This window comes from Thioalkalivibrio sp. ALMg3, from assembly GCF_000381225.1.
Taxonomy (GTDB): Bacteria; Pseudomonadota; Gammaproteobacteria; order Ectothiorhodospirales; family Ectothiorhodospiraceae; genus Thioalkalivibrio; species Thioalkalivibrio versutus.
Genome location: NZ_KB906221.1, coordinates 184090 through 299432 on the forward strand (window position 1 = coordinate 184090; position 115343 = coordinate 299432).

Sequence of the window (115343 nt, forward strand, 5' to 3'; positions counted from 1 at the left end):
GCTGTTCCTGACGCTTTACGGCAGCTTCCGTTTCGCGGTCGAGTTCGTGCGCGTGCCCGACGCCCATCTCGGCTACCTCGCCTTCGACTGGCTCACCATGGGACAGGTCCTGACCCTGCCGGTGATCCTGTTCGGCGTTGCCCTGATCGTCTGGTCGCGGCGCAACCCCCTGCCCGCACCCCGCCCGGCCCCGGAGACCGCCTGAGATGCAGCAATACCTGGACCTGGTGCGGCACATCCGCGACCACGGCACGGACCGTCCGGACCGCACCGGTACCGGCACGCGCTCGGTCTTCGGCTACCAGATGCGCTTCGACCTGGCCGACGGCTTCCCGCTGGTCACCACCAAACGCACCCATCTGCGCTCGGTAATCCACGAACTGCTGTGGTTCATCGCCGGCGATACCAATGTCGGCTACCTGCGCGAGCACAAGGTCCGCATCTGGGACGAGTGGGCCACCGAGGCCGGCGACCTGGGCCCCGTCTACGGCGCGCAGTGGCGCAACTGGGCCGGCCACGACCAGCTTGCCGAACTGATCGACAACCTGAGGAACCGCCCCCACTCCCGGCGCCACATCATCAGCGCCTGGAACGTGGCCGACCTGCCGGACGAATCCATCTCGCCGCAGGCGAACGCGGAGGCCGGACGCATGGCCCTGGCGCCCTGCCACACCCTGTTCCAGTTCTACGTGGCCGACGATCGCCTGTCCTGCCAGCTCTACCAGCGCAGCGCGGATGTCTTCCTCGGCGTGCCGTTCAACATCGCCAGCTACGCCCTGCTGACCCACATGCTCGCGCAGGTGGTGGGCCTGAAGCCCGGCGAGTTCGTCCATACCTTCGGCGACGCCCACCTCTACCGCAACCACCAGGAGCAGGTCGAAGAACTGCTCGGGCGCGAACCGCTGCCGCTACCAACCCTGCACCTGAACCCGGACGTCACCGACCTGTTCGCCTTCACCTTCGACGACATCGAGGTGCGCGACTACCAGTCGCACCCCCCGATCAAGGCCCCCATCGCGATCTGAGCGTTACCGGAGTCCCCATGCCCCAGCCCGAGATTCATCTGATGGTCGCGCTCGATCCGGATCACGTGATCGGGCGCGACAACGACCTGCCCTGGCACCTGCCGAAGGACCTGCAGCACTTCAAGCGAATGACTGCCGGTCACCCGATGATCATGGGGCGGCGCACCTTCGAATCCATCGGGCGCCCGCTGCCGAAACGCCGCAACCTGGTGCTGACGCGCCAGGCGGACTGGCAAGCGGAGGGTATCGAGGTCTATCGCGATCTGGATGCGGCGCTGGCCACCATCGAGGCCGGCCCCGCCTTCGTGATCGGCGGCGCCGGGCTGTTCGCGGAGACCCTGCCGCGCGCCGACGTGCTGCACCTGACCCGGGTGCACGAGTGCCATGCCGGCGACACCTTCTTCCCCGCCCTCGACCCCGCGGACTGGGACGTCGTCTGGTCCGAGCACCACGAAGCCGACGAACGCCACGCCTGCCCCTTCACCTTCGAACGCCTCGAACGCCGCCGCTGAACGCGACCCGGCGCCGTCCAGGGACCGTGCGGGCCCGGGTATGTACAGCACCCGGCGGCCGAAGGTGGCCCTGGAACGCAGTGGTACACGCCCCAGGGCTCCACGCCCCTCCTGCTTCGTGATCCCGGAAACCACGTAGCGGTTATCCGGGATCACGGCGGCCGGGGTTCCCGGCCCTTCGCTTCGCTGCGGCCGGGATGACAGTACAGGGGCCGGGGCCGGGGACGGGGACATTCCAGAAAGGCCCGGATTAAAGCGACCTGCGGCGGGCTATTTGCGCCCCTGGACGATCCCCCTGACTGGCTGACCCTCGTGGCTAATCAGGAACAATCTTTCTCTGTGCCCCCTAGGGTGCACAATCGCCCGGATCCTTAGCCCGTTCTTCGTGCCTTCGTGCGCTTCGTGGTGAAGAAAGGTGTTGTCAGCGCCCGCCAAAGTGGGGTATCAGGCGGCCGGGCAGCAGGTGGACCAGGATGAAGCCCAGCATCGCGGCGACCACGATGGTCGGGCCGGTCGGGGTGTCGTACTGGAAGGAGCCCCACAGCCCGGCCCCCACGGCCAGCATGCCGATGATGCCGGCGAGGATCGCCATCTGCTCGGGGGTGGCCGCAAAGCGCCGGGCACTGGCCGCCGGGATGATCATCAGCGCCGTGATCAGCAGCACGCCGACCACCTGCATCGCCGCCGCGATCACCAGTGCGATCAGCAGCATCAGGCCCAGCCGCACCAGCAGCACCGGCACACCCTCCACCTGGGCGAGCTCCTCGTGCACGGTCAGCGCCAGCAGCGGGCGCCACAGCAGGATCAGCAGCAGCAACGCCACGCCACCGCCGATCGCGATGGACATCAAGTCGTTGGTGCCCACCGCGAGGATGTCACCGAACAGGTAGGCCATCAGATCCACCCGCAACCCCTCGATAAAGGTAACGGCGACGATCCCCAGCGACAGCGAACTGTGCGCGAGAATCCCGAGCAGGGTGTCCGAGGCCAGTTCCTGCCGCCGCTGCAGCAGTACCAGCAGGATGGCGATGGCCACGCACACGATCGTGACCATCAGGTTCAGGTTCAGCCCCAGGAGTACCCCGAGGGCGACGCCCAGCAGCGCCGAATGCGACACGGTATCGCCGAAATAGGCCATGCGGCGCCAGACCACGAAGGCCCCCAGCGGACCCGCGACGGCGGCCACCATCAGCCCCGCCAGCAGCGCACGAATCAGGAAATCGTCGAGCAGGCCATCCATCATCGGGAGTCGCCCCCGGGACCGGGCCGGTGGGCATGGCCGCAGCCGGCGTGATGTTCGTGTACATCCCCGGCGACATCGTGCACGTGGTCGTGATCGTGCCGGTAGACGCCGATCCCCTGCATGTCCGTCTCCGGGAACAGGCGCTGGTACTCGGGATGCCGCGATACCTCCTCCGGCCGGCCGGTGCAGCACACATGCTGGTTCAGGCAGATCACCGCATCGGCCCCGGCCATCACCAGGTGCAGGTCGTGCGACACCATCAGCACCCCGCAGCCGGTCTCGTGGCGGATGTCATCGATCAGCTTGAACACCTCGCCCTGGCCGACGATATCCACCCCCTGGGCGGGCTCGTCCAGCACCAGAAGGTTCGGCCGATTGAGTAGGGCGCGCGCCAGCAGCACCCGCTGCATCTCGCCGCCGGAGAGCGACTGCACCGGCTTGTGCAGCAGATGCGGCACGCCGACCCGCTCCAGGCCTTCGCGCAGGACGGCCTCCGGGGCCCGCTGGCGCAGCGTCAGGAAACGCCGCACCGACAATGGCAGCACCGGCTCGATCTGCAGGCGCTGGGGCATGTAGCCGATGCGCAGCCCGCGCCGGCGTTGTACCCGGCCCTGTCCCGGCTTCCACAGTCCCAGCAGCACTCGCAACAGCGAGGTCTTGCCCGCCCCGTTGGGGCCGATCACCACGGTCACCTCGGCCGGCCGCACCTGGACCGAGACATGATCCAGGATCACCCGCCCGCCGCGTTCCAGCGAGACGTCGCGGGCGGCCAGCAACGGCGAGGCGTCCGTCGCCGGTTGCGCGTGCGGGGAAGGGGTTTCGCGATTCATATTGGTATACTATAACGTTATTGAATCCGATGGAGAATCCGCCCATGCGCTCTGCTGCCCGCCGCCCGACCTTCCTCGCCCTGCTCCTGGCCCTGGCGTTTCTGGTGACGGTGGCCATGCCCGCGCAGGCCGACAGCCCGCGCATCGTCGCATCGATTCTACCGATTCACAGCCTGGTTGCCGCGCTGGCCGGCGACACCCACGAGGTGGAACTGCTGGTGCCGGCCAGCGCATCGCCCCACGGCTATTCCATGCGTCCCTCCGAGGCACGGCGCCTGCAGCAGGCCGACCTGGTGGTCTGGGTCGGTCCGGAGCTCGAGGGCTTTCTGGAGCGCTCGCTGCACGGGATCGCCGACCGCGCGACGGTCATCAGCCTGATGCACGACCTCGAGCTCGATCTTCTGGAGGGCCGCACCGGGGGCGTATGGGAAGGCCATCATGACCACGGCGACGATGGCGGCCATGGGCATGACGATCACGGCGATCACGGCGATCATGGACATGACCATCATGCCCACGACGATCACAACGGACACGCGGACCACGCACACGACCATGACGCGCACGACCACGATGCTCACGGCTCGGATAATCATGGACACGCCGCGCATGACGACGGGCACGGGCATGCACATGGCGATTACGACAGCCACCTGTGGCTGTCGCCGGGCGTCGCACGGGCCATCGTCGAACAGCTTGCGGAGCGCCTCGCGGAACTCGATCCGGAACAGGCCGCAACGATCCGGGACAACCGGGACGGCCTGCTCCAGCGCATCGACGAGATGGACGCCAGGATCGCCGAGCAACTGGCGCCGGTACGCGACCAGCGCTTCATGGTGTTTCACGACGCCTACCAGTACTTCGAGCAGCACTATGGCCTGAACGCGGCCGGCTCCATCAGCGTCGATCCCTCGCGCATGCCCGGGGCCCGCCGGCTGTCCGAACTACGCGGCCGTCTGGCACAGGGCGATGTCGCCTGCCTGTTCACCGAACCGCAGTTTCGCCCGGCGCTGGCGGAAACCGTGGCCGAGGGTACCGGCACCCGGCTCGGCATGCTCGATCCAATCGGCGCGGAGCTGGAGCCTGGCCCCGATGCCTGGTTCCTGCTGATGCAGGGTATGGCGGACGGCTTCACCGACTGCATGGCACATAACGGCTCCTGACGGACACGCGGCCCCACCTCCGGACGCCGCGCATCGCCGCCCCACCTTCCTGTGCCGTCACCCCGGAAACCGCGTAGCGGTTATCCGGGATCTCCCACGCCGGGACAGCCCCCGAAGCCGGATATCCCGGCTCTGCGCTTCGCTTCGGCCGGGGTAACCGAAGGGAAAAGGCCCGGATGCCCACCGCGGTCAGAGCAGGATCAGCCCCCACACCAGCGCCGCCAGGAGGAAGCTGACCAGCACCGCGGCCGAGGCCATGTCCTTGGCGCGCGCCGACAGCGGATGGCGTTCGTCGCCAAACCGGTCGATTGCCGCCTCCACCGCCGAGTTCAGCAGTTCCACCACCAGGATCAACAAGGCACTGCCGGCCAGCAGAGCCCGCTCCACCCCGCTCTCGCCCAACCAGATCGCCAGCGGCAGCAATACCGCGAGCAACGCCAGCTCCTGACGAAACGCCGACTCGTGCTGATACGCCTCGCGCAGCCCGCGCCAGGAATACCCGAAGGCATGCAGCACCCGGCCCAGACCGCGTCGGCCACTATGCGCCACCCGGATTCCCCTCGGTGCGCCCCGTCATGCGGCGGGCGGCGGCGCCACGGCCACCCGGTTGCGGCCCTCGCGCTTGGCGCGGTAGAGCGCCTCGTCGACCCGCCGCAGCAGCTCACCGCGGGGCTCGCCGGGGTGAAACGCCGCCACCCCGAGGCTGACCGTGACCCTGCCTACGCCCGGGAAGGCATGCCCGGCCACCCGCGCCCGGATCAACTCCGCCACCCGTGCGCCGGCCTCCGCCGGGTCGCCCGGAAGCAGGACCATGAACTCCTCGCCCCCCCAGCGCCCGAGCACATCCGCGCCACGCAGGCGTTCGCCCGCCACGCGGGTCACCTCCTGCAACACCACATCCCCGGCGGCATGACCATAGGTGTCGTTGACCTTCTTGAAGTGATCGAGGTCGAACATCACCAGCGAGAACCCCTGTCCGTAGCGTTCGGCGCGCTCGACTTCGCGATCCAGCAGGCTTTCGAAATAGCGCCGATTCGCAACACCGGTCAGTCGGTCATAGAAGGCCTGACGCTCGAGTTCCGCCTGGTTGCGTTCCAGCTCTTGCTGGGTGGCCTTCAGCGCGGTGATGTCGACCGCCGTTCCGGCCACCCGGGTCACCCGACCCTCTGTGTCCGCAATCGGGTAACGGCGGACCCGAACCCAGCGCTGCTCCCCGTCCGGGCGCAGAATTCGAAAGGTCTCGTCGGCCGTTCCGTCCCCGAAAGCCCCGGAAAGAAACACCGCCTCCACCCGGGCACGGTCCTCCGGATGCACGGCCTCCAGCATCTCGGTCCGGTCGCGGTACAGGTGCTCGCGGCTGTACCCCCAGACCCGTTCGTAGGCCGGATTGACGTACAAAATCGAATGCTCGTCCTGCAGCCAGAAGACCTCGTTCACGGACCCGGCCAGCTGGCGGAAACGCGCCTCGCTCTCGCGCAGGGCCTCTTCCACGGCCTTGCGTTGCGAGAGATCACGCAGGATGGTCGAGATTTGCCGCACCTGCCCCTGGCCATCGTGGCGAACCATGATGACCTGGGACACCGGCACTTCGTGGCCTTCGCCATCCAGCACGACAGTCTCGCCCTGCCAGATGCCCTCGCGCATCGCCACCGGGACCGCCTCCTGCAGGATATGGTCCGCGGCCCAGGGCGGATGGAACCGCCGGACCGTGGTCTCCAGGGAATCCACCTCCGTCGGCAGGCTTCGTGTATTCCAGCCGGTTTCGGGGTCCCACGGCTCTCCGGAGGCCGGTGGCAGACCGAACAATGCACGCCCGCCCGCATTCAGGAACAGCATGTTCCCGTCCGGCCCGTGCATGCCGACCACATCGGGGGTGAACTCCAGGATGCCGACCAGCCGGCGCAGGTTCTCCTCCAGCGCGCGGCGGTCGGTCACGTCCTGCACCGTCCCGATCAGGCGTCGGGGCTTGCCGCCGGCATCGCGCTCGACCGCGCCGCGCGTGTGGACCACGCGCTCACGGCCATCGGGCCGCAGGACCCGGAAATGAATGTCGTACTCCCCGGTCTCCAGCGCCGACTCCACCGTGGCGGCCACGCGGTCCCGGTCGTCCGGGTGCACGGCCTGCAAGAAGCCCGCATAGTTCGCCTCCCAATCCTCCCGCCGCAGGCCGAAGATACGATAGACCTCGTCCGACCAGCGCGTGCGATCCTCCTGGATCGTCCAGACCCAGCTCCCCACGTGCGCGATGCGCTGCGCCGCGGCCAGTTCCTCGCCACGCTCGCGCAGGGCCCCCTCCATCGCCACTTGCTCGGTAATGTCGATCATCACCCCGTGCCAGACGATGCTGCCGTCCGTTCGCAGGACTTGCGGCGTCGCGCGGCCCTCGACCCAGACCGTCCCACGTAACGGATGGCGGACGCGGAAACGCACCTGCCAGGGCCCCAGCGAGCGCGCCGACTCCTGGATGCTGACCTGGATCCGCGGAAGATCCTCGGGGTTCACCCGGGCGAAGGCCGCATCGGCATCCTCCTGGATCTGGTCAGGGGACAGCCCGTACACCCGCTGGACGCCTTCGCTGACGAACGGGAAGGCATGCCGCCCGTCCGGATACAACCGATACTGGTAGATCGCCCCGGGCAGGTGGCTGGTTGCCTTGGTCAGACGCGCCTCGCGCTCATGCCGGGCGGTCTGGTCCTGGAACGAGACCACGGCGCCGTCGACCCGCCCGGACATGTCGAACGTGGGTGCGGTAAAGACGCTCACCGGAAACAAGGTCCCGTCGGCCCGCGCGAAGTGATCGTCCCAGGCCTCCAGCGGTTTGCCGGTCTCGAGGACGCGGTAGATCGGACAGGCCTCGGACGGATAGGGCGTCCCGTCCACCAGGGTGTGATGGTTGGTCGAATGCGCGTCCCGCCCGAGGGCATCGCCTTCGCTCTCGAAACCGAGCAGGCGGCAGGCCGCCGGGTTCAGGAAGGTATAGCGGCCATAGCGATCCAGGCCAAAAACCCCTTCGGCCAGGCTGCCCAGCAGACGCGTCTGGAAGGCCTCGGCCGCCCGCAGCTCGGTGACATCCTCGATCACCCCATCGAACACGAACCGGCCATCCGCATCCTCGGTCCGATAGGCGGTGATCCGGGCACGGAAGGGCCGTCCCCGCAGGGTCCTCAGATCCACTTCGCGACCGATCACCCGCCCATAGGTCTCGAGATCGCGACTGAACGCGTCGCGCTCGAGCGGATCGCGGTAGAGCTCGCGGACCGGCGTCGAGCGCAGTTCGATCTCGTTGGCGGCCTCGAACAGCTCCACCATGGCCGGATTGAGACGGACAAAGCGGCCCTCCGGCCCCGGGGTGTTGCGGTAGACCCCCACCGGGAGGCGACCGAAGGCCACGCCGTAGAACTCCAGCTCGTGTTCGTAGCGCCGGGTCTCCGACACGTCGTGAATGATCGAGTAGAGGTATCGGTGCCCGTCCAGCACCACTGGGCCGGAGTACACCTCGACATCACGAATCTCGCCCCCGCAAATGCGGTGGCGGAAGCGGAAGAAGCGGCGTTCCTCGCGGGCCGCCCGCTCCATCTCCGCATGCACCTCGTCCGCCGAAAGGGTATTGATGTCCTGGATGTGCATGCGCTTCAGCTTCTCGGCCGAATAGCCGTAGAACGCCACCGCGGCCGGGTTGACATCGACGATCCCGCCATCCTCCGGGTTGATCAGCAGCTTCGGGGCGGCATTGGCGGTAAAGGTCTGTTCGTAGACCTGGGCGGCCGAATCGCCCGGCGCCCGGCGCTGGATGGTGGCAAGCCGCCCGTCCGGGTCGGGCGCCAGCACCAGCGTGCAGGCAACCGCCGTCGCGTCCTCCACGTGCGGCGCCCTGAATGAAAGCTCCAGAGTCACTTCGGCCGAACCGGAGCGCGCGAGGGCGTCCATCAACGCCTTGTGCTGCCCCTGCGGCACACAATCGGCCAGCCGCACACCATGGAGGTCGTCCGCCGCGCAGCCCAGCCATTCTGCCAGGCGCGCATTGGCCGCACGGATGCGACCGCTGGCCTCCAGAAACACCAACCCCACGGCGGCCCGGTGGAACAAGCCCGCGCCTGCATGCTCCGCAGGATCCATCAAGTCTCCCTCAGCCGGTTGGCCGTGGCCGTCAATCCTGCCATACGACCCGATTGCGCCCCGAGCGCTTGGCCCGGTACATCGCATCGTCCGCGCGCTTGATCCAGTCCTTGATCGCCTCGCCACGACGACACTCGGCCACCCCCAGACTGATGGTCACCCGCCCGACCCGGGGCAGATCCAGCGCGGCCACCTGCCGGCGCAGATCCTCGGCCAGGCGGCAGGCATCTTCGGCCCGGGTACTGGGCAGCATGACCATGAATTCCTCGCCGCCCCAACGACCCAGCACATCGGACTGGCGCAGGCGTTCGCCGGCCGTCGCCACCACCCGGCGCAGGACCTCGTCGCCGATGTCGTGGCCATGGGTGTCGTTGATCCGCTTGAAGTGGTCCAGGTCCAGCATCACCAGCGAACAGGGGTCCGCATAGCGCTCCGCCCGCCGGGCCTCCTGCTCCAGCAATGCCTCGAAATGGCCCCGATTGGCGGCATCGGTCAGCGTGTCGTAGAAGGCCTGATATTCCAGCGCAGCCTCCAGCTCCTTCTGCCGCGAGATGTCGTGGAACATGGCGATGTAGTACTCGATCACACCGCTGGCATCCCGGATCGCGGTCACGATCTCGTGCAGCGGAAAGATCCGGCCATCCTTGCGCCGGTTCCACACCTCGCCGGACCAGTGGCCGTTTGCACGCACGGACTGGAACATCTCCTCATAAAAGCCGCGGTCCTGACGGCCCGAATTCATGATGCGCGGATTCTGGCCCACCGCGTCTTCCTCGGTGAATCCCGTGAGCTCGGTAAAGGCCGCATTGACGCGCTGGATCGTACCCTCGACATCGGTGATGAAGATGGCCTGACTGCTGTCGAAGGTCGCCGCCAGCAGACGCTGCTCCTGCTCCAGATGATGGCGTTCGGTGATGTCCTGGACCGTGCCGATCATCCGCTGGACGCGTCCGTCGGCATCGAACTCTACATAACCGCGTTCGTGCACCACGCGCTCTTCGCCGTCCGGGCGCAGAACCCGGTGCACGATATCAAGCGCCCCGTCCCCACCCAGAGAGGCATCCACCTCGGCCTGGACCCGTTCGCGATCGTCCGGATGCGCCGCATGCATAAAGGCCTCGTGCGTCCCGCCCCATTCACCGCGGGACATCCCGAAAATCCGGAAGACCTCGTCCGACCAGCGAACCTCGTTGCGGACAAAATCCGACACCCAGTTGCCGATATGCGCGATGCGCTGGGCCTCGGCCAACTCGCGCTCGCGCAGATGCAGGACCTCTTCGGCTTGCACCCGTTCGGTGATGTCCAGGATCACCCCGAACCAGAGCACACTGCCATCCTCCAGTGCCTCGGGACTGGCGTGCCCTTCCACCCAGATCTCGCCGCGCTCGGGGTGGCGCACGCGATAGCGCTGACGCCACGATTCCAGGCAGCGCATGGAGGCCTCGATACTGGCGGCGACCCGATCAACATCATCCGGGTGGATCACGTCGAAGACGCGGCGGGCATCGAGCATTACGGCCTCGGGCGTCACGCCGTACACATCGACCATGCCCTCACTGGCATACGGGAACGACGCCCGGCCATCCGGGTGCTGGCGGTACTGGTAGATCACCCCGGGCATGTTGTGCGCAATCTTTTCCAGATGGCGCTCGGTCTCCACCCGCGCCCCCACGTCCTGGAAGGCCCCCACCAGTTCAACGACCGCGCCCTGACCGTCGCGGATCGCGGTAACCTGATCCTCCAGCCATTGCCAGTGCCCGCTGGGCATGCGCTGGCGATAGCTCAGACGACAGAATCCGCGCGCGCCCTCGGCCAGCCAGCGCTTCACCTGGCCGACAGAGCGACGAAAATCCTCGGGAGCCAGATGGGTCCGCAGCCAGTCCGGCTGGGTCGTGATCTGTTCCGGTGCCCAGCCAGTGACCGCCTGCACGTTGCGGCTGAGCCAGGTCATGGTGCCGAAGTCCGACGGGTCCATGGTGTAGATCACCGCGGGACTGGCACGCAGCAGGGTCTCGGTACGCTGCTCCGTCTCCTTGCGCACGGCGATATCGGCGACCGCCACGAGCAGGGCCTCGGGACAGTCCTCGGTGGCCGGGATTCGGCTCGTGGTCATTTCCACCCAGCGCGTCTGGCCGGTGGCATCCAGCAGACGCGCCTCGAAGCTGCTGGTGCTGCAATCCCCGTTCAGCAGGGCGTGACGCCGCGCCGCGCAACGCTCCCGGTCGTCCGGGCACACGTAGTCTTGCAGGATCGCGTCGGTCAGATCCGCCGGATCGCAGGCCAGCAAGGCGCCCAGGTGGGGATTGGCGCGCAGGATGCGCCCCTCGGTATCCATCTCGGCCAGCCCCACCGGCGCATGCTCGAACAGCGCCGCATAGCCGTGGATGGCACAAATCTCGCTCATCGGGTTCCTTGCCCGTCTGTGTCTCTCTTTTCGGAGACTTCGTGAAAGACACGCCCGGCGTGTCTTCTGCCCTCGGACCTGGCAGTGGATTGATAGACTGAATCCAGAAAACTACCAGATGACGAGTCTGGTTTCCGCTTGACCCCACAAAAAGGCGTTTACTGCCCTGCAAAACGGAAACGCCCCCGACAAGCGGGGGCGTTTCCGAACGAACCAGGAAGCCCGGGGCCGGCCCCGGGAATCCCGTCAGCCGTGCGTACCGGTGCGCGGCGCGCTGGCGTCCCCGTCCTCGGCGGGCTGGAACACGACATCCAGCGCCTTGGCGGCGGCCACTTCGTTGAAGCGCCGGTTCGGTAGCGTGTGTGGCGCGCTCTTGATCGTTTCCATGTCGTTCTCCGACTCGGCCAGGATGCAGGCCATCGCCTCGACAAAGCCGTCCAGGGTCTCTTTCGACTCGGTCTCGGTCGGCTCCACCAGCAGGCACTCCGGCACCAGCAGCGGGAAGTAGGTGGTCGGCGCATGGTAGCCGTGGTCGAGCAGGCGCTTGGCCACATCGCCCGCAGTCAGTCCACGTTCCTTGGCCTGCTTCTTCATGGTCACGATGAACTCGTGGGTGGCACGGCGCTTGGGATAGGCCAGGTCGAACCCGGCTGCGGCCAGTTCGCGCGCCAGGTAGTTGGCATTCAGGGTCGAGAATTCGGAGACCCGCACCATGCCCTCGCGCCCCAGCATGCGCATGTAGATATAGGCCCGCAGGAGCACACCGGCGTTCCCGGCAAACGCGGACAGGCGCCCGATGCTCTGCGGACGATCGGACTCCTCGGCAAAGCGGTAGCCGCCCTGCTCCGCCTCGACAACGTGCGGGATCGGCATGAACGGCAGCAGCCGTTCGGCCACGCCCACGGCACCGGAACCCGGTCCACCGCCACCATGCGGCGTGGAGAAGGTCTTGTGCAGGTTCATGTGGATCACGTCGAAGCCCATGTCGCCCGGGCGCACCTTGCCGAGGATCGCGTTCAGGTTGGCGCCGTCGTAGTACAGCAAGCCGCCGGCCTCGTGCACGATGCCGGCAATCTGCTTGATGCGCCGTTCGAACACGCCCACGGTGGACGGATTGGTCAGCATGATCCCGGCGGTGTGCGGACCCACGGCGGCCTTCAGGGCCTCGATATCCACGTCACCGGTATCGTCGGTGGGGATCTCGCGCACCTCGTAGCCACACATGATCGCGGTCGCCGGGTTGGTACCGTGGGCGGCATCCGGCACGATGATCTCGCGGCGCTCGGTATCGCCGCGGGAATCGTGGTAGGCGCGGATCATGGCCACACCGGTGTACTCGCCCTGGGCACCCGCCATCGGCGCCAGCGACACGGCCTTCATGCCGGTCACTTCCTTCAGCATCTCCTGCAGCTCGAACATCGTCTGCAGGAAGCCCTGGCTGTGGCTGGCCGGAGCAAGCGGATGCCGGTTCAGGAACCCCGGAAGCATCGCCAGGCTGTTACAGGCGCGCGGGTTGTACTTCATCGTGCACGAGCCCAGTGGGTAGAACTCGGTGTCGATGGAGAAGTTCTTCTGCGACAACCGCGTGTAGTGCCGCACCACGTCCAGTTCCGAGGCCGCCGGCAGACCCGGGGCGGACTTGCGCTGCAGGTTCGCCGGGATGCGGGTCGCGGCGTGGTCGCGCGGCGCCTGGGCCACGGCCGAGCGGCCGGCGCGGGAACGTTCGAAGATCAGATTGGCTTCAGTGGTGCTCATAGCGGTTTCTCGCTTGCGTATTCGGGTGACGGCGACCGGGCACAGGCCCGGCCACCGGCGGCACGGAGGGAGTCCGGCCGATTACTGGGTCGGGCTCAGGTTGGCCCGATCATCCAGGGCCGCGAACGCGGCGTCGTAATCCGGCTCGTCGCCGATCTCGGAGACCAGCTGGGCGTGCATCACCAGGTTGTCGGTATCCAGCACGACCACACCGCGCGCGGTGATCCCGGCCAGCGGGCCGTCCTGGATCAGCACGCCGTAGTCCTTGGCGAAATCGCGATCACGCATCATCGACAGCACGGTCACGCGTTCCAGGTTCTCGGCAGCGCAGAAGCGGCTCATCGCGAACGGCAGGTCGGCGGAGACGATCAGGATCTCGAGATCCGGACGGCTGGCGACCATCTCGTTGAACTTCTTGGTGGAGTCGGCGCAGACCGGGGTATCCAGGCTGGGCACGATGGAGATCAGCTTGCGCTTGTCGCCGAAGTCGGCCAGCGAGACATCCTGCAGATCCTTGTTGGTCAGCTTGAAGTCCGGGGCCGGCGAGCCCACGTGCGGCAGATCGCCGTTGGTGTTGATCGGATTACCTTGCAGCTTGATTTCGGCCATGGTTGCCTCCCGGCTTGATGTGTATGGCGCTTGGTGTCGTTGACCGTGGGAAGCCGATAACCGCCTCAGGCGGCCTGCTCCCAAGTGGTCACGTACTGCTCCAGGTCGGATTCGGTCTTGGTCTCGGTGGCGCAGGCGAGCACGCAGCCATCCAGCTGCGGATAGTCCCGGCTCAGCTCGAGGCCCGCCAGCACGCCGGCATCGGCCATGGTCTGCACGCGGGTCGCGGCATCGCCGCCGAAGTCCAGCGCGACTTCGTGGAAGTACTCGCCGGTAAAGCGCGGCTTGATGCCCTTGGTGGCCAGTTTTTCCACCAGCGCATGGGTGTTGGCGTAGCAGGCCTCGGCCACGCGGGTCAGGCCCTCGTCACCCAGCAGCGACATATGGATCGTCGACGCCGTCACCACCAGTCCCTGGTTGGTGCAGATGTTCGAGGTCGCCTTGGAACGGCGGATATGCTGCTCGCGCGCCTGCAGGGTCAGCACGAAACCGGGCTTGCCGTCGGCGTCCTCGGCACGGCCGACAATGCGCCCCGGCATCTGCCGGATATGCTTTTTCAGCGTGGTCATGAAGCCGTAGTACGGCCCGCCGGACGACAGCGGCGCACCCAGCGGCTGGCCCTCGCCGACCACGATGTCCACGCCATTGGCGCCCCACTCGCCCGGCGGCTTCAGCAGCGCCAGCGAGACCGGGTTCACCACGGCGATAACCGGGATGCCGCGTTCCTCGGCCCACCCGGTCAGGGCATCCACGTCCTCCAGGATGCCGAAGAAGTTGGGCTGGCTGATCACCATGGCGGTGACGTCGTCGTCCGCATACGGCGCCAGCACCTCCACCGGGGTCTGGCCGGTGGTTTCGTCGAACGGCAGTTCGACCAGTTCGATGCCCTGGTTGCCGATCAGCGTCTTCACCACCTTCCGATAGTCCGGGTGCAGCGCCCCCGGCAGCAGCACCCGCTTGGCCTTGGAGCGGCGATTCACGCGCACCGCCATCAGCACGGCCTCGGCCAGGGCGGAGGCCCCGTCATACAGGGAGGCGTTGGAGACCTCCATCCCGGTCAGGCGGCTGATCATCGTCTGGTATTCGTAGATCAGCTGCAGCGTGCCCTGGCTGGCCTCCGCCTGGTACGGCGTGTAGGCGCTGTAGAACTCGCCGCGGGTAGCGATCTGCCACACGGCGGCCGGGATGTGGTGCTCGTAGGCACCGGCCCCGATGAAATTCGATGGCATGCCGTCCTTCGCAGCCCGCTCCTGCATCAGGCGGGTGATGCCCATCTCGCTCTCGCCCTCGGGGATCCCCGTGAGTGGCGGCGCACGCAGGTCGGCGGGAATCTCGTCGAACAGGTCCTCGACGGATTCGGCGCCAATGCTGTCGAGCATGGCACGGATGTCTTCTTCGGTATGCGGGATAAACGGCATGTCAGGTCTCGCTTTCGCCGATTGCGGCGAAGTTCGGTTGGGTCCCGGCCGGACGCGGCCGGGACCGGTGATACGCGGCTACGCTCAGGATTCCGCCTCGACGTGCGCGGCATAGGCATCCGCGTCCATCAGCGCATCCAGCTGGCCGGCATCGGACGGCTCCACCTTGAACAGCCAGCCATCCTCGAAGGGCGACTCGTTGACCTTCTCGGGGCTGTCGGCCAGGTCCTCGTTGACCGCGGTCACCTCACCGGAGATCGGCGCATAGATATCCGAGGCGGCCTTGACCGACTCCACCGTGGCGCAGGCCGTGCCGGCCTCGATGGTGCTGCCCGCTTCCGGGGCCTCGACAAACACCAGATCACCCAGCAGTTCCTGCGCGTGATCGGTGATGCCCACGGTCACGCTGCCGTCGGCCTCGCTGCGCACCCACTCGTGGCTTTTGGTGTACTTCAGATCCTTCGGTGCTTCGCTCATGACATCTTCCTTTTGCTTGTTAGATCCCGCCTGCGCAGTGTAGTCCGGTGCACGCGGGATGAGGCAATCCTCGCTTCAGTTTTTCGGCAGATCGATCTGCGGCTCGCCGTTGCGGACGAACACCGGCTTGACCACGCGCACCGGCAGCTTGCGGCCGCGGATGTCCGCGTGCAGCTGCTCGGCCTCGACCCCGGCCGGGATACGCGCGAACGCGACCGACACGCCCAGACTGGGCGCGAAACTGCCGGAGGTGACCACGCCGTCGCCGGCCTCGGTTTCGATGCGGGTGCCGCCACGCAGCACCCCGCGACCATCCAGTACCAGCCCCACCATGCGTTCCTTCACGCCCTCGGCCTTCGACTGCTCGATCGGCGCGCGGCCGATGAAGTCCCGCTCGGCATCCTTCAGCGCGATGGTCCAGCCCAGGTTGGCGGTCAGCGGATTGGTCTGGTCGTCCATGTCCGTGCCGTAGAGATTCATGCCGGCCTCCAGGCGCAGGGTGTCGCGCGCGCCGAGGCCGATGGGGTGCACGCCGGCATCCTTCAGCTTTTCCCAGAGACCGTCGGCCTCCTCCGCCGGCAGCATCACCTCGAAGCCGTCTTCGCCGGTGTAGCCCGTGCGGGCGACAAACCACTTGTCATTCCAGACCGCGGAAAACGGCTTGAGATCCCCCGCATTGCGCAGATCGGCCGGCAACAGCGGCAGGGTCTTCTCCACCGCCTGCGGCCCCTGAATCGCAATCAGGGCGAACTCCGGGCGCGGCTCCACGTGTACGTCAAAGTCCTTCGCGACCGCCTGCATGTGAGCGATGTCGCCCTCGGCGGTGGCGGCATTGACCACGGCGCGGTAGGTATCGCCACCGGTCCAATAGATGATCAGGTCGTCGATCACGCCGCCGGCCTCGTTCAGCATGCAGCTGTACAGCGCGCGACCCTCGGTCTTCAGCTTGGCCACGTCGTTGGCCAGCAGATAGCGCAGGAAGGCCTGGGCCTGCGGGCCGTGGATATCCACGACCTGCATGTGCGAGACATCGAACATGCCGGCGGATTCGCGCACCCGCTTGTGCTCCTCCATCTGGGAGCCGTAATGCAGCGGCATCTCCCAACCGGCGAAATCGACCAGCTTGGCCCCCGCGCGCTGATGCGCGGCATGGAGCGGAGTTGTCTTCAACGTCGTCATCTAGTTCTCGCCTTGCTTGCGTGTCGTGGTCGGCTCGCCGGCATCCGCCGGTGGAACCGCGAGGCCCGGCCGCCGCGCTCCGGGCATAAAAAAAGGGGCGGCCGGCAGAATGAATCTGCCAGCCGCCCCTCTGTCCTGAAACCTGAGAGTTTGCGTCGCGTCAGCCCGTTGTCGGACTGCGTGACCGCCCCCTTCGGTGGGCCGTTTCCGGCCGCTCTCCAGAGTGTGTCTCCTGCACCGTTCCGGTCCTGTAGCCTGAGCGATTCCGGGCGGATGTTGCGCCTTCGGCGTCTGCCAATCGACTGGCGATCGCAGATCTCTTCCAGAACGGTGTGCGGGCATTGTCGGGCGCCCACAGACGAAAGTAATTGTAGACCAAAATACCCCCGCTGCGAAAGCCCGGACGGGCCGCGCCACTATTCCGACGCCCCGGCCTGCCCCCTCACACATCCAGAAAGCCCCATCATTGCGAGGAGCGCAGCGACGAAGCAACCTCCTTACGAAACCAGCGGATGCTGACGCTCTGCCAGCTTTCGGAGGTTACTCGCTGCGCTCGCCCTTCGGGCCGGCCTGCGGCCGTTCAACGCGCTGCGCGCTTTTGTGCCGCGTCGCCTTCGGCTCCTCGCAATGACGGTGCCAGTGGCGACCATTGTGCGCGGTGCCCTACAACGCCATGTCGATCGCAAGCAGGACGACGAAGCCGACCAGCACCCCCACCGTGGCCTGGGCCTCGTGGCCCTTGCGGTGCGACTCGGGGATGATCTCGTGACTGATCACGAACAGCATCGCTCCGGCCGCGAACGCCAGCCCCCAGGGCAGCAGGAACTCCATCAGCGTGATCGCTCCGGCCCCGATCAGTCCGCCGATCGGCTGCACCAGGCCCGTCAGCAACGTCACCCCGAATGCCGCCCACTTGCTGTAGCCCAGCGACAGCAGGGCGATGGCGACCACCAGCCCCTCGGGCATATTCTGCAGCCCGATCCCGATGGCCAGCGCGATCCCGTCGCTCACGTCATCGCCGCCGAAGCCGACCCCCACCGCCAGGCCTTCCGGCAGGTTGTGCAGTGCGATTGCAAAGATGAACAACCAGACGCGGCGGATCTTCTGTGGGTCGGCCCCGCTTTGCGGCCCGATGAAGAAGTGCTCGTGCGGCACCAGCTTGTGCAGCGCCAGCAATGCACCGCCACCCAGCCCGATCCCCACCGCCAGTACGACAATGGCCATGCCCACGCCGCCGTACTGCGCCTCCGCCTGCTCCACCGAGGGGAGCACCAGCTCGAAGGCCGTGGCCGACAGCATCACCCCGGCGCCGAAGCCCATCATTGCATCCTCGACCGACTGGCTGATGCGGCGCAGGAAGAAGATCGGGATCGCCCCCACCGCGGTCATCAGACCGGCGACGAAACTCGCCAGCAAGCCGATCTGCAGGGTGCTCAGATCGGCAATGCGTTCTTCCAGCATCGGCCACAGCAGACTGACCAGCCAGATGAAGACCGCCAGCGCGATCAGCGATCCGACGAGGAAGATCCGGGGCACCGGTTTGCCGTGATCCGGCTCGGAAACGGCGGGAGAGGGTTCGGTCATGCGTCGTCCTTGAGAGTCGAAGCCGCCATTGAAACAGGGTCCATCGCGGCGTTCCACAGACGCGCCCAATGGCCGGGTTCGACAAAAGCTATCGTCAACACCCGTTGTGCGCGGTAGAGTTTTCAGCCAAAGCCCCTCCGGACCACAAGGACCCACCGATGCTCGACACCATCGACCAGTTCCTCGGCGACACCGCCGGCCTGCTTTGGGGCAACCCGCTCACCCTGATCCTGCTGCTGGGCACCGGGCTCTACCTCACCATTCGCCTGGGGCTGGTCCAGGTCGTCGCATTCCGCGAGGGCTGGCGCGCCCTGCGCGGGGCGGATGGACGCGGCGGCGGCACCGGGCAGATCTCGCCATTCCAGGCGCTGTCGACCGCGCTGTCCGGCACCATCGGTACCGGGAACATCGCCGGGGTCGCCACGGCCATCGCGCTGGGCGGCCCCGGGGCGCTGTTCTGGATGTGGGTCACGGCCTTCTTCGGCATGGCCACCAAGTTCGCCGAGACCACCCTGGCCGTTCGCTACCGCGAGATCGCCCCGGACGGCAGCATCGCCGGCGGGCCAATGTTTACCCTGCTCCACGGCCTCAAGATGAAGAAGCTGGCCATCCTGTTCGCCGTCTTCACCCTGATCGCCTCGTTCGGCATCGGCAACATGGTGCAGGCCAACTCGGTGGTCGACGGCCTGACCTTCATCGTGCCGGATCTGCGCGCCGACGACGACATCATGGGCTGGATGGCCCTGATCATCGGCCTGACCATGGCCGTGCTGGTGGCGCTGGTGATCATCGGCGGTGTGAAGCGCATCGCCATGATCGCCTCGACCATCGTCCCGTTCATGGCCGTGATCTACATGCTGGGCGCCTTCGTGGTGATTGCCGCCAACATCGAGGCCGTCCCGGCCGCGATCGGGACCATCCTGAATCTCGCGCTCAACCCATGGGCCGCCGGCGGCGGTGCCATCGGCCTCGCCATTCAGTACGGCGTCGCGCGCGGCATGTTCTCCAACGAGGCGGGCCTGGGCTCCTCGGCCATGGCGCACGCCGCGGCCAAGAACGGCGACCCGCCGCGCGAGGGCTCGGTGGCCATGCTCGAGCCGTTCATCGACACCATCGTGGTCTGCACCCTGACCGGCCTGGCCATTGTCGTCACCGGGGCTTATATCGACCGCGCCGACGACGTGGTCGGTGCCTCGCTGACCGCCACCGCCTTCAGCTCCACGCTGGGCCCGTTCGGCGCCATGGTGGTCGGCATCAGCCTGATGCTGTTCGCCTTCTCCACCATGATCGCCTGGTCCTACTACGGCGACCGCTCGGCCTACTTCCTGTTCGGCGAACGCGCGGTGATGCCCTACCGCGTCGTGTTCGTCATCCTCATCGTGATCGGCGCGACCATCCCGCTGGGCGTGGTCTGGAACTTCTCCGACATCGCCAACATCCTGATGGCCGCACCCAACCTGATCGCGCTGATCCTGCTGGCCGGCCTGGTCAAGAAGCTGCGCGACGACTACGTGGCGCATCGCCCGATGCCGGATCGCCATGAGGGATGAGCACAGCTTTGCGGGCGGTCCATCCGACCCGTTCGCACAGGGCCCCGCACGTCCGGACGCGGCCATGCTGGTGCGCGAGGTCGAAGGCGCCCTCGCGGAGGATCTGGGCCCCGATGGTGTCGACGGCGACCTGACCGCCGCCCTGGTCCCGGCTGAACGGGTGGCGCGCGCCACGCTGCTATTGAAGGAAAGCGCGATCGTTTGTGGCCAGCCCTGGTTCGACCGGGTGTTCGCCAGCCTCGCGCCGGAGACCCGGATCGACTGGCAGGTAGCCGAAGGCACCCACGTGGAAGTGGACGACGCACCGCGCGTGATCGCCACCCTGGAAGGCCCCGCACGGGCCGTTCTGGCGGCCGAACGCGCGGCCCTCAACCTGCTCCAGACCCTCTCCGGAACGGCCACCGAGACCGCCCGCTGGGTCGCCCGCCTGGAGGGCACCGACAGCCGCATCCTCGATACCCGCAAGACCCTCCCGGGCCTGCGCCACGGGCAGAAGTACGCCGTGCGCTGCGGCGGCGGCCACAACCATCGCCTCGCCCTGTGGGATGCCGTGCTGATCAAGGAAAACCACATCGCCGCCTGCGGCTCCATCGCGGCCGCAGTGGAACAGGCCCGCACCTTGGGCGCCGGGCGCTGGGTAGAGGTCGAGACCGAGAACCTCGACGAGGTCGATCAGGCCCTGGCCGCCGGGGCCGACGTGATCATGCTCGACGAGCTGTCGATGGCAGATCTGGCCACGGCCGTGCAGCGCATTCGCGGCCGCGCAATCTCCGAGGCCTCCGGCGGGGTCACACCGGATACCCTTGCGGCCATCGCCGCCACCGGCGTGGACTACATCTCGGTCGGCGCGCTGACCAAGCACCTCCACGCCATCGACTACTCCCTGCGCCTGGACTAGCCCGCGGCTTTCGCGTTGCGATCCCGGCGATTACTGCGCGCCGTTCACCGCCTGGGGCCGGGCCTGGTTCATCCTGCGGAGTTTACGGTGCCCCGGTCCGCCACCTGCCTTGTTGTGGCTGGTCCCGGTTCATCGCTGGGTGTTTACGTGCTTTCGGTCCGCATACTGCCCGGCGCTGACTCGCCAGCGCGCCCCGAGGTACTTTCTTGCTTGTCCAAGAAAGGACCCAAAGAAGGACACCCGGATTCCGCCCGGGAACCTCGCTCCGGACGCGCTGGGCCGGCGGCGCTGAACTCGCTACGCCTGCCGGCTCCGCTCAGACATCCAGCGCCTTCTTCCGGCCCATCACGCCCTCCGCGAGGGGCTCCATACGGGAGGCGAAGGTCAAAACCGACCGTATCCCGCGCTTCCGCCTAACCATAAGCATCGCCGCCGGAAAGCCCCGGCGCCCGCCGCGCGGGCGCGGCACGCAACGGCCACAGGCCGAGCGTGCCGAAGATGTACGAACAACTAGCCATCATCCACTGGTAGTAACGTTGGGATAGCCGTTGTTTGGACCTACCTCCCCGTTGTCGTCGCGCCGAGTGGAGAGGCTTTTCGCGGGACGATTCTAAATAGACACGGGGCGCTGGATGTCTGAGCGAAGCGCAGCGTAGCGAGTTCAGCGCCGCCCGCGAAAAGCCTCGGAGCGAGGGAAACCCCGGCCCGCACAGCGGGCCGGGGTCGCGGCAGTCGGGCGTGTTTCTTGGTTACTTCTTTGCACGAGCAAAGAAGTAACTCGCGGCGCGCTGGCGAGTCAGCGCCTGGCAGGCGGCCAGACGAAGCCACCGTAAACACCGGACGATGAACCGGGACCAGCCTTCTGGGATCGGCGCCGCACCGAGGCCACCAGAAACACCAGATGTCGAACGGGACCCAGCCAGGGCGAGCACAGCACACACACCCCAAGTGCGCCATGGGACCGGAAGGACGGGAGGCTAGTTCTGCGAGGCGGGCGGGAGCTGGATGAAGCGTTCGCGGTACAGGCGCAGTTCGTCGATCGAATCGCGGATATCCTGCATGGCCTGGTGCGACGCGTTCTTGCGCAACTGCGCGATCACGTCCGGGGCCCAGCGCCGCGCCAGCTCCTTCAAGGTGGAGACATCCAGATTGCGGTAGTGGAAGTACTGCTCCAACTCCGGCATCAGGCGCGCCATGAAGCGCCGGTCCTGGCAGATGGAATTGCCACACATCGGCGAGGCCCCCTTCGGCACATACTGCGCCAGGAACTCCAGGGTCGCCTGCTCCGCATCGCGGGTGTCCGACGAGCTGTTGCGCACCCGTTCGATCAGCCCCGATGTTCCATGGGTGCGCTGGTTCCATTCATCCATCCCCTCCAGCACCTCGGCCGGCTGGTACAGGGCAATGACTGGCCCTTCGGCCAGGATGTTAAGGTCCTTGTCGGTGACGATGGTCGCCACCTCCAGGATCCGGTCGGTTTGCGGCTCCAGACCGGTCATCTCGAGATCGATCCAGATCAGGTTTTCGGCATTCACGGCCATGTCGCGTACTCCTTCGCGGGGAGGCCGTCGTGTGACGACCACGGCCCTTTCATATGCCGCAGGAGTCTATCATCATGGTTGCGGGGCCTGTGGCCCCGGACTCCAACCCCCGTGATCAGGAGGGAACAATGCGACATACCCACGCACGTATTGCCGCCGGCACTGCCGCGCTGGCCCTGAGCCTTGGCGGCGCGAACATCGCGCTGGCGGATGACATCCGCATGGGACAGGAGCTGCACAGCGACAACTGCATCAGCTGTCACGCCGACATGGTCGGAGGCGATGGCTCCGACCTCTACACGCGATCAAACCGCATGGTCGGCTCGCACGACGAACTGGTGGCCCAGGTTAACAACTGCAATGTGAATCTCGGTACCAACTGGTTCGACGACGAGGTCAATGCCGTGGTCGCCTACCTCAACGCGGAGTACTACCAGTTCGATGACTGATCTGAAGACCAAGCACTGCCAGTCCTGCGAAGGCTTTACCAACCCGATGCCACGGGACGATGCCCAGCGCGCCCTGGGACAGCTGCACGACGCCTGGGGTATCGACGAGACCGGCAAGAGCATCCAGCGCAGCTTCAAGTTCAAGAACTTCCACGAGACCATGGCGTTCGTGAACGCCGTCGCCTGGATCGCGCATGGCGAGGATCATCACCCCGACATGGCGGTCGGCTTCAACCGCTGTGCGGTGGAGTTCTCGACCCATGCCATCGGCGGGCTGAGCGAGAATGACTTTATCTGTGCCGCGCGCGTCGATGCCCTGTTCGACTAACCCTTCCCGCCACGGCCGAGTACGAGCTTGACGCAGATCGCCCGGGTCTTCGCCCGCCACAACCAGATGGCCGACATCGCGGGGCCCGACGCGGCCCCGCGTCGGTTACGCCTGCACCGCCGCTTCCGCGACCTCGCCTGCGGCGACCTGGTCGAGCTGGATGCCACCGGCGACGAGGTGACCCGCCAGCTGGATCGCAACAACGTGCTCGTGCGCCGCGACGGCTTCGGCCGGCGCAAGGTCATCGCGGCCAATATCGACTGCGTGTGGATTGTGATCGCGCCGGAACCGGCACCCTCGCGCAACCTGATCGACCGCTTTCTGGTGGCAATCCTCAACCTGCCCGCCCGCCCCCGCCTGCTGATCAACAAGCAGGACGAGGGGCCCGCGGCCCGGCCCGAGTGGCTGGACGCCTACCGCCAGCTGGACCTGGATCCGCTATTCGTCAGCGCCAAAAGCGGGTTCGGACTGGACGACCTGGCGGCGGCTGCGGCCGGCCAGACCAACATCCTGGTCGGGCAGTCCGGTGTCGGAAAGTCCTCGCTGGTCGCCGCGCTGCTCGATCAGTACGGGATCGTCGACGCGATCGCGCCAACCACTGGCGACCTGGCCGCCTCCGGCGAGGGACGCCACACCACGGTCACCGCCCAGTGGTTTCCACTGGCCAACGGCGGCGCCTGGATTGACTCGCCCGGCGTGCGCGATTTCACGCCCGAAATCCCGTCCCTGGACACCCTGGAGCGCGGCTTCCCGGACATCGCGGAGCGCGGTGATCAATGCCGCTTCCGTGACTGCCGCCACCAGAGCGAGCCCGGTTGTGCGGTACTGGCCGCGATCGAGGCCGGCGAACTCCCCGCCGCACGCCTGCAGGCCTGGCACGCCCTCGCCGCCGAGATCCCCGCCCAGAACCGCGCGCGCGGGTAACTTTTCCTCGACGAAGCACACGAAGAACACCCAGGGTTACAAAGCGATTAACGGGAAGGGGAAGCCTGGACGAAGAAAGGCATTGGAAACCGCGTGTTCGGTGGCGCCCCGCAACGATCCGTGCGAGTCAGAGAATTCCAGTCGGGATTTCTTCCAACCTCCCAATGCCCTGTGAATCGCTTTTCCGGCCCTTCTTCGTGCCTTCGTGTACGTCGTGGTTGCACCAGACGAACTCGGAGAGCCCGCACGGTGGCGTGCAGTGAGAGTTGCGGCGGAACGTGTGGCAGGTGTCGCGGCCGGGGGGACCGGGATCAGAAGGTCAGGCCCATCTCGACGCCGATGACCGAGGAGGCCGGCTCGCGGCTCACGCCTTCAAACTCGAGGCGATCGGCCAGCCAGTTATCCGCGGAGTTCAGCGAATAGTCGTCGTAGTACAGGCTCAGGGACAGCTCGGACTGGTTCTGCAGACGCAGGCGGCCATCCAGGCTCAGGTAACCGGCGGTGCGGCCCGTCTCGCGACTGCGATCACCGTAGCCGAAGCCCAGATCCCGATCCTCGCTGGACAGGGGCTGGCGCACGCCCACCCGGAACTGGCTGTCGAAACGCCCGGAGGCGAAGGTCGGCCCGAAGCTGAAATCGGTGAAGTACGCGGTGGACTCACCGGACGGCCCGAGTTCGTTCCAGTCCGGGCGCGTCTCCATACCCACCCCAAGATTCAGGCCGTAACCGAAGCCCCCACCCAGTTCCTGGTGATAGCCACCCACCGCCTCGAACAGGCGTGTCCCGCCTAAGGCATTGTCGGCCTCGTCCAGGGCCGAGGCATCGCCGGTACTGCGCACCGACAGGCGGTAGCGCGATTCGGTGTCGCGACCCGTTTCCGGCTCGTCGCGCAACGTCACCCCCGCCCCACCGATCCCCTGGGTCTGGGGTGGCGTAACCAACGAGTAACGGTCGGCGGCGCTGGCAGCGCCCGTGCCCAGTGCGAGACCCGCAACCACCAGCGAAGCCACGAACCAGCCCGAGCGCCACGCGCGCGCACGAAGCGGCCGCAGGCATTGTGCCTGCGGCCGCTTCAGGGCTGCACCGTTCGATCCTTGTCGCGTCACACCAGCAATCCGTGTTGTCGTTCCTGGCCGCTAGCCGGGGGGCCAGCTCAGTGCACGCCCAGCGAGGACATGCATGTGTATATGGTAGACCGTTTGCCCACCGTGGTCGTTGCAATTCATCACGGTTCGATAACCGTTCTCCGCAAATCCGCGATCGCGTGCGATCTCCGCCGCGGCCCGGGCCATCTGCCCGATCACCGGGGCCTCCGCAGCGCTCAAATCGTTCAGCGTGGCAATGTGCGTTTTCGGGATCACCAGCACATGTTCGGGCGCCTGCGGATTCAGATCCTCGAAGGCCAGCACCGCGTCGTCCTCGAACACCACCCGGGCCGGGATCTCGCCCGCCACGATCTTGCAGAACACGCAATCCGTCATGCCGCTACTCCTGTATCAAAATATTACCACGCATCAATATTCGCGCCGACCCGAAAGTGCATGCGCCAGGGTGCCGGCATCGATGTACTCCAGCTCGCCGCCGCTGGGGATACCCTGGGCGATACGCGTGGTACGAATCCCGTGACGTGCGGCCATCTCCGCGAGGTAATGCGCGGTCACCTCGCCCTCTACCGACGTGTTCGTCGCCAGGATCAGCTCCTCCACACCCTCCGCCTGCAAGCGGGCCTCCAGTCGGTCGAGCCCCAGCTCCTCCGGGCCAATCCCGTCCAGCGGCGACAACCGGCCCAGCAAAACGTGAAAGCGACCGCCGAAATCCGTGGCCGACTCGATCGCCAGCACGTCGCCGGGGCTCTCTACCACGCAAACCACCCGCGAATCGCGCTCCGGGTCCGCGCAGCGCGAACAGGTCTCGGCCGAGGTCAGCGTGCGGCATACCGAGCAATGCCCGATGCGCGCCACGGCCTCGTCCACCGCCCGCGACAGGCGCCGCGCGCCCTCGCGGTCGCGCTCCAGCAAGTGCAGCGCCATACGCCGCGCCGACTTTGCCCCGACCCCGGGGAGGCAGCGCAGCGCCTGGACCAGCTCGTCCAGTTCCGCTTCCATCAGGCGCGCCCGCTCCGCCGGTTCAGAACGGCAGCTTCATGCCGGCCGGCAGGCCCATGCCCTCGGTCAGGCTGCCCATGCGCTCCTGCGTGGTGGACTCGACCTTCTGCACCGCATCGTTGATCGCGGCGGCCACCAGGTCTTCGAGCATGTCGCGATCATCGTCGAACAGGCTGGGGTCGATCTTCACGCGGCGCGCGGCGTACTTGCCGGTCAACACCACGCTGACCAGCCCGCCGCCGGCCTGGCCCTCGATCTCCATCTCGGCCAGCTCGGCCTGCACCTTCTGCATGTCTTCCTGCATCTTCTGGGCCTGCTTCATCAGGCCACCCATGCCACCTTTCATCATCGGTTCGATCTCCTGCCCCGCACAAAGGCGGGTTTGTCCGTATTCGACGGGTTAGCGCGGGGCCGACGACGCGTCGCCCGCGGAGTTGTCTTCGTTGGTTTCGCGAATGCGCACCGCGCCCAGTTCGGCGCCAAATTCCTGGCCCAGGGCCTGGACCACCGGGTCCTCGCGCATGGTCGTCTCGGCGCTAGCCTGACGCTCTGCCGAGGCCGCCGCAAGCCGCGCCGCGGGTGTCGTCTCCGACGGTTCGGACTGGTTGACAATCTCCAGGCGAAGGGAGTGCCCCAGCGTCTTCTCCAGCGCTTCCTTCAGGCGGGTCCTGGCCCGGTCGGTACATAACGTACCCGGAGCCACCGCAATCACCACGCACTCCTGGTCATGCTTGCGCAGCTCCGCGTGCAGGGCGAGTTCGCGCACCGTCCCCATGGGCAGACCCTCGGCAAAACGGTGCCAGTCGAACATCCCGTCTGCGGCCACGGCGGGTGCGACCGGTTCCGCAGTCGAAGACGCCGCCGGCGTGGCCTGTCGCGGCGACGACTCCCGGTGCGTGGGCTCATCGGCGTGCACCGGCGGTGTGGGTGCCTCCCGCGGAGGTGGCGGCTCGCTCACCCGCTCGCGGGGCGGCGGCGAGTTTTCACCGCTGCGCGAGGCCGCCTGCGCGGCCGATTTCGACACGGCCGGTTCGACTGCAGCGGGTCGCGCCGCCGCTGCGGCATTACGGGAGGGCGCGGCGCGCGGCGCAGACGCTTCCCCGCGCACCGTGGCCGGCCGGCGTTCGGCCTGGCCCTCGTCCTCCCCATACCCCGGGGCTGGCTCCGGGCGAAAGGCCAGCAGGCGCAGCAATGTCATCTCCACGCCCATGCGCGCGTCCGGCGCGTAGGGCAGATCACGCACCCCGTGGATCAGGATCTGATAGGTCAGCTGAATCGTTTCCGGGTCGACCCGGCCGGCGGCCTCGTGTGCCCAGACCAGCGCCTCCTCGCCCGCCGCCGGTGTGGCACCGGCCACCTGCTGCACCGCCACCTGATGCACCAGCGCGGCGAGCTCGTCCAGCAGGCGCGACCAGTCGGGTCCCAGCGTCTCCAGCTCCGCCAAGCCCGCCAGCAGGGCCAGGCCGTCCCCGGCAAACACCGCATCCAGCAGCGCGGCCAGTCGCGTGCGCGGGAGCAATCCAAGCATGTCGCAGGCGTCGGATTCGCTCAGGCGGTCGCCGCCATAGGCAATCGCCTGGTCGGTCAGACTCAGGGCATCGCGCATCGAGCCCTCGGCCGCCTCGCCCAGACGCAGCAGGGCACCCGGCTCCGCCTCGACGCCTTCGGCGGCCAGGATCCGGGTCAGGTGCTCGGCGATCATCGCCGGCGGCATCGGTTTCAGGTTGAACTGCAGGCAGCGCGACAGCACGGTGACCGGCAGCTTCTGCGGATCGGTCGTCGCCAGCAGGAACTTCACGTGTTCCGGCGGCTCCTCCAGAGTCTTCAACAGGGCGTTGAAGCTCTTCTCCGAGAGCATGTGTACCTCGTCGATCAGGTACACCTTGAAGCGCCCGGTGGTCGGGGCATAGGAGACGTTATCCAGCAGCTCGCGGGTATCGTCCACCCGGGTGCGCGAGGCGGCATCCACTTCGATCAAGTCGAGGTGGCGACCCTCGGCGATCTCCACGCAGGAACGGCACTCGCCGCAAGGCGTGGCCGTCACGCCGGTCTCGCAATTGAGACAGCGCGCAAGAATCCGGGCAATGGAGGTCTTGCCCACCCCGCGGGTACCGGCAAACAGGTAGGCGTGATGCAGACGTTCGCCGCTCAGGGCATTGGCCAGGGCGCGCACCACATGCGGCTGCCCGACCAGGTCCTCGAAGCGCGAGGGGCGCCACTTGCGGGCCAGAACCTGGTGACTCATGCCTCCCCCGTCAGTGGAGTCTGTTGCGTGCCCGGGTGCGGGGCAATCACCGCAGGAATCTGGGCCGCAAGGAAAAGGGTGGTGGCCCGCACCCGCCACACCCCGGCGCCCGACGCAGTTGCTACCGTTGCTCCCTTCCGGGCCTGGCGGGGTTCACAACCTGTCGTCGCGAGGGGACTGATACGGACCACCATAACGCGGACCGCGATTCGGGCTTTCCGAATCCGGGCGGCAAGCTTCCGCATTTCCGGCGGACGCGTCAACCTTGAGACGCCACAAAGGCCCGGAACTGACGATAGCCCGAAACTAACAACCGTATAGAGAACGAAAACTGGATCAATGAGAGGCCAGCCCTTATCTTGAGTCTCGCAGTCGGGCATCGCCTCGACCGAACCCAAATCTTCTTTCTGGTCTACTGCAATTAACACCCAAACAGGAGTACGAAACATGGAACTCGAAAATCGCGAAGGTCAGCGCGTCCCGGAAGTCACCTTCCGCTGCCGCAAGGACAACGACTGGAATGACGTCCGCAGCGAAGACCTGTTCAAGGGTCGCAACGTGGTCGTGTTCGCCCTGCCGGGCGCATTCACCCCGACCTGCTCGTCCGCCCACGTGCCGCGTTACAACGAGCTGGCACCGGTGCTCAAGCAGCATGGCATCGACGAGATCGTCTGCATCTCGGTCAATGATGGCTTCGTGATGGAAGCCTGGCAGGCCGATCAGCAGGCCGACCGGGTGACCTTCATCGCCGACGGTAACGGCGAATTCACCGAACAGATGGGCATGCTGGTCGACAAGAGCGACCTTGGCTTTGGTCACCGCTCCTGGCGCTACTCCATGCTGGTGCGCGACGGCGTGATCGAGAAGCAGTTCATCGAGCCGGACGAGCCGGGCGACCCCTTCGTCGTCTCCGACGCCGACACGATGCTCGCCCACGTCGCCCCGGACGCGGCCTGCCCCGAAGACGTGGTGGTCTTCACCAAGCCGGGCTGCCCGTACTGCGCCAGCGCCAAGGAGATGCTGGAGAACGCCGGTCTCGACTACGAGGAGATCGTGCTGGGTCGCGACGCCAGCCTGCGCAGCCTGCGGGCGGCTACCGGTGCGATGACCGTGCCGCAGGTATTCGTCGGCGGGCACCGCATCGGCGGCGCGGAAGATCTGCAGGAGTGGATCTCCCGCGAGAAGAAGGCGGCGTAACTCGTCACCACCACCCGGGGCGGGTCCACGGCCCGCCCCGGATGGCCATCTGCTCCCACAGGTGGCCATCCGTGTCCGGACGTCGAATCCGGACGTCCGGACACGGATGGCAAACCCTGACGACCGTAACGACGGCGGTCGTTATGCGAAACTTCGACTAAACCCAACGTTGACCGAATCCTTCGAGGAACCGACATGGAACACTACGACATCATCGTGATCGGCGGCGGCAGCGGCGGCCTGGCCGTTGCGGAACGTGCCGCCCCGCACGGCGCCCGCGTCGCCGTGTTCGATCCCAAGCCCCTGGGCGGCACCTGCGTGAACGAGGGCTGCGTCCCGAAAAAGCTCACCTGGTACGCCGCGGAGCACCTGTCGCACGCCCGCGAGGCCGGCGAGTTCGGTGTGGACGTCGAGATCAAGGGCATCCGCTATGCCGACCTGGCGAACAAACGCCAGGCAATGCTGAAGGACCTGAACAACTTCTGGTCCGGGCACCTGGAGAAGCTGGGCGTGACCCACATCCCGGAACGGGCCCGCCTGGCCGACACGAACAAGGTGGTCAGCGAGAGCGGCACCGAGTACACCGCCGAGCGCATCGTGTTGGCCATGGGTGGCGCCCCGCTGGTACCGCCGCTCGAGGGCGCCGAGCTGGGTGCCACCTCCGACGACTTCTTCGAGTGGACCGAGCTGCCGGAATCCATCGCGGTAATCGGCGGAGGCTACATCGGGCTGGAAATGGCCGGCATGTTGCGCTCCATGGGTGTGAAGACCGACGTGGTCGCCATGGAGGACCGCGTGCTGGAGATCGCCGACCCGATGATCTCGCAGACGCTGGACCAGCACATGGAGCACCAGGGCATCGAACGCCACCTAGGCATGAAGGCCGCGGGTCTGGGCGGCAAGCCCGGCGCGGTCACCGTCAAACTGGAAGGCGGCAAGGAACTGGGCCCGTACGAGAAGGTGCTGTGGGCCGTCGGCCGCAAGCCGGCCACCCAGGACATGGGCCTGGAAGAGGTCGGCGTCGAGATCGCCCGCGGCGGCACCATCCCGGTAGACGAGTGGCAGGCGACCAATGTCGAGGGCATCTACGCCCTGGGCGATATCATCGGCAAGGGGCCGCTGACCCCCGTGGCCATCGCCGCCGGTCGCCGCCTGGCCGCGCACTGGTATGCCCCGGAGACGAACCCCGTGCCGGTGGACTACGACCAGATCCCCACGGTCACCTTTACGCACCCGACCGCGGGCATGGTGGGCCTGACCGAGCCGCAGGCAGTGGAGAAGCACGGAGACAAGGTGCGTATCTACGAGACCCAGTTCGGCGGCCTGAACCGCGCCTTCGCCGAGGGCGAGCTGCCGCCGGTGGCAATGAAGCTGGTCTGCGTCGGGGACGACGAAAAGGTGGTGGGCATCCACATGATCGGCGCCAATGTCGACGAGATGCTGCAGGGTTTCGCGGTGGCCGTGCGCATGGGCGCGACCAAGCGCGACCTGGACCTGACCATCCCGCTGCACCCGACCAGCGCCGAGGAACTGGTCACCCTGAAGGAAGGCCGCCCGGGCCGCCAGGAAGGCATTGCCAAGGCCGCCTGAGGGTCACGCCGTTCTCCCCACGTAAAACGCCGCCCCGGCAACCAACCGGGGCGGCGTCAAGACGTTATCTCGTGGGCCGTCTGTGCCCGTATTTTCTAGAATCGCCAGCCAACCGAGGCAGTAAACGCGTCGACCTTGTAGTCGCTGTCGAAGTCATAGCGTTCGTACTCGGCGCGAATCAGGAAGCTGTCCAGATTCACCTGAGCACCGAGTCCGTAGACCGGATCCACGCCATCGTTGTCGCGCAGGGTGATGCTCTCATCACCCAGGTTGCCCCGGACGTCTGCATCCCACTTGGCGAGGCCCGCCTTCGCAAAGAACTCGAAATGCTGCCCGATCGGCAGTTTGCCGAGGACGCTCGCGCCATAGGCTCGGGACTTGATGTCGGTATGCGCACCGGACTCGTCACCGCGCAGCTTCACCTTTCCGAGATCCGAGTAGAACCCCTCGACCCCTACATACGGATTGAAGTTGTACCCGACAAACCCGCGCCAGACGTTGTCGTCGTCGTCCAGGCGGTAGTCCGAGGCCCCGGAACCGATGAAATCGGCGACTTCGTCGCGGTCGTTCTTCAGAGCGCTGAAACCGGTACCGAGCCCCATGTACAGGCCCTCGCCCCGATCAGACTCATCTGCCATCACCACTTGGGGCGCCAGGATCCCTGCAGCGGCCACCACAACCGTGTTCAACAAAATCTTTTTCATCTTCGCGTCTCCTTCCTGATCGTGCTCGAAATGTAAAATTTCTTGACTCCCATAAAGACGCCGGCGATTTTCCCGAACCACCCCAGTTTGGGAAAGCAGAAATGCGTGACTCATTTTTAAACACGTGAAAAAAGCACCACCCCGAGACCCGACTCGTGATACCGCGCACACCCACAGAACCCAAAGAAAAAGGCTGATGGGCGAACCGCCATCCGCTCATGGCGACCCACCCACCAGCCTTTTGTTTCCTGATCGCTGCATCCGTTTGACCGAGTCCCTTTCCGACCCGGCCCCACGGCACGGCGACCTCTGATCAGTCCATATCGTGCGCCGGATCCTCCTCGGAGAACGCGTCGTCATGCCCCCCGCGGCCGGATTCGCCCTCTTGCACCTCATCCTCGCGCAGATCCTCGATCCAGCCACGCAGGTCCTCGTCCACCTCCTCGACCGTCTCGTCCACTGCCTCGCCGGCCTCCTGCGCCGGGCCCGGATCGGAACAGCCCGCCAGCATGCCGCCAAGCACCAGGGCTACCGCATATACCGGCAGCGACAGGAATCGCGACGGACCGTCCGCATCCTTGCATGATTTTCGGATAACGCTGCTCATTGCATTTTCCCTCCAGGAATTCTTTTCCAGGGCGCGCCGATCAATGCTTCCCAATCCATCGAAAAGGCAACATTCTTTTACCGACGCCGGCGACCTCTATCTCGGCATACACCGAAGCCGTCCTGAACAGGTTCACATTTCCCGACCGGACACACGTTCATCCGATTGAAAACCCATAGCGAGCATCACCCACCTGCCCCCAGTGTGTCCTTGGTGGATACGCCAGGTCGCCCATGGGAATCCGGAACTGAGAACTGGTACGCCAAGCCGAATACAAGAAGCCATGGGACAGCGAATTCTGGCCTACACTGAAATTTCAAACGAGTCGAAAGGAGAGAACCAATGCTGGGATGGGCACTACTTTTCCTGATCGTTGCGATCGTCGCGGGCGCGCTGGGGCTGAGCGGGATTGCCGGGGCCGCCACGCAAATCGCCTGGATCCTGTTTGTCGTGGGCCTGATCCTGGCGGTGGTGTTCTTCGTCACCGGCAGGCGCCCCCCGGTGTAACGAAGGCTTGCTGACGACCGGGGCGAATGCGAACACGTCGGCATTCGCATTTGCCTCCGTTACGCCGCGGGCCGGTGTAACGAGAAGAAACACCCACGTTACGCAACGTAACGCACGGAACAGACCGCTTGGCCACAACCTGCTGATTCGCGGGGGCCAAAGAATTGGCGTGCAACTTGCAGCAGACTCCCGAGACGTGAACACCATCACTTTGGGGATGCCGCTACCGCCATGTCCGACGCGCTCGACAGCACCCGGGAGTTCCTCGGCGCCCACGCCCCGTTCGACCAGCTCGAGACGGATGCGCTGGAGTTCCTGCTGCCCCGCCTGGAGAGCCGCTTCTACGCGCGTGGCGCGCGCATCACCGACCCCGAGGCCGGTCCGGCCCAGCGTTTCCACATCATCCGCCAGGGCCGCATCCGCGGCGAGACCCCCAGCGAGGACGAACAGCTCTCCGGCAAGGCCTGGGAGCTGATCCCCGGCGAATGCTTCCCGATCGGCGCGCTGCTCGGCCGCCGCGCGGTACATACCGTGCATCGCGCAGCGGAGGACACCGTCTGCCTGGAACTGAGCCTGGAGGACTTCGACCGCCTGCGCGCCCGTTCGCGGGTCTTTAACGACTTCTGCACGCGCCGCCTGGCCAACCTGCTGGACCGCCTGCAGCAGGGCCTGGACACCCTGTCCGCCCGCGACGGTGGCGCCGGACAACTCAATACGCCGCTGGTCCTGCGCCTGGCGCGCAGCCCGGTTACCTGCCGCCCGGACACCCGGCTGCGCGAGGTCCTGACCACCATGCGCGACGAGCGGGTCGGCTCCATCGTCGCGGTCGACGACAACCAGCGGCCGGTGGGCATCTTCACCCTGCATGACCTGCTCTCGCGCGTGGCGCTCGCGGATGTCGACCTCGACACCCCGGTCGCGGCCGTGATGACCCCCGACCCGGTGGCGCTGGAGGAGAGCACCCCGGGCTTCGAGGGTATCGAGGCGATGACCGAGCACGGGATGACCCACCTGTGTGTGGTGCGCGACGGCCGCCTGGTCGGCGTGCTGGGCGAGCGCGACCTGCTGACCAGTCAGCCGCTGACCCTGGACGGTCTGGTGCGCGCGATCCGCCGCGCCGACTCTGTCACCGCCGTCGCCGAGCGCCTGCGCCAGGTGCCACGCCTGATTGAGGCCGTGGCCGGCCAGGGCGCAGAAGCCGATCAGGTCCTGCGCCTGATCACGCGTCTCAACGAACACGCCACCCGCCGGGTGCTGGCCCTGTTGCGGCCGCAGCACGAGGCCATCGAGGGCATCGACTTCACTTGGCTGGCGTTCGGCTCCCAGGCGCGCGAGGAGCAGGCCCTGGTCACGGACCAGGACAACGGCATCCTGTTCGACGCCGAGGCAGGCGACGCGGACGCGATCCGCGAGCGCCTGCTGCCGTACGCGAAGGACGTGAACCAGGCGCTGGCCGAGTGCGGGTTCATGCTGTGCCCCGGCAACATCATGGCCGGCAACCCGGAGTGCTGCCTGAGCGGCCCGGAGTGGGATCAGCGTTTCACCCGCTGGATCGAGCAGGGCACGCCGGAGCACCTGCTCAAGAGCAGCATCTTCTTCGATCTGCGCGCGGTGGACGGCGATGCCGGACCCGTCGAGGCGCTGCGCACCCGCCTGCTGCAGAAGACCGCCTTCAACAGCCGCTTCCGCCGCCAGATGGCCGCCAACCAGCAGATGTTCCGCCCACCGCTGGGTCTGTTCGGCGAGATCAAGAGCGGGTCCAACGGAATCGATATCAAGAAACAGGGGCTCACGCCCTTCGTCGACGGCGCACGGGTGATCGCGCTGGCGGCCGAGTTGCCGGCCACACGCACCCACGAACGTCTGGACCAGGCCGTTGCGGCCGACGTAATGCGCGCCGCCGATGCCCAGGACTACCACGCCGCACTGCGCTACCTGCAGATGCTGCGCCTGCGCGCCCAGCAAAAGGCGCTGCGCGAGGGACGCGACGACGACAACCGAATCCGGCCGGAAGAGCTGGGTGCCCTGGAGGGACGGGTGCTCAAGGAGAGTTTCCGGCAGGCCCGCAAGCTGCAGGGACAGCTTGAGGTGCAATACCAGCTGTGATGGAACACGGCAAACAACAAAACCTTACGAGAGGAGCATCGTCATGTCACAAGAAGACCTGAGCCGGCAGGCCTACTGGCGGGCGCATCTGCGTCTGCTGGGCATCTGCCTGGCCATCTGGTTCCTGGTGTCGTTCGTGCTGGGCATTCTGGTCTCCCAGCCGCTGAACGCGTTCCAGCTGGGGGGCTATCCGCTGGGCTTCTGGTTCGCGCAACAGGGCTCGATCTACACCTTCATCATCCTGATCTTCGTTTATGCCTGGCGCATGAACGTCCTGGATCGCAAGTTCAACGTCCACGAGGAGTAAGCCTGTCATGGATCAACAGACTCTAAGCCTGCTCGTGGTCGGGGCGACCTTCGCCCTGTACATCGGCATCGCCATCTGGGCGCGCGCCGGTTCGACCAGCGAGTTCTACGTCGCCGGGCGCGGCATTAACCCGATCGCCAACGGCATGGCCACGGCCGCGGACTGGATGTCCGCCGCGTCGTTCATCTCCATGGCCGGCCTGATCGCGTTCCTCGGCTTCACCGGGGGTGCGTACCTGATGGGCTGGACCGGCGGCTACGTGCTGATGGCACTGCTGCTGGCCCCGTACCTGCGCAAGTTCGGGAAGTTCACGGTGCCGGAATTCATCGGTGACCGCTTCTACTCGAAGACCGCGCGCATTATCGCGGTGATCTCCCTGATCGTGATGTCCGTGACCTACGTGATCGGGCAGATGCGCGGGGTCGGGATCGCCTTCTCCAACATCCTGGAAGTGCCACTGGCCACCGGCCTGATCGCCGGCATGACCGTGGTGTTCATCTACGCCGTACTCGGCGGGATGAAAGGCATCACCTACACCCAGATCGCGCAGTACGTGATCATGATCTTTGCCTACACGGTGCCGGCGATCTTCATTGCCATCACCCTGACCGGCAATCCGGTCCCGCAGCTGGGACTGGGCTCCACCCTGCAGGGGACGGATACCTACCTGCTGGAGGCGCTGGACCAGACCATGGTCGATCTGGGCTTCCACGCCTACACCGAAGTGGGCGGCATGAGCATGCTCAACATGTTCCTGCTGACGCTGGCGCTGATGATCGGTACCGCGGGCCTGCCGCACGTAATCATCCGCTTCTTCACCGTTCCGCGCGTGCGTGATGCCCGCAAGTCCGCCGGCTGGGCGCTGGTGTTCATCGGCATCCTCTACACCACCGCCCCGGCAGTCGGCGCGATGGCCATCTGGAACCTGGTGAACACCGTCCACCCGGGCGAGATCGGCACCGAAGAGGGGCATCTGGCCCATGCGGACCGGCCGGCGTGGATGGAGCGCTGGGAACAGACCGGCCTGCTTGCCTTTGAGGACAAGAACGACGACGGCGTGATCCAGTACTACAACGACGGCAACGAAGAGTTCGCGGCTTTCGCCGAAGAGGAATACGGCTGGGAAGGTTCCGAGATCGTCACCCTCGACCGCGACATCATGGTGCTGGCCAACCCCGAGATCGCCGGGCTTCCGGGCTGGGTCATCGCACTGGTCGCAGCGGGCGGTATCGCCGCTGCACTGTCGACCGCAGCGGGACTGCTGCTGGCCATTGCATCGGCCATCTCGCATGACTTGCTGAAGGGCGTGTTCATGCCAAGGATCAGCGAGAAGAGAGAGCTCATGGCCGGACGTATCGCCATGGGTGTCGCGATCCTGTTCGCCGGTTATCTGGGGCTGAATCCACCCGGCTTCGCGGCCGAGGTGGTGGCACTGGCCTTCGGTCTCGCCGCGGCCTCGCTGTTCCCGACCCTGATGATGGGCATCTTCATGAAGAAGATGAACAAGGAAGGCGCGATCGCCGGCATGCTGGTGGGTCTGCTGACCACCCTTCTGTACATCTTCACGTACAAGGGCTGGTTCTTCTTCTCCGGCACCGCCATGCTCCCGGACACCCCGGAAGGCTGGCTGCTGGGCGTGAACCCGACCGGCTTCGGCGCCATCGGTGCGGTCTTCAACTTCGTCACCGCCTACATCGTGATGAAGCTGACCAAGGAACCCCCGCAGGACATCCAGGACCTGGTGGAAAGCGTGCGCGTACCGCGTACCGAAAGCTGATGGACGGCCCCGCCATGCCCGGAAACATCGGCATGGCGGGGTCCCCGCCACCATGACTGGATGGTCATTCGATAGTAGAAAAGAGGGGGTCGGCTCGGGTGCACCGGGTCGGCCCCTTTTATCGGACACAGTGTCTGCGGGCCAAGCGGCAATCGACCCCACCCCGGTCGATTGCCGGTTGCCCCACCCCACACGGACCCACGCATGAACGGCGAACTCGAAGAGATCCGCGAGTTTCTCGACCACTGCCCCGATCTGGCCCCCCTGCCAAAGGCCAGCCGGGATGCCTTTCTGCGCCAGCTCACTCTGCGCTACCTGCGTGAGGGCACCAGCTTTCCCCCGGACGCCGAACCCGGCCTGTGGATCGTGCGCACCGGCACGCTGGAGATCCGCGACGCGCAGGACACCCTGCACGACCGCCTGGGCGAGGGCGATCTGGTGCACATCCCCAACACCCCGGCGCGCCCGCTGGGCCCGGTCACCGAGGACGCCCTGGTCTACCACCTGCCGCTGGATCGCGCCCTTGAGCTGGCCGCGCGCGACGACACCATCGCCCAGTTCCTCGACGCCGACGCCCCGCGCCCACTGGCCACCGACCGCACAGCACAGGGCGGGCACGGGGACCGCAGCCTGCTAACCACGCCAGTGCGCGCCCTGATGACCTGCGACCCGATACTGGCGGTCAGCACGCTCAGCCTGCGCGAGGCCGCGCGCCTGATGGACCGCGGCGACATTTCCGCGCTGCTGCTGCACACGCCCGAGCGCCCGGGCGAACCCTGCGGCATCCTCACCGACACCGACCTGCGCCGTGCGGTCGCCAACGGCGTGGACCCCGGCCAGCCCGTTGCCGAATCCATGGCCAGCCCGCTGACCACGGTTGAGCGCGGCACCCCCGCCTTCGAGGCCCTGCTGCGCATGGCGCGCCACGACATCCACCACCTCCCGGTCGTCCACGAGGCCGACGGGACCCTGGCCGGCATCCTCTCCAGCACCGACCTGATCCGCCACCAGGGCACCAGCGCCATCTACCTGGTGCGCGACCTGCGCCGTGCCGACGACCTTGCCGGCCTGCAGGGCGTAATGCAGGCCCTGCCCCAGTTGCAGGTGCAACTGGTGGAGGCCGGCGCCGACGCCGCCCAACTCACCCAGACTGTTACCACGGTGATCGACACACTCACCCAGCGCCTGATCGAGCTGGACGAACGCGACCGCGGCCCGGCCCCCTGCGCGTTTGCCTGGCTTGCGAGCGGCAGCCAGGGCCGCCACGAGCAGACCGTGTTCACTGACCAGGACACCGCTCTCATCATTGCCGATGACGCCTCGCCGGACGTCGACGTCTGGTTCGCGGAGCTTGCCCGCGGGGTAACCGCCGGCCTCGACGCCTGCGGCATCCGCGCCTGCCCCGGCGATGTCGATCCCACCCATCCCGACTGGCGCCGACCCGCGGCTGACTGGGCGCGCGAGATGGAACGCGTGCTGCACCACCCGGCCCCACGCGATGCGATGCTGGCCACCCACTACCTCGACATGCGCGTGATCCACGGTGCGGCCGAACTGTTCGAACCATTGCGCCAACAGGCATTGGAGGTTGGTGCGCGCCACGAGGCCCTGCTGAGCACCCTGGCCGACCAGGCGCGCAACCTGCCCCCACCGCTCGGCTTCTTCCGCCAGTTCGTGCTGGAGGACAGCGGCGCACACGCCGACACCCTCGACCTGAAGATGCGTGGGCTGCTGCCGATCGTCGCCATGGCACGGGTCTTTGCCCTACACGCCGGCAGCGCGGCACGCAGCACGGTGGAACGCCTGAGCGCCGCGGCCCGAGCGGGGGTTATCAACGAGAGCACGGCCGAAAACCTGGCCGATGCCTGGCTGTACATCGCTAACCTGCGCGCCCGTCATCAGGCTCGCCAGATCCGCAACGGCCAGCCCCCGGACAACGCGCTGGACCCGGCCGGACTGTCCACCCTGGAGCGCAGTCACCTGAAGACCGCCTTCCGCCTGGTGAACGACGCCCGCAAGACGGCCCTCTGATGGTCTGCCCTCTGCACGCTGCCGCATGGCTCCGCCCGCCTGGCCACTGGCGCTTCTGCCGCGCCCGGCGTCGGGCTGCGCGCCGCGCCCCACCGGGCCCGCTGCGCGAGCTCCTCGAGGCCCCCATGCCGCCCGCCGGCCAGCCGGTGGCCGCCAGCCGCTTTCTCGCAGTGGATCTGGAAACCACCGGCCTGGACCCGGAACACGACCGCATCCTGAGCATGGGCTGGGTGGCAATGGAGGGCCCGCGCATCGACCTCGCCACTGCGGACCAGCGCCTGGTGCGCGCGGAAGGGCCCGTGCCGGAGGCCAGCGCCGTCATCCACCGCATCACCGATCAGCGCGCCGCCAGCGGGGTACCGCTGGACGAGGCCCTGAACGCCCTGTTCCACGCGCTCGCCGGGCGCGTCATGGTGGCGCACCACGCGGCCCTGGAGATCGGCTTCCTTGAGCAGGCCTGCCAGCGCCTGTATGGCGTAAGCGCCCCGCTGGCCATCGTGGACACGCTGCGCCTGGCGGAGACGGCCCTGCGCCGCGCCGGCCAGCCGATCCCGGCCCACGGGCTGCGCCTGCATACCCTGCGCGCGCGCTACAACCTGCCGGCCTATCGCGCGCACGACGCGTTGTTCGACGCCATCGCCGCGGGCGAACTGTTCGCCGCGCTGCTGAGCCGGCAATCGCCGGACGGAAAACTGCCACTGGGGCGCGTGCTGTTCCGCCCCGCGTGGCTCTGGTAAGCGCGGCCAGCGCCCGGTTCGCATGCTATCCTCGCACCCACCAAAGGGGCTGGCGGTTGGCCACTCCCATACCCCATACCAAAAACCGATCTGGAGGCCCTGATGAGTGACAACATCGAGTCCACCCTCACCGAGACGCGCCACTTTGCGCCGTCGGCGGAGTTCACCGAAAACGCCCGCCTGAAGCCGGCCGATCTCGAGGCCCTGCACCAGAAGGCCGAGGCCGACTACGAGGGCTTCTGGTGCGATCTCGCGCGCGAGAAGATCGACTGGCAGACCGAGTTCACCCAGGGTCTCGACGAGTCCAAGGCGCCGCATTACCAGTGGTTCGCCGACGGGCGCATGAACGTCTCCTACAACTGCATCGATCGCCACCTGGAAGTCCGCGGCAACAAGACCGCGATCGTCTTCGAGGCGGAGAACGGCGACACCCGCCACCTCACCTACCGTGACCTCTACAACGAGGTCGGCAAGCTCGCCAACGCCCTCAAGGGCATGGGCGTGGTGAAGGGCGACCGCGTCATCATCTACATGCCGATGAACGCCGAGGCCGTGATCGCCATGCAGGCCTGTGCCCGCATCGGCGCGATCCACTCGGTGGTGTTCGGTGGCTTCTCCGCGGACGCCCTGCGGGACCGCGTGGTGGACTCCGGCTCCAAGGTCGTGATCACCGCCGACGGCGGCGAGCGCGGCGGCAAGGTCGTGGGGCTCAAGGCCAACGTCGACAAGGCGCTGGACTCCAACCCGGGCGACGTCGAGAAAGTGGTCGTCTGCAAGCGGGCCGGCAACGACGTGACCATGCACGCCGACCGCGACGTCTGGTGGGAAGACGCCGTGGACGGCGAATCCGTCGACTGCGAGCCGGAATGGGTGGAGGCCGAGCACCCGTTGTTCCTGCTCTACACCTCCGGCTCCACCGGCAAGCCCAAGGGCATCCAGCACTCCAGTGCCGGCTACCTGCTGGGCGCGATTGTCACCAACGAGTGGGTGTTCGACCTGCAGGGCGACGACGTCTACTGGTGCACCGCGGATGTCGGCTGGATCACCGGCCACACCTATGTCGCCTATGGCCCGCTGGCCGTGGGTGCCACCCAGGTGGTTTACGAGGGCACCCCCACCGTCCCCGACGCCGGGCGCTGGTGGAAGATGTGCCAGGACCACGGCGTGACCGTGTTCTACACCGCCCCCACCGCCATCCGCGCGCTGATGAAGGCCGGACCGGACCTGCCCAAGCAGTACGACCTGTCCAAGCTGCGCCTTCTGGGCACGGTCGGCGAACCGATCAACCCCGAGGCCTGGATGTGGTACTACACCACCGTCGGCGAAGAGCGCTGCCCGATCGTCGATACCTGGTGGCAGACCGAGACCGGCGCCAACATGATCGCCCCGATCCCGGGCGCGACCACGCTGGTCCCCGGCTCCTGCACCCAGGCCCTGCCCGGCATTGCCGCCGACGTGGTGGACGAGGACGGCAAGAGCCTGGGCGCCGACGAGGGCGGCTACCTGGTCATCAAGAAGCCGTGGCCGCATATGCTGCGCACCGTCTGGGGCGACGACCAGCGCTACAAGGACACCTACTGGCCGAAGTTCGGCGGCAAGTACTACCTGGCCGGCGACTCCGCGCGCCGCGACTCCGAGGGCAACTTCTGGATCATGGGGCGCATCGATGACGTGCTGAACGTCTCCGGCCACCGCATGGGCACCATGGAGGTCGAATCCGCTCTGGTCGCGCACAAGGCGGTCGCCGAGGCCGCCGTGGTCGGCCGCCCGCATGACGTGAAGGGCGAGGCCATCGTCGCCTTCGTGATCCTGCAGGGCGATCGCCTGACCGGCGACGAGGCCGAGGAGATGGTCAAGGAACTGCGCAACTGGGTCGCCGACCAGATCGGCCCGATCGCCAAGCCGGACGACATCCGCTTTGCCGACGGCCTGCCCAAGACCCGCTCCGGCAAGATCATGCGCCGCCTGCTGCGCTCCATCGCCAAGGGCGAGGAGATCACCTCCGACACCTCCACGCTGGAGAACGAGGCCGTCATCCCGCAGCTCCAGGGCAAGGCCTGAGCCCCGGGCCGGGGCCCCGCGCCCCGGCCTCTTCCCGGCTTTCCCGGGCCCCCTCCCTCCCCCCGTCATTGCGAGGAGTGCAACGACGAAGCACAAAAGCAGCGAAGCTGCGTTGAACGGCCAAAGGCCGGCCCGAAGGACGAGCGCAGCGAGTAATCTCCTGATGCTGGCACTGCGCGACTGATCAGATTCCGGTGGTTACGGACGGAGATTGCCGCGTCGCCTTCGGCTCCTCGCAATGACGGGGCGGGGGTTATCATTCGCACTCACAACCCCTCCCAGGCACCATCACCGGCAAACCCCAGGCCCCACAACGCATGAGCACCCACCACTCCGGCACTCCAAAGGACCACCCCCAGGCCCCGCGCCTGCGCGTGCTGCTGGGCGAGGTCACGGCCATGGGCCCGGGCAAGGCCATGCTGCTAGAGGCCATCCGCGACAAGGGCTCGATCTCCGCGGCCGCGCGCAGCGTCGGCATGTCGTACCGCCGCGCCTGGGACCTCGTCGAGACCATGAACCAGAGCTTCCGCGAGCCCATGGTGGCCACCGCCAAGGGCGGCTCCGGCGGCGGCGGGGCCCAGGTCACCGCCTTCGGCGAGACCGTACTGGCACGCTACCGCGACATGGAACGCCAAGCCTGCGAGGCCCTGCGCGACGAGCTGCACGCCTTCGCCGACTTCCTCGCCGACGACCCCAAGCCGTAACCCCGACCCCAGCCTTGACGGGTCTCCCTGGCCCCCGCATCATTGCGCCTACCGATATGCAAACTGAAATATAACGAAACGCATATCCACCCAGACAAGAGCCGCGTCGCTGCGAGGAGCAACGCGACGAAGCACAAAAGCAGCGAAGCTGCGTTGAACGGCCAAAAGCCGGCCCGAAGGGCGAGCGCAGCGAGTAATCGCCAATGGAACCACCCGAGTCCACCAAGACCCAGCCACAGGGAACAACCTACACCATGCACCTGCGCGCCCTCCTCCTGACCCTGCTGCTCCTGCTACCCGGCCTGACCACCGCCAACGGCCCGCTGACCATCGCGGCCGCCTCCGACCTGCGCTTCGCCCTGGACGAGATCCTGGACGCCTACCGCGAGGCCCACCCGGACGATGCCGTACGCGTGACCTACGGCTCCTCCGGCCGCATGACCACGCAGATCATGAACGGCGCCCCCTACGACGTGTTTTTCTCCGCCGATATCGCCTACCCACAGAAGCTGCGCGCCGAGGGCCACGCGGTGACCGAGCCGGAGGTCTACGCCATCGGCCGCATCGTGCTGTGGAGCAACCGCATGGATGCCTCGGAAATGACACTGGAAGACCTGCTACGCGACGACATCCGCCGCGTCGCCATCGCCTCCCCCACCCACGCCCCCTACGGCGTGCGGGCAATGGAGGCGCTGAAATCCGTCGGCATCTGGGACGACCTGCAACCGAAGATCGTCAACGGTGACAACATCGCCCAGACCGCGCGCATGATTCAGGCGGGCGGCGCCGAGATCGGCATCATCGCCCTGTCGCTGGCCGAGTTCCCGGACCTCGCCGAACACAACTACCATCTGATCGACGACGCCCTGCACGAACCCCTCACCCAGGGCTTCATCATCACCCGACGCGGTGAACACAACGACACGGCCCACCGCTTCGCCGAGTACATGAACGGCGACACCGCCCGCGACATCATGCGCCGCTACGGCTTCGTGATGCCCGGCGAGGCCCTCCCCGAAGACGGGCCCGCCAACACGGCCGCGGCAGCCCCGTAACCGGCCATGTTCGAGCTCAGCCCCACGGACTGGATGGCGATCGAGGTCACCCTCAAGCTTGCGCTGTACACCACGCTGATCCTGCTGGTGATCGCCACCCCCATCGCCTGGTGGCTGGCCAACGGCCGCGCCCCCGGCGGCCTGCGCACGACGATCCAGGCACTGGTCGCCCTGCCGCTGGTCCTGCCGCCCACCGTGCTTGGCTTCTATCTGCTGGTCCTGCTGGGCCCGGCCGGCCCGGTCGGCAGCACGCTGGAGAACCTGGGCCTGAACCACCTGGCGTTCACCTTCCAGGGCATCCTGATCGCCTCAGTGATCTACTCCCTGCCGTTCGCCGTGCAGCCCCTACAGCAGGCCTTTGCCAACCTCGGCCGCCGGCCCACCGAGATCGCCGGCTCCCTGGGCGCCGGGCGCATGGACCGATTCTTCACCGTGATCCTGCCGATGTCGCGCGGTGGCTTCATCGTCGCCGCCACGCTCGCCTTCGCCCACACCCTCGGCGAGTTCGGCGTGATCCTGATGCTCGGCGGCGCCATCCCCGGCGAGACCCAGGTGCTGTCCATCCTGATCTACGACCACGCCGAGGCGATGGACTTCGCCTCCGCCCATCGCCTATCGCTAGGCCTGCTGATCTTCGCCTTCGTGGTGCTGTTCGTGGTCTACGCGATCAACCGCCGCTTCGACACGGTGCGCCCGTGAGTCAGCCCGTGAGCCAGCCCGTCAGCAATGGGCTCCGCATCCAGGCGCGCCTGGAGCGCTCCGCCTTCGCGCTGGACGTGGACACCACCATCCCTCTGGAGGGCGTCACCGCCCTGTTTGGACGCTCCGGCTGCGGCAAGACCACGCTGCTGCGCATCATCGCTGGGCTGGAACACCCCCCCGGCGCCGAGGTGCACTTCGGCGACACCGCCTGGCAGTCCGGCAAGACCTTCGTCCCGCTGCACCGCCGCCGCGTCGGACTGGTGTTCCAGGAGTCCACCCTGCTCCCGCACCTCTCCGTGCGCGGCAACCTGCTCTACGGCTACAAGCGCACCCCGGAGCTGCTGCGCCGCCTGCACCTGGAAGAAGTAGCGGACCTACTCGGCATCGCGGACCTGCTGGAGCGCCGCGCCGACCACCTCTCCGGCGGCCAGCGCCAGCGCGTCGCCCTAGGCCGCGCCCTGTTGATCAGCCCGGACCTGTTGCTGCTCGACGAACCCCTGAACGCCCTGGACACCCAGACCAAGCGCGAGATCATGCCCTTCCTCGCGCGCCTGTCGGACAAGACCGGCATCCCCACCCTCCTGGTCACCCACGCCCCGGACGAGGTGGAACGCCTCGCCCACCGCGTCGCCTTCATGCACGACGGCCAGCTCGAACGCCTGGAACCCCTACGCGACGCCCTCGCCCGCGCCGACTCCCCCCTGTTCCGCGACGAAGGCGCCGTCTCCGTCCTCCAGGGCGAACTCGGCCCGCCCGACCAACACGGCCTGCACACCTTCGGCCCCCCGGACGCACGCTATCGCGTCCCCGCTACCCCCGGCTCCACCAACGGCGCCGGAAGCCAGGCCCGCCTGCGCATCGACGCCCGAGACGTCTCCATCGCCCTGTCCCCGCCCCAGGACGTCTCCATCCTCAACATCATCCCCGTCACCATCGAGTCGCTGGACGAGGCGCCCGGCCACCACGGCCCCGTCCGTATCCTCGCCACCTGCCGCCAGGACGACCGCCAGACCCTGATGGCCGAACTCACGCGCCTCTCCACCGAACGCCTCGCGCTCCAGCCCGGCACCCGCGCCCACGCCCTCGTCAAATCCGTCGCCTTGCTCAACTGAGCGGCCCCCACACGGGCGCCAACCGGCACTACCCCATCGAAGCGTTCGCAAAACCATACCACCCGTGCCAGAATCCGCATGACAACCATGCAGCATGGGCACTGCCCAACGAGCCTTTTACCGCCCCCGGTCTCCGGCGCGACATATCCAGGATCCATCGCGACCCATGCACCCTAACCCGCTGAACACATGCCCATCTGTGACACCGCCGCATCCGGGACTTATAGCGCGCACGTTCAACCAATATCTGTGCGCGCTATCTAATCACTGTTAGCGGGCAGAACGATTGCACATCTTCATCGACGAATCTGGCTCATTCGTTAACGCACCGGCGGTGGGCTCCTTCAACTGCATTGCAGCCTACATGAGCCCTGAAAGTGACCGGAGGCGAGTCCAGAGGCTGCTCGGTCTTCTGAAGCGCTCGGTTGGATCGCGTGACGGTGCGGAGGTGAAGCTAAGGGATATCGATGAGTCCAAGTACTTCAGCTTTCTCGCTGGATTATCCAGGTTCGCGGGGGTGCTCTACGCCGTCGCAACCGATGCCGGACTGAATCAACCCGAAGACGTGGATGAACATCAGCGTGAACAAGCTGCCAAGGTTATTGCTCACAAGGACGCACTGCACTACCAGTCTGCTCGTGATGGCCTACAAGCCCTCGCTGATCGCATTGCGGGACTTTCGCCTCAGCTCTATGTTCAACTTCATTGCCAGATCAATTTGATCGAGGCAGTTGTACGGAACGGAGTACTCTACTTTGTCCAACGATACCCTCGGAATCTCGGCAACTTCCGCTGGCGCATCGACCAGAAACATTCGACGAAGACCGAGTATGAAGCGGCGTTCTTTGATGTGACACCTCCGTTTCTTCAGGCAATTTCCCTGAGAGCTCCTATGACGATGCTTGAGGGCGCCGACTACTCGGCATTCAGTAGATTCGACTTTTCGGCCGAGGAGAAGCCAACGTACCTGCGAGACCATTACGGCATCGAAATAAGCGATGATGCGGCAACAAACATCGGGATGCTCGTCAGAGAGAACATGCAGTTCGTAGATTCAAAGTACAATTGGGGGGTGCAGGTCGCAGATCTGCTTGCTTCTGGATTACGTCGCTGCTTGAGGCAGCAATTTTCCGACAACAGGACGGCGGCGCACTTGCTGGGACAGCTTATGGTTCAAAGCCACAAAGGTAAACTGCCGATTCAGCTACTTGGCTTCTCGCGGGACAATCCCGTCGTTGCTGCGGACGCAGCCGAACTGGTCAGGATAATGAATGGAAGTTGCCGTGGCATGCTTGCCCGCTAACAAATCGCTGCAGGTGACGTTTGACCCGCCGCCCAGTTTTGCTGCCGCAAAAACGGCCGTCGCCTCAAACGCACCTGAGCTCAGGCGTTAGATCGCGCAAAATGCTTTCCCAAGATTCGCCATTGTTGAACCTTCCCGCTAGCCTGGATAAGAAACAAGCCGTCTTCTTAGACGGAATTCGACATGCCGTACAAATTGCGGACTTTTCTTACCAGAGGCTTTGCCATGAATTGACGCGATTATCGGCTGCTAACGCTCCCGGTGCCGCAGGATCTTCGTACACACACGTATTCCTTGATGCTTGGGGGTTCGTTGATGCCGTTGATCGTTTCCGGTGCTTGTGGGAAATGCAGCCGACCTCAGGAAGTATTCCTGCGCCGTATAGTCCCAACGTGGTCCGCAAGCAACTTCAAGATGTTCGCGATGTGCGTAACGTCTCCGCCCACATTGCGCAAAAGATTGACCAGATTGTATCTCTCAATTCTTCCGTGCTTGGCTCGCTGCGATGGGTTACAGTTTCTAGCCAATCTCCGCTAAAGATAAAAACTCACTTCGTAAGGCCAGGGATCATGAGAGGCAACGTAAATGGGCAATTTGCCATGCCGGATAGCAAAGTGAGATTTCTCAATGGGACTGGTGGCGTCGCTCTAGCCGCCGGGAAACACGACGCCAATTTATCGAAAGCTCATGAATTCCTGAGTTCTGTTGTGAAATTCATTGAGGGCAACCTAGAATTTCCCGGGGCGAATGAGAACACGGATAAACTCCCGACAGACATGTTTGGTTCAGCAGAATTGGATACGAGAGATTCGTGAAGGCGCGATCTAACATTTCGTTGCATCGGACGTTTGACCCGTCGCCACTTTTTGCTGACGAAAAAGTCACGGAACTCAGGCGTTAGGCGTAAAGAGAAGCAGAGGCATGAAGCTAGTAGAAATCGAAGCGAATTCTTTGTTGGGCGATGAACTCGAAGTTCTCGTCGATGAAGAGATAAAGGAAAATGCAGAGTCGATGATTGGATCTCACTTGAAGTTCCTCGGCGATTACTGGGCATTGCGTAATACGCCAGATCCTAATCGCCACCTATGCATGCTCGCTGTCGATGAGGCGACTAATAGAGCGATCGCGTACAGGTATTTCTACATAGAACAAGGAACCAAGCACTGCGAGCTGTTTGCGACCTACGTATCGGCGGCCTATCGCAGGCGAGGGGTAGCAAAAGAGTTGTTCCATTCAGCGGTTGAAAGGGGAGAAAAAGAAGGCTGCACTCATTTCACCATTCGGTTCGGCAGCCCAAACGAAGAACGCGCTGGACTTGTGGAATATTACCAGCGATACGTCCGCGAGCAAGCGTCATCGTCGAAACGGTTTTCCATTTATTATGGCGGGAGGCACCTCGAGTTTCCCGCCCAACAAGGGGCTTGAAAGCGACCTCGGAAAGCGCTCCGCGCTCTTCTCGGCGCCTCAGCCCAAGCGTTAGGCTTGTGAAATGAAGGAACTTCACTTCGACATCCTTAATAACGCGAGTGACTCCTTGCGCCATGCAGTGCATTTGGTCGCTTGGGAGGATGCCACACCGTCGAACCGGTACAAGCAGGCTATTTTGAGCATATTCCATTGAGCCGCCAGAACAGGGTCGGACCTCATTGCGCCGCTGAATATAAAGGGCGAGTTTCCTCTCTAGGGGCTCCATAAGCGCTTAAACGGGCAATTTTCGGGCCGGAAAGTCCAAGCTAAGAGGACACCCATCTTCCTTCGCAGTCGGTGGGCATCACCGGTTCACACCTCGATAGGACAACGATTTGAAAGGCCTTTTAAAATGTTCGATCTATCTATCTTCGTGAAAGACCATATGGTCTACCTCGTCGGCCTTTCCGCCATTCTGCAAATCATAGGGACATTGGTTTTGGCTCTCTTCTCATTCCGAGGAATAAAGGTTTCTCCAAGCCTAACTACGTATGTGAACGGGAAGGCAGTTACACACGTAACGATCGTTGACGGCTGGCTACGGGCTGCACAGATTGGGCTAACCCTTCTTTTGGTTGGTATCTCCTTATCGGGAGTTGCAAGCGTTATTGACGCGGCCTGAGGACAGGACACCCACCTTTCTCGGCAGGGGTCACTACGGGGTCGGACCACGATAAGAGCTGGAAATAGCAGCGGTTATTGCGATCTTAACGCCCAAAAAAGCGCGTAAACGGCCAATTTCGGGGGCGAAAATGGCCGACGAGCGCGCAGACAGATGGCAATAAGGTGCCCCCCCCCCCTCGTGTCGCGGTCCCGGCAGCGCAAAGTCGCTAGCTTTGGGATTCACTGCAGAACGGGGTCGGACCTCGATACGCCGCTGAATATAAAGGGCGAGTTTCCTCGTTTGGGGCTCCACAGGCGCTTGAACGGCCAATTTTCGGGCCGATAAAGTCCAAACTAGAAGAGCGTCACGTTACGGGGTCGGACCTCGGTAAGGCACTGAACATTGAAGCCTAGCAGCTAGGCCGAAGCCTCCAGGACGCCTTAAAGAGCCAATTGCCGGGCTAGAAAAACAAGTGCTTGCCTACGCCATGAACGATGCAATCGGGGTATGAAGGCCTTACATTGATTGCAGACAGTAGCCAGGGATCCGGGTGTGACGACCGAGCAGTGGATGATCTTTGGGGTGTTGACGGCAACCCTCGCGTTGTTCGTGTGGAACCGCTGGCGTTACGACATCGTCGCCATTGCAGCGCTACTGACTGCGGCGTTCCTGGGGCTGGTCCCGTTCGGCGAGATGTTCTCCGGATTCGGTCATCCGGCGGTGATTACGGTCGCGGCGGTCCTGGTACTGAGCCGAGGGCTGCTGAATGCGGGCGTGGTGGACGCAGTGGCGCGGCAACTCACCCGGGTGGGGGAACGCCCCTGGGTGCAGGTCACCGCGCTGACCGTGATTGTCGCCCTGGCCTCGGGGTTCATGAACAACGTGGGCGCTTTGGCCCTGTTGATGCCGGTGGCCGTGTGGATGGCGCGCCAGAGCGGCCGGTCACCCTCTTTCCTGCTGATGCCACTGGCATTCGGGTCATTGCTTGGCGGGATGCTGACGATGATCGGCACGCCACCGAACATCATCATCGCAGGGTACCGCGCGGAGATCACGGGCGCACCGTTCGCGATGTTCGACTTCATACCGGTGGGATTGGGCGTCACCGCGGTCGGCGTGATCTTCATCGCCTTGATCGGCTGGCGCCTTACACCCCAGCGGGAACGCCCGGCCGCGACCGGCGAGCTGTTCGAGATCAGCGCCTATCTGACCGAGGTGCGGGTCACCGAGGAGAATCGCTATGTCGGGCACACCGTCTTCGAGCTGATGCGCGAACTGCAGGGTGAGGCCGAGGTGGTGGTGGTCGGTCTGGTGCGCGGAGAACGCCGCGAGCCGATGCCGGCCATCTATGAAGTACTGCGCGCGGGCGACATCCTGCTGGTCGAGGCGGACCCCGACAGCCTGAAGACGTTACTGGACGTGACGGGAATGGAGCTGGAGGCAAGGCTCGAAGAGGCACAGGAACAAGACGCGCAAAAGGGCCGCGGAGAGGGCCGCGATAGCCCCATGGGCGAACTGGCACTGGAGGAGGCCATCGTCACACCCACTTCGCGCCTGGTCGGTGCCACTGCCAGCGCCCTGGAACTGCGCCAGCGCTACGCACTGAACGTACTCGCGGTTGCACGTCAGGGGGTCCGGCTGCGCGAGCGGCTGGATCAGGTGCGCTTCCGGGCCGGTGACATCCTGCTGGTACAGGGGAGCGAAGAGGAGTTACCCGATGCGCTGGGCGAGCTCGGCTGTCTGCCGTTGGCCTCTCGCGGGCTGCGCATTACCCGGCCGCGCAAGGTCATCCTGGCCACCAGCCTGTTTGCCCTGGCCCTGGGACTGGTGGCCCTGGGCTGGGTCCCGGCAGCGCCGGCGCTGGTCGGGGCAGCTGTAGCCATGGTGCTGGTGGGACTGATCGGTCCGAGCGAGGTGTACCGCGGGATCGAATGGCCGGTGATTGTGCTGCTGGCGGCCTTGTTGCCGGTGGGACAGGCACTGGAAACAACCGGCGGATCGCAGTTGATCGCGGATGGGCTGTTCGCACTGGGCGCGGCCGCCTCGCCCGCATGGATGCTCGCGCTGCTGATGGCCGTGGTCATGCTGCTGTCGAACGTGGTCAACAACGCCGCCGCGGCAGTGCTGGCGGCGCCGGTAGGAATCGCGCTGGCCCGGTCGATGGAGGCGGCCCCGGATCCGTTTCTGATGGCGGTCGCCGTGGGTGCGTCCTGCGCCTTCCTGACGCCGATCGGGCACCAGTCGAACACCCTGGTCATGGCCCCCGGTGGCTACGAATTCCGCGACTACTGGCGCATGGGCCTGCCACTGTCGCTGATCGTCATCGTGACTGCCGTGCCGCTGATCCTGTGGATTTGGCCGCCCTAAAAGGTTGTAGAGGCTAGCGGGGCCAGCCACGCATTGCCCGTGCGGACCTCGACAAGGTACTGAGCATCGAGCGGTCGCTGCCGGATCGTGGCCTGTAAAGCTTCCTCAAGAGCCAAGGTCCGGGCTGGAGACGGGCCATGACCGAACGGCTCGGCCGGGCGAATGGGTGGCGAGCCGTGCAACCCCGACGATGTTCCGTGCTGTGCCTTGCGGTAGGCATCGGGGGCTGTATCCTCGGGCTGTCACCTGCCACCGAGCGCATCAGCCATGGACACGCCCACCTCATCTGCCAACCCCTTGCCCCCCGACAGTCCGGGCGGCGCCGACCGCGACGGTTTTTTCGCCTTCGAACGGGGCGACTACCGGGCCGCCCGGAATATCTGGGAGGCCCGCGCCGATGGTGGCTCGGCCTGGGCGCAGCTCGGCATGGGAATCCTCTACGCGGAGGGGCTGGGGCTGGAGGCGGACCCGGCGCGTGCACGCGAGTATTGGACAAAGGCCGCGGAACAGGGGCTGAGCGATGCCAGCTTCAACTTGGGCGTGATGGCCGAAAAGGCAGATCCGGCGGATACCGAGATGGCCCGGCATTGGTATCGCCGCGCGGCCGAGTCAGGACACGTCGCGGCACAGAACAATCTGGCGGTTCTGCTGCTCAACCAGGGCGGCGACGCCGCCGCCACCGAGGCCGTCCAGTGGTGGAAACGCTCCGCGGAACGCGGCGATCCCGATGCCCTGAACAGCCTTGGGGTCGCCCACCAACAAGGCAGTGGCTGCGAGCGGGATCGAACCGCCGCAGTGGAGTACTACGCCCAGGCCGCCAGCGCGGGCCACCGGGACGCGGCCTTCAATCTCGCCCTCGCCCTGGAACAGGGCGATGGAGTGGACGCGGACCTGACCGCCGCTGTCCGCTGGTATCAGCAGGCGGCCGAGGCCGGGGACCCCGACGCCGCGGCGAAACTGGGGAATCTCTGCCGCGATGGCAAGGGCACAAAGGAAGACATGGAAGCTGCCGCTCACTGGTATCGGGCGGCGGCCGAAGCGGGCCACCCCCAGGCCCAGGCCAATCTTGGGGTCCTGCTGGATCGAGGCCTGGGGGTACCCCGGGACCAGTCGGCGGCGGCGCGCTGGTATGAAGCCTCTGCCCGGCAGGGCCTGGCCCCGGCGCAGTACAACCTGGGCATCGTGCTGGCCGACGGCCATGGTGTGGAGGTCGACTATGTCGCCGCCTGGGTCTGGTTCGCGCGCGCCGCCGATCAGGGCCACAAGCCGGCGGCCGAGGCGCGCGACTACATCCACCAGCAACTCACCCCGGAGCAACGCGCGGAGGCCGAGACGCGCAAGACCGAACCCTTCGGTCCGCCCATCACTCGATAGGCGAGCGCGCACGCGCCGACCCCGCATCTTGCGCCTGGCGATGCGAGGCCACGGCACGGTTGTAACGAGAATGAAAGAGACAGGCACCATCCTGTTGAGCCGGGAACGCCGGACTCTTATACGCACACGATAACTGCCACTATTCGTGCGGATTTGCCTTTGTCGAGGGAGCTGTCTAGCATCCGGCTTTCGTAACGACAACCCCCGCAATACTCGGTCTGGAGTCCCAAACGCCATGAGAACTCTCGCTTAGGCCGGGCGCCGTTTCCTCGTTCGTGCGCCCGGCCAACCCCCTTCTTCTTGTTTATGATCAGGAGATGCGACCGTGGCGCGCAACAACCCGTATTACCTTCGGCCAGCCGCCGATACCCGAACCCATCAATGGATCCGGAAGGACTACTGCGGAGCTATCGGCACCCCGATGGAACTCGCCTGCCTTCTCGAGAAGCTCGACGATGGAAGCCAAGCGGCAGCAACCCGCGGGGAGCCCATCGCCAGAGTAGGCTCCCGGGTACAACTACTGGATCTGCAAACCGAGGAGACGTTTGTCGTCGAACTCTGCGAGCCGGAAGACGCGAGACCCGAACAGGCGAAGATATCCATCCTGTCGCCGCTTGGCGCACGTTTGCTGGGGCTCCAACGGAACGGGACCGCCGAGGTCTCCCTCCTGCGGAGCCGGCTGCGGTTCATGGTGGTCAACATACTTCGCGCCGACGAGCGGACACCGCAACACCCGGATGAAGCCGATCCGGAAAAGGGCTGACAAGCGCGACGGGGCAAGCGCGACGGGGTCGGACCACGACAAGAGCCTGAAATACTTTCGGTTATAGCGGTTTCCAGGCCCACAGATGGCCTTGAACGGACAATTTCAGGGACGAAAATGGCCAACTTGCTCGCAGACAGACGGCAATGCGGCATCTCCCGCTATGGCATGGGGTCACACCTTGCCTTTTGCCCCTGTGATGAAGGCAGAGAAAAAGACCAGGTCTGACCCCTTACTTCCCGAGGCGCGCAAGGCCGAGCCTCCAGTTAGTTAGTCGATCACCCGTTCGGCACGAGGACCACGAGTGTCCCCGGCGAGTGAGGCCAACGCTGCTGGGGACGGTGTAAGACTCGCGCTAGAACCAATCCGCCGCCGACCGCGATAAAGGGGACCGGTTCCTGTTCCTGCGCGGCTCGGACTGTCGCTTCACCCGGCCGAAGCCGTGTCCTGGTTGCTGGATCCTTCCCGATTACCACGCCCCACTGCGACATCGTACCGGCGCAGGGGAGAGCGCCGTGCGAAGGGGCAGTTTCGACGCCAGTCGGCGTCCTTGTCCGCCATTTCCGGGTGCATGGCCGGTGTCAGATCCCGCAACTGGCGCCAGAGCAACGGGTCGCCGCCCTCCAGCACCTCCAGCCAGGCCGCCTTCTCGCGAACAAACACCGGGGTGAAGGCACGATCATGCATGAATACGGTACAGGCCAGATCGATCAGCTGGGCCAGTTTCACGGTCTTGGCCGGGGCCGTCGCCCGCGCCAGATGCGCCCGGTCGATCGCCTTGCGCTGGGCCCGGTTGCCGTCCTCCGGATGACTCACGTCGCTGATCATCACCACCATTTCTGCGACCTCCGCACCAAACAGCCGCTCCAGGGTCTCGGGTTTGACCCCGGTATCCCGAATGGTGTCCTGCAGCCAGACGGCCGCCCGCATGCACTCGGTGTGCTGCACCGAACGCAGCAGTTCCACAACCCGCGCCGGATGCACGATATAGGGCTCGCCGGTATACCGGCAGACGTGCTCGACGCGCGCATGCGCGGCAATGGCGAAGGAACGGGCGCGTTGTTCCAGCTGCATGGGTTGATCCGGAAGGGTGTGATGCCGGGTATTGTAGAGAAACCGAATCAGAAGGGCTCCACGTTACGGCGCCGGTCTCAGTCAAGTGCGTCACGCTATTGGGTGCGCGCATGGCATGGGGTCGACCTTGCCTGTTGCCTCTCCTTCCGATCATGGCGGAGCTAGTGGTACCCCCTCAGCCGGAAGAAGAGATCCCCATCTTCTTGCAGCCGGCCTTCACCGGCCCCAGCAATACGGGCTCCTGGCATCAGCCGCGGCGCTCGCCCTGCTGGGAAAGGCCGGATTTTCCGCCGCAAAGAGCCTCAGAACCGTTCTGTTTGGCACCGTACCGACGCCAGCCTGACCTCGGCCTATGGTGGCGAACAGTCTGTGTTGATGACGAACGCGCCATGCAAAGGCACGAATCCCTGGCGTGACGTTATCCATTGCCATTCGTGCGCTGGAAGGCGGCCACTCAGGGTAGCGGGAGGGAGCCGGTGCGACTGAAGCTTGAATCGGCGCTTGAAGAATCGCTCAGCAATTACCTGACCGCTGCCGTCATCATTGCCGCCATACTGACCGCGCCGCTGACGATCACTTACTGGTTAGACGTGGAACACCCCCTGATCACGGTCGCCGATTGGCTGATCTGGGCAGTGTTCGTGGTCGAGTATGCTTTTTACATGGCCATCTCGCATGACCGCTGGAAGACGACCAAAGAAAACTGGCTGTCGGTGTTGATTATCATCTTCTCCTTTCCACTGCTTCACGAGATACTCAAATCCACTCGCCTGATCCGACTTCTCCGCCCCCTGCCGCTGCTGCGACACACGGCCCTGCTCCGACAGATTGAACTGTTCCGTCTGGCCAGCGTCCGCAATGCCGGCAGCAGTGCCGCGATAACAGAGGCCAAGGAAAAGTTGGGTAAGGAACACTGGGCTGTCCGCTTCATCGTACGCGTCGAGTACTATCGTTCACGCCTTGTTACGGGGCTGCTGAAACTCCTGCCATTCATAAAGTCCAGCACCATTCGCAAGCGACGTCAGGAGGAGCGCTCAAAGCGCGAAGACATGAACGAATAAACGGAAACCGCTCGATGGGTTGTGCTGTTATCTCCCTCATCCTTCTTGCTCCAGGACCAGGAATAAGAGGACACCCATGTTGTTCCGATGGTCCGAACGTTCGACTCAACGGGCCGCTATCACTGCTCCGACAGGGTTACGCCACGATTAAAGCGGACGCATCGCACTGAGGGTCGTCTACGAAGGCCGTCTACCGATCCCAGCGGCCGCACATGGACATGCCACGGGCACGGCGACAGGTATCCGCGGTACGGTCTACCCTCCTAAGACACCGCCCGGATGAATAACCCGCCCATGCCGTTTCCCACGCAGAAGACCAAGATCGTTGCCACCATTGGGCCCGCGTCCGATTCACCAGAGACGCTGCGGCGCATGATGCTGGCCGGGCTCGATGTAGCTCGGCTGAATTTCTCGCACGGCGATGCCGCCTACCATGCCGAGTTGATCGGTCGCATCCGCGACGCCGCGCAGGCGAACAGCACCCGCGTCGCGATCCTCGGTGACCTTCCCGGTCCGAAGATGCGTATCGGCGAACTGGCGGAAGAGCCGATCGAACTGCACCCCGACCAGACCATCACCCTGACTACCGAGGACTGCATTGGCGATGCCTCGCGGGTCAGCGTGTCGTTCGCGAGCCTGCCGGAGGCGGTGCAGCCGGGCGATGCCCTGTTCCTGAACGATGGCTTCATCGAGCTGGAGGTGGTGACGGTCGAGCGCAGCGAAGTGATCTGCCGCGTACATACCGGCGGAGAACTGCGCTCGCGCAAGGGCCTGAATCTGCCGGGCATCGATCTCGGCATCCGCGCCTTCACCACGGAAGACCACCAATGGCTGCGGTTTGCAGCGGAACACGGCGTGGATGCGGTCAGCCAGAGCTTCGTAGTCGACGGCGACGACATCCTTGCGGTGCGCAAGGCGGCAGAAGCACTGGACTACGCCCCCTTCATCATCGCCAAGATCGAGCGCGCCGCCGCGCTGGAGCAGCTCGACAGCATCCTCGAAGCCGCCGACGGCATCATGGTGGCACGCGGGGATCTCGGAGTGGAGATCCCGATCGCGCGCATTGCCCTCGCCCAGCGGCGCATCACCCGACGCGCCAACCGGCACAACCGCCCGGTGATCACCGCCACCCAGATGCTGGAGTCCATGGTCGCCTCGCGCCGCCCTACCCGCGCCGAGGCCACCGACGTCGCCAACGCCATCCTCGGCGGCACCGACTGCGTGATGCTTTCCGCCGAGTCGGCGATGGGGCTGTACCCGGTGGAGGCCGTGGCGATGCTGGCGGCCATTGCCCGCTCCATCGAACCGGAACGCGACGGCGGCATCGGCGCCGACGGCCCGGACGACCCTGACGAGGCAGGTCTTGACCGAGCCGTCGACCTCATCGCGCGCAGCGTACTGCACACCGCGCAGCGGCGCCTGCCACGGGTCACCCTGGCGCCTACGGCCAGTGGCGCCACCGCCCGGCGCATCGCGCGACTGCGCCTGCCCTGCTGGATCGCCGCCTTCACCCCGAACCCGGCCACCGCCCAGGGCCTGCAGTTTTCCTACGGTGTCCACCCCGTGGATGTCGCCGAGGACCGCGCCGACTGGAACGACTTCGCGCGCCAGTGGCTCACCGAGCACGGCATCGACGACGGCCTCGCCCTCCTCGTCCAGGGCCCCTCGGGGCCCCATCCGACCGGCAACCACCGCCTGGAACTGCTCGAACTCGACCGTCCCCGCCAGGAATACACCAACGCACCGGAGCACCCCTGACCCACACCCCCGTGCGGCCGAAGACGGAAGAACACGACACCCGCCTCCTGTCCGAGCTGCAAGGACAGGGGGATTCGGATAGCCCGTCAGTCCAGGGGCAGGATGCGCCGGCGGGGCGGTGGGGCATCCTGCAGCCTCTGCTGGTTCGCGTACTCGCGTTGCTTCTGCTCGAGGTAGGTCTCGCGGTCCAGCTCGCGTAGCTGGCGCGGGTATTCGTCGGTCAGGTCGAACCAGCGTTCCAGGCGGGCCAAAAGGAGCTCCTGAGCCGGCCGGTCGCGGACGTCGAGCCAGGCCTGCAGTGCAAGATAGAAGCGCATGACGGTGCGCTCGATCATGCCTTCCAGGCCGCCGATGTATTGTGGCTCGCCGTTTTCGTAACCGACCACGGTGAAACCCACCCGCTCGCGTCCCCCGGTGGCGAGGTAGACGAGCGCGGCCAGCCGGGCAATCACCCCGAAGCGCAACGAATACTCGAGGTTGACGAGGGTCCCCGTGTCGTGCGGCACGACGTGGACGACGATGGAGTAATCCCGGGTTCCGTAGGGCCCACGATCGCCCTCCAGCTCGATCAGCAGCCAGTCCTCACCCATCTGGGCCGACCGCCTGACGAGCTCCACACGCTCTGCATACTCCGCCTGCTCGTAACGCGCACGGCCCACGTACAGGTGCAGCAAGGCGTCCGCCCCCTCGCGGTAGACGCAGCTCTTGATGTTGATGTGCAGGACGGTGATTTCGCACCACGCCGAAAGCGCTTCCAGCTCACTGGCCACCAACGCAAACGAATACGGCAGCCGGGCGTGCACCGCCCCCTCGACGACGCCGCCCTGCACAGTGGAGGTAACGGCAATCGGCTCGCCCAGCGGTGATTCGGCAATGGCGGCCAGCCAGTCTTCGGCGCCATCCGCATGCGCCAGTAGAGGGCTTCCGACAAGCAGAGCCAACCCGACAAGCGCGACGATGTGCAGTCGGCACCAGGATTGGTGGGCAAACGGAACGGCCGGCAGTCGAAGCATGGCAGCGCCCCTCCGTAGAATCACCCGGCCGGCGCCCATTGACGGTCATGACGGGGTCGGCCCCGGGTCAGGGCCCGAAACGGTGACCATTGAGGCGAAGTCGCCCCCACTCACCTCCTTAGATAGCCCATATCCGCGATCAGCACTGGCGAACATGCCCATGGATCATGTGTCTCCCTTGCTGGTCCAGCCGCGGAAACCTTCCCGGACGGAAAGGCAGCGTGCATACCCGAGGTCCCGCAGGAGCTCTGCGGCACGCAGGCTGCGGCGGCCGCTGTTGCACAGGCACAGCAGGATCTGGTCCTGGGTGACGTGGTGGCGGTTGATCAGGGAGATGAAGTGCTGGAAATCCCGCTCGTCCGGCTCGTCCGCATCCAGCAGTTCCTGTTCCTCCTCGGACAGCTCGCGACCCAGCAACTGCTTCAGGCGGAACAGGGGCACAGGGACGGCACCTTCTACCGCGCCTTCCAGCTCCAGTTCGAAGGGCTGACGGATATCCAGCAACACGGCCAGGCCGATATCGACCAGTTCGCGCGCCGCGTTCACGCTGATCTCCAGCTGCGGCTTGCTCGTTTCGTTCGCCATGCGTTCTCCTTTGATGTTCGCCTCTCTCTGAGGCCGCCTTCTCGGCTCCCGGTTCCCCCGATTGCACCGCCCGATCCACAACCTCGACATTGGACATCAGAAACCCGGTCCGGGCTTCTGTCATGCATGGGGTTTCACGCTCTGTGAAGCGGCCCCACGACATTTCAGACGGCGGGTTCTATGCTCCATGGATACCTGCCGCCTGAAACGGCGCACTGATCAGCGTTAGGGGCAGCATGCCGAACGACCGTGATATCGACCTGAGCCGCCACCACGAACCCCGGGATTTCTCCGACCGCGTCGCACGGGGCTTTACCTCGCTGATGCGATTCTTCGCCGACACCTTCTTTGCCCGGCGCTACGGACACCGCGCCGTGGTCCTGGAGACGGTTGCGGGCGTCCCCGGCATGGTGGGCGCCACGCTGCAGCACCTGCGCTCGCTGCGGCGCATGGAGGATGACCACGGATGGATCCGCACGCTGATGGACGAGGCCGAGAACGAGCGCATGCACCTGCTCACCTTCATCGAGATCACCTCGCCCAACTGGCTGGAGCGCTTCCTGATCATCCTGGCGCAGGGCTTCTTCTACACGTTGTTCTTTATGATCTACATCCTCTCGTCGCGTACGGCGCACCGGATCGTAGGCTACTTCGAAGAGGAAGCGGTCGTCAGCTACACCGAGTACCTGGAGGAAGTGGAGTCCGGCGGGCTCGATAACGTCGCCGCGCCGGCACGCGCGATCCAGTACTGGAACCTTCCGGAAGATGCCCGCCTGTCCGACGTCATCCGCGCGGTACGCGCCGACGAGGCAGGCCACCGGGACGTTAACCACGGCTTCGCCGACCTGCTCGGCAAGAAAGACTGACCCGGGCGCTCTCCCACGACCTGACGGGGCCGGTTTTCGGGCACTATCGTGTGGCCGTATGCGAACGACAGGGAGACGGCCGTGAACGACGAGACAACCGGCGGGACCGAGGGCGCACTCCCCCTGCAGCGGCTGGCGGGATGGGGGCTGCGCGGTATCGCGGTCCTGACGGGCCTGGGCGGGCTACTGACATCGGTGACGCTCTGGGCGCTGGCACAGGAAACGCCGCAGGTGCCCTGGCCGGTCGCATCCCTGGTGTTGCTGCAGGCCCTCTTTGCCGTTGCAGTGCTGGCCTGGGTCGTGCTCCTGTGGCGAAGGGCCCGCGCACTGGGCGCGCTGGAGACGCGGGACTATCCCGCCATCACCTGCGTTGTCGTCTGCACACGGCTGGTCGGCGAGCTGCTGGCGATTGCCTTCGTGCTGCTCGCGCTGGCGTTGTCGGTCATCTCCCTGACAGCGGTGGAGCCCTTTGCGGGCACCGCGGTGGCCGCGTTCGGCCTTGAAGCCGAGCTGGTGGAACCGGCGAGCTGGGGACTGGCCATCCTGACGGCGATCCTCTGGCCCCTCGCCGGATTGTTCGCGGGCGGGATGGTCCTGTTCGCGGCCTACCTGTTCGCCGATGCCATGACAGCCATGCTGGAGTATGTGCGCGACGTGCGGCGCATCCGCGAAACCCTGTCGTCCGGACCGTCCGCGAGATGAAGTAGAACGCGAGACCTTCGCGACCTTCGGGTTCAAACCTTGCCTTTTGCTTCGTCAGTCGGCCCCGCAGAAAACGCCGCGGAACCCCCAGCAAATACACCGCCAACCGTGCAGGCCCGACACCCATTCGAACCGGCTGGCGGCGGACTCTAGCGGACGTCGCCACGGGTGACCCACCTCAAGGTTTGGCCGGCCAGGCCGTTTACTGTGGTCAAGGCCCGAGGTTGCGGGCTGCTCCCAATACTGGCCACACAAGGACCGCCCATGAATTTCCGCTCGCTCTCTGTTCGATCCAAGCTGGTCATCACCATCGTAGTACCCGTGGCCGCGCTCCTGCTGTTGGCGGCCCTGGCCGCACGCGGCACAGCCAACATCGAAGAGGGCGTGCAGAACATCTATCACGACCGCGTCGTGCCCCTGCAGCAGCTGAAGACCATCGCCGACAACTATGCGGTGCTGGTCATCGACGCGGTCAACAAGGCGGACGCCGGACGGATGACGGCGGAAGAGGCACTCGCCGACGTCCGTGAGGCACGAGAGGAGATCGCCGAGATCTGGGACGCCTACCTGGCCACGACCCTGACGCCCCGTGAGCAGGAACTGGCTGATGGTGCCCGCGGGTTGTTCCGCGCAGCCAACGCCCACCTGGACCGCCTGGAGGGGGCCCTGGGCGGGATGTCCGGCGATGTCCAGGGCGAGCTCGACGCCTTCAACGGTCCCCTGTACGACACCATCGATCCGATCAGCGACCAGATCACCCAGCTGGTCGACCTGCAGATCGATGTTGCCGGGACCGAGGCCGAGCGGGTATCGGCGTTCTACACCCAGGTTCTGGTGCGCAGCGGCGCGCTGATGCTGGTGGTCTTGATCATCGTCGTGGTCACCGGGGTGTGGACGTATCGCTCGGTAGCACTCCCGATCTCGCGGATGCGCGCGACACTCACGGAGATCGCCGAGCACCATGACCTCTCGCGCCGGGTCGACGTTCGCTCCGACGACGAGATCGGCGCCACTGCAGGCGCCCTGAACAGCATGCTCGACCAATTCCAGGACTCGATCCGCGAGTTGCGCACCCTGACGGATCAGATGGCCTCTGCCGCGGAACAGCTGTCCGCCGTCAGTACCCAGACCAACGGGAACATCGACCAGCAGCGCTCGCAGACCGAACAGGTCTCGACGGCGATGAACGAGATGGCCGCGACGGTGCAGGAGGTCGCGCGCAACGCCTCCGATGCCGCGTCCTCCAGCCAGGAAGCCGATCAGGAGTCCCGCGCGGGTGGCGAAGTGGTGCGCACGGTGGTCAGCGACATCGGACGCCTGTCGGGCGAGGTCGCGACCATCGAGGAATCCGTGCGCAACCTGGACGAGAAGGGGCAGCAGATTGGCTCGGTGCTCGACGTCATTCGCGGCATTGCCGAGCAGACCAACCTCCTGGCCCTGAATGCGGCCATCGAGGCCGCCCGCGCCGGCGAACAGGGACGCGGCTTCGCCGTGGTCGCCGACGAGGTGCGTACCCTCGCCTCGCGCACGCAGGACTCCACGGCGGATATCCAGGCGATGATCGAGTCGCTCCAGGCGGGTACCCGCAACGCCGTCACCGCGATGGGCCGCGGCCGCGAAATGGCCGAGGCCACCAGCAACGACGCCGAACGCGCCGGCCAGGCGCTGGAATCCATCGTCCAGGCAGTCGGTCGGATCAGCGACATGACCACGCAGATCGCCAGCGCGGCCGAAGAACAGAACGCGGTGGCCGAGGAGATCAACCGGAACATCTACGCCATCAATGACATCACCGGCGATACCGCCAACGGGGCCCGCCAGACGGCGACCGCCAGCCAGGAGGTCGCGGACATCGCCTCGCGTGTACGCGACCTGGCCTCCGCCTACCGCATTGGCTGACCCCCACTCCTACAGAGCACCGCGAGCTCGGCTTCGGCTTCGGCTCCGGCTTGCCAGGCGGGCGGCCACCGCTTTGCACGAAAGCATCCGAAGAAACGGATCCGTCAGGAGAAGCCACGCGCTCCGAACTTGCGATGCAAAAAATGGAGGCTCGTCAAGGGCCACCGGGAACTCGAGACCCCGGCCGCACTCCGAGCCTCAGTACCTCAGGTTGTTCGCGATGCTTCCACCTGCCGAAGGTGGATGAATTTCGGGGAGCCCGATAAACACGATCTAGACGCATTCTTTTGCATTTATGATCAGCATACGCTTATCTTCTGACGTTCCATTTTTCGAACCAATCAGGAGACTCCATGCGAGCCATCAAGACTCTAGCGGCTTCCGCCCTTCTCGCCCTCGCCGGTGCCGGCACAGTTGCGCAGGCGGATGAGCCCTCCAAGCTGTTCGTCAGCGTCACCTCGGCCGACGACCACACCCAGTTCATGTCCATGGTGTTGGCCAACCAGAGCATGCGTCAGGGTCAGGAGATCCGCGTCCTGCTGTGCGGCCCCGCCGCTACGATGGCGACCGAAGATTTTGAGGGCGCCACCATGCAGCCGGCCGACCGGAACGCGCAGCAGCTGATGATGAACCTGCTCAACAACGGCGCCACCGTTGAGACCTGCGCCATCTTCCTGCCGAACACGGACTACACCGAGGCCGACCTGCTTGACGGCATCACCCCGGCCGACCCGGAAGAAGTCGGTGCCTATATGGCCGATCCGAACGTGCGCTTCTTCTCGAACTGATCGCCCGCTTTCGATGCTGACGGGGCCCTCTTCGGAGGGCCTTTTCCGTTTGGACGGCCGGATTCCATCGCAGGCGCGCCCGGGTACACTGTTTGTTGTCTGGCGGAGCCCAGGCTCCGAGCCCGTCACGCATGGGACCGGGCCGTTCCAAACGAACCCCAGGGGGCCACTTATGAGGCTTTGGTCGAAGTGGAAGAAAGGCGGGGCACTGCTGGCCGATGTCCTGCAACGCCAAGGGATCGACCCGAAGGCGGCCGCGGCACAGGAGAGCTTCAAGACGATCCTGGACGCTGCGGAGGCGGGGGCGGATGAGCGCCTCAAGCGCGAGGCGCAGGACAACGCCCTGTCGAGGGACGAACGCAACACCCGCTGGGAGGCACTGTTTTTCGAGGAGATCCGCTCCCGGGCCAAGGCCCATGCCGCGGAGGTCAAACGCCGCTGATCGCCGCGGCGGCACCGCTGAACGTGGTGCGGTCGGGATCAGTCGTTCTTGCGGAACACGCACCAGTTGAACGGCTGCTCGGTCTCGCCCGGGGTCACGTGGACCTCGCGTTGCGACTTCACCAGCGCGAAACCCGGACCGAACGCGTCCTGCAGGGTCTCCGGGGAATGCCGCTGCACCGGCAGGCCGGAACATTTTTCCGGGCCATCCAGCGCAAAGGTCCCGATTACGATATCCCCCCCTGGGCGAAGGGCATGCTGCACCTGCTGCACGTATCGGGCCCGTTGATCCGCGGCGATCAGGAAGTGAAACACCGCGCGGTCATGCCAGACATCAAGCGCTGCCTCCGGGAATGCGTGTTCCAGTACGTCCGCTTCCTGCCATGCGACCGCTGCGGCGCGCTCCCCGACCCGCTCGCGCGCCTTCTCGAGCGCCGCCCCGGACAGATCGAGCACCGTCAGGTTGCGATAGCCCTCAGCCAGCAGTTCGTCCACCAGGACCGAGGCACCGCCACCGATATCGACAATCGCGGCATCGGGGGCCGACGCCACCGCCCGAATCAGGGCCCGCGACGTCCGCGCCTCCGCCTGATACCACCCCACGGCATCGGTGGCGCGGGTCTGGTAGACGTCTTCCCAGTGCGGCTTGGTGCTCATGCGGGTTCCTGGTTACCGGAGCAAAGGCTTCTCGTACCGGAAGGTTATCAGGCGTTCGGGCCCCGTGTGCTACCCTCCGCGCCGATTCCCATGCCGCCGGGCCAGCCCTATGAAATTCTTCCGCCTGATCAGCATTGTCGAGGGCATTTCCCTCGTCACCCTGCTCTTTGTCGCCATGCCGCTACGCACCTACGCGGATATGCCACTGGCGGTGACCTACGTGGGCTGGGTGCACGGCATCCTGTTCATCGTCTATGGCGCGACGTCGTTGATCGCCAGCCACCTGAGCGGGTGGCCAGTCTGGAAATGGCTGCTGGTCCTGTTCCTTGGGGTGGTGCCCTTCGGCTTTCTCTACGTCGACCACCTGATCCGGCGCGAAATCCCCAACGCAAGCGCGGCCAGGACGGCCTGACGCTCACTCATCACGGGCCACCACCCAACCGGCTGCTGCCCCCGCTCGTCATCCCGGCCGGAGCGAAGCGCAGAGCCGGGATGACAGCCCCAGGTGTGCCTCGATGAATCGGACTGGCCACTCGTCCCTTGAATGCCTTCCCCAACACCGACGTTCGCGTGGTCTAATCGGCCCTTCATCCCCATACCAAAGCCCACCATGATCGCCGTAATCTTCGAAGTGGAACCACACGCCGAACGCAAACAGGACTACCTGGATGCGGCCGCGAGTCTGCGCGAACACCTGAAAGACGTCGACGGATTCCTCTCCATCGAGCGTTTCGAGAGCCTGAGCCAGCCGGGCAAGGTGCTGTCACTGTCTTTCTGGCGGGATGAAGCCGCCGTTCGGGAATGGCGCAACCTCGAGGAACACCGCCAGGTGCAGGCGGCCGGCCGCGGCGGCATCTTCGCCGACTACCGCCTGCGCGTGGCCGAGGTGGTCCGCGACTACGGGATGCACGAGCGCGCCCAGGCGCCTGAAGACTCGCGCACCGCCCACGGATCCTGAAACCCGCCGGCGCGCCAATCCTGGACGACTACAGGCGGTCGGGCAGGCAACTCTCAGTCGGGGTCACGTACGACGATGCGCCCCTGCATGTAGGGATGCGGGGCACAGATGTAGTCGTAGGTACCCGGCTCCGTCAGCGTGACGCTGTCGCTTTCGGCATGCTCCAGCATCGCCGTTGAAAACGACTGTGGCCCCCGCATGGCGACGGCGTTGTGAGCGCCCGAGGTCTCCCCGAGCCCATAGGTGAAGACATCCTCGTTGACCCAGGTGACTTTCGTGCCGGGGGCCACCTCAACGCTCTTCGGATAGAAGGAATTGCCTTTCATCTCGATCACGACCTCGTCCACATCCGCTCCGAAGCGAACCGGACGGTCGGCCCGCGCGGGAATCGGATTGGCCTCGACTTCGGGAATCCCGAACGGTGAAAGTATGCGGCGGGCTTCGCTGATCCGTTCCACACGTTCCTCCGACTCGTAAACGGGCCCCTCGGCCAGAATCGCGGCTGGTGTATCCGCATCCGCTCGGGCATCCAGCAGCCCAATGGCACCCCGACTGGTGGCCCCGACGCCATGATCCAGCATGGTGTAGACCCCTTCCTCCGGCGGTATACGGAACTCGATCACCCAGGAATCCGACGGCCCCGTGGTCACCGTCTGCCCACCGGGCCACAGTGCCTCGGGATGCCCCTGCCAGTACACGTAATCCCAGACGATGCCGACGATATGGAAGGTCGACAGCAGATTGGGGCCCACGTTGAGGAAGTACATGCGTACGTAGTCCCCCGGACGGACGGGGATCGGGTTCTCCACGTAGCGAAACAGCTGGCCGTTGAACGCGGTGTAACTGGCATCCCCTTCCACCGCCTCTTTGCCGCTGGCATACAGCTCGTGCTGCAACATATAGAGCTTCAGGTCCGGCTCCTGCCCCAGGTCGGCTTCCAGCTTGTAGGGTTCGTCGCGCGGCTCGACAACGATCATGCCGTACTGCCCGAACATCACGTGCATGGGGATCGCATGACCACCCGGGGCACAGTGATACATAAAGACCCCCGGTGTGGTCGCGCGGAAGGTGATCGACTTGGTCTGCCCGGGAAGGATGTGCCCGACATGCTTCGAGGTCTGCGTGTAGGCCGCGTGGATCGAGGCGCCGTGCATCACATCCCCGCTGTTGCTGATCTCCATACGCACGATGTTGCCCTCGGTCACCCGCAAGGTTGGCCCGGGCAGTTTTCCGTCGATCAGGAAGCCGTCGTAGACCACGCCCTGCCCGATCGGCACCTGCCCCTCGTCCAGGTCGATCCGGAATACATGATCCGGTTCGGCGTCCTGGGAGACGTACCCGGTCGGCCGGGTCTCGAGCCCCTCGTCACGCTCGATGATCTCGATAAAGTCGCTGTTACCAAACAGCTCGCTGAAATCCGGCCCCATCGACGCCTGGGCCACTGAGGCGAAATACCACAACAGGACCACCGCGAGCCCGGCCGCGAAATGGGCACCCAGTGGATTACGTCCGATGGCCGAAGGATATGCCGATTCTGGTCGTTTCATTGCCCCCTCCTCTGGAGCGGATCCACAACGCTCCGCTATAACCTTTATAGACCATGCATCTATTCACAGCATCGCGCCGAAAAATCACGCGCGTCGAGTGCAACGCCGCGGCACTCGCACTGACGTATCCCCCGTGCAAACTTGGGTCTCCCCCTCCACCCTTCCACAGCAACAGCCCCGGCTGTGGCCTATAGATCTAGCAACGTCATCGACTGGAGAGGGGCCATGGGCATCGTGAACGAGTTCAAGCAGTTTGTGGCGCGCGGCAACGTGGTCGACATGGCCGTGGGGGTCATCATCGGGCTGGCGTTCGGCCAGATCGTGTCATCACTGGTATCCGATGTAGTGATGCCACCCATCGGCCTGCTGATCGGCGGGGTCGACTTTGGAGAACTCGCGATCGTGCTGCGCGAGGCGGAGAACGGCGTGGCGGCGGTCACGATCAATTACGGACTGTTCATCAAGCGCGTGGTGGACTTCCTGATTATCGCCGTGGTGGTATTCGCCGCCATCAAGGGGATCGCCCGCCTGCAGCGCAAGGAAGAGGCCAAAGCGGAGGAACCCGCGGCGCCCAGCAACGAAGAGAAACTGTTGACGGAGATCCGCGACCTGTTGAAGGTGCGGCAAGGTGACTGAGGGACACGCTGAGGAACCGGTACGGCCAGACGGCGTCTCAGCAAGGGCATCGAACAGGGAGACGAGTTTGGACAACGCCATCGAAGTGGAAGGCCTGGTGCGCGACTTTGGCGGTACGCGGGCCGTGGACGGCGTGGATCTGCGGGTGCCGGCCGGCCACGTGCTGGGCCTGCTGGGGCCCAACGGCGCCGGCAAGACAACCGTAGTGCGTATGCTCGCCACTCTGCTGACGCCCACCGCCGGGGTCGCCCGTGTAGGCGGCTTCGATGTGGCTCGCGACGGCGCTCGGGTGCGCGAGATCATCGGCCTGACCGGCCAGTACGCCTCGGTGGACGAGAAGCTGACCGGACGGGAGAACCTGATCCTGATCGGCCGCCTGCTGGGCCTGAAACGCCGTGACGCCAGGGCCCGCGCTGACGAGTTGTTGCAGGATTTCGACCTGCGCGAGGCCGGTCAGCGCCCGGCCCAGACCTACTCCGGCGGGATGCGGCGCCGGCTGGATCTGGCCGCCAGCCTGGTCGGGCGCCCGCGCATCCTGTTCCTCGACGAGCCCTCCACTGGCCTCGACCCGCGGGCCCGCCGCGACCTGTGGGAGCGTGTCCGCCAACTGCAGACTGACGGCACAACCGTGCTGCTGACCACCCAGTACCTGGAGGAAGCCGACGCCTTGGCCGATGCCATCGTAGTACTGGACCACGGACGCGTGATCGCCGAAGGCACCGCCGCACAGCTGAAGGCCCGGGTCGGCGGACGCTCGCTGTTCCTGATGGTGGCCCGCGCGGAACAGGCCGCGGCGGCCGGCGAGCGGGTCGCCGCGATGGTGGGCACCCCGCCCCGTGTGGAGGGCGAAACGATCAGCGTACCGGTGTCGGACCCGGCCCTGCTGCCCGCGTTGCTGCGAGAGCTGGACGCCGCCGGCATCGAGGTCGCGGAGCTGGGGCTGCGCGGCGCCAGTCTGGATGATGTGTTCCTGTCCCTGACCGGGCGCAGCGGGGCCTGCCGCGAAGAGTCGGGCAACGCGGAGGACACGCCATGAAGGCCCTCGATCAGACCCTGGCGCTCGCCTGGCGCAGCCTGGTGCAGGTGCGGCGCAACCCCTGGGAGCTGGGCGACTACAGCATCCAGCCGATCCTGTTTCTGGTGCTGTTCCTGTTCGTATTCGGCGGGGCAATTGCCGGCTCGCCAGAGAACTACCTGGCGTTCGTGCTGCCAGGCGTGATCGTAATGAACATGCTGTTCGTCACCGTGTACGTGGGCCACGGCCTGAACACCGACCTGACCCGCGGCGTGTTCGACCGCTTTCGCGCCCTGCCCATCCCGCGCTGGGCGCCGCTGGCCGGGCGCATCCTGGCGGACGTGGTCAAGCAGCTGCTGTGCATTGCCCTGTTGCTGGTCGTCGGATTCCTGCTGGGCTTTCGGCTCGAGACTTCGTGGGCGCATCTACTGGCGATGGTGGCGCTGGTGCTGACCTTTGCCGTGGCCTTTTCCTGGGTGATGGTGCTGGTCGGCGTCATCGCACGCGACCCGGAACACGTGCAGCTGTTCGGCTTTACCGCGCTGTTCCCGGTCACCTTCGTGAGCTCGGCCTTCGTGCCGGTGGATACGATGCCACCGTGGCTGCAGGGCTTCGTGCAGGCCAACCCGGTGTCGCTGCTGGCCGACGCGGCGCGCGCACTGATGAATGCCGATGGTCCGGCCCTTGAGCCGGCACTTTGGTCGCTGGCCTGGGCACTGGGCATCGTGCTGGTGTTCGCGCCGCTGTCGGTCTACGCACTCAACCGCCGCCTAGCGCGCGGTTAGCGGCCGACAAGCGCGGTCAGAACAGTTCGATTTCCCCGGTCCTGATCGTGGGCGTCTGAATCGCGCCTTCGGCAACCAGGCGGTCGAACAAACAGACCTGGTTCTTGCCGTTTGCCTTGGCGTAGTACAGGGCCTGATCGGCTTCGTCCAGCACCACGCTGGCGGTCTTGTAGGGGCGCAACTGGGTCACGCCGATACTGGTCGTAACCCGGCCGACCCGCGGCAATGTGCAGGCGGCGACCGCGTGTTTCAGGCGTTCGAAGGCTGCGGCCGCCCTGTCGGCACCGGCAACCTCGGCCAGCACCACGAACTCCTCGCCGCCAAAGCGATAGACCAAGTCATTGTCGCGGAAACTCTGTTGCAGCAGCCGCGCGAGAAGAATCAACACCTCGTCGCCGTAGACGTGGCCGAAGCCGTCATTGACCTTCTTGAAGTCGTCGATGTCGATCACGCCCAGCCAGATCTGAGTCTCCTCGGGATCGGCCTCCTAGCGGCGGTCCTCCGCCAGGCCCGGCCGGTGGACGCTGCGCTCCAGTGTCGCAAGGTCGCGAAAATTGTCGTCGAAGGTCTTGCGGTTCAGCAGGCCGGTGAGCTCATCGGTCTGGGCGTCATCAATCAGCTTGACGAAGTTGCGATACACCGAAAGGAAACTCTTGACCAGGCGTGCATCCAGTGACGCGTCAGCGCCATCGCCATCGCCATCGAATGAAAACACCAGGCAGATACTGAACTCGTTGAGCCCGGACATCGGAAAGACCGAGACCCGGCGGCCGGACACGTCGGCCTCCGAAACCGGCTGACCGGTCGCCAACGCCTGCTCCAGCAACCCGGCGGGCACAGGCTGATCCTCGGGATCGAACGGCACCGTCATCACGGCATCGTGCTTGCGATCAAAGGTATGCAGGCTCCGGGGCTGGCCTTCTGCATCAAGCTGAATCGCCCAGATGAGGGCACTCTCGTAGATGTCGTCCAGCGTCTTGAGCAGGCTGTACTCCAGACGCCGGGCATTGCGGATCCCCGTCAGGTGGGCCAGTCCGTCAAGCAGATCACGACTGCTGGGCATTGCGTTGATCCCGTGGATTCGGTGAGGGCCGTGGGCGCCCCGGTTCGATCGTCCGGGGCGCCCACGGTGCGAAATCACTTCGCGCCAATGCCGTTTGGCAGCACGCGAGGCTGGGACACCGCCCCGCCCGCAAGGTTTCCCGCCGGAGCAACTCCCGAATCTCGCGCAGCATGGTATTCGAAAAGCACGGGGCCGAGTGGAGGGCGTCACTCGAGGCCGATAGAGGAGGGACCGATGATCAGGGAGACCGGGTCACGGATGCCCCGTGCGCCCGACGCCCCCCGGACAGGTTCGCAGCGGTTTTCCACTCCGCTGCCGGCAAAAAAGTCGTCGCCTCCCTGCGACGACAAGAACGGGCCCGTGTGAGGGCCGACGGGAACTCAGTAGACGGGGACCAGTGCGTAGCCCTGGTTCTGGTAGCCCATGACGGCGATGAACCCACTGCGGACCGGCTGGATCGCGTCCAGCACCTTGTCGTTGTCCACCCCGTAGGCGCGGGTCGCGGCGGCGCAGACCTCCATCTTCACGCCCAGCTCATCGAGGCGGTCGACAGCCTTCGCGATCTCTTCCAGGGTGTCGCCGTGGTCGATAGCGATCTCCGGCTCGGGATCCGTGGTGATGAACTTGACGGCCTCGGCGATGAAGACCATGCGCAGATCGGGCTCCACACCCTCCTTGATCAGGTTCTCGTGGTTGGTGGCGATGCCACGCAAATAGGCGAGCATCACGTTCGGGTCGGACTTGCGCATGTCGTAGACCGCTCGCATGGTCTCGATGCCCTGGGTCGCCTCGCGGTTGTCCAGGCCCTCGGCGGCGGCCGTCGAACCCAGCCCGAGCGGCAGCAGCAGGGCCACAAGCAGGATCACTATTCGGTTTCGCATGGATACTCCTCCTTTCGTGGTTTAGGTCCGGGTGTCTCGTCCCCGGACTCGGAGCCTGAATCACTCGGACTCAGTAGATGGGGATGACCGCGTAGCCCTGCGCCTGATAGCCGGTCAGGGAGACGAAGGTGTTGCGCACCGGTTCGATGCCGGGCAGCAGCTCGCCAGCGTCCACGCCGAACAGCCGCGTGGCCACGGAGCAGGATTCCATGCGCACGCCCTTCTCCCGCAAGGCGGCAATGTGCTCCTCGATCGCGTCCAGGTGATCGAACTCGGTCAGTTCGAAGCGCTCGCGGTCCTCGCTGATCATGGTCACGGCCTGGCCACGAAAGGCAAGGATCATGTCCGGCTCCACGCCTTGGTCGGTCAGGTCTTCATGCGTCTCGCGAATCACCATCAGGTACAGCGCCAGCATCTCCGGGTCCGTGTTGTTCAGGTCGAAGACGACACGACCCTGCTCGACGCCCTCCAGGGCGCGAGCGTCGGTTGGGGCATCGGCCTGGACACCCAGGGCGGTCAGGGAAAGGGCCAGCAGCAGGAACACGGAAGCAACGATCTTCATCAGGGGAATCTCCTTCGATGATTGAAAGCGGGGGTCACGGTCGATCCGCCGGAGTCATGGCGATGGCCCGCCAGGCAGCCTCCTGCGTCTCGGCCAGGTAGTGCGCCAGCGGTTGCTCCAGGACACCGTCGAGGTGCAGGTGCAGCAGGCGGATCGCGCCGCCGAACGCGGCGGTAGCGGCTACCGGAACCTCCATCGGTCGTACCTCGCCACGCTCGATGCCCTGCTCGATGCACTCGCGCATGCGCTGGAACGGCTGCGAGGAACACACCGGCGGCTCGTCCGGAAGGAACTCGCGGTGGCGCGCCTCCAGCACGAAGCGCAGGGTCTGAGGGGCCTCGATCGCGGCCTGGAACAGGAACGCGATGATCCCGTCACAGCGCGCACGGCAGTCACTCTCGCGCCCCATCACCTCGGCCAGGCCGGCGTCCATGCGTTGCAGCAGGTCGTCGTACAGCGCCTTGGCCAGCGCCTCCTTGTTGCCGAAGTGGTGATAGATCGAGCCGATGGAGACCCCGGCCTGGCGACGGATGTCATGGATGGAGGTATTGAAATAGCCATCACGACTGAACCGCTCCAGGGCAGTATCCAGCACGAGCTTGCGCAGCGCGGCACCGCGCACTGATTGCTTCGGGTTTTCCGTCATCACCACAACCGAACCGAACGTTCGTTCTAATTTAACGCGAATATCTGGTGAATGCCATATGCAAGCCGATATGGGGTGAGAAAAAGGCTTTGCGAGCTTGTCGACCGAGCCCAATGCCGCCGGTCCCGCCCAGGGATATACCACCGGACCCTGAGTCGACCCTGGGTCCGGTGGTTTCGGATGGAGATTGCTTCGCTGCGATCGCAATGACCGGGTCACCGCACCCGGATTCTGGTTCAGAAGTCCTCGAACTCCATGGTGCGGAAAACGCGGCCGGCGTTTTGACGGTGCAGCTCGCCGTAGGTGTCCAGGTGGCGGTAGGCGGACTGGTCGATGTTGTAGGCATCGTTCAGCGTGCCGCCCTCGTCGAGGATGCGCTGGACCTCCTCGCGCAGATGCACGAGGTAGTCGTGGGTGTAGAGGCGCAGCACGTCGAAGTCATTCACCGGCTCGCCGTGACCCGGGATGATGTAGTCGGCATCCAGGGCCTCCAGTTCGTGCCAGGTCTCGATCCAGCCGGCGGTATCGGTGTAATCGAAGATCGGGAGCATGCGCTGGTGAAAGGCCAGGTCGCCGGTAATGAGCGCCTTGCGCGCGGGCGCCCAGATGGCGATATCGCCCGGGGCATGGCCCGGTCCGAGGTAGCGGATCTGGATGGTCTCGCCACCCATGTCCAGGTCGAGGCGGGTGGCGAAGGTCACATCCGGCGTACCCAGCTCGGTCATGAACGCCTTGTCGCGGGTACGATTGGCCGCGCCCTCCAGGCTGGCCTGGCCGTTGGCCTCGATCTCGCGCCAGGCATCCTTGTGCGCGATCACCGTGGCGCCCTGCTCCTGCCAGTAGGTCATGCCGAGCATGGCATGGCCCTGGGCGTTCTCCAGCACCACGTATTTCACTGGCTGGTCGGTGAGCTTCCGGATCTCCTCGTGCAGTGATTTCGCCAGCAGGTAGTTGTCGCCGGCGTTCATCACCACCACGCCGTCCTCGGTAATGATGAACGACAGGTTGTTGTTGTGGCCGGAGTTCTCGTAGGTGGAGGGCTGGGTCGCGCCGATCGCCGACCACACGCCATCGGTCACCTCCTGCGGCCGGTCATAAAGGAACGAGTCGCGCGCCTTGTCGAGCACGTACAGTGGCAGGCCCGCGTCCTGCCACTCGAAGAAGCCGCCGGGGTAGTTCTGCACGTTGGTGTAGCCCATCTGCTGCAGGGTCTGCGCGGCGGCCACGCTGCGCAGGTTCTGGCCGCAATAGACGACGATCGGGGTGTCCTTGTCCGGGATCTCGCCGGGCACCTCGAACTCGATCCAGCCACGCGGGATATTGAGCGTCTCGCTGGACCGGATCTGCCCGCCGGTGTGCTCGATCTCGGTGCGGGTGCGCACGTCGATCACGACATGGTCCGGCTCGCTGGCGATCCACTCCTGCAGGCCCTCCTTGTCGATGTTGGTGATCTCGGCGTTGGCGGCCTCCAGCAGCGTGTCGCCCGTCAGTTCTTCGGCCTGCGCGGTACTACCTACCGCGGCAAGGGCCAGTCCCAGCCAGATCGCTCGCATCGTGATTCTCCTTGTGGCGTCCATCCCTCCACCATAGCCCCCTGTTCCGCCGCCGGCCAGGCCTCCGCTTGAGCCACCCCGTACAGTGTCTATATTCAGGGTAAAGGCACACGGCCCAGCAGCCGAAGGAACCCCCAATGAGCAATCACATGGCGGATGTCACCATCCACATCGACGAAAACACCGACCACGCGGCCCGCGAGCGCATCCAGGACACCCTGCGTGAACTCCCCGGCGTCATGGCCGCCTCCAGTCACGACGAACGGCCCCACCTGATGGTGGTGGAGTACGATCCGGAACGGGTCGACAGCCGCAAGCTGCTGGACACGGTAACCGCGACCGGTGTCCACGCCGAACTGATCGGCCTGTAACGTAACCTGCCGGGCGCCACGGGCTATTTGTAGCCCGTGGCGCCCGGCTGAGCGGCTCAAGAGGCATGCCGAAACGGGACAACCCGCAATCGGTCTGTCACCATATTATCCATGGGGAAATGGGCCAGTATCCAGCACGACGACACGCACTGCGCTGACGGGGGAAACCATCGCGGCGCCCGGGCCGTTCGGCCGGATACCTGGCAGGTTCTTCTGGGCATTGGCCTCCTGCTGACCGCAACCTATGTCGCCCTGCCCTATGGCCTGCTGGCCAGCAGTCTCTACGTGCTGGGCACCACAAGCGCTGCCCTCGCTGTCGGCATCGCCGCACTGCGCCGGCCGAGGCCATTCGCCGCGACCGCCTGGGGCCTGATCGCCACCGTACTGACGCTGGCGGCCATCGGCCACGGCATCTGGTACTGGCTCGATCTGCAGGGCCTGGAACCCTTCCCCTCAGCCGCGGATATCTTCTACCTGTCGGTATACCCGCTGTTCGCCATCGCGCTGTGGCAACTGGGAAGCCAGACCGCACGCGACGACGGCGCGTTTGTGGATGCCCTGATCGTGGGCATTTCGGCCGCGGTGCTCGGGTGGGCCCTGCTGATCGCACCCTACACCTACGACCCCGACCTGACCTGGCTGCAACTGCTGGTATCCACGGGCTATCCGGTCGCGGACCTGATCCTGCTGCCCCTGGTCCTGCGCCTGGTGTTCCTCCACCGAACCGGCATCACGGCCCACAGTTTCCTCCTCCTGGGGATGCTCGCCTATCTGACGGCCGACCTGCTCTACGCCCACGGCAACTCCACCGGCTGGTACACCGCGGGCGGACTGACCGATGCCTTCTGGTTGATTGCCTATTCCCTGATCGTGGCGGCGGCATGGCATCCTTCCGCGAAGACCGAACCGCGCGCACACATCTCGCACGCCGAGCTCTCCGGCCGGCGTCTGCTCGTGCTGGGCGCCGCGTCCGTCCTGGTGCCGATGGTGATCCTGTTCACGGCGGGCAGCGAGATGGAGATCATTCGCGTTGCGGCGATCGCCTCCATCCTGCTGTTCCTGCTGGTGTTGTACCGCATGGCTGGATTGCTGCGCGAGACCCAGCACCAGGCCAAGCGCCTGGAGAACCTCTCGCGTACCGACCCGCTGACCGGGGCCGGCAATCGTCGCCACCTGGAAGAACAGTTAACCCGCGAGATCGCCCGCGCCGAACGCACCCAGGGCCCGCTCAACCTCGCATTCCTGGATATTGACCACTTCAAGCGCTTCAACGATTCCCACGGCCATGCAGCCGGCGATGCCCTGCTGCAGGAAATGGTGGATGCCTGGCGTCCCATCCTGCGGCCCACGGACCTGCTGGCACGTTTTGGCGGCGAGGAATTCGTGGTGGTGTTCCCGCACATTGATGCGCAGCAGGCCCGCCGCGTGCTGGAACGCCTGCGCACCGCGATGCCCAACGGCCAGACCTGCTCGGCCGGGATCGCCAGCTTCCACCCCGGCGACACCATGGACTCGCTGCTGGGACGCGCCGACCAGGCCCTGTACGCCGCGAAGGACGGCGGACGTGACCGCATCATGATCGCCCCCGCCGAACCCATACCCGTTGCAGGCATGCCCGCGTTGTAGGGACCGGAATCCCCGACTGCGAACACAATCCTGACACCCTGCAGGAGATCCGTGGAGCAATATCAAGCTCTCGCGCGTCTATTCCCGAGCCCCTTCACCAAGGTTTCCATGACACACCGTATTCTCGTACGCCTGTTTGCCCTCGCGGCCCTGCTGATGATCCCGTTCGCCGCACTGGCGCAGGAGGCGAACGGCCCGACGGGCGCAGTCGACGCCGCCGCTTCGATCGAGGCCGGCGGGGCCGAGATCCCGGTGGAACGCTATCGCGCCGATGGCGACGCCGTGCTTTTGTGGTTCCCCTCCGAACACGGCCTGCAGGACGGCCATCGACAACAGGCGCTGGCGCTGCAGGCGGCCGGGGTCGAGACCTGGCTGGCCGATCCGTTCACCGGCCACTTCCTGCCCGAGGCGGCATCCAGCTTCGACGACATGCCCACCGCCACGGTGACGGACCTGATCGAGGCAACCCACACCGATACCGGACGACCGGTCTATGCCTTCGGGCATGACCGTGCCCTGCCCTGGCTGCTCACCGGCCTGTACCAGTGGCAACAAGCCCACCCCGAGGCGGACTACCTGGCCGGACTGCTGATGACCAGCCCCTTCCTGCATACCGGCGTGGATACCGATGAGGCCGAACTACAACCCATCGTCCGGCTGACCAATCTGCCGGTGTACATCCTGCAACCGGCCCAGTCGCCCCAGCGCCAGCATCTCGGGCGGATTCGCAGCGGGCTGACCGAGGGCGGCAGTGCAGTGGGGGCGCGCCTGCTTCCCGGGATCCGCGACCGCTTCTTCTTCCGCCCCGATGCGACCGAAGCCGAGCGACTCGCCAGCGAGACCTTCCACCGCGAAATCATCTTCGCCTTGGAACTGCTGACGCGGCTGCCTCATCAACGCACACCCGCCGTGGCCGGACCGGACACGGACCTGGCAGTACGCACCCCAAGCGGCACCGACGCACAGCTCAACGCCCTGGATGAACCCGTGGCGGCCCCGCCGCTGGAGCGGCCCGACCTGGCGGGGGATATCCATCGACTGGAGGACTATCGCGGCGAGGTGGTGCTGATCAATTTCTGGGCCAGCTGGTGCCCGCCCTGCGTGCACGAGATGCCGTCCATGCAACTGCTGGAGGACGAACTGCGCGACGAAGGCTTTCGCATCCTGGCGGTGAACCTGGGCGAGGACGAGGACACCATCCAACGCTTCATCGAGGACGAGGTGCAGACCGAGTTCACCATCCTCCTCGATCCGGAACAGGACTCCCTCGACGACTGGCGCGCGATGGCCTACCCCACCAGCTACGTCGTCGACCGCAAGGGCCGCCTGCGCTACTACCTGTTCGGCGCCATCGAATGGACCGAACCCGGCGTGATCGACCAGATCCGCGACCTGCTGGACGAAGACGCGTAGCGGTCGGGAAAGGGCGCGGCGCCGCGCGGGGCGTGCTAAAGATCCGCCAGGATGGCGCGCAGGCGCTCCTCGTAGGCCGCTTCGGTAATCAGCCCCCGGTCGTGCAAGCGATCCAGCTCTTCCAGTCGCGCCTCGACCGAACGGCCGTCGGAGTCTTCATCGCGTCCCTGATCCGCCTGTTCACCTCCGCGGATCAACTCCACGGCATTCACTTGCGCGAACAGCTCGTCCACGAGCGGCGCCAGCTTCTCTCGGGTCGGCCCGAACTTGTCCATCCGCCCGCTACCGCTGCGGGCATCGTAGGTGGCCTGCCCCGCCAGGCCCTGGGCGTCATAGACGCGAAGATCGGCGTACGAGAGGTACATTGCCAGATCCCACTTCCAGTTCGCGGTGTGTTCCAGGTAATGCGAACACCGTGCAGGGCGGGAACCGGAATAGACGTCCGTGCGGATACCTCGCTGCTCGATCAGTTCGCGCATCTCGGGCTGAAATCCAGCCATGTGGATCTCGGGGTTGTCGAGCACGCAGACCAGGCTGACATCCACCGCATCCAGTGGCTCAATCGACTGGGTGATGGAACATCCGGTGGCCACCAGCGCAATGCCGGCCACCCAAAACGTACGCATTCCTCGCAACACAAACACCTTCCTTCCTCTGGACGCAATCCTGCGCGCACCTGCCCCGCGCAAACGAGCGCGCACCCTACCAGACCTGCACGACTCCCCGAATACCGAGGCGTCCGTACATCATCGGTCACCCCCCGCCTGATGGATCGCGCGCCCCCTCGTGCAGGACCGTGCCGGGTCAGGAAATGCCCACGCGGGCAGGCGTTATTTCGCGCAAGCGCCGCAGTTCGAGACTACGTTCGACGTATGAGAGACGTAGCGGAGACTCCCCCCATGAAAGCACCCTTTAGCGCACGAAAAGTGCGATCGAGCCTGCTCGCAGCGGCGGTCCTGTTCCTGACCGCTCCGGCATTCGCGGAAACGGAGGTCGGCATCACCGCCGACATGGCCGCATTCGACGTGCGCCACGGCAACGAGACCGTGACGGTAGCCCGCGACCAGGACACCTTCGCGACCATCGACCTCGACTACGCACAGATCGCGCGGCCCTGCCCGCCATTCTGCATCCAGCCGATGAGCCTTGGCCGCGGCGTCGAGACCCTGGGCGAACTGGAGTTCATCGACTACCTCCAGCAGACCACGGAGCGCGACGACCTGGTGATCATCGATTCGCGCACCCCGCGCGAATACCGCCGCGGCACCATCCCCGGCGCCGTCAACATCCCCTGGGACCGCCTGCACTTCGCCTCCGGCGCGGACCCGGACGACGTGCGCAACGTGCTGACCGAAGACTTCGGCGCAATCTTCGACGGCGACTTCTACGACTTCAGCCGGGCGAAGACCCTGGTGCTGTTCTGCAACGGCCCCTGGTGCGGCCAGTCACCCACCAACATCCGCACCCTGACCAACCTCGGCTACCCGGCCGAGCGCATCAAGTGGTACCGCGGCGGCATGCAGATGTGGCACGCCTTCGGCCTGACCACGGTCGAGGGCGAGACCAGCGACTAGCCCGCTTGGCGTCCATCTCGTCATTGCGAGCGCTGCGAAGCAATCCGGCGTGTAGGTAACCCCGCGGGCGGCAAGGCCAACCAATAACGGGCGTACAAAGAAACCACCGCCAGTCAGCCGTAGCGGCGCTCCCCATTCGGGTCCGCCGGCGGATCAGAGTCACTGGATTCGTCGGAATCGCCTGCGAGCTCCGATGGAGCTCGCGGAACCATGGTCTGGACATCGACGATCCGTGCGGTCTCATCAAAATGAACCGTCACAATGCGAGCCGTTGCGATAATCTCGGCCTCGTCACGATCGATGCCGAAATGCCGGGCCAACTCCTCGGTCCCGACCGGTTCCGGTGCGCGCCGACGTTCCTTGTTGTGAAAGCGGAACCAGTTGTAACCGGCCCACCCTATGAAGATCGCGCCCGCCGAGACAATCGCGATGGCGTACGTTTGAATTGCCCGCAACGTGCCCATGGGGTCATCCAGGATGTAGCGCTCGAACAACTCCACGCCCAGCGCCCACCCGACCAATGCGATCAGGGGTGTGAACAGGTAGATCCAGATGCCCCATCCAACAAGACTGACCAACTGACTGATATAGCGCTTTCTACTCGGCTCCAGATCCGAGCGGTCGATCATTTTGGGAACACGCGGTCGCAAGTGCTTCATGGGCTCATTCTTCCGGGGGCCGCAGCCCGCGATCCGGGCTGATCCATCGAGCACGCTCTCCGGAACGCTTGAGAAGGGCGCGCGGGACCGCCACGACCGTGGTGACCATGGACAACAGCCAGAACGCCAGTGGATACCAGATCACCCAGAAATAATTGCGGAAAAACCGGCCATCGACCTCGTAGCGACGATCAATCATCAAACTGACGAGGAACTGCATCAGCGCGGTCAGTCCGAGAATTACGCCCGCCCATTGCGGCAGCAGCCCCGGCTGGATCCAGCCTTCCGGAAGCTCGATCACCAGACCCAGAAAGGCCACAAGGATGATGACAAACATGACGTAGGCCCAGACGATACTGACCCCATACTCGAGGGCCACGCCCCATAGCCGCCGCTTGGGCCAATGGAACAGACTGGCGCCGTGGCGGAGCACCGTCTCCACCCCCCCTTGAGCCCAGCGCAGGCGCTGACGCCAAAGTCCTGCCAGAGTCTCCGGCATGTAGATGTAAGACAGCGCATTGGGCTCGTATCGTATGTCCCAGTGGTCGAGCTGGAGCCGCCAGGAGATATCGATGTCCTCGGTGACCATGTCGCTGCTCCAGTACCCGACCCGATCGAGGGCCGTGCGACGAAAACCCGCGATCACGCCCGAGACGGTGAATATGCGCCCGTAGACTCGCTGGGCGCGCTTGATCAGACCGATAGTGGCCGAGAACTCCCCAACCTGAAGCTTGCCCAGCAGGCTGCTGCGATTGACGATGCGCGGGTTACCGGTAACGGCGCCCACTCGGGGACCCGAAGTCAGGTGGAACATCATCCAGGCCACGGCGTTCGGATGCAGCAACGCGTCGCCGTCGATGCAGATCAGAAAGTCGTTCTGCGCCGCCAGTGCCCCGGTCCGCAGGGCAACGGCCTTGCCCTGATTGCTGGCCAGGTGCACCACGCGCAGACGGGGATACTCGTGAGTCAATTGTTCGAGAATCTCGGGGCTTGCATCGCTGCTGCCATCGTTGACGGCGATGATCTCGAAGTCGTGGTACTCGCTCGCATGGGCGTAATGGATCGTGTCGCGAATCACCTCTGCCTCGTTGAAGCAAGGAATGATGATGCTGCACGCAGCCAGACTGCCACTGTCGGGCGGATGATCGGGATCGGCCCCCTTGCGGCGCTCCCAGCGGAGGTAATACCAGACGCCCCCAATGATCCAGACCCAGGCCATGATTAGCGGGTAGAAGAAGGCAAAATTGGTCAGGGCGTTGAAGGTCATGCCGACTCCCTATCGCGGATGAGGGAAGGCATTCAGAGACATGCCCTCGAACGTGGGGCCGAATTCCGGCTGATCCCGCAGGAAGTCGTCCGGGTAGTACCCGAAGTTCAGCACCCCGCGCCGCACAAGCTGCTCCATCCAGTCGCGCAAGAGCGTCGCTTCCAGCCAGCGGCCTTCGCCTCGCCAGTCACGCGCCTGCAACTCGAATACAACGTCCTCGAAGCCCCCGATCTGCTCGTCCACCGCATCCGCGAGTCGGGCCAGCCAGACATCCGGCGGAAGCTCGGTCCCGTCCAGCCAGGGCATGGCCATGATGGCGACCTCGTCGTATGCCTCGACCGCAGCGGGCAGCGCCTGGGCGAACCGCTCCTCGGCTTCCGGTTCGAGAATCACCCGCGCATACAGGTTGCGCGCGGTGCGAAATTCGAGAGACAGATTGGTGAAATAGCGCAGCCGGCCGATCACCTCTTCCCCGAAATCGATCAGGGCCTGGGTCTTCTCCTCCGGCCGCAGAGTGCAATCCGAGAGCGGGCGGTCCGTTCCGGGCCAGCGCGCTCCGTCCTGACAGGCCGCCAGGTCCTCGTCGGCTGCCAGGTAGGCGTCGTCGTGGATCAACACCCCGGCAATACCGCTTGCCGCCATCCCGAGGTCCTCGTAGATCTCGCCGACAATCTCCAGGGACTGAGGAAGAAACGGACTCAGGCGGCGATAGTCACGATCCGCCGGCACGGGGGCACCTTCGGGCCCGGGCCGCTGCACCGACAGTTCGGCATGGAGGTCCTGATCGGGCAGATCAAAGGAGAGCAGTGGCATCCAGGCATACACGCGCACGCCGGCCCGCGTCCGCAGCTGCCAGGCGACGCGATTGAACAGGTCGGCACGCACGGGCAGGTGCCGATTCGGAAAGTACAACGCATCCGCGTTGCCATCACCGTTCGGGTCGGCAAAGGCTTGCAGGTAGACCGTGCGGACCTGCATCCGTTGGATGCGGTCCAGGAGTACACCGAGATTGCGATTGGTCTGCTCCGGATCGGGATCGTAGACGTAGTCAAGATCCACATGGACCACCCGCTGTGGCTGCGGCGATGTCGCACGTGTCGCGGATTCGGGACGCGCGCTCTGCGCAATCTGTACCGGCCGCGGATCTCCACTGATCAGCAAGCGGTTGACCCGCGCTTGTTCCGGGTGGTTGACCGGGTCCGCGCCTAGCGAGATCGACCAGGGCATCCCGGCCTCCGTCGCCAGTGCGTCCACCTCCGCACTGTGAGCGCCGTAGGGCCAGACGATGGCGCGCGGCGCAACACCTACCATCGCCTCCAGCGAGGCATTGCTGGCCCGCATGTCATCGAGGATCCGCTGACGGAATGTGTCGTGGTCCTCGTAACGGCCGATTTCCGGGTCATAACGACGCGTAATGGCCGCTGGCTGCTCGTTCCCCTGCGGGTTGGCCAGGATGCCGCGATGCAGGTCGTGACTGTGACTGGCGAATTCCACCAGCCCCGATGCCTGCATCTCGCGCAACTCGGACAGCGCCAGAAAGCCCTCGGCTCCGAGCGGCGCTTCGTTGTACGTGACGGTCCCGGGCGGGGGCTGATCCGCTGCCGGCTCGGGGCTCGCGACATCCGCGAATGTCTCGGGGTTGTAGGTGACATCCTCGCCCGCCCAGACGGTCTCCAACCAACCGGTCTGCAGCGCGACCAGCGCCGGATACTCATAGGCCTGCAACAACGGGAACACGTGGCTGTAGACACTGGCCAGACCATCATCGAAGGTCAGCAGCACCGCATTGGCCGGCAGCGGCTCCCTTCCCTCGCGGGCATCAACGATCTGCTGCAACGAAACCGGCCGCCACCCCTGCCGCTCCATCCAGTCAAACCATTCCACCAGCCGCTGCGTGCTGACGGCGTACGGGTCCGCATCCCTCCCCGGCTGCACGTCGTCGCGTACATCGTGATAGGAAAGCGCGAGGAAGTGCCCATCCGGGATGGTGAAGGCGTCCTGCGCATGCACTAGGCCATGCGATACCCCCGCAAGCATCAGCAGGATGATCATAAGACGACGCATCAGAAGGTCCCTCGCAGGCGCACAAGCCCGAACAGCCGGTCTTCCCGGTCACCATCGTAGGTGGTGGAACCCCAGCCGAGGCCGTAGTCGACGGACCAGCGACGATCCAGATCCCAGCGATGCTCGTAGCGCAGCGCCACCGTCGGGTCACTGCCAAACCCGGACTGGTAGCCCGTACCGACCGCGGCGTGAAAATGTTGCGTAAAGGCCCGGTCGTAGTCACGCCAGGTAATCCAGTCGTGGTCCACCCGAACGGAGGTGCTGGCCGACTGCTCCGGGTTGAAATAGGGTCCGCCCGGCTGGCTGTTGTTCTGGAAAAAGAAATCGGCGCCCACATCGGTCGTGTGGTGGGCACTGGCATACACTCGTCGTGTGACGCCCCCGCCCAGCGAGCTCCGGCGATTGCCGTCATCAATCGACAACAGGCCCACGTTGGCATACGCCGAAAGGGATTCGTGGGCCCGCCAGTCCACGGAAGCCGAGGCCGACCAGCCTTTCAGACCCGCATCGATCGCCCGCAAGGGCGTCTCCATCGAGTAGCTGTCCGCTTCGACGCCGATCCGCCAGTGGTCACCGAGCCACCGCGACCACCCGGCCGCGATCCCGGGATTGGCATCCCCCTTGAGATCACGATCGAAGCGCAACCAGGCCTGCTGGCGCCGCGCGTCCCACTCGATGCCCGCACCAATGCGGTCATAGCGTCCATCGATATCGCCGAATGACGCCGTGGTGTAGCGATGTTCCAGAAAGGCCCGAAGTGGATGATCGGACCAGGGCGAATTCAGTCGGGTACGCCATTCCCGGTCGCGATCACCGCTTACCAGCCCTTCGCCACCCGATGTCCGGCCAAAAACGACCTCGCTCTCGATGGAGGGGCGGCCACGGTCTTCCAGCTCTTCGGACAGGCGCTGAACATCCGTACTGCGGGGATAATCGGCCCGCAGGGACTCGACTTCCTGGACCCAGGTGTCGTGCTCGCCCAGGTCGCGCGCATTCTCCGCCCGATTGAGTCGCGTATCCCGTGCATCGGGCGCCCAGCGCTCTGCCACTTCGGTGATGTCCCGCGAGCGCACCGGCCAGCCGCGCCAGCGAGCCATGCGCGCCTGGGTGTTCCGCAGACCGGCGTGGGCCGGAGCCTGGCGGACCAGTTCTCCACTGCGTTCCCAGGCTCGATCGAGATCCTGGCGATAGGCCGCGTCATACACCCGAAGCTGATCGACGTCGACCCGCTCCCAGTTGGGGATCGGATCACGATCCGGATCGATATCCAGCCAGACCGGCGTGTGGCGCTGGGCGCGCTCAAGCAGATCCGCCGCCGCGGAATATTCCTCGAGCGCGATGTGCGTGTAATAGAGGTCCAGCAGCAACGAGACCTCCGGCGGCTCGTCCTCCGGAACCAGGGACTCGTACAGGGGCAGGGCCGTTTCGGGCTGCTCTTCAGCCAGGTAGGCATCGGCCGCCGCTCGACGCACATAGGCCGGGGCGATTGTGCGCTCCGGTAGTGCCTCGAACGCCGCAACCGTCTCCGGCATTCGCTCGAGTTCCCGCAACAAGGCGATTCGATCGAAACGGACCCGCAAATGCTGCGGATGCGCCTCCGGGATGCGCGAAAGAAATTCGTCCGCGCTGGCCAGGACCCGATTCAGCTCCCGGTCCCGCTCTTCGTGGCGGCCTTCGGCCTCCAGCTCGGAGCGGATATCCAGTGCCTGCCGGATATCCGCCGCGATCGCATCCGCCTCGGCCTGATAGCGAACATCGACCTCGAACAGGTCCGGGCGTTCCTGCATCGCGGCAAACGCCCGGTTGCTGGCCCCAAGCGTCCACAAGGCCAGTGTCTGCTCCTGAAAAGCCAGAGGATGCTGCGGATCGCGGGCGCGCGCACGATTGGCCATTGCCAGGGCCTGACGCGGTGTATCCGACTGGCGCAAGCCATACGCTATCAGAGCCAGCTCCTGAACCGATTCGGGCAAGGGGTCGATTTCCGCAAGGGCCTGGCGCGCCGTTGCTGCATCACCTGCCTCGGCGCTGGCCACGGCGAAAAGGATCTGCGCGGAACTACCCAGCCTTTTCCTAGAGTCGCGCAGGATAGCCGCCGCTGCCGCAAATTCGCCTTCGTCACGCAGGGCGAAGGCCCAGCTCATGTGGGCATAGTCCGGGACGGACTCGGGATCGAGGTCCTGGGTTCGAGAGACGATCGCCGCGTTATCCCCGACCAGACGCAACACAACAATCAGGTCCGCTTGCAGGCGGGGCTGATTCGGGGAGCGGGCCTCCAGCGCACGCAAGCGCTCGGCGGCCTCGAACACCCGTCCTTCCTGGGCAAGTGCAACGGCCTGTTCGCGCTCCTGGTCCAGAGTTGCAGCGTAGCCGGGGACCGACAGGATCCATGGCAGCACAACGCCGCAAGTGACCCGTGCCCACTTCCCGACAAAGACCCTGGGCATGCGCGCCCGGTCATACTCCACTCCCCTGTCCATCAGCCCCCTAACCCGCGACCTTTCATTTTTGTGAAGGCTATCACATACAACATGCAGGAGACCGGATATTAACAATCCTCCCGGAAGCCGATTCGGGGGCTTCGGCTACCCGGCCGAGCGCCTCAAGTGGTACCGCGGCGGCATGCAGATGTGGCACGCCTTCGGCCTGACCACGGTCGAGGGCGAGACCGACGGCTAACCCGAGAGGACGCCTGCCTCGTCGTTGCAAGCGCAGCGAAGCCCTCGGCCAGACCAGGGCACAGCCCCACCCGATTACTTCGCGGTGCTCGCAAGGACGGAATGGGTGGCGAATCGGCGGTGACTCCGCCAGGCAGCGAATCAGCTACTTCGGCTCCGCCATCAGGGCCTCGACGGTGGCAATGACGTCGGGGTCGTCCCATTCGATGGCGCTGTTGACCGAATAGCGGACGCGGCCGTCACGGTCGAGAATGAACGAACTGGGGAAGGCAAAAACGCGCCAGTCGGCAGCTACTCGTCCGTCGAAGTCCATCAGGACCGGGAAATCCACCTGCACCTCTTGCATGAAGGCCGTGATGTGCTCGGCGCTTTCCTGATAATTGACCGATACGATGGCGAAGCCCTCGCCCAGGGTCTCGGCCATGCGGTTCATCGACGGGATCTCGTGCACGCAGGGCGGACACCAGCTGGCCCAGAAATTCAGCAGCACCACCTGGCCGTCGTAATCGGACAGCGACTGCTCGTCACCCAGGTGATCGGTCAGCGTGAAGTCCGCGACCGGCCGTGGACGATCACGCTCCACCAGCCCGCGGCCGACTTCGATCGCACGGATGGCCTCCGGCAGCGGCGCGGCCGCCAGCGGGCGCGGGACGCTGGCCAGTAGCCGGCCTGCCTGCAGCAGTTGCGCAGGCAGGCGCTCGGCCGCGGCCTGTTCCTCCGGCTCGGGATCGGAACGGCGCAGGTAATAAAAGTCGCGCACATGCGGGACCGTCTGCACGAACACGGCACTACCACCACGGCGCAGGTCGGCCAGGATGTCGTCCAGGTGCCAGCGATAGACGCCCTGGGTGGGCTGCAGCAGGAAGACCGGCAGACTGGTGGCGCGCACCACATCGACGAACTCGGCGGGGGCACCCGCCACCGGCGTGTCGACCATCAGGTTGGGGAAGGCCAGCGCCGCACCGAGTACGTAAGCCTCTTCGGGGCCGTCCTCCTGCCACTGACGCATGCCGCGCAGGGCGGTGATCGCCGGGCGGCCCGAGGCCACCAGCATCACCTGCTTGCCGGTCTGCTCGTGCGCCGCGCGCAGTAGCGCCGCTACGCTGACGCCATCCAGGCTGCGCATGCTCTCGTTGGTGCGCGGGAGGAAATGGGCATCCAGCAGATCGACCTGCCAGACCTCGACACCCATCGCAGCAAGCTCGCGGCCGAGGCGCGCATGGTTGGCGTGTTCGCCCGCCTGTGGCAGCAGCCAGAGGTAGACTCGATCGCCGGCGGCCGGGTACACGGTGACCTTCAGGTCCACGCCAGCGGGATCGGTCACCGTGACGGTGTGCGATTCCACCTCGCCGGCACCCGCTGGCGGAAGCAGCAGAAGCAGAGACAGCAGCAAGGCCAAACGCGGCAGGGATCGTATCGACACGCGGGCATCCATCAAGGGAACCGACCGCGACTATAGCGCCCACTCGCGTTCGCGGGAACGGCGCACGGAAGCGCCGAAGCCGGGGCAGGATCAGCGCAGGTGGGTGTGCTGGTAGGTACGCAGGCGTCGGGTCTTCTCCACCATGCGCCAGAGGGAACGGCAGTTGTTGTAGCGCGAGACGTGCTGCAGCGGCACCCAGAGGATGTCGTTCGACTCGTCGCTGCCGGGCACCGGCAGGCGGTCGTCGATCTCCAGCAGGAAGCGCACGTCGATGTGCTCGTGCATCGGGAAATGCGGGCTGGCCGGGATGGTGTGGATGTCGAGATCGAAGACATCCTCTTCCACCAGGCGGATCTGCTCGGGGGCGAGGCCAGTCTCTTCGTGGGTCTCGCGCAGCGCCACCTGCAGGATGTCGGCCTGGCCGTCGGCATGCCCGCCGGGCTGGAACCAGCGGTGGTGCTTGCCGTGCAGCAGCAACAGGGCCTGCTCACGATCGGGGCTGACCACCCAGGCGGAACCGGTTACATGCGCGGGCAGGAGATCGCAGTGGAAGCAGTCCGGATGCTCGCTGACGAACTCCAGGGCGCGGCGGACGTAGCCGGCCTCCTCGATGAAGGTCGTCTGGTGTCGGGCGAGCAGGTCCAGCAGCTGGGCGCGATGCATCTCAGGTCCCGGCGGGGTTGTGCAGCGCGTGGATCGCCGCGCGCGCGGCCTCGTCCACATCGCCCTCTCTGCCGGCCAGGGTCAGTCGGCCAAAGGCCCCCACCGCACGCACGTCGATCAGCGAGACGTTGGCGGCCTTCAGGGCCTGGTTCGCGGCATAGATGATGTACCCCGCCGGCTCCGCCTCGAGGATGAACATGCTCTGTTCCGGCAGGATCATGTTGCCGCGACGGTTCTGGCGGTTGATCAGCACGGTGTGATCCGGGGTCATCCCGCGGATGGTCTCCTGCCACGGGATGCGGCAGGGCTGGCGATCGTCCTGGCTGGCGCCCAGGCGTGCCAGCAGCACGCGGCCGGCCTCCTGCACATCGCTCTGGTCGCGGTGGTGGATCACCATGGAACCGAATTCGCGCTCCACCACCTGCTGCGCGAGGTGCACGTTGGTCGCCTTCAGTGCGACGTCGGTCAGGCGGTGCACCGCCATCCCCGGGGACACTTCCACCCACAGGCAGGAGTCTCCCGGAACGGGCAGGAAGCCCTGGGAGACCGTAGCCATGTATTCCGCCAGCTGCGGCTGGAGGGAATCCATGTAGACGTAGGTGCGCAGCTGGATCATCGATTCGCTCTGGGCCAGGGCCCGCGGCCCATGGTTCCCGCACGTCGCGGCCCGAACCCGCGCGGGAATCCGCGCACGCCTCATGCAAGCCGCCCCGAAATGGGCGGGCTCGCGTGCACACGCGGGAGAATTGGAGGACGTATTGTGAACGCAGCGCGCCCCAAGCTCAACGTTGAGTGCCTTCACAGGCCGGCCTTCGGGCGGCCACACGTCCCGGGAAGACGCTCGTATAATGCAACGCCAACCCCGCAGCCACAGGGATTGTCATGCCGAAGAAGGATGCGGAACACCTCCTCGCCAGCGTGGAAGACGCCGATCTCGATCTGGCCGAGACCCTGCGCCAGCTCGTGGACTGGCTGCGCCCGGAGGACCCGCGCAATGTCGCGCCGGTGATCTCCCGTATTGAGCAGTTAACCCTCGCCCTGGGCGAGAACCCGCGCCTGCAGGACCGGCTGCGTGAGCGCCTGGAGGACGGGCTGGAGGACGCCCGGCACCTGACGCTGTACACCGGGATCGGGCTGTTCTCGCGCAAGGGTTTCTTCCGCGAGGCCGCGGAGCTGATCTACGAGCGGATCAATCCGCGCCCGATGGACCGGCGCGACCTGAAAGACGTGCTTTATCACGTGTTTCACCAGACCGATGACGCCGCCTGGGTTGCGGCCCTGCCGGACGATGCCTGGTGGCGCCTGCTGGAGGCCCTGGGCTGCCTGACCGGGGAACACCCCGGGGTCCTGCAACGGGCACGCGAAGAAATCCTCTACGCCCTGGAGATGCTGTCGATCTGGGTGGCCGCGGAGGAGCTGGAGCCGGAACTGCTGCGCCTGGACCCATCGATCGCCGAGCACAACTCGGCCTTTGTCGCCCAGGAGCGCGAGATCTCCGCCTACGTGCGTGACTACCGCGCCACCCTGGAGGACCCCAACCGCGAACGCATGGACGACCGCCACGCGCGGGTGCTTCTGGAGCAGTGCAGCGAGCAGATCGCGCGCCTGCGCCAGCTGGCCATCACCCATGGCAACAGCCTGTCGCTCACCCACCTTCTGGAACGTCTGGACCAGACCCTCGGCCGCATTCACAAGCTACTGGACCTGCTGGAGCCGGACGCGGACCGCGACACGCGCGCGGCCTCGGTCGGGGTGTTCCGCGAACTCATCACCATCAGCGCCCGCCAGCACGGCGTACGCGCGCTGTGGCAGGACAACATCAAGCTGGTCTCGCGCAGCATCACCCAGCAAGTCAGCGACACCGGCGAGCACTACATCACGCAGTCGCGCGGCGAATACTTCCAGATGCTGCGCTCCGGAGCCGGCGCCGGGCTGATCATCGCGGTCATGGCCCTGATCAAAATCCAGATTGAATCCCTGGGACTGTCCCACGCGGTCAACACCCTGTGGGTGAGCTTGAACTACGGCCTCGGCTTTGTGCTGATCCACATCCTGCATTTCACCGTGGCCACCAAGCAGCCGGCAATGACCGCCGCGCGTCTGGCCGCCGCCATCGAAGAAAGCGAACGCGGCACAGCCGATCCACGAACCATGGCAGATCTCCTGATGCGGGTGGGCCGTTCGCAGTTCGCCGCAGTACTCGGCAACGTGGGCATCGCGCTGCCGACCGCCATCCTGATCGGTCTGTTTGCGGCGGGTCTGTTCAACGCTCCGGTCCTGTCCGGTCGCGAGGTCGACTACCTGGTGGACGGGCTGCACCCGATCATGGGCCTGGCGCTATTCTTTGCCGCGATCGCCGGGGTCTGGCTGTTCGTCTCCGGCCTGATTGCGGGCTTCTTCGACAACCGCTGCGCCTACCTCGACCTGCCCGGCCGCCTGCGCGAGCATCCGCTGCTGCGCCGGTTGCTGCCGACCGGGGCGCGCCACCGCCTGGCCGACTGGATCGGCCACAACTACGGTGCACTGATCGGCAACTTCCTGTTCGGCGTGCTTTTGGGAGTGACCGGATATGTCGGCTACCTGCTGAACCTGCCACTGGACATCCAGCACGTCGCCTTTGCCTCGGCCAACCTCGGCTATGTCACCGCCAGCGAAGCGCCCGGGCTGGGCATGTTCGTCCTGTTTCTGGTGTTCGTGCTGCTGATCGGGGCAGTTAACCTGTGGGTCAGCTTCGGGCTCGCGCTGTACGTTGCGCTGCGCGCCCGTGGCGTGCGCATCGGGACCTTTGGCCGCGTCGTTCGCGCCTATGGTCGCCACCTGCGCGAACGTCCGGGCGAATTCCTGTTCCCGCCCGGCGCGCAGACCACGACCAACGGAGGCGACGACGAGTCCGATGCTCGTTAGCAGGGCCTTGCGTCTGCTGGCGCCGACACTCGCGCTATCGCTCGCCGGCTGTGCCGGGACGGTACCCAGCCCGTCCGGTGACGAGACCCGCACCCCGCTGATCGCCTCCGAGGTGATCCACACGACGGATGGCGACCGGCTGCCGCTGCACCGCTGGGGGCCGGACACCCCCGAGCGGGTTGTGCTGGCCCTGCACGGCTTCAACGACCACGGTGGCAGCATGCAGGCGCTGGGCGAGGCGCTGGCCGGGCACGCCATTGCGGTGTATGCCTATGACCAGCGCGGCTTCGGAGCCACGCGCAACGCCGGCTACTGGTCCGGTCACCGACTGCTGGCCGAGGACGCCCGCACCGCACTCCGGCTGCTGCAAGAGCGCTACCCCGACCAGACGCCCTACCTCATCGGCAAGAGCATGGGCGGCGCTGTCGCGCTTCTGGCCATGGAGGAAACGACCGATTCCGCCACTGCATCGCCCCGGGTCGCCGGCACGGTCCTGATCGCCCCGGCGGTCTGGAGCCGTGGCGACATGCCCTGGTATCAGCGCTTCGGCCTGTGGCTCGGGGCGCGCCTGGCGCCCGGCTGGCGCCTGGACGGCGAGATGGCCGCTGACCTCGACATCCACCCCACCGATGACCCCGCGGTGCTACAACAGATGCGTGACGACCCGCTGGTGTTGCGTGATGCCCGCATCGATGCCCTGGACGGCCTGACCACCCTGATGACCCACGCGCTGGAGGCGGGCCCGGCTTTGCCCCCACCGAGCCTGACGCTGTACGGAGCGCGCGACGATCTGGTGCCACCCTTGCCCCTGGCGCGCCTGCTGGAGGCCCTGACCGCCCAGGGATCCGATGACCATCGGGCCGCGCTCTACCCCGAGGGCTATCACATGCTGACCCGGTATACCGGGGCCGAGACCACCTTTGACGACGTCGCCGCCTGGCTGCGGGACCCCGAAGGAAGCCTCCCCTCGGGCCACGAGCGTTCGCCCGACGCCCTGGCGCAGTACCTGCGCGAAAAGCACTGACTCGGGTTTCTCTGGCCACCACCGCGCGCTGGCGCTACGGTGGACCCAGCCAACCTTCGGAGAACGCCCTATGAGCCACTCGACCCCCAACCGCCTCGACGACCTGGTTGCCCGCAGCCGCCGCGACCAGGCGGAACGGGAACAGGGCTACCGCGAGCAAGCGTTGAAGATGTATCCGTGGGTATGCGGCCGCTGCGGGCGCGAATTCACCCGCGTCAATCTGCGCGAGCTGACCGTGCACCACCGCGACCACAACCACGACAACAATCCATCCGACGGCAGCAACTGGGAGCTGCTGTGCCTGTACTGCCACGACAACGAACACCAGCGCTACACCGACGCCACTCCGGGCAGCGGCAATACGGCGAGCACCTCCTCGGCCACCCACAACCCCTTTGCCGGGCTGGCCGGGTTGCTTGACGATAACGACCGGGGCGGCGACGACCCGAAGGCGTAGAACGACTGCGGGCTGGATGTCGGCATCGGGTCAGAGCCGGCGCCACCAGAACTGCAATGGCTTGAGGCTCTCCTGCCTCGCGCCGATATCCGGCCACGGGAAGTGGCCAACCCGCCCCTCGGCGCGCCGGTAGCCGCGCTTTCTCCAGAACCCGTCCAGGGGCCGGTAACCGGCCGGGCGTCGCGGGTGATCCTCCGGGCGCACCACCGCGCAGAAGGTCGCATGGGCAAAGCCCAGGCGCCGCGCTGCCGCCTCGCGCTCGTCGAAGAACCGATGCCCCGCCCCCGAGGGAGACGCTGATTGAATCGCGCTCTCGCGTTGGTGCCCCCTGTTTTCCGAGACAAGGCGCGTCGTGCAGCGGGTAGTGGTTCTACCCGCAAGCGGCACAACGCAGGATCGGGGAACAGGGGGCACCAACCCCACAAGCGATTGAATGCAGGGGCTCGGCCGCCCGTTGTTGACGAGAACGGGCGCGCGAACAGCGTTGCGGCTCCCTTGTGCAGAATGACTGCACGGCAGTCGCCGCGCCTTGTTCGCACGCAAAAGCGACTCGAGCGCGAGCGCGCGATTCAATCAGCGTCTCCCTGGCCGCGGAAGTCCGGCTCCAGTACCGATTCCGCCAGGTAGTAATACGCCGCCGGGTCCAGTCCCTGCTCAAGGAACGGGGCCTGGAATTCCGCCTCGGCCGCAGCCAGCGGCAGCGCAGTGGAGGCCCCCACGACGCGATCACCTTCCAGCGCGAGTACCAGCGTACTGTCCGGGCAGCCGACGTAGTCCTGCAGATACCGCTCTTCGTACTCCGCGCTCCCGTCGTAGAGATATGGCCACTCGCGGAAGACTGCGATGCGCAGGCGTGCAACATCCTCCAGATAGGGGGCAATCCCCGCCCCTCCCACGATCCTGAACTCCATTCGCCCCCCCGGTATCACAATCAAACCGGCGCCGGCGTGTCCGCAGGGGCCTCCCGGCCGACACCGCGCAAGAGGCGCCCAAGGATATCCGACCCACTCAATATCCGGCGCTGACTATCGGTCCACAGCAGGATCACGTCGTCCCCAACCACCGTGTCACCGCTGCTGGCCGGGCGCACCCGGAAATGGGATACCAGGCTGCCCAGCCGGTGGCTGCCATCACGCACGACCAGCGGGTGATGGCAGTGATGGTGGGGATCGAACCGCTCCGGCGCAAACAGCGCCTCGCGGGTAAAATCCGCGACCCGGATCACCGTGCGCGGCTCGCCCTCGGGATCGATGACCACCATCCAGCTGCGACCCGGTCCATTGAGTCGACGCAGGAACGCATCATCGGTACGGGACTCGATCGCCGGGAACACCGGACGCCCGGCCTCGAAGCCCAGCGTGATCACGCTGTCCGGGGCCAGCGCCTGGCCCTCGTGTTGCACCAGGATGTCGTCCAGCTCGAGGAAATTCCGCGCGCCCCGCCCCTCGACCCGGGTAATCTCGCTGCCGTGGGCCTGCATGTGCAGGTCGATCAGGTGATGCAGGTCCCGCTCGGGGAAGAAGCGAATCTCCTCGCCCCCCAGCCAGCGGTCCAGCACCCAGGCAGTGGGCCGTGCCACCGGGTACATCAGGATCTGGTAGAAGCGCAGCAGTGGATACAGCGCCCCGGCGACCCGCAGGGCATGCCGCGAAAAGTAGGACTGCGGCAGAATCTCGGCAAAGATCGTGATCACCACGGTAGAGAACAGGAATGCCGCCACGCCGCCCATCACCGAACCCGACAACAACGCCAGCAGCACGTTGACGGAGACGTTTCCCCAGAGAATGGTCACCAGGGCAAAGTTGGCATCGGCGCGCAGGGCCAGCAGGCGCTCCGCGCGCCGGTCACCCTTCTGCGCCTCGACCTCCAGCTCCAGCTTGCTGCGCGAGAACAGTCCGAGATTGAGTCCGGACAGAATCGCCGATTGGGACAGGCAGACGAGGATACCCAGCCAGGTGAGGACGCTCATGGGGTCTTTTCCTTGGGCAACACGGCGCACGAACGGGAGAGGCTTCAGGGTACCGCGTGGCAAGCCGTGCGCGCCCGCACGGAACGTTCGTTTCGTCGTGCCAAGCCGCACCCGCAAACCGGCAAAACATCTACACTTGGAGATGGGGCCGATGCCTGTCGGGCCGGCACCACAGCGGCCCGGTACGTCAGGAAACGGCCGGTCGGGCCACCGAATACGCTACAGGAGGATCTGCATGGATACTGTCTGGATCGTTGTCGCCGACGCCGCACGAGCCCGCATCTTCACCTGCGAGGGCCGTGCCTGCCAGGGGATGCACGAGAGCGAGACGCTCTCGCACAGCGAATCCCGCGCCCACAATCAGGATCTCGTCTCGGATCGTCCCGGGCGCAGCTGGAGCAGCGCCAGCGGGGACGCCCGCCACGCCATGCAGGACAGCACCGACCCGGCCGCCAACGAGCGCAACCGCTTTGCCCGTCAGGTGGCCGAACGCCTCAAGTCCGCCCATAACGACGGCACCTTCAAAAAACTGGTGATCGTCGCCGCACCCTCGTTCCTGGGCGCCCTGCGCGAAATGCTGGACCCGACCGTCGCCCATAGCGTCACCGCCGAGGTCGCCAAGAACATCACCAAGTCGACCGACGCCACCACCCTGCGCAAGCACCTGCCCGACTTCCTCTACTAGGCACCATTCCAGCCCTGGCCCCGCATAGCGGGGCCAGGGGCGACCGGTCGGCTCCAACGCCCCTCATCGCTTGCCGAGATCGTCCGGCTTCAGCGTGCCCAGCAGGCGCGGGCCGTCGGCGTGTGGCTCGAACACCGCCATTTCCGCCTCCTCGATTTCCACATCCGCGGCGTGGCGCAGGTTGAGATCGTGGCCCACAACGACGATGTTTTGCTTCGGATCCCTGGGCGGAGTATTCAGATGCCCCCGAAGGCCTTCGATCAGGTCCTCGCGGCGCTCATCGTCCTGGATAATCGGCAGATTGTAGAGCTCGGTCCGAATCTCGTAGTCACCGAAGGCATAGTGCGCGGTCTCCCAGTTACGGCAGAACTCGCTGGTCAATACCTGCTCCACCGGGATCGCGTAATGATCGAAGCCCTTGCCCACCTGGCGCGCCTGCTCGCGCCCGCGCGTACTCAGATTGCGCTGTCCTTCGCAATCGTCCATGTCGGACAGGTCGTAGTCGTCATGCGAACGATCGGTCGCCGCATGCCGCCAGTACACCACCAGCCCACCCGCCTGCATACGCTCGATCAGCGCATCCGGTGCCAGCGTCCCCGCATTTGCGGTAGCGAACGCCACCAGCAACAGGGCCAGGATTGCGCTCAGTATCCCATTTCGCATGCCGTCCTCCTCGCGAGTGATGGATTCGGTGTTTCCCTTGTGTGCGGACGCTCTGCGGCCGCGGTACCCGACACCCACCGGGCCCGCGCCTCCCAGTCTCCCGGGGCTCAGTCGAAGTCGTCGGGCGTCAGCACCCCGAGTACCCGGGGCGAGTCGCTGCCGGGCTCGAACACGGCGATTTCACCCTCGTCGATGCGAACCCGGGCGGCCTGCTGAAGATTGATGTTGTGGCCCACGATCACCACGTTCTTCCCGGCATCCCCCGGCGCCGTCACCAGATAGCGCCGCAATGCATCCACCAGCTCCTGCTGGCGTTGACGGTCACGCACTGGCGGCACATTGAACAGGTCGTCACGGACCTCCCAGGAGTCCTCGCCGAAGGCAATCCGGGCACTGTCGACATTGCGGCAGAAGGGCGAGCTCAGGATGCGCTCGACCGGGATCGCGTGGCGTTCGAAGCCCTCGCCCACCTGACGTGCCTGCTCGTACCCGCGGTCGTCGAGATTGCGCTGCCCCTCGCAACGGCTCATGTCGGACAGGTCGGTGTCCCGCTGGCTGCGGTCGGTGGCCGCATGCCGCCAGTAGATCACCAGCCCACCCGCCTGCATGCGCTCGATCAGCGCATCCGGGGCCAGTGTGCCGGCGCTCGCGATTACGGGGGAGAGTCCAAGGATGATCAAGAACAAGAACCAGCGCCGAAGCATCGGGACCTCCAGTGAGAACGGGGTTCAACGAAGCAAGAGACCGTCATCCAAGGGCATCGGTTCGATGCATATTCTGGGCGCAACCATCCGCCCGGCGCGTTGACGCCCCCCGACCCCAGCCCTAGTATGCCGTCACCCCCTTGCCCGGAAACCCGCGTCCCCATGACCTATTGTGTCGCCATCGATCTGGACGACGGTCTCGTCTTCGCCTCCGACTCCCGCACCAATGCGGGCGTCGACCAGGTCAGCACCTACAGCAAGATGCACACCTTCGAGATCGAGGGTCAGCGGGTCTTTGTGGTCCTCGCTGCCGGCAACCTCGCCACTACGCAATCCGTGGTACAGCAGCTCAAACGGGACATGGAAGAAGGTGCCGACGAGAGCCTGGCCACCGTGGAGCGCATGTCGGATGCAGCCGACTATCTGGGCCGGCTCAACCGCGAAGAGGCGGAAAAGCACTCCGAGGCACTGTCCCGCTCCGGCATCAAGGCCGAGGCCACGCTGATCATCGGCGGCCAGATCGGCCAGGACGCGCCGGCGATCTTCATGGTTTACCCGCAGGGCAACTACATCACCACCTCGCAGCAGACACGCTTCTTGCAGATCGGCGAGAGCAAATACGGCAAGCCGATTCTGGACCGCATCATCGACCCGACCACCCCGCTGGGCGATGCCGCGCGCTGTGCCCTGGTCTCCATCGACTCGACGATCCGTTCGAACCTGACCGTGGGGCCACCGATCGAGGTGATGGTCTATGAGCGCGGCACCCTGACCTTCGACCATTACCTGTGCCTGGAGACGGACGACGACTACCTGCGGTCGCTCACCCAGGCCTGGGACATGAACATCAAGAAGGCCTTCACCGACCTGCCGCGCTTCGACTGGGAATCCGCCCACGAACGCAAGCTGCGCGGGACGCGCGTCAGCCGCGGCTCCGGCAAGACGGCGGGGTCTTCCTCGACCAAGACGAAAAAGCCGCGGCGCTGAACACGGCAGCGCGGCGACGCTACGCCGCCTGAGTCTGCACCTGCGCCGGCGAGGCCAGGAACCAGGTCTCGGCGTTCGCGCCGTGAATATCTCCGATATCCCGCTGCAGCACGTCGATGAAGGCGTGCAGGGCCTCTTCCTTGATCAATTCGTCCACGTGCGCATCGGCCGCGTGACGGCGCCCCTGGATCACCAGGCGCAGAGGCAGTTCGTTGTTCGGCAGTTTTTCCAGCGCGTCCTGTACCTGGGTCAGGGCGTGGGTAACCGACCGCGGGAAGGCGGTGTCCTGCAACAGGTAGCGAACCACATCCACGCCGTTGATACGCCGCTTCACATGCTGACGATACATCTGGAAGCCGCTCTCCGAACGCAGGATGCTGGTCCACAGCAGTCCCTCGTAGGGCCCCGGATCCTCGCCATCCTTCTTCAGGTGACGCAGTGCGCCAACGTCGATCTGCCGCGTCCCCATGTCGGCCCGCTCCAGGTTGCGTCCCAGGCGGATAAAGTCGTAGGCGGCATCGTGGCTCATGGTTCCGGCCAGCAGCCCGGTCAGGGTCTGGCAGCGCTGGATCACGTCCGAGAGGAATTCGAAACGCCCGCGCTTGCCGATACCCTGATCGATATGGTCGCGCGCGAACAGATAGAGTTCGTTCATCACCTCCCAGGCCTCGGAGGGCACCAGATCGCGCGTGGTGCGAACGTTCTCGCGCGCGGCGCGCAGGGAGTTGAGGATGGAGCTGGGGTTGTCGGCATCGGCCAAGAGGAACTTCACGCAGTTACGTTCATCTTCGCGCTGGTAGTGGTTGTCGAACAGGGCCTCGTTACCGGTGACGTCCACCAGCCCCTTCCAGGACAGCTGCACCGATTTCGGCATGTCCAGCGCCAGCAGATTGAAGGCCATGACCATGCGCGCCGTGTTCTCGGCACGCTCCACATAGCGCGCCATCCAGTACACGCGTTCTGCGACTCTCGAGAGCATCTTAGTTCTCCTCGTCCACGATCCAGGTGTCCTTGCTGCCCCCGCCCTGCGAGGAGTTCACCACCAGCGAGCCCTTGCGCATCGCCACGCGGGTCAGCCCGCCGGCGGTCACGTCGGTGCGCACGCCCTGCAGGACGAACGGGCGCAGATCCAGGTGCCGCGGTTCGATCTCGTCACCGCACAGCGTCGGGGCCACCGAAAGGTCCAGCGTCGGCTGGGCGATGTAATTGCGCGGGTCTTTCTTGATCAGCTGCGCGAACTCGGCCCGTTGCTTCTTGGTTGCGTGCGGGCCGACCAGCATGCCGTAGCCACCGGACTCGTTGGCCGGCTTCACCACCAGCTCGTCAAGGTGATCCAGCACGTAGGCTCGATCCTTCTCGTTGACGCAGAGATAGGTCGGCACATTGGGGATGATCGGTTCCTGATCCAGGTAATAGCGGATAATGTCCGGCACAAAGGCATACATCACCTTGTCGTCGGCCACGCCCGCGCCCGGCGCGTTGGCGAGCCCCACGTTGCCCTGGCGCCAGGCGCGCATCAGCCCGGGCACGCCCAGCATCGAATCCGGATTGAAGACCTCCGGATCCAGGAACTCGTCGTCGATGCGCCGGTAGATGACGTCGACGCGCTCCAGACCATCGATGGTGCGCATGTAGACGCAGTCGTCGTCGCCGACCACCAGATCCGCGCCCTCCACCAGCTCCGCGCCCATGCGTTGGGCGAGGAAGGAGTGTTCGAAGTAGGCCGAGTTGTAGATCCCCGGCGTCAGCACCGCGATCTCCGGGTAGTCCTGCGGACGCGGCGAGATCGAGGCGAGCATGTCGAACAGCTGGGTGGGATATTCATCCACCGGCAGGATGCTGGAACTCTCGAACAGCTCCGGGAACACCCGCTTGGTGACTTGCCGATTCTCCAGCATGTACGACACGCCGGAGGGCACGCGGAGGTTGTCCTCCAGCACGTAGAACTGCCCCGAGCCGTCGCGCACCAGGTCCGAGCCGCAGATGTGTGCCCAGACGCCCTGCGGCGGCTTGATGCCAACACACTGTTCGCGGAAGTTCTTTGACTGGTTCAGCACGTAGCGCGGAATCACCTTGTCCTGGAAGATCCGCTGCTCGTTGTAGATATCGTCAATGAACAGATTCAGGGCATTCAGGCGCTGCTCGAGGCCGGCCGTGACCTGATCCCATTCCTTGCGCGCAATGACCCGCGGGATGATGTCGAACGGCCAGGCACGGTCGATGTTCTCGCCTTCAGTGTAGACCGTGAAGCTGATACCCATCTCGAGAATCGCGCTGTCCGCGGCCTGCTTGCGGCTGTGGATCTCGCCCGCGTCCAGCGAGGCCAGGTATTCCGCGAGTGCCCGAGCCGGAGGGCGTGGCTGGCCAGGTTTCTCGATCAGTTCGTCGTAAAACGGGGCGGAATCGTATTGCTTCCAGTCGATGGCCATTCGTCGGGTCCTCTGACGCGGGGATGGTGTTGTTCTACAGTAACGCCTTTTGGCGACAGTCGACGTTTCTGCCCACAGCGTTTCGTCCGGCCCGCCCCGACCGAGGTTCCCATGTCCGACGCACTCGAACAGCGCCTGATCGAACTCTACCGCCACCCAAAGATCCAGGGATGCAACTGGCAGCCACGGTTGTTCTGGTATGCGGCCGCCGACGGCACGCCCTTCGGCAGGTTGCGGGTGGACGGGCGGGAACTGGAGGTCTTCCTGGCAACAATCCTGGGGGAACCTTCAACGGAACAGGCCGGGCTGGATGCCGAGCGGGACGGCCGCGGGCAGTTTCTCGCCGCCAATGCGCGGCGCCACGAGCTGCCGTTGTTCACCCGCCGCTGACCAACCATGGCCTTGTCACAAGCCCTGCCATCGCAAGGAATGTAGCGACATGACGGCCTTCCTGGGCGGCCAGGCAACCGAACCGAACAAAACGCAGGGGGTGCGGACGGAGGTTGCTTCCTTCGTCGCTGCGCTCCTCGCCATCACGGGGCTCGTGGCGGCGCCATGCGAGGACGAACGTTCAGACAGGCTTGCGGAATTCGACCTGTTTCCAGTAGCCGAACAGGCTCGCCGGGGCGACCATGCAGGGCTCCTGCCCGGTCACGCGCACGAAGTCCTCGTATTCCATGTCCGGCCGGAACCCAACGGCCTTTGACAGCGGCCGCAGGCAGCGCTCGACGCCGCGCAACAACCATTGCTGCGAGGCAAAGTGGTTGACCACCAGCAAGCGCCCCCCGGGGCGGCAGACTCGCCACATCTCGGCGAACAGGGCATCGGGGTTGGGCACCACGGTTGCGACATACATCGCGACCACCGCGTCAAAGCTATTATCGGCGAAGCCGAGCTTTTCGGCATCCATCTCGCACAGGCCAGATACTGCCGGCAGGCCACCGTTCAGGCGCCCACGCGCAACCTCCAGCATCTCGCGGGATACATCGATCCCCACCACCTCGCAGTCATCCGGGTAATCCGGCAGCGAGATCCCGGTGCCGACCCCGACCTCCAGGATGCGCTTGCCCGAGACCGGCGCCAGGGTCTCCCGCGCGCTGGCGCGCCCGGTCGCGAACACTCGACCGAAGGTGGCGTCGTAGTGGCGAGCGTAGCGCCGGTAACTTTTGCGAATACTGACGAGGTCCATGCCCACGCGTCCCGAATCTGAATGGCCGGACGCCGGGAAAAGCAGCGCCCGTGATCGAAGCGAGTCCGATCAGGACTCGGGTTCGACCGCCTTCATGCTCAGACGGATGCGGCCCTGCTTGTCCACTTCCAGGACCCGCACCGTCACCGAATCCCCTTCCGCGAGGAAATCGCCGACGCTCTCGACACGTTCGTCGGAGATCTGCGAGATGTGGACCAGACCGTCACGGCCCGGCAGGATCGAGACGAACGCCCCGAAGTCCATGATCTTCGCCACCTTCCCGGTGTACTGGCGCCCCACCTCGATATCCGCAGTCAGCTCTTCGATACGGCGCTTGGCCTCGAGGCCCGCCGCCTGATCGGTGGAGGCGACCTTCACCGTGCCGTCGTCCTGGATGTCGATGGTCGCGCCGGTCTCTTCGGTCAGTGCGCGAATGGTCGCCCCGCCCTTGCCGATCACGTCGCGGATCTTGTCCGGGTTGATCTTCATGGTGATGAAGCGCGGCGCGTGCGAGGACATCTCGTCACGATGATGCGGCAGCACTTCGTTCATGCATCCGAGGATATGCATGCGGCCCTCACGGGCCTGGGCCAGCGCCCGCTCCATGATCTCGCGGGTGATCCCGTCGATCTTGATGTCCATCTGCAACGCGGTCACGCCGTCGTTGGTGCCGGCCACCTTGAAGTCCATGTCCCCCAGATGGTCCTCGTCGCCGAGGATGTCGGAGAGCACGGCGAAGCGATCGCCTTCCTTGATCAGGCCCATCGCAATACCTGCAACCGGAGCCTTCAGCGGCACGCCGGCATCCATCAGCGCCAGCGAGGTACCGCAGACAGAGGCCATGGAGCTGGACCCGTTGGATTCGGTGATCTCGGAGACCACGCGAAGCACATAGGGGAAGTCCGCCTCGTTCGGCATCACCGCCTGCACGCCACGCTTGGCGAGGCGCCCGTGGCCGATCTCGCGGCGCTTGGGTGTCCCGACAAAGCCGGTTTCGCCGGTGCAGTAAGGCGGAAAGTTGTAGTGCAGCATGAAACGGTCGCGGCGCTCGCCTTCCAGGGCGTCGATGATCTGGGCATCGCGATCGGTGCCGAGGGTGGCCACCACCATTGCCTGCGTCTCGCCCCGGGTAAACACGGCGGAGCCGTGCGCGCGCGGCAGCACGCCCGTATCCACGTGGATCGGGCGCACCGTCTTGGTGTCGCGGCCATCGATGCGCGGGTTGCCGTCGAGGATACGATCACGGACCAGGCGGTACTCCAGGTCGTGGAAGGCCGTCTTCACGTCATCCAGGCTGGGCCCGGACTCATCTTCACTGACCAGGGCCTCCACGGCCTTGCCGCGCAGTTCGCCAATGCGCTGCGTGCGCGCCTGCTTCTCGGCGATCTGGTAGGCCTCCACCAGTTCTTCGCCGACCACCCCCTGGATCTGCTCCTCGAGCGATTCGAGCGACGCCGTCGGCTGCCACTCCCACGCGGGCTTGCCGGCCTCGGCCGCCAGTTCCTTGATTGCCTGGATCGCGGCCTGCATCTGCTCGTGGCCGTACATCACCGCACCCAGCATCACCTCTTCGGAGAGCTGGTTGGCCTCCGATTCGACCATCAGCACGGCGTTCTCGGTACCCGCCACGACAAGATCAAGGTCGGAATCCGCCAGGGCGCTGTAGGTCGGGTTCAGCAGGTACTCACCGGCGCGGTAACCGACTCGCGCGGCGCCAATCGGCCCGGCGAAGGGCACGCCGGAGAGCGCCAGCGCGGCCGAGGTCCCGAGCATCGCGGGGATATCGGGATCCACCTCGGGGTTGATCGACATTACCGTCGCGACCACCTGGGTCTCGTTCTTGAAGCCTTCCGGGAACAGCGGACGGATCGGTCGGTCGATCAGGCGACAAGTCAGGGTTTCCTTCTCGCTCGGACGCCCCTCGCGCTTGAAGAATCCACCCGGGATCTTGCCGGCCGCGTAGGTGCGTTCCTGGTAGTTCACGGTCAGGGGGAAGAAGTCTCGGCCCGGGTCGGCTTCCTTGCGAGCCACCACGGTGACCAGCACCACGGTCTCGGCCATATTGACGATGACGGCGCCACTGGCCTGACGAGCGATGTCACCGGTTTCGAAGGTGACCGTATGGTTTCCGTACTGGAATGACTTCTTGTATGCCACGTTATTTCCCGTTTCCCGTGTTCTTGCGACTTTGATGCCTGAATTCTGGCTCTCGCGACCCATTGGTGCGGGCCCGAAAGCGAACGGGCCCGCACCAATGGCGCGGGCCCGTCATGCCGGCCTTAGCGGCGCAGCCCAAGCTCCTGAACCAGGGCCTGATAGCGCTCCTGGTCATGACGCTTGAGATAGGTCAGCAACTTGCGGCGCGTGCTGACCATCTTCAACAGGCCGCGGCGCGAGTGATGATCCTGCTTGTGCTTGTCGAAGTGCCCCATCAGATGCTGGATGCGGGCCGTCAGCAGCGCGACCTGGACTTCCGGCGAACCGGTGTCGTTGGGATCGCGCTTGTGCTTCTCGACGATGGCCGATTTTTCTTCGGTGGTGAGCGACATGAAAACCTGACTCCTGAAAAATTTCTAAACCGTTAACCGACCAGTGGCGCTGGCGATAGGCGGGCAATGGTAGCACGACGCACGACGACGTGAACAGAAAGAGACCGGGCACGCTCAGGCCGGCGCGTGCGCCGCCGGCACGAACAAACGCCGCGCCCGGATCTGCCCGTCGGGGTCGCGAACACCGACCGCCAGGAAGCGGCCACCATCATCAAAAATCCGCACCAGGGGCCAGCCAGTATCCCCTTCGTACGGCGCATCCGCCGCCCCTGGGGCCTGCCCGACCACGGCGGTCGGCGCGGCCGGGTTGCCATGGCGCATGGCGGCGCTGGCGGCGGCGTCGAGCGTGACCGACGGCCAGTGCGCCAGCGCCGCCTCCGCCGGTTGCAGCAAGGCCTCGATGGCGGCGACCCCGCCCGCCTCGAAGGCCGCCTCAATGGCATCCAGCGAGACCATCGCGGCGGCGTCGAAGTGGCCGTGCCCGACCCGGTGCAACGTATCCACCGCCGCTCCACAACCGAGCGCATGCCCGATGTCGGCAACCAGCGAACGGATATAGGTCCCCTTGGAGCAATACACCGTCAAACGCAGGCCGTCCGCCGCGATCTGCTCGATCTCCAGGGAATGGATCTGCACCGGACGCGGGGGGCGATCCACCTCCACACCCTGACGCGCGAGCTCATACAGGCGCTTGCCCTGATGCTTTAGGGCCGAGACCATCGGCGGGACCTGCGCCTGGTCGCCACTGAACCGCCGCTCCAGCTCGCGCAGGGTGGCCGGCTCGATGGGCGGCACCGCCGCCTCGCGGATCACTGCGCCATCGAGGTCCGCGCTGTCCGTCTCCACCCCCAGGCGCGCCTCGGCGACATAGCGCTTGTCCGCATCCAGCAGCCAGCCGGAGACCTTGGTGGCCTGCCCGAAGCACAACGGCAAAAGGCCCGTCGCCCGCGGGTCCAGTGCCCCGGTATGACCGGCCTTCTTCGCCTGCAACAGATACTTGACCCGGCCCAGCGCCTGGTTGGAGCTGCGCCCCCGCGGCTTGTCCAGCAACAGGATGCCGTCGACCTCGCGCCGCTTGCTCGCCATGGATGAACCGCCCGGCCGAAAACGCCCGGGCTCAGGCCCCGCGTTCCGGTCCCTCGTCCGGATCGCGTCGCTCGTCGGAGCCACCGTCATCTGCCGCGCCGTCCCCATCCGGGGCCTCGGGATCGTCCGCATGATGCGCCCGATCCTCGGCCAGCGCCTGGTTGATCAGTGACGACAGGTGCGCGCCGCGCTCCGGCGTGTCGTCATAGATGAAGCGCAATTGCGGCACCGAGCGCAGACGCATGCGCTGCCCCAGGGCCCGGCGCAGAAAACCGGCGGCGCTGTTCAAGCCCTTCTGCGCCTCCTGACCCTTCTCGGCCCCGCCGAGCTGGGTGAAATACACTCGGGCATACGCCAGATCGCGCGACACCTCGACCCCGGCCAGCGTGATCATGCCGACCCGCGGGTCCTTGACCTCCATGCGGATGAGCTCGGCCAGCTCGCGCTGGATCTGCTCCCCGACTCGGTCGGAACGATGGAAGTCGCGGTTACCGGGCATCAGAGCGTCCGGGCCACCTCGACGCGCTGGAAGACCTCGATCTGGTCACCCGCCTTCACGTCGTTGTAGTTCTTCACCGCGATACCACATTCGGTACCGGCCTTGACCTCGTTCACATCGTCCTTGAAGCGACGCAGGCTCTCCAGCTCGCCCTCGTAGATTACGACGTTGTCGCGCAGCACGCGGATCGGGTTGCCCCGCTTGACCGCGCCCTCCATCACCAGACAGCCGGCCACCTGACCAAAGCCCGAGGCCTTGAACACGTCGCGCACCTGCGCCAGGCCGACGATCTCTTCGCGGATCTCGGCCGACAGCAGACCGGACAGCGCCTGCTTCACGTCGTCGATCGCCTCGTAGATCACCGAGTAGTAGCGCACGTCGATCTCGTTCTCCGCCGCGAGGCGCTTCGCGCCCGCATCGGCACGCACGTTGAACGCGATCACGATCGCCTCGGAGGCCATCGCCAGGTTCATGTCGGACTCGGAGATCCCGCCCACGCCGGCGGAGACCACCTTCACGCGGACCTCGTCGGTGGACAGCTTGATCAGCGACTCGCGCAAGGCCTCGGCCGAGCCCTGCACATCCGCCTTGATCAGGATGTTCACGGTCGCGATCTGGCCGTCCTGCATCTGGTTGAAGATGTTCTCCAGCTTCGACGCCTGCTGCGCGGCCAGCTTACGCTCGCGTTGCTTGGTGTCGCGATGTTCTGCGACCTCGCGGGCCGTCTTGTCATCGGCCACCACCAGCACCTCGTCGCCAGCGTCCGGCACCCCGGACAGGCCCAGGACCTCGACCGGCATCGACGGACCGACTTCCTTCACGGCCGTGCCGGTATCGTCGAACATCGCCCGCACGCGGCCGTATTCCTTGCCCGAGAGCACGATGTCGCCGTGCTTGAGCTTGCCGGACTGGACCAGAATGGTCGCCACCGGACCACGGCCTTTCTCCAGGCGCGATTCGATGACCACACCACGCGCCGGACCCTCGTCCGGGGCCTTCAGCTCCATCACCTCGGCCTGCAGCCCCAGGGACTCCAGCAGATCGTCGATCCCCTGGCCGGTATGGGCGGAGACCTGAATGAACTGGGTATCGCCGCCCCAGGACTCGGGGATTACCTCGTGCTGGGCCAGTTCGTTCATGACCCGATCCGGTTCGGCCTCGGGCTTGTCGACCTTGTTGACCGCCACGACCATCGGCACGCCCGCAGCCTTCGCATGCTGGATCGCCTCAATGGTTTGCGGCATCACGCCGTCATCCGCCGCAACCACCAGGATCACAATGTCGGTGGATTGGGCGCCGCGGGCACGCATCGCGGTAAACGCGGCATGCCCCGGCGTATCCAGGAAGGTCACGCCATCGTGGTTGTTCTTCACGTGGTAGGCGCCGATGTGCTGGGTAATCCCGCCTGCCTCGCCAGAGGCGACCTTCTCCTTGCGGATATAGTCCAGCAGCGAGGTCTTCCCGTGGTCGACGTGACCCATCACGGTCACCACCGGCGGCCGCGGACGGGCCTCGGCATTCTGCTCGAGACCGGTATCGATCTCGTCCTCGACCGAGGTTTCCTTCGCGGCGATCGGGTTATGCCCCATCTCCTCGACCACCAGCATCGCGGTGTCCTGGTCAATCGACTGATTGATGGTCGCCATCACGCCCATGCCCATCAGGGCCTTGATCAGCTGCGGCGCCTTGATCGCCATCGCCTGGGCCAAGTCGGCCACGGTAATGGTTTCCGGCACCTCGACATCCCGCACTACCGGCGCGGTCGGCTTGGCAAAGCCGTGCTTGCTGGTCACGGCCTGAGCCGCTGCGGACTGAGCCTTGCGGCTCTCGCCCTTCTTGCGGCGACCGCGGCGGTCCCCGGCTACATGCAGCTCCTTGCGCTCGTCCTTGCGACCACCCTTGCGGGCGCCCTTGCCGGCCTTGGCATCGGCTGCCGGGGCAGCCGCCGGAGCGGCCTGCCGCGCTGCGGCTTCGCGCTCCAACCGTGTCTGTTCTTCCTTCTCGCGCTTGGCCTCCTGGGCCTCGAGCTCTTTCGCCCGACGCTTCTGGCGTTCTTCGCGTTCAACGGCTTCCTGCTTGCGCGCGTCGGACGCCTTGCGCTGGGCTTCGCGCTCGGCCTCCACCTGCAGCGCCAGCTGCTCGGTACGGCTGAGCGCACGCTTCGGCTTCTCGGGCACGGGCTCCGGTTCGGCAGCGGGCTCCTCGACCGGGGCCTCTTCGGCCACCTCGGGCTCCGGCTCGGCCGGGGTCTCGACGACCGGCTCTTCGGCCTTGGGCTCCTCGACCGGCACCTCTTCGGCGACCGGGGTCTCGTCCTCGACCGGGGCCTCGGGGGCCGTCTCTTCCGCCGGGTCGGCGGCACGGACTTCTTCCGGGGCCTCGGGCGCCGGGGCCTGTTGCTCTTCGGCCACCGGGGCCTCTTCCACCGGGGCCTCGGGCTGCGCCTCGGCCGGCTTGGGCTTCAGGGTCCGCTTCTTGCGCACCTCGACGTTAACCGTCTTGGAGCGCCCCTGGCCGGAGCTGACCTTGAGGGTCTGCGCCTGGGTCCGGCGCTTCAGGGTCACGCGCCCTGCGTCGCCCTCGCCATGCGCCTGACGGAGGTGATCGAGCAGCTTGCGCTTTTCGGCATCGGTGATCGCCGCTTCCGGACCATCGACCTCGACGCCCGCCTCCTTGAGCTGAACCATGAGGCGGTCAACCGGTGTTCCCACCGATTCCGCGAATTGCTGCACTGTCATTTGCGCCATGGCGCCTACCTCCATTCCAGATTCTTTTCAGGCCAACCGACAGCCTGTGATACGCGTCCGCGAGACGAGCGACCGGGGCTTACTCCCCGGTTTCGAACCACGGGGCGCGCGCCGTCATAATCAGCGCCGACGCCTCTTCCGTATCCAGGCCGGTCATCTCGACCACGTCGTCGGATGCCTGCTCCGCCAGGTCCTCCATGGTGCACACGCCATGTGACGCCAGCTTGTTCGCCAGCGCCGGGCTCATGCCTTCCATGCCGAGGAGATCCTCCGCGGGCTGATAGCCATCGCCACCCTCGGCCGCGATGGCCTTGGTCAGGAGCGCGTCGCTCGCACGATTGCGCAGCTCCTCGACCATGGCCTCGTCGAACTCCTCGATCGCCAGCAGTTCTGCCTCTTCCACATAGGCCACTTCGTCCAGGGTCGTAAAGCCTTCCTGAACCAGGATGCTGGCAACTTCCTCGTCGACATCCAGGGCCTCCATGAAGAACGCGACCAACTGCTGGGCCTCGGCGTCGCTCTTTTCGGCCGCCTGTTCCTCGGTCATCACGTTCAGTTCCCAGCCGGTCAGCTGGGAGGCCAGGCGGATGTTCTGGCCGCCACGGCCGATGGCCAGCGACAGCTTGTCTTCCTCGACCGCGATATCCATCGACTGCTTGTCCTCGTCGACCACGATCGACAGGACCTCCGCCGGCGACATCGCATTGATCACGAACTGAGCCGGATTCTCGTCCCAGACAATGATGTCGATGCGCTCGCCGGCCAGCTCGTTGGACACCGACTGCACACGCGAGCCGCGCATGCCGACGCAGGCGCCGACCGGATCCAGACGCGGGTCGTTGGAGCGCACCGCAATCTTGGCACGCATACCCGGGTCACGGGCCGCGCCCATGATGTCGATAATGTTCTGGCCGACCTCGGGCACCTCGAGCTTGAACAGCTCCATCAGGAACTCCGGCGCGGTTCGGCTGAGGATCAACTGCGGGCCACGGGCCTCGGGGCGGATCTCCTTGAGATAGCCGCGCAGCCGGTCATTGGTACGCACGGTCTCGCGCGGGATCATGTGTTCGCGCGGGATCAGGGCCTCGGCGTTGCTCCCGAGGTCCACATAGGTGCCATTGCGATCCGTACGCTTGACGATCCCCATGACCAGCGTGCCAACGCGATCCTGGTACTCCGCGACGACCTTGGCTCGCTCGGCCTCGCGTACTTTCTGCACGATGACCTGCTTCGCGGCCTGGGCCGCAATGCGACCGAAGTCCACGGCCTCGACCGGCTCCTCGATCACGTCGCCGACCTGGGCATCCGGATTCTTCTGCTGGGCATAGGACAGCAGCGTCTGGTATTCCGGGGATTCGAACTCGGGGTCCTCGTCGTCCACCACGGTCCAGCGCCGGAAGGCCTCGTAATCACCCTCCTCGCGGTCGATGCTCACGCGAACGTCCATCTTGCCGCCGTGGTACTTGCGGGTCGCCATCGCCAGGGCCGATTCCAGGGCTTCGAAGATGATGCCCTTCTCCACTCCCTTCTCGTTCGCCACGGCATCAGCGACCAGCAGGATCTCCTTGTTCATGTCTTGCCTCTCCGCACTCGGCAGTTGCCTGCCGATTCAACAAAAAGCGTAGCAGCGCCCCGGACTACAGCTATTTTTTATAGCTGCTCAAGGACACGCGCGTTGTGGATCGCGGCCAGCGGCAGCTCGTAGGCCATGCCGTCCACTTCCACCTCGATCATCGGATCTTCCACCGACAGCAGTACGCCACGGAAATTGCGGCGGTCATGCTCCGGCCATGCCAGACGCACCTTCACCGGATGACCGATGTAGGTCCGGAACTGCTCGGGGGTAAACAGAGGGCGTTCGATACCGGGGCTGGACACCTCCAGGGTGTAGTTCCCCTTCAGAGCCTCCTCGACCTCGATGACCGCACCGGCCTGATCGCTGACGCGCGCGCAATCGTCCACCGTGACGCCATTCTCGCCATCGATATAGATCCGCACGACAGGCGGCGTGGAACCGGAGTGATACTCCAGCCCCCACAGCTGCATGCCTTCCCCCTCGACAACCGGGGTCAGCAGTGTTTTCAGTTGTTCAGCCTTCTGCGACAAGGGCGTCTCGATCGACTCCGTCCCTTTGGCGGGACCCGGAAACAAAAAAAGGGCGCCGAACGCCCCTCGTACACCTCTCCAGATGACAGCAACACCTTGGGTGCTGCGAGGCGCGCGGGAGCGCGGCCCAAGGGCGATTCACCACACCGGGCGAAGACCCTTAACAAAAAGGCCCCGTACGGGGCCTCTCTGACAATTGGTAGCGGGGGCAGGATTTGAACCTGCGACCTTCGGGTTATGAGCCCGACGAGCTGCCAGACTGCTCCACCCCGCATCCGAGACGCAGAACTATACCAAAGCGGCGACCCGCCCCGCAAGGGCTGTCGCCAATTATTTACTACCGTGCCCGGCGCTGGCCAGCCCGCAGGTGTGGACGCAGGTCGTAGCGCCAGATGTATCCGGGCAGGGCAAACATCGCGAACAGCGACAGGGTGATCACGTAGAACTCCCAACCCTGCGGATGGATACCGCCGGTCGCCTGGAACTCCAGCCCCTTCCCGATGGCGCCGATCACGATATACAGCACCAGCCATTCGCCAATGCGGGTCCACGGCCCCTTGATGCCACTCTCCGGCACCACCATCAGGCCGATACGATCACTGAGCCAGGGCAGGTTGGCGCTGATAAACGCCACCACCACAAACCCCCAGACTAGAACATCAAACGGAATCCACTGTGTCACGAGTTACCCGATAATTGCGTAGTGGGTTAAAGACAGCAGCAGACCCGGGAAAATTCCCAACAGCAGCACCGCAAGCCCATTAATGCTAAGCGCAGCGGCCAGCGCACCGGACGGCTGGACCGGCTCCTCCGCACCTTCCTGGGGGTCGTCGAAGAACATCATCTTGACCACACGCAGGTAGTAGAAGGCGCCAATGATCGAGAAGATCACCGCGACGATCGCCAGCCAGACCAGTTCCGCGCCCACGGCGGCCTGGATCACCGCCAGCTTGGCGTAGAAGCCGACCGTCGGCGGTACACCGGCCATGGAGAACAACAGGAGCAGCATGATGAACGCAAACCAGGGGTTGCGCTTGGCGAGCCCCTTGAAGTCATCGATCTGGTCCGCTTCGTACCCCTTGCGCGACAGGAACACAATCATCCCGAAACCACCGGCGGCCGTGATCGCGTAGACGATCACGTAGAACATGGCCGAGGCGTACCCGCTGTCGGTGCCCGCCAGGATCCCCATGAACAGGAACCCGATATGGGCAATGGTCGAATAGGCCAGCATGCGCTTGATGCTGGTCTGGGCGATCGCGATCACGTTGCCCACGGCGAGCGACAGGACTGCGAGGATAATCAGCATGCCCTGCCAGTCGGCGTGCAGTGGGCCCATCCCTTCCACCAGCAGCCGCATCAGGAAGGCGAATGCCGCAATCTTCGGCGCCGTGGCGATGAACAGCGTGACCGCGGTGGGGGCACCGTCGTAGACGTCCGGCACCCACATATGGAACGGCACCGCCCCCAGCTTGAACGCGATGGCGACCACCAGGAACACCAGACCGAAGACCAGCGGGACGTTCATGCTCTCGTCCGCAGCCACCAATTCGGCGGCGATCACGGCAATATCCAGCGAACCGGTCATGCCATAGATCATGGACATGCCGTAGAGCAGCAAACCGGATGCCAGCGCGCCCAGCACGAAGTACTTCATGGCCGCCTCGGTGGCGCGCGAGTTGTCGCGCCAGAACGCGACCAGCGCGTAGGACGACAGCGACAGCAACTCCAGGCCCAGGTACAGGGTCAGCAGGTTGTGCCCCGAGATCATGATCATCATGCCGAGCACCGCGAACAGGCCCAGCACGTAGAACTCGCCCTTGTGGATACCGCGCTCCATCAGGTACGGACGGGCATACAGGAAGACCAGGAAGCTGGTCACGTACACCGCCACCTTCAGGATGTCGGCCATCGGGTCCTTCACGAAGGTATCCGAGAAGGTCAGGACCGTCTCCGGCCCCATCATCCACAGTGTCAGACCAGCCGCCGCGACCAGGGTCGCCTGCACCAGGCCGTAGGTGACATCACGCCGCGAATCCGGCAGGAACGCGTCGATCACCAGGATCAGGCACGCCATCCCGAGCACGAACATCTCGGGCACGGCGGGGAGGAAATTGGGGATCTCGAAATTCATGTCAGGCGCCCCTTCAGAGCTTCGACTGCGCGATATGCGCCACGAGGTGGTCGATGGTCGCGTTCATCACATCCAGCAGCGGGGCCGGCCATACGCCCAGCAGCAGCGTGAAGAAGGCCAGCACGCCCATCAGGAAGAACTCGCGGCGATTCATGTCGGAAAGACCGGCCACGTTCTCATTGGCCACCGCGCCGAAGATCACGCGCTTGACCAGCCACAGGGTGTAGCCAGCGGCCAGGATCAGGGTGGTAGCGGCGAGGAAGGCGATCCAGAAATCCGCCTTGAACGCGGCCAGGATGACCATGAACTCGCCGACGAATCCGGAGGTGCCCGGCAGGCCGGTGTTGGCCATGGCGAACAGCACGAAGAACGCGGCGAACCACGGCATGGTGTTCACCACACCGCCGTAGTCGGCGATCTGCCGGCTGTGCAGGCGGTCGTACAGCACCCCCACCGCGAGGAACATCGCCGCCGAGATGAAGCCATGCGAGATCATCTGCACCATGCCGCCGGCGATACCCAGCGAGGCGCCTTCCCAGTCACCGGTGTTGGAGTAGATGTAGAAGGCGAGGAAGAAGCCCAGGGTCACGAAGCCCATGTGCGCGATCGACGAATACGCGATCAGCTTCTTCATGTCGCTCTGGATCAGCGCCACCAGACCGATGTAGACGATCGCGATCAGCGACAGCACGATCATCATGGTGTCGAGCACGGCGCTGGCATCCGGGGTGATCGGCAGTGAGAAGCGCAGGAAGCCATAGCCCCCGATCTTCAGCATGATCGCCGCCAGGATCACCGAGCCGCCAGTGGGCGCCTCCACGTGGGCATCCGGCAGCCAGGTATGCACCGGGAACATCGGGATCTTCACCGCGAACGCCATGAAGAACGCGAGGAAGATCAGGATCTGCGCGGTCAGGCCGATCTGCAGGGCATGGAAATCCTGGATCAGGAAGCTGCCGGACTGGATGTACATCCAGATCAGCGCGACCAGCATGAACACCGAACCGAGGAAGGTGTAGAGGAAGAACTTGAGGGTGGCGTAGACACGTCGCGGACCGCCCCAGATCCCGATCACCAGGAACATCGGGATCAGCATCGCCTCGAAGAACACGTAGAACAGCACCGCATCCATCGATGCGAACATGCCGATCATCAGGCCTTCCATCACCAGCATCGCGGCCATGTAGTAGGCGATGCGGTCCTTCACCGATTCCCACGCGGCAACCACGACGACCACAGTGATCAGCGTGGTCAGCAGGATCAGCGGCATGGAGATGCCGTCCACACCCAGGTGGTAGTTCACGTTGAACGCCGGGATCCAGGAGGCCAGCTCCTGGAATTGCATCTCGGCGGTCCCCCGCTCGAACACGAACCAGAGCGGCAGGCTGACGACAAAGGTCGCTACGGCCACCGCGAGCCCGAGCCGACGCGCCACATGGGGCGCGTCGCGCCCGGCGGCGAGCACCAGGAAGCCGCCGAGAATCGGCAGCCAGATCAACAGACTCAAGATAGGCCAGTCAGCAAACATGGTCGTTCCTTGAAACAGCGATGGGCTTCGAGCGCATGGGTGTCGAAGCCGCTCAGATCACGAAGGCGAACATCAAGACCAGCAGGCCGATGATCATCACGAACGCGTAGTGGTAGAGGAAGCCGGACTGCATGTGACGGACACGCGACGAGATCCAGCCGATCGAGCGCGCCGTGCCATTGACCAGCAAGCCGTCGATGATCAGCGCGTCACCATAGCGCCACAGCGCCCGCCCGAGACGCACCGACCCGCCGGCAAAGAACCAGTCGTTGAAGCGGTCGAAGCCGTACTTGTCCTCGAGGATGCGCACCCCGAGCTTCAGGCGCTCGGCGATTAACGCCGGCAGTTCCGGGCGCTTCATGTACAGGTACCAGGCGGTCGCCAGGCCAGCCATTGCCAGCCAGAACGCCGGCAGCATCAGACCGTGCAGTACAAAGCCGATGACCCCGGTGTAGGTCTCGCCCTTGGTCGCCAGCACATCCTGCTCCGGCAGCACGAACAAGCTGTTGGCGAAGAAGTCACCAAACAACATCGGACCGATGAAGTAGCCAGCCACGACCGACGGGATCGCCAGCAGGATCAGCGGCACGGTCACCACCCACGGCGACTCCTTCGGCTGCAACGGACCGTGGTGGTGGTCATCGCCATGCTCATCGTCGTGTTCGTCGCCGTGGTCCGGCATGTACTTGTGTGCCTGGTCATAGCGCTCCTCGCCGTGGAACACCATGAAGAACATGCGGAAGGTGTATAGCGCGGTGACGAACACCCCGGCCAGCACCAGCCAGTAGGCGAACGTGGCCCCCGGGGTATCGGAATAGCCCACCGCCTCGATGATCGCGTCCTTGGAGAAGAACCCGGAGAAGAACGGGAAGCCGATCAACGCCAGTGACCCGATGAGCGCCGTCACGTAGGTGATCGGCATGTACCGACGCAGGCCGCCCATCGCGCGCATGTCCTGCAGGTGGTGCATGGCGATGATCACCGAGCCGGCCGCCAGGAACAGCAGCGCCTTGAAGAAGGCGTGGGTCATCAGGTGGAACAGCCCCGCGGCGTACGCCGACGCACCCAGCGCCACGGTCATGTAACCCAGCTGGGACAGCGTCGAATAGGCGACCACGCGCTTGATGTCGTTCTGCACCAGCCCGATCAGGCCCATGAAGAACGCAGTGATCGCGCCGATGATGAGAATGAACGACAGCGCCGCGACCGAGAACTCGTACAGCGGCGACATGCGCGCGACCATGAAGATGCCCGCGGTCACCATGGTGGCCGCGTGGATCAGCGCGGAGATCGGCGTCGGGCCTTCCATGGAATCCGGCAGCCAGACGTGCAGCGGCACCTGGGCAGATTTCCCCATCGCACCGATGAACAGGAAGATCAGCGCCAGGTCCAGCAGGCCGAAGGTCCAGCCCGGCCAGATCGTGATCGTGGCCTCGCTCATCGCCTGGCCTTCGGCGAACACCTCGGTGTAGTTGAGGCTGCCGGTATAGAACACCAGCGCGGCGATGCCGATCAGGAAACCGAAGTCCCCGACCCGGTTCACGATGAACGCCTTCATGTTCGCGTAGGTCGCGGTCGGGCGCTTGTACCAGAAGCCAATCAGCAGATAGGAGACCAGCCCCACGGCCTCCCAGCCGAAGAACAGCTGCATGAAGTTGTTCGCCATCACCAGCATCAGCATGGAGAAGGTGAACAACGAGATGTACGCAAAGAAGCGCTGATAGCCTGGATCGTCCTTCATGTACCCGATGGTGTAGATGTGCACCATCAGGGAGACGAAGGTGACCACGAGCATCATCATCGCGGTCAGGTTGTCGACCAGGAACCCGACTTCGAACTGGATGCCGTCCGACACCAGCCAGGTGTAGAGGGTCTCGTTGTAGACCCCGGCATCCCCGAAGACATGCGCCCAGAAGACCACCACAGACAGGATGAACGACACCGCCACCCCCAGGATGGTGACGGTGTGCGCCCCGGCACGGCCAATCTGGCGACCGAACAGGCCGGCGGCGATCGCGCCGAACAGTG

Annotated in this window: 103 protein-coding genes, 1 tRNA gene, 1 other RNA gene, 5 pseudogenes and 2 riboswitches (2 of these 112 only partly in view); of the genes and pseudogenes, 51 read left to right on the forward strand and 59 right to left on the reverse strand. The window is 65.5% G+C overall.

The annotated features are described in order from the left end of the window. The 3 genes in view from lgt to F622_RS0104760 are tightly spaced (at most 17 nt apart) and all read left to right on the forward strand, a layout consistent with a single transcriptional unit that may run on beyond the window. A protein-coding gene (gene lgt, locus F622_RS0104750) for a prolipoprotein diacylglyceryl transferase (protein ID WP_018146122.1) crosses the window boundary here: on the forward strand, positions 1-205 show its 3' portion. 611 nt of this gene lie to the left of the window's left edge; only the last 205 of its 816 coding nucleotides appear in the window; its start codon lies beyond the left edge, outside the window; it ends in the stop codon at positions 203-205. 1 nt (position 206) lies between these two features. Continuing rightward, the gene (locus tag F622_RS0104755) at positions 207-1025 is read left to right on the forward strand and encodes a thymidylate synthase (protein WP_018176393.1); all 819 of its coding nucleotides are present in this window, start codon (positions 207-209) and stop codon (positions 1023-1025) included. A 17-nt stretch (positions 1026-1042) separates the two neighbouring features. Beyond that, positions 1043-1537, forward strand: a complete 495-nt coding sequence (locus tag F622_RS0104760) for a dihydrofolate reductase (protein WP_018176394.1) — start codon at positions 1043-1045, stop codon at positions 1535-1537. Between the two features lie 421 nt (positions 1538-1958). Here F622_RS0104760 and znuB read toward each other — a convergent pair whose 3' ends face one another. Further along, complete coding sequence (gene znuB, locus F622_RS0104765; protein ID WP_026287963.1) at positions 1959-2780, reverse strand: zinc ABC transporter permease subunit ZnuB; 822 nt, start codon at positions 2778-2780, stop codon at positions 1959-1961. Then, positions 2777-3610 carry a zinc ABC transporter ATP-binding protein ZnuC gene (gene znuC, locus F622_RS0104770; RefSeq protein ID WP_018146126.1) on the reverse strand — a complete coding sequence of 278 codons (834 nt, stop codon included), beginning with the start codon at positions 3608-3610 and terminating at the stop codon, positions 2777-2779. The genes znuB and znuC overlap by 4 nt, the downstream gene beginning before the upstream one ends. Positions 3611-3654: 44 nt before the next feature. Here znuC and F622_RS0104775 point away from each other — a divergent pair, with 44 nt between their 5' ends. Then, complete coding sequence (locus F622_RS0104775; protein WP_019571439.1) at positions 3655-4773, forward strand: zinc ABC transporter substrate-binding protein ZnuA; 1119 nt, start codon at positions 3655-3657, stop codon at positions 4771-4773. 189 nt (positions 4774-4962) lie between these two features. Here F622_RS0104775 and F622_RS0104780 read toward each other — a convergent pair whose 3' ends face one another. From F622_RS0104780 to F622_RS0104820, 9 genes are all read right to left on the reverse strand, one after another. Then, positions 4963-5322, reverse strand: coding sequence for a diacylglycerol kinase (locus F622_RS0104780; protein WP_018176397.1), 360 nt, complete (start codon positions 5320-5322; stop codon positions 4963-4965). A gap of 24 nt (positions 5323-5346) precedes the next feature. After that, positions 5347-8889: a PAS domain S-box protein gene (locus tag F622_RS0104785; protein WP_019571440.1), complete on the reverse strand. Its 3543-nt coding sequence runs from the start codon at positions 8887-8889 to the stop codon at positions 5347-5349. A gap of 31 nt (positions 8890-8920) precedes the next feature. Continuing rightward, the gene (locus F622_RS0104790) at positions 8921-11293 is read right to left on the reverse strand and encodes a PAS domain S-box protein (RefSeq protein WP_019571441.1); all 2373 of its coding nucleotides are present in this window, start codon (positions 11291-11293) and stop codon (positions 8921-8923) included. Between the two features lie 246 nt (positions 11294-11539). Beyond that, complete coding sequence (gene gcvPB / locus F622_RS0104795; RefSeq protein WP_018951164.1) at positions 11540-13048, reverse strand: aminomethyl-transferring glycine dehydrogenase subunit GcvPB; 1509 nt, start codon at positions 13046-13048, stop codon at positions 11540-11542. 81 nt (positions 13049-13129) lie between these two features. Continuing rightward, positions 13130-13657, reverse strand: a complete 528-nt coding sequence (gene tpx / locus F622_RS0104800) for a thiol peroxidase (RefSeq protein ID WP_018951163.1) — start codon at positions 13655-13657, stop codon at positions 13130-13132. Between the two features lie 65 nt (positions 13658-13722). Continuing rightward, positions 13723-15075, reverse strand: a complete 1353-nt coding sequence (gene gcvPA, locus F622_RS0104805) for an aminomethyl-transferring glycine dehydrogenase subunit GcvPA (protein ID WP_019568490.1) — start codon at positions 15073-15075, stop codon at positions 13723-13725. Positions 15076-15159: 84 nt separating this feature from the next. Next, positions 15160-15552 carry a glycine cleavage system protein GcvH gene (gene gcvH, locus F622_RS0104810; RefSeq protein ID WP_018176402.1) on the reverse strand — a complete coding sequence of 131 codons (393 nt, stop codon included), beginning with the start codon at positions 15550-15552 and terminating at the stop codon, positions 15160-15162. 75 nt (positions 15553-15627) lie between these two features. After that, positions 15628-16731, reverse strand: a complete 1104-nt coding sequence (gene gcvT / locus F622_RS0104815) for a glycine cleavage system aminomethyltransferase GcvT (RefSeq protein ID WP_019571442.1) — start codon at positions 16729-16731, stop codon at positions 15628-15630. A 120-nt stretch (positions 16732-16851) separates the two neighbouring features. Next, a riboswitch (glycine riboswitch) is annotated at positions 16852-16963 on the reverse strand. A 1-nt stretch (position 16964) separates the two neighbouring features. Beyond that, positions 16965-17066, reverse strand: a riboswitch (glycine riboswitch). A gap of 328 nt (positions 17067-17394) precedes the next feature. Further along, a complete protein-coding gene (locus F622_RS0104820; protein WP_018951160.1) occupies positions 17395-18315 on the reverse strand; it encodes a ZIP family metal transporter in 921 nt (306 codons plus the stop codon). A gap of 158 nt (positions 18316-18473) precedes the next feature. On the opposite strand from F622_RS0104820, the gene F622_RS0104825 reads away from it, so the two are divergent. Then, complete coding sequence (locus F622_RS0104825; protein ID WP_019571443.1) at positions 18474-19865, forward strand: sodium:alanine symporter family protein; 1392 nt, start codon at positions 18474-18476, stop codon at positions 19863-19865. A 64-nt stretch (positions 19866-19929) separates the two neighbouring features. After that, entirely contained in the window at positions 19930-20763 is an 834-nt protein-coding gene (nadC, locus tag F622_RS0104830) for a carboxylating nicotinate-nucleotide diphosphorylase (protein ID WP_019571444.1), read from the forward strand. Positions 20764-21079: 316 nt separating this feature from the next. Here nadC and F622_RS14280 read toward each other — a convergent pair. Together F622_RS14280 and orn are read right to left on the reverse strand one after the other, a co-directional pair. After that, positions 21080-21284: pseudogene (locus F622_RS14280) on the reverse strand (hypothetical protein). A gap of 456 nt (positions 21285-21740) precedes the next feature. Beyond that, positions 21741-22304: an oligoribonuclease gene (orn, locus tag F622_RS0104840; protein WP_018951159.1), complete on the reverse strand. Its 564-nt coding sequence runs from the start codon at positions 22302-22304 to the stop codon at positions 21741-21743. A gap of 128 nt (positions 22305-22432) precedes the next feature. Here orn and F622_RS0104845 point away from each other — a divergent pair, with 128 nt between their 5' ends. Genes F622_RS0104845 through rsgA form a run of 3 tightly spaced genes read left to right on the forward strand, consistent with a single transcriptional unit; the run spans position 22433 to position 24005 of the window. Then, positions 22433-22753 (forward strand): cytochrome c, encoded by a 321-nt coding sequence (locus F622_RS0104845; protein ID WP_019571446.1) that lies wholly within the window; start codon positions 22433-22435, stop codon positions 22751-22753. After that, entirely contained in the window at positions 22746-23081 is a 336-nt protein-coding gene (locus F622_RS0104850) for a 4a-hydroxytetrahydrobiopterin dehydratase (RefSeq protein ID WP_018169366.1), read from the forward strand. The genes F622_RS0104845 and F622_RS0104850 overlap by 8 nt, the downstream gene beginning before the upstream one ends. 27 nt (positions 23082-23108) lie before the next feature. After that, positions 23109-24005 carry a ribosome small subunit-dependent GTPase A gene (rsgA, locus tag F622_RS0104855; protein ID WP_018176408.1) on the forward strand — a complete coding sequence of 299 codons (897 nt, stop codon included), beginning with the start codon at positions 23109-23111 and terminating at the stop codon, positions 24003-24005. A gap of 311 nt (positions 24006-24316) precedes the next feature. Here the strand turns inward: rsgA and F622_RS0104860 are convergent, their stop codons facing one another. The 6 genes from F622_RS0104860 to ffs form a co-directional block, all read right to left on the reverse strand. Next, positions 24317-25111, reverse strand: coding sequence for a hypothetical protein (locus tag F622_RS0104860; RefSeq protein WP_019571447.1), 795 nt, complete (start codon positions 25109-25111; stop codon positions 24317-24319). 30 nt (positions 25112-25141) lie between these two features. Next, complete coding sequence (locus F622_RS0104865; protein WP_018169363.1) at positions 25142-25486, reverse strand: histidine triad nucleotide-binding protein; 345 nt, start codon at positions 25484-25486, stop codon at positions 25142-25144. A 33-nt stretch (positions 25487-25519) separates the two neighbouring features. Further along, positions 25520-26110: a recombination mediator RecR gene (gene recR, locus F622_RS0104870; RefSeq protein ID WP_018146145.1), complete on the reverse strand. Its 591-nt coding sequence runs from the start codon at positions 26108-26110 to the stop codon at positions 25520-25522. Between the two features lie 22 nt (positions 26111-26132). Beyond that, positions 26133-26459: a YbaB/EbfC family nucleoid-associated protein gene (locus tag F622_RS0104875; RefSeq protein WP_018146146.1), complete on the reverse strand. Its 327-nt coding sequence runs from the start codon at positions 26457-26459 to the stop codon at positions 26133-26135. A gap of 51 nt (positions 26460-26510) precedes the next feature. Beyond that, complete coding sequence (gene dnaX, locus F622_RS0104880) at positions 26511-28355, reverse strand: DNA polymerase III subunit gamma/tau (RefSeq protein WP_018176410.1); 1845 nt, start codon at positions 28353-28355, stop codon at positions 26511-26513. 86 nt (positions 28356-28441) lie between these two features. After that, positions 28442-28538: signal recognition particle sRNA small type (gene ffs, locus F622_RS13725), an RNA gene on the reverse strand. A 264-nt stretch (positions 28539-28802) separates the two neighbouring features. On the opposite strand from ffs, the gene F622_RS0104885 reads away from it, so the two are divergent. Further along, entirely contained in the window at positions 28803-29552 is a 750-nt protein-coding gene (locus tag F622_RS0104885) for a glutathione peroxidase (protein ID WP_018169361.1), read from the forward strand. Positions 29553-29747: 195 nt separating this feature from the next. After that, positions 29748-31142, forward strand: coding sequence for a glutathione-disulfide reductase (gene gorA / locus F622_RS0104890; RefSeq protein WP_018169360.1), 1395 nt, complete (start codon positions 29748-29750; stop codon positions 31140-31142). 95 nt (positions 31143-31237) lie between these two features. Here gorA and F622_RS0104895 read toward each other — a convergent pair whose 3' ends face one another. Together F622_RS0104895 and F622_RS0104900 are read right to left on the reverse strand one after the other, a co-directional pair. Then, on the reverse strand, positions 31238-31846 hold the full coding sequence (locus F622_RS0104895; protein ID WP_018169359.1) for a porin family protein: 609 nt from the start codon (positions 31844-31846) through the stop codon (positions 31238-31240). A 313-nt stretch (positions 31847-32159) separates the two neighbouring features. Beyond that, complete coding sequence (locus tag F622_RS0104900; RefSeq protein ID WP_018169358.1) at positions 32160-32453, reverse strand: hypothetical protein; 294 nt, start codon at positions 32451-32453, stop codon at positions 32160-32162. Between the two features lie 342 nt (positions 32454-32795). Between F622_RS0104900 and F622_RS13730 the strand changes: the two genes are divergently transcribed. From F622_RS13730 to F622_RS0104980, 17 genes are all read left to right on the forward strand, one after another. Continuing rightward, positions 32796-32960: a DUF1328 domain-containing protein gene (locus F622_RS13730; protein WP_018146152.1), complete on the forward strand. Its 165-nt coding sequence runs from the start codon at positions 32796-32798 to the stop codon at positions 32958-32960. 231 nt (positions 32961-33191) lie between these two features. Then, positions 33192-35066: a DUF294 nucleotidyltransferase-like domain-containing protein gene (locus F622_RS0104910; RefSeq protein ID WP_019571448.1), complete on the forward strand. Its 1875-nt coding sequence runs from the start codon at positions 33192-33194 to the stop codon at positions 35064-35066. A 43-nt stretch (positions 35067-35109) separates the two neighbouring features. Then, complete coding sequence (locus F622_RS0104915; protein WP_018146154.1) at positions 35110-35373, forward strand: DUF4212 domain-containing protein; 264 nt, start codon at positions 35110-35112, stop codon at positions 35371-35373. Positions 35374-35380: 7 nt separating this feature from the next. Next, the gene (locus F622_RS0104920; protein ID WP_019571449.1) at positions 35381-37150 is read left to right on the forward strand and encodes a sodium:solute symporter family protein; all 1770 of its coding nucleotides are present in this window, start codon (positions 35381-35383) and stop codon (positions 37148-37150) included. A 204-nt stretch (positions 37151-37354) separates the two neighbouring features. Continuing rightward, positions 37355-39181, forward strand: a complete 1827-nt coding sequence (locus F622_RS0104925) for a putative nucleotidyltransferase substrate binding domain-containing protein (RefSeq protein ID WP_019571450.1) — start codon at positions 37355-37357, stop codon at positions 39179-39181. Positions 39182-39306: 125 nt separating this feature from the next. Further along, the gene (locus tag F622_RS0104930) at positions 39307-39918 is read left to right on the forward strand and encodes a 3'-5' exonuclease (protein WP_018176416.1); all 612 of its coding nucleotides are present in this window, start codon (positions 39307-39309) and stop codon (positions 39916-39918) included. Between the two features lie 102 nt (positions 39919-40020). Further along, positions 40021-41979, forward strand: a complete 1959-nt coding sequence (gene acs, locus F622_RS0104935; protein ID WP_018650387.1) for an acetate--CoA ligase — start codon at positions 40021-40023, stop codon at positions 41977-41979. Between the two features lie 317 nt (positions 41980-42296). Beyond that, the gene (locus F622_RS0104940; RefSeq protein WP_018176418.1) at positions 42297-42683 is read left to right on the forward strand and encodes a winged helix-turn-helix domain-containing protein; all 387 of its coding nucleotides are present in this window, start codon (positions 42297-42299) and stop codon (positions 42681-42683) included. A gap of 254 nt (positions 42684-42937) precedes the next feature. After that, positions 42938-43738, forward strand: a complete 801-nt coding sequence (gene modA, locus F622_RS0104945; RefSeq protein ID WP_026304792.1) for a molybdate ABC transporter substrate-binding protein — start codon at positions 42938-42940, stop codon at positions 43736-43738. Positions 43739-43744: 6 nt separating this feature from the next. After that, positions 43745-44437, forward strand: a complete 693-nt coding sequence (gene modB, locus F622_RS0104950; protein WP_019571451.1) for a molybdate ABC transporter permease subunit — start codon at positions 43745-43747, stop codon at positions 44435-44437. An 8-nt stretch (positions 44438-44445) separates the two neighbouring features. Further along, complete coding sequence (modC, locus tag F622_RS0104955) at positions 44446-45552, forward strand: molybdenum ABC transporter ATP-binding protein (RefSeq protein ID WP_019571452.1); 1107 nt, start codon at positions 44446-44448, stop codon at positions 45550-45552. A 286-nt stretch (positions 45553-45838) separates the two neighbouring features. Beyond that, positions 45839-46855, forward strand: a complete 1017-nt coding sequence (locus F622_RS0104960; protein WP_019571453.1) for a DUF3800 domain-containing protein — start codon at positions 45839-45841, stop codon at positions 46853-46855. A gap of 122 nt (positions 46856-46977) precedes the next feature. Beyond that, positions 46978-47670 (forward strand): hypothetical protein, encoded by a 693-nt coding sequence (locus tag F622_RS14020; RefSeq protein WP_196799422.1) that lies wholly within the window; start codon positions 46978-46980, stop codon positions 47668-47670. Positions 47671-47776: 106 nt separating this feature from the next. Beyond that, on the forward strand, positions 47777-48280 hold the full coding sequence (locus tag F622_RS13735; RefSeq protein ID WP_019571454.1) for a GNAT family N-acetyltransferase: 504 nt from the start codon (positions 47777-47779) through the stop codon (positions 48278-48280). A gap of 1216 nt (positions 48281-49496) precedes the next feature. Then, positions 49497-51293 (forward strand): SLC13 family permease, encoded by a 1797-nt coding sequence (locus tag F622_RS0104970; RefSeq protein ID WP_038096125.1) that lies wholly within the window; start codon positions 49497-49499, stop codon positions 51291-51293. Positions 51294-51560: 267 nt separating this feature from the next. Further along, positions 51561-52667, forward strand: coding sequence for an SEL1-like repeat protein (locus tag F622_RS0104975; RefSeq protein WP_019571456.1), 1107 nt, complete (start codon positions 51561-51563; stop codon positions 52665-52667). Between the two features lie 325 nt (positions 52668-52992). Further along, on the forward strand, positions 52993-53430 hold the full coding sequence (locus F622_RS0104980; RefSeq protein WP_019562710.1) for a GreA/GreB family elongation factor: 438 nt from the start codon (positions 52993-52995) through the stop codon (positions 53428-53430). 426 nt (positions 53431-53856) lie between these two features. On the opposite strand, the gene F622_RS0104985 is transcribed toward F622_RS0104980, so the two are convergent. Beyond that, positions 53857-54504, reverse strand: coding sequence for an HD domain-containing protein (locus F622_RS0104985; RefSeq protein WP_019571457.1), 648 nt, complete (start codon positions 54502-54504; stop codon positions 53857-53859). Positions 54505-54980: 476 nt separating this feature from the next. Here F622_RS0104985 and F622_RS0104990 point away from each other — a divergent pair, with 476 nt between their 5' ends. Further along, positions 54981-55565 carry an ion transporter gene (locus F622_RS0104990; RefSeq protein WP_019567725.1) on the forward strand — a complete coding sequence of 195 codons (585 nt, stop codon included), beginning with the start codon at positions 54981-54983 and terminating at the stop codon, positions 55563-55565. Positions 55566-55859: 294 nt separating this feature from the next. Continuing rightward, positions 55860-57323, forward strand: a complete 1464-nt coding sequence (gene pyk / locus F622_RS0104995; protein ID WP_019571458.1) for a pyruvate kinase — start codon at positions 55860-55862, stop codon at positions 57321-57323. 86 nt (positions 57324-57409) lie between these two features. Here pyk and F622_RS0105000 read toward each other — a convergent pair whose 3' ends face one another. Both F622_RS0105000 and F622_RS0105005 read right to left on the reverse strand, forming a co-directional pair. After that, positions 57410-58336: a hypothetical protein gene (locus F622_RS0105000; RefSeq protein ID WP_018169343.1), complete on the reverse strand. Its 927-nt coding sequence runs from the start codon at positions 58334-58336 to the stop codon at positions 57410-57412. A 165-nt stretch (positions 58337-58501) separates the two neighbouring features. Continuing rightward, a complete protein-coding gene (locus tag F622_RS0105005) occupies positions 58502-58921 on the reverse strand; it encodes a rhodanese-like domain-containing protein (protein WP_018146175.1) in 420 nt (139 codons plus the stop codon). A 236-nt stretch (positions 58922-59157) separates the two neighbouring features. On the opposite strand from F622_RS0105005, the gene F622_RS0105010 reads away from it, so the two are divergent. The 5 genes from F622_RS0105010 (at position 59158) to F622_RS0105030 (ending at position 63618) form a co-directional block, all read left to right on the forward strand. Then, complete coding sequence (locus tag F622_RS0105010; protein WP_019562705.1) at positions 59158-59787, forward strand: alternative oxidase; 630 nt, start codon at positions 59158-59160, stop codon at positions 59785-59787. An 81-nt stretch (positions 59788-59868) separates the two neighbouring features. After that, positions 59869-60489: a hypothetical protein gene (locus F622_RS0105015; protein ID WP_019571459.1), complete on the forward strand. Its 621-nt coding sequence runs from the start codon at positions 59869-59871 to the stop codon at positions 60487-60489. 264 nt (positions 60490-60753) lie between these two features. Beyond that, entirely contained in the window at positions 60754-62388 is a 1635-nt protein-coding gene (locus tag F622_RS0105020) for a methyl-accepting chemotaxis protein (protein ID WP_018169340.1), read from the forward strand. A gap of 353 nt (positions 62389-62741) precedes the next feature. Next, a complete protein-coding gene (locus F622_RS0105025) occupies positions 62742-63176 on the forward strand; it encodes a DsrE family protein (RefSeq protein WP_018176434.1) in 435 nt (144 codons plus the stop codon). Between the two features lie 172 nt (positions 63177-63348). Then, on the forward strand, positions 63349-63618 hold the full coding sequence (locus F622_RS0105030; RefSeq protein ID WP_018176435.1) for a hypothetical protein: 270 nt from the start codon (positions 63349-63351) through the stop codon (positions 63616-63618). 38 nt (positions 63619-63656) lie between these two features. Here the strand turns inward: F622_RS0105030 and F622_RS0105035 are convergent, their stop codons facing one another. After that, positions 63657-64274 carry a class I SAM-dependent methyltransferase gene (locus tag F622_RS0105035; protein ID WP_018176436.1) on the reverse strand — a complete coding sequence of 206 codons (618 nt, stop codon included), beginning with the start codon at positions 64272-64274 and terminating at the stop codon, positions 63657-63659. A gap of 109 nt (positions 64275-64383) precedes the next feature. Here F622_RS0105035 and F622_RS0105040 point away from each other — a divergent pair, with 109 nt between their 5' ends. Beyond that, positions 64384-64686 (forward strand): DUF3817 domain-containing protein, encoded by a 303-nt coding sequence (locus F622_RS0105040; protein WP_018176437.1) that lies wholly within the window; start codon positions 64384-64386, stop codon positions 64684-64686. Between the two features lie 198 nt (positions 64687-64884). Next, positions 64885-65232 (forward strand): antibiotic biosynthesis monooxygenase, encoded by a 348-nt coding sequence (locus tag F622_RS0105045; protein ID WP_018169335.1) that lies wholly within the window; start codon positions 64885-64887, stop codon positions 65230-65232. Between the two features lie 53 nt (positions 65233-65285). Here F622_RS0105045 and F622_RS0105050 read toward each other — a convergent pair whose 3' ends face one another. Continuing rightward, on the reverse strand, positions 65286-66779 hold the full coding sequence (locus F622_RS0105050) for a plastocyanin/azurin family copper-binding protein (RefSeq protein ID WP_018176438.1): 1494 nt from the start codon (positions 66777-66779) through the stop codon (positions 65286-65288). Positions 66780-67004: 225 nt separating this feature from the next. On the opposite strand from F622_RS0105050, the gene mscL reads away from it, so the two are divergent. The 3 genes from mscL to F622_RS0105065 all read left to right on the forward strand — a co-directional run bounded on the left by mscL (position 67005) and on the right by F622_RS0105065 (position 69215). After that, positions 67005-67415, forward strand: coding sequence for a large-conductance mechanosensitive channel protein MscL (gene mscL / locus F622_RS0105055; RefSeq protein ID WP_018169333.1), 411 nt, complete (start codon positions 67005-67007; stop codon positions 67413-67415). A 67-nt stretch (positions 67416-67482) separates the two neighbouring features. Beyond that, positions 67483-68451, forward strand: coding sequence for a daunorubicin resistance protein DrrA family ABC transporter ATP-binding protein (locus F622_RS0105060; RefSeq protein ID WP_018169332.1), 969 nt, complete (start codon positions 67483-67485; stop codon positions 68449-68451). Next, positions 68448-69215, forward strand: coding sequence for an ABC transporter permease (locus F622_RS0105065; protein WP_018146186.1), 768 nt, complete (start codon positions 68448-68450; stop codon positions 69213-69215). The genes F622_RS0105060 and F622_RS0105065 overlap by 4 nt, the downstream gene beginning before the upstream one ends. 16 nt (positions 69216-69231) lie before the next feature. Here F622_RS0105065 and F622_RS13370 read toward each other — a convergent pair. From F622_RS13370 to F622_RS0105090, 5 genes and pseudogenes are all read right to left on the reverse strand, one after another. Next, positions 69232-70278 (reverse strand): annotated as a pseudogene (locus F622_RS13370) (diguanylate cyclase). A 380-nt stretch (positions 70279-70658) separates the two neighbouring features. Beyond that, positions 70659-71159: a DsrE family protein gene (locus tag F622_RS0105075; protein WP_026304795.1), complete on the reverse strand. Its 501-nt coding sequence runs from the start codon at positions 71157-71159 to the stop codon at positions 70659-70661. Between the two features lie 70 nt (positions 71160-71229). Beyond that, positions 71230-71721 carry a DsrE family protein gene (locus F622_RS0105080; protein WP_018176442.1) on the reverse strand — a complete coding sequence of 164 codons (492 nt, stop codon included), beginning with the start codon at positions 71719-71721 and terminating at the stop codon, positions 71230-71232. 34 nt (positions 71722-71755) lie between these two features. After that, positions 71756-72367, reverse strand: a complete 612-nt coding sequence (locus tag F622_RS0105085; RefSeq protein ID WP_018176443.1) for a TetR/AcrR family transcriptional regulator — start codon at positions 72365-72367, stop codon at positions 71756-71758. A gap of 236 nt (positions 72368-72603) precedes the next feature. Then, positions 72604-73920: a rhodanese-like domain-containing protein gene (locus tag F622_RS0105090; RefSeq protein WP_018167868.1), complete on the reverse strand. Its 1317-nt coding sequence runs from the start codon at positions 73918-73920 to the stop codon at positions 72604-72606. A gap of 137 nt (positions 73921-74057) precedes the next feature. Between F622_RS0105090 and F622_RS0105095 the strand changes: the two genes are divergently transcribed. From F622_RS0105095 to F622_RS0105105, 3 genes are all read left to right on the forward strand, one after another. Next, positions 74058-74291: a hypothetical protein gene (locus tag F622_RS0105095; RefSeq protein WP_018146192.1), complete on the forward strand. Its 234-nt coding sequence runs from the start codon at positions 74058-74060 to the stop codon at positions 74289-74291. 111 nt (positions 74292-74402) lie between these two features. Then, complete coding sequence (locus F622_RS0105100) at positions 74403-75917, forward strand: GGDEF domain-containing protein (protein WP_018167869.1); 1515 nt, start codon at positions 74403-74405, stop codon at positions 75915-75917. A gap of 108 nt (positions 75918-76025) precedes the next feature. Further along, the gene (locus tag F622_RS0105105) at positions 76026-77330 is read left to right on the forward strand and encodes a TlpA disulfide reductase family protein (protein WP_018167870.1); all 1305 of its coding nucleotides are present in this window, start codon (positions 76026-76028) and stop codon (positions 77328-77330) included. A 35-nt stretch (positions 77331-77365) separates the two neighbouring features. Here F622_RS0105105 and F622_RS0105110 read toward each other — a convergent pair whose 3' ends face one another. Continuing rightward, positions 77366-77956 carry an Sbal_3080 family lipoprotein gene (locus F622_RS0105110; protein ID WP_018167871.1) on the reverse strand — a complete coding sequence of 197 codons (591 nt, stop codon included), beginning with the start codon at positions 77954-77956 and terminating at the stop codon, positions 77366-77368. A 273-nt stretch (positions 77957-78229) separates the two neighbouring features. On the opposite strand from F622_RS0105110, the gene F622_RS0105115 reads away from it, so the two are divergent. Next, on the forward strand, positions 78230-78904 hold the full coding sequence (locus F622_RS0105115) for a rhodanese-like domain-containing protein (RefSeq protein ID WP_026304796.1): 675 nt from the start codon (positions 78230-78232) through the stop codon (positions 78902-78904). Positions 78905-79017: 113 nt separating this feature from the next. Here F622_RS0105115 and pgaD read toward each other — a convergent pair whose 3' ends face one another. From pgaD to pgaA, 4 genes are read right to left on the reverse strand one after another with little or no spacing between them, the layout of a single operon-like run. Then, entirely contained in the window at positions 79018-79533 is a 516-nt protein-coding gene (gene pgaD / locus F622_RS0105120) for a poly-beta-1,6-N-acetyl-D-glucosamine biosynthesis protein PgaD (RefSeq protein ID WP_018167873.1), read from the reverse strand. 34 nt (positions 79534-79567) lie between these two features. Then, complete coding sequence (pgaC, locus tag F622_RS0105125) at positions 79568-80830, reverse strand: poly-beta-1,6-N-acetyl-D-glucosamine synthase (RefSeq protein WP_018167874.1); 1263 nt, start codon at positions 80828-80830, stop codon at positions 79568-79570. A gap of 9 nt (positions 80831-80839) precedes the next feature. Beyond that, positions 80840-82894, reverse strand: coding sequence for a poly-beta-1,6-N-acetyl-D-glucosamine N-deacetylase PgaB (gene pgaB / locus F622_RS0105130; protein ID WP_018650393.1), 2055 nt, complete (start codon positions 82892-82894; stop codon positions 80840-80842). Next, positions 82894-85290, reverse strand: coding sequence for a poly-beta-1,6 N-acetyl-D-glucosamine export porin PgaA (gene pgaA, locus F622_RS0105135; protein ID WP_018176446.1), 2397 nt, complete (start codon positions 85288-85290; stop codon positions 82894-82896). The genes pgaB and pgaA overlap by 1 nt, the downstream gene beginning before the upstream one ends. 184 nt (positions 85291-85474) lie before the next feature. Here pgaA and F622_RS14025 point away from each other — a divergent pair. After that, a pseudogene (locus F622_RS14025) lies at positions 85475-85570 on the forward strand (rhodanese-like domain-containing protein); the annotation flags it as partial. 144 nt (positions 85571-85714) lie between these two features. Here F622_RS14025 and F622_RS0105140 read toward each other — a convergent pair. The 3 genes from F622_RS0105140 to F622_RS0105150 all read right to left on the reverse strand — a co-directional run bounded on the left by F622_RS0105140 (position 85715) and on the right by F622_RS0105150 (position 88271). Next, positions 85715-87004: a TlpA disulfide reductase family protein gene (locus F622_RS0105140; RefSeq protein WP_019571461.1), complete on the reverse strand. Its 1290-nt coding sequence runs from the start codon at positions 87002-87004 to the stop codon at positions 85715-85717. Positions 87005-87082: 78 nt separating this feature from the next. Beyond that, positions 87083-87655 carry an NUDIX hydrolase gene (locus tag F622_RS0105145; RefSeq protein ID WP_018167878.1) on the reverse strand — a complete coding sequence of 191 codons (573 nt, stop codon included), beginning with the start codon at positions 87653-87655 and terminating at the stop codon, positions 87083-87085. A 1-nt stretch (position 87656) separates the two neighbouring features. Further along, complete coding sequence (locus F622_RS0105150; protein ID WP_018167879.1) at positions 87657-88271, reverse strand: BMC domain-containing protein; 615 nt, start codon at positions 88269-88271, stop codon at positions 87657-87659. Between the two features lie 266 nt (positions 88272-88537). Here F622_RS0105150 and F622_RS0105155 point away from each other — a divergent pair, with 266 nt between their 5' ends. The 3 genes from F622_RS0105155 (at position 88538) to F622_RS0105165 (ending at position 92040) form a co-directional block, all read left to right on the forward strand. Beyond that, positions 88538-90559: a site-specific recombinase gene (locus F622_RS0105155; protein ID WP_018176448.1), complete on the forward strand. Its 2022-nt coding sequence runs from the start codon at positions 88538-88540 to the stop codon at positions 90557-90559. Further along, the gene (locus tag F622_RS0105160; protein ID WP_196799424.1) at positions 90549-91583 is read left to right on the forward strand and encodes an alpha/beta fold hydrolase; all 1035 of its coding nucleotides are present in this window, start codon (positions 90549-90551) and stop codon (positions 91581-91583) included. The genes F622_RS0105155 and F622_RS0105160 overlap by 11 nt, the downstream gene beginning before the upstream one ends. A 70-nt stretch (positions 91584-91653) precedes the next feature. After that, positions 91654-92040, forward strand: coding sequence for a YajD family HNH nuclease (locus F622_RS0105165; protein WP_018176450.1), 387 nt, complete (start codon positions 91654-91656; stop codon positions 92038-92040). A 30-nt stretch (positions 92041-92070) separates the two neighbouring features. Here F622_RS0105165 and F622_RS0105170 read toward each other — a convergent pair. From F622_RS0105170 to F622_RS0105180, 3 genes and pseudogenes are all read right to left on the reverse strand, one after another. After that, a pseudogene (locus F622_RS0105170) lies at positions 92071-92325 on the reverse strand (hypothetical protein); the annotation flags it as partial. A 299-nt stretch (positions 92326-92624) separates the two neighbouring features. Then, positions 92625-92951: pseudogene (locus tag F622_RS13375) on the reverse strand (hypothetical protein); the annotation flags it as partial. Positions 92952-92971: 20 nt separating this feature from the next. Continuing rightward, on the reverse strand, positions 92972-94009 hold the full coding sequence (locus F622_RS0105180; protein ID WP_018176453.1) for a DUF21 domain-containing protein: 1038 nt from the start codon (positions 94007-94009) through the stop codon (positions 92972-92974). 235 nt (positions 94010-94244) lie between these two features. Between F622_RS0105180 and F622_RS0105185 the strand changes: the two genes are divergently transcribed. After that, the gene (locus F622_RS0105185; RefSeq protein ID WP_018146209.1) at positions 94245-94694 is read left to right on the forward strand and encodes a host attachment protein; all 450 of its coding nucleotides are present in this window, start codon (positions 94245-94247) and stop codon (positions 94692-94694) included. A gap of 63 nt (positions 94695-94757) precedes the next feature. On the opposite strand, the gene F622_RS0105190 is transcribed toward F622_RS0105185, so the two are convergent. Beyond that, positions 94758-95357, reverse strand: coding sequence for a histidine phosphatase family protein (locus tag F622_RS0105190; protein WP_018176454.1), 600 nt, complete (start codon positions 95355-95357; stop codon positions 94758-94760). A 107-nt stretch (positions 95358-95464) separates the two neighbouring features. Beyond that, positions 95465-96061, reverse strand: a complete 597-nt coding sequence (locus F622_RS0105195; protein WP_019571462.1) for a histidine phosphatase family protein — start codon at positions 96059-96061, stop codon at positions 95465-95467. Between the two features lie 162 nt (positions 96062-96223). On the opposite strand from F622_RS0105195, the gene F622_RS0105200 reads away from it, so the two are divergent. Next, positions 96224-97048, forward strand: coding sequence for a proteasome-type protease (locus F622_RS0105200; RefSeq protein WP_018167887.1), 825 nt, complete (start codon positions 96224-96226; stop codon positions 97046-97048). 19 nt (positions 97049-97067) lie between these two features. Here F622_RS0105200 and F622_RS0105205 read toward each other — a convergent pair whose 3' ends face one another. Next, a complete protein-coding gene (locus F622_RS0105205; RefSeq protein WP_026313083.1) occupies positions 97068-98027 on the reverse strand; it encodes an alpha-E domain-containing protein in 960 nt (319 codons plus the stop codon). Between the two features lies 1 nt (position 98028). Beyond that, entirely contained in the window at positions 98029-99477 is a 1449-nt protein-coding gene (locus F622_RS0105210) for a circularly permuted type 2 ATP-grasp protein (protein WP_018146214.1), read from the reverse strand. A gap of 111 nt (positions 99478-99588) precedes the next feature. Here F622_RS0105210 and F622_RS0105215 point away from each other — a divergent pair, with 111 nt between their 5' ends. Then, complete coding sequence (locus tag F622_RS0105215; RefSeq protein WP_018146215.1) at positions 99589-99867, forward strand: hypothetical protein; 279 nt, start codon at positions 99589-99591, stop codon at positions 99865-99867. Between the two features lie 181 nt (positions 99868-100048). On the opposite strand, the gene F622_RS0105220 is transcribed toward F622_RS0105215, so the two are convergent. From F622_RS0105220 to nuoL, 13 genes are all read right to left on the reverse strand, one after another. After that, positions 100049-100666 carry a class I SAM-dependent methyltransferase gene (locus F622_RS0105220; protein WP_018167889.1) on the reverse strand — a complete coding sequence of 206 codons (618 nt, stop codon included), beginning with the start codon at positions 100664-100666 and terminating at the stop codon, positions 100049-100051. A 69-nt stretch (positions 100667-100735) separates the two neighbouring features. Continuing rightward, the gene (gene pnp, locus F622_RS0105225; RefSeq protein WP_019571463.1) at positions 100736-102823 is read right to left on the reverse strand and encodes a polyribonucleotide nucleotidyltransferase; all 2088 of its coding nucleotides are present in this window, start codon (positions 102821-102823) and stop codon (positions 100736-100738) included. Between the two features lie 122 nt (positions 102824-102945). After that, positions 102946-103215, reverse strand: a complete 270-nt coding sequence (rpsO, locus tag F622_RS0105230; protein WP_018146218.1) for a 30S ribosomal protein S15 — start codon at positions 103213-103215, stop codon at positions 102946-102948. Positions 103216-103329: 114 nt separating this feature from the next. Next, positions 103330-104301: a tRNA pseudouridine(55) synthase TruB gene (gene truB / locus F622_RS0105235; protein WP_019571464.1), complete on the reverse strand. Its 972-nt coding sequence runs from the start codon at positions 104299-104301 to the stop codon at positions 103330-103332. Between the two features lie 31 nt (positions 104302-104332). Further along, on the reverse strand, positions 104333-104800 hold the full coding sequence (gene rbfA, locus F622_RS0105240; protein ID WP_018167892.1) for a 30S ribosome-binding factor RbfA: 468 nt from the start codon (positions 104798-104800) through the stop codon (positions 104333-104335). Next, positions 104800-107562 (reverse strand): translation initiation factor IF-2, encoded by a 2763-nt coding sequence (gene infB / locus F622_RS0105245; protein WP_019562676.1) that lies wholly within the window; start codon positions 107560-107562, stop codon positions 104800-104802. Before infB ends, rbfA begins: the two co-directional genes overlap by 1 nt. Before the next feature lie 64 nt (positions 107563-107626). Continuing rightward, positions 107627-109120, reverse strand: a complete 1494-nt coding sequence (gene nusA, locus F622_RS0105250) for a transcription termination factor NusA (RefSeq protein WP_019562675.1) — start codon at positions 109118-109120, stop codon at positions 107627-107629. A gap of 77 nt (positions 109121-109197) precedes the next feature. Further along, complete coding sequence (rimP, locus tag F622_RS0105255) at positions 109198-109653, reverse strand: ribosome maturation factor RimP (RefSeq protein ID WP_018167894.1); 456 nt, start codon at positions 109651-109653, stop codon at positions 109198-109200. 197 nt (positions 109654-109850) lie between these two features. Beyond that, positions 109851-109927 (reverse strand) — tRNA-Met (locus F622_RS0105260). Positions 109928-109990: 63 nt separating this feature from the next. Continuing rightward, the gene (locus F622_RS0105265; protein ID WP_026287928.1) at positions 109991-110335 is read right to left on the reverse strand and encodes a DUF2818 family protein; all 345 of its coding nucleotides are present in this window, start codon (positions 110333-110335) and stop codon (positions 109991-109993) included. 3 nt (positions 110336-110338) lie between these two features. Beyond that, the gene (gene nuoN, locus F622_RS0105270; protein WP_018167896.1) at positions 110339-111787 is read right to left on the reverse strand and encodes an NADH-quinone oxidoreductase subunit NuoN; all 1449 of its coding nucleotides are present in this window, start codon (positions 111785-111787) and stop codon (positions 110339-110341) included. Positions 111788-111800: 13 nt separating this feature from the next. Then, a complete protein-coding gene (locus F622_RS0105275; protein WP_018167897.1) occupies positions 111801-113315 on the reverse strand; it encodes an NADH-quinone oxidoreductase subunit M in 1515 nt (504 codons plus the stop codon). 52 nt (positions 113316-113367) lie between these two features. Next, positions 113368-115343: the 3' portion of an NADH-quinone oxidoreductase subunit L gene (gene nuoL / locus F622_RS0105280; RefSeq protein ID WP_019571465.1), read on the reverse strand. Its footprint extends 34 nt past the window's final position; only the last 1976 of its 2010 coding nucleotides appear in the window; its start codon lies off the right edge, out of view; the stop codon is at positions 113368-113370.

Coding starts and splice junctions, on each gene's coding strand:
- F622_RS0104985 (WP_019571457.1), bottom strand. CDS start 54,504: ATGCAGCTGGAACAACGCGCCCGTTCCTTCGCCATTGCCGCGCATGCG.
- F622_RS0105145 (WP_018167878.1), bottom strand. CDS start 87,655: ATGCATCGCGCCCAGCTGCTGGACCTGCTCGCCCGACACCAGACGACC.
- F622_RS0104875 (WP_018146146.1), bottom strand. CDS start 26,459: ATGATGAAAGGTGGCATGGGTGGCCTGATGAAGCAGGCCCAGAAGATG.
- F622_RS0105005 (WP_018146175.1), bottom strand. CDS start 58,921: ATGGCGAACGAAACGAGCAAGCCGCAGCTGGAGATCAGCGTGAACGCG.
- F622_RS0105190 (WP_018176454.1), bottom strand. CDS start 95,357: ATGCGAAATGGGATACTGAGCGCAATCCTGGCCCTGTTGCTGGTGGCG.
- F622_RS0105200 (WP_018167887.1), top strand. CDS start 96,224: ATGACCTATTGTGTCGCCATCGATCTGGACGACGGTCTCGTCTTCGCC.
- acs (WP_018650387.1), top strand. CDS start 40,021: ATGAGTGACAACATCGAGTCCACCCTCACCGAGACGCGCCACTTTGCG.
- F622_RS0105195 (WP_019571462.1), bottom strand. CDS start 96,061: ATGCTTCGGCGCTGGTTCTTGTTCTTGATCATCCTTGGACTCTCCCCC.
- pgaB (WP_018650393.1), bottom strand. CDS start 82,894: ATGCGTCGTCTTATGATCATCCTGCTGATGCTTGCGGGGGTATCGCAT.
- F622_RS0104790 (WP_019571441.1), bottom strand. CDS start 11,293: ATGAGCGAGATTTGTGCCATCCACGGCTATGCGGCGCTGTTCGAGCAT.
- nusA (WP_019562675.1), bottom strand. CDS start 109,120: ATGAACAAGGAGATCCTGCTGGTCGCTGATGCCGTGGCGAACGAGAAG.
- F622_RS0105105 (WP_018167870.1), top strand. CDS start 76,026: ATGACACACCGTATTCTCGTACGCCTGTTTGCCCTCGCGGCCCTGCTG.
- F622_RS0105100 (WP_018167869.1), top strand. CDS start 74,403: ATGGGGAAATGGGCCAGTATCCAGCACGACGACACGCACTGCGCTGAC.
- gorA (WP_018169360.1), top strand. CDS start 29,748: ATGGAACACTACGACATCATCGTGATCGGCGGCGGCAGCGGCGGCCTG.
- F622_RS0105205 (WP_026313083.1), bottom strand. CDS start 98,027: ATGCTCTCGAGAGTCGCAGAACGCGTGTACTGGATGGCGCGCTATGTG.
- F622_RS13730 (WP_018146152.1), top strand. CDS start 32,796: ATGCTGGGATGGGCACTACTTTTCCTGATCGTTGCGATCGTCGCGGGC.
- recR (WP_018146145.1), bottom strand. CDS start 26,110: ATGGAAGCGGAACTGGACGAGCTGGTCCAGGCGCTGCGCTGCCTCCCC.
- F622_RS0105140 (WP_019571461.1), bottom strand. CDS start 87,004: ATGGATGCCCGCGTGTCGATACGATCCCTGCCGCGTTTGGCCTTGCTG.
- nuoN (WP_018167896.1), bottom strand. CDS start 111,787: ATGAATTTCGAGATCCCCAATTTCCTCCCCGCCGTGCCCGAGATGTTC.
- gcvH (WP_018176402.1), bottom strand. CDS start 15,552: ATGAGCGAAGCACCGAAGGATCTGAAGTACACCAAAAGCCACGAGTGG.
- dnaX (WP_018176410.1), bottom strand. CDS start 28,355: ATGAGTCACCAGGTTCTGGCCCGCAAGTGGCGCCCCTCGCGCTTCGAG.
- modB (WP_019571451.1), top strand. CDS start 43,745: ATGTTCGAGCTCAGCCCCACGGACTGGATGGCGATCGAGGTCACCCTC.
- F622_RS0105020 (WP_018169340.1), top strand. CDS start 60,754: ATGAATTTCCGCTCGCTCTCTGTTCGATCCAAGCTGGTCATCACCATC.
- F622_RS0104775 (WP_019571439.1), top strand. CDS start 3,655: ATGCGCTCTGCTGCCCGCCGCCCGACCTTCCTCGCCCTGCTCCTGGCC.
- mscL (WP_018169333.1), top strand. CDS start 67,005: ATGGGCATCGTGAACGAGTTCAAGCAGTTTGTGGCGCGCGGCAACGTG.
- gcvT (WP_019571442.1), bottom strand. CDS start 16,731: ATGACGACGTTGAAGACAACTCCGCTCCATGCCGCGCATCAGCGCGCG.
- F622_RS0104820 (WP_018951160.1), bottom strand. CDS start 18,315: ATGACCGAACCCTCTCCCGCCGTTTCCGAGCCGGATCACGGCAAACCG.
- F622_RS0105090 (WP_018167868.1), bottom strand. CDS start 73,920: ATGCGAGCGATCTGGCTGGGACTGGCCCTTGCCGCGGTAGGTAGTACC.
- F622_RS0105210 (WP_018146214.1), bottom strand. CDS start 99,477: ATGGCCATCGACTGGAAGCAATACGATTCCGCCCCGTTTTACGACGAA.
- modA (WP_026304792.1), top strand. CDS start 42,938: ATGCACCTGCGCGCCCTCCTCCTGACCCTGCTGCTCCTGCTACCCGGC.
- truB (WP_019571464.1), bottom strand. CDS start 104,301: ATGGCGAGCAAGCGGCGCGAGGTCGACGGCATCCTGTTGCTGGACAAG.
- znuC (WP_018146126.1), bottom strand. CDS start 3,610: ATGAATCGCGAAACCCCTTCCCCGCACGCGCAACCGGCGACGGACGCC.
- F622_RS0104895 (WP_018169359.1), bottom strand. CDS start 31,846: ATGAAAAAGATTTTGTTGAACACGGTTGTGGTGGCCGCTGCAGGGATC.
- F622_RS0104920 (WP_019571449.1), top strand. CDS start 35,381: ATGGATCAACAGACTCTAAGCCTGCTCGTGGTCGGGGCGACCTTCGCC.
- F622_RS0105275 (WP_018167897.1), bottom strand. CDS start 113,315: ATGTTTGCTGACTGGCCTATCTTGAGTCTGTTGATCTGGCTGCCGATT.
- F622_RS0104915 (WP_018146154.1), top strand. CDS start 35,110: ATGTCACAAGAAGACCTGAGCCGGCAGGCCTACTGGCGGGCGCATCTG.
- gcvPA (WP_019568490.1), bottom strand. CDS start 15,075: ATGCCGTTTATCCCGCATACCGAAGAAGACATCCGTGCCATGCTCGAC.
- F622_RS0105075 (WP_026304795.1), bottom strand. CDS start 71,159: ATGCGAAACCGAATAGTGATCCTGCTTGTGGCCCTGCTGCTGCCGCTC.
- F622_RS0105030 (WP_018176435.1), top strand. CDS start 63,349: ATGAGGCTTTGGTCGAAGTGGAAGAAAGGCGGGGCACTGCTGGCCGAT.
- F622_RS0104755 (WP_018176393.1), top strand. CDS start 207: ATGCAGCAATACCTGGACCTGGTGCGGCACATCCGCGACCACGGCACG.
- F622_RS0105115 (WP_026304796.1), top strand. CDS start 78,230: ATGAAAGCACCCTTTAGCGCACGAAAAGTGCGATCGAGCCTGCTCGCA.
- F622_RS0105095 (WP_018146192.1), top strand. CDS start 74,058: ATGAGCAATCACATGGCGGATGTCACCATCCACATCGACGAAAACACC.
- znuB (WP_026287963.1), bottom strand. CDS start 2,780: ATGATGGATGGCCTGCTCGACGATTTCCTGATTCGTGCGCTGCTGGCG.
- gcvPB (WP_018951164.1), bottom strand. CDS start 13,048: ATGAGCACCACTGAAGCCAATCTGATCTTCGAACGTTCCCGCGCCGGC.
- F622_RS0104850 (WP_018169366.1), top strand. CDS start 22,746: ATGACTGATCTGAAGACCAAGCACTGCCAGTCCTGCGAAGGCTTTACC.
- F622_RS0105035 (WP_018176436.1), bottom strand. CDS start 64,274: ATGAGCACCAAGCCGCACTGGGAAGACGTCTACCAGACCCGCGCCACC.
- F622_RS0104865 (WP_018169363.1), bottom strand. CDS start 25,486: ATGACGGATTGCGTGTTCTGCAAGATCGTGGCGGGCGAGATCCCGGCC.
- pgaD (WP_018167873.1), bottom strand. CDS start 79,533: ATGATCGACCGCTCGGATCTGGAGCCGAGTAGAAAGCGCTATATCAGT.
- F622_RS0105045 (WP_018169335.1), top strand. CDS start 64,885: ATGATCGCCGTAATCTTCGAAGTGGAACCACACGCCGAACGCAAACAG.
- F622_RS0104970 (WP_038096125.1), top strand. CDS start 49,497: ATGATCTTTGGGGTGTTGACGGCAACCCTCGCGTTGTTCGTGTGGAAC.
- F622_RS0105085 (WP_018176443.1), bottom strand. CDS start 72,367: ATGACGGAAAACCCGAAGCAATCAGTGCGCGGTGCCGCGCTGCGCAAG.
- orn (WP_018951159.1), bottom strand. CDS start 22,304: ATGGCCGTGAATGCCGAAAACCTGATCTGGATCGATCTCGAGATGACC.
- rpsO (WP_018146218.1), bottom strand. CDS start 103,215: ATGTCGCTCACCACCGAAGAAAAATCGGCCATCGTCGAGAAGCACAAG.
- F622_RS0105165 (WP_018176450.1), top strand. CDS start 91,654: ATGAGCCACTCGACCCCCAACCGCCTCGACGACCTGGTTGCCCGCAGC.
- pyk (WP_019571458.1), top strand. CDS start 55,860: ATGCCGTTTCCCACGCAGAAGACCAAGATCGTTGCCACCATTGGGCCC.
- F622_RS0105025 (WP_018176434.1), top strand. CDS start 62,742: ATGCGAGCCATCAAGACTCTAGCGGCTTCCGCCCTTCTCGCCCTCGCC.
- F622_RS0104785 (WP_019571440.1), bottom strand. CDS start 8,889: ATGGATCCTGCGGAGCATGCAGGCGCGGGCTTGTTCCACCGGGCCGCC.
- F622_RS0105065 (WP_018146186.1), top strand. CDS start 68,448: ATGAAGGCCCTCGATCAGACCCTGGCGCTCGCCTGGCGCAGCCTGGTG.
- F622_RS0105155 (WP_018176448.1), top strand. CDS start 88,538: ATGCCGAAGAAGGATGCGGAACACCTCCTCGCCAGCGTGGAAGACGCC.
- F622_RS0105080 (WP_018176442.1), bottom strand. CDS start 71,721: ATGAAGATCGTTGCTTCCGTGTTCCTGCTGCTGGCCCTTTCCCTGACC.
- F622_RS0104930 (WP_018176416.1), top strand. CDS start 39,307: ATGCCGCCCGCCGGCCAGCCGGTGGCCGCCAGCCGCTTTCTCGCAGTG.
- F622_RS0104925 (WP_019571450.1), top strand. CDS start 37,355: ATGAACGGCGAACTCGAAGAGATCCGCGAGTTTCTCGACCACTGCCCC.
- F622_RS0104760 (WP_018176394.1), top strand. CDS start 1,043: ATGCCCCAGCCCGAGATTCATCTGATGGTCGCGCTCGATCCGGATCAC.
- F622_RS0104845 (WP_019571446.1), top strand. CDS start 22,433: ATGCGACATACCCACGCACGTATTGCCGCCGGCACTGCCGCGCTGGCC.
- F622_RS0105185 (WP_018146209.1), top strand. CDS start 94,245: ATGGATACTGTCTGGATCGTTGTCGCCGACGCCGCACGAGCCCGCATC.
- F622_RS0104825 (WP_019571443.1), top strand. CDS start 18,474: ATGCTCGACACCATCGACCAGTTCCTCGGCGACACCGCCGGCCTGCTT.
- F622_RS0105160 (WP_196799424.1), top strand. CDS start 90,549: ATGCTCGTTAGCAGGGCCTTGCGTCTGCTGGCGCCGACACTCGCGCTA.
- F622_RS0104885 (WP_018169361.1), top strand. CDS start 28,803: ATGGAACTCGAAAATCGCGAAGGTCAGCGCGTCCCGGAAGTCACCTTC.
- F622_RS0105010 (WP_019562705.1), top strand. CDS start 59,158: ATGCCGAACGACCGTGATATCGACCTGAGCCGCCACCACGAACCCCGG.
- F622_RS0104940 (WP_018176418.1), top strand. CDS start 42,297: ATGAGCACCCACCACTCCGGCACTCCAAAGGACCACCCCCAGGCCCCG.
- F622_RS0105050 (WP_018176438.1), bottom strand. CDS start 66,779: ATGAAACGACCAGAATCGGCATATCCTTCGGCCATCGGACGTAATCCA.
- F622_RS13735 (WP_019571454.1), top strand. CDS start 47,777: ATGAAGCTAGTAGAAATCGAAGCGAATTCTTTGTTGGGCGATGAACTC.
- F622_RS0104900 (WP_018169358.1), bottom strand. CDS start 32,453: ATGAGCAGCGTTATCCGAAAATCATGCAAGGATGCGGACGGTCCGTCG.
- F622_RS0104975 (WP_019571456.1), top strand. CDS start 51,561: ATGGACACGCCCACCTCATCTGCCAACCCCTTGCCCCCCGACAGTCCG.
- F622_RS0105215 (WP_018146215.1), top strand. CDS start 99,589: ATGTCCGACGCACTCGAACAGCGCCTGATCGAACTCTACCGCCACCCA.
- tpx (WP_018951163.1), bottom strand. CDS start 13,657: ATGGCCGAAATCAAGCTGCAAGGTAATCCGATCAACACCAACGGCGAT.
- rbfA (WP_018167892.1), bottom strand. CDS start 104,800: ATGCCCGGTAACCGCGACTTCCATCGTTCCGACCGAGTCGGGGAGCAG.
- F622_RS0105110 (WP_018167871.1), bottom strand. CDS start 77,956: ATGCGTACGTTTTGGGTGGCCGGCATTGCGCTGGTGGCCACCGGATGT.
- pgaC (WP_018167874.1), bottom strand. CDS start 80,830: ATGACCTTCAACGCCCTGACCAATTTTGCCTTCTTCTACCCGCTAATC.
- F622_RS0105150 (WP_018167879.1), bottom strand. CDS start 88,271: ATGATCCAGCTGCGCACCTACGTCTACATGGATTCCCTCCAGCCGCAG.
- nadC (WP_019571444.1), top strand. CDS start 19,930: ATGCTGGTGCGCGAGGTCGAAGGCGCCCTCGCGGAGGATCTGGGCCCC.
- F622_RS0105040 (WP_018176437.1), top strand. CDS start 64,384: ATGAAATTCTTCCGCCTGATCAGCATTGTCGAGGGCATTTCCCTCGTC.
- infB (WP_019562676.1), bottom strand. CDS start 107,562: ATGGAGGTAGGCGCCATGGCGCAAATGACAGTGCAGCAATTCGCGGAA.
- F622_RS0105220 (WP_018167889.1), bottom strand. CDS start 100,666: ATGGACCTCGTCAGTATTCGCAAAAGTTACCGGCGCTACGCTCGCCAC.
- F622_RS0104910 (WP_019571448.1), top strand. CDS start 33,192: ATGTCCGACGCGCTCGACAGCACCCGGGAGTTCCTCGGCGCCCACGCC.
- F622_RS0105000 (WP_018169343.1), bottom strand. CDS start 58,336: ATGCTTCGACTGCCGGCCGTTCCGTTTGCCCACCAATCCTGGTGCCGA.
- F622_RS0105180 (WP_018176453.1), bottom strand. CDS start 94,009: ATGAGCGTCCTCACCTGGCTGGGTATCCTCGTCTGCCTGTCCCAATCG.